This is a genomic window from Kitasatospora sp. NBC_00070 (assembly GCF_045041205.1).
Taxonomy (GTDB): Bacteria; Actinomycetota; Actinomycetes; order Streptomycetales; family Streptomycetaceae; genus Kitasatospora.
The window spans coordinates 2,220,801-2,336,143 of sequence record NZ_CP108247.1; the positions used below are offsets into that span (position 1 = coordinate 2,220,801).

Below are 115,343 nucleotides of genomic sequence, written 5' to 3' on the forward strand. Positions count from 1 at the left end.
GGTCTCGTCGCCGATCACCGGCTGCGGGAGGGTGCCCGCGTTGTGCTCCAGCAGCCGCCAGCCACGCGCGCCCTGTCCGAGCACCGACCAGCAGCAGTTGGAGAGACCGCCGAAGCGCTCCCACTGGACCGGCTCCAGGTCGAGCAGCCGCCCGAGCATGGTGCGGATCGTCCCGCCGTGGCTCACCACCACCAAGGTGCCGTCCTCCGGCAGCTTCTCCACCGCCGCCAGCACCACCGGGACGGACCGGTCGGCCACCTCGGTGCTCAGCTCGCCGCCGCCGCGCCGGACCGGCTCGCCGAGCGCCCAGGCGTCGTACTGCTCCGGGAACCGGGCCCGGATCTCCGCGTTGGTCAGCCCCTGCCAGTCACCGGCGTAGGTCTCCCGCAGGCCCTCGTGGTGGTCCACCTCGAGGCCGGTGACCTTGGCCAGCTCGGCGGCGGTCCGCCGGGCGCGCTTGAGGTCGGAGGAGATCAGCAGGTCCGGCCGGAGACCGGAGAGCAGCTTCGCCGCCCGCTGGGCCTGGAAGACGCCCTGGTCGGTCAGCTCGATGTCGGTGCTGCCCTGGAACCTCGACTCGAGGTTCCAGGAAGTCTGGCCGTGCCGCCAGAAGACGATGCGCGGACCCCGCGCCTTGCCGCTCAGCTCTCGTCCTCGGAGAGCGCGTTGCCCGCGGCGTCGGTGACGGCGTTCTCCGGACGGTTCCGGGTGGCCATCGCCTCGGCCGGCACGGGCAGCTCGGGGCAGTCCTTCCACAGGCGGTCGAGCGAGTAGAAGGAGCGCTCCTCGGAGTGCTGGACGTGCACCACGATGTCCAGGTAGTCCAGCAGGATCCAGCGACCCTCGCGCTCGCCCTCGCGGCGGACCGGCTTGATGTCCAGCTGCTCGCGCAGCTGCTCCTCGATCTCCTCGGCGATCGCCTTCACCTGGCGGTCGTTGTTGGCCGAGGCGATCAGGAAGGCGTCGGTGATCGACAGCACCTCGCTGACGTCGAAGGCGATGATGTCGTGGGCCAGCTTGTCGGCCGCCGCGAGGGCGGCGACGTTGATGAGGTCCTGGCTGTGCTCGGTGGCAGTCACGGTGTTCTTCCGGCTCGTCCTATGAGATTCGCCTTCCAGGATCTCACGAACCCGCCCGGGCCCCGGTCGGTCGGATCGGGGCCCGGCTCCGGCACACCGTCCGCTACTGCGGCTTGGGCGCCTGGTAGTCCTTGCCGAGCACCACCACGAGGTCCGCGTTCTGCGCGGTGGTGACCTTCTTCACCGCGGTGTCCTTGAGCCCGAGGCTCAGGGCCAGCTGCTGGGCGACCGGCAGCTTGGCGTCGTCGGTGTAGCGGATCTCGCTGGCCGCCTGGGCCGGGGCCTTGGCGCCGCTGGGCAGCAGCTCCAGGCCCGCGTTGGTGATCTGGCTGCCGGCCGTGTTGGCCGCCTCGTCGACCCCGGAGCCGTTCAGCACCGAGACCCGGGTGACCTTGTTCGCGGCCGCCGCGTTCTTCACCGTGCCGCCGAGCACGTCCTTGACCTGCTTGCCGGCGGTGGCCTCGTCCAGTGTGCCGTCCGGCTGCACCGAGAGGGCGCCGGTGGTGAGGTGGTTCTCCTTGGCGTACTGGGCCAGCTGCACCAGCACCCCGGCCAGGGCCGGCTCCGGCAGCGAGGGGTCGGGCACCGCGCCGACCCGGTGCACCAGGTCCTGCGCCTCCTTGAGGTCCGTGGGCATCACCCGGAGCACCGCGTCCAGCACCTGCCCGAACCGGGCCAGCTGGGCGTCGGTGGTCTCCCCCGGCGCCTGGTAGGTGGCGTACGCCACGGCGGCCTGCGCGGTCAGCGAGACCGCCTTGCCGGCCGGGGCCAGCTCCTTGCCCGCGGGCTGGTTGCCCTCCCGGACCGCCGCGTTGGTGTCCACCTTGATCCCGCCGAGCTGGGCCACCAGCAGCAGCAGGTACGGGGTGTCCAGCCGCCAGGTCCCGGCGACCGGGGCGCCGAGCACCGTGGTCAGGCCCTCCCGGGTGCCGGAGGCGCCGGTGGCGTCCAGCGACTTGCCGAGCGTCTCGGTGGCCGAGATCCCGGAGCTGGGCAGCTTGAGGCCGTCCGGCAGCAGCAGTACCGAGGCCTTCCGGCCGGACTGGTCGTTCACCAGCAGCGCGCTGGTGACCTTGCCCTGAAGGTCCCTCAGGTGCACCACGTTCACCGTCCGGCCGCCGGCCGCGACGGCCGCCGAGCCGGGCCCGCCCAGATCGCCCTGCCACCAGAGGTAGCCCGCCGTGCCGCCCGCCACCAGCACCAGCGCGAGCCCGGCGCCGAGCAGCCGGTTGCGCAGCTTGCGACGGCGCTCGTCCCGGCGCTCGGTCCTCGACTCGGCGAACTTCAGCCAGTCGATGACGTCCTCGGACTGCTCCGCCTCCTCGTCCACGAAGGTGAACTCACCGGTCGGGTAGTCCTGCTCCGGGGCGGCGGCCTTCCGGGCCTGCGGAGGCACGGCCGTCACCGGCGGCTCGGCCACGGGGGGCCGGACCGGCTGGACGGGCCGCACCTGCACGGGCTGCACCGGGGCCACCGGCGGCGGCGCGGGCTGCTGGTACGCGGGCTGCTGCTGGTACGGGTCCTGGACGTACTGCTGCGGCCGGCCGTAGGCGTCGTAGTACACCTGGGGCTGCTGCGGCTGCTGGTAGTACTGCTGCTGGTACGGGTCCTGGACGTACTGCTGCGGCTGACCGTAGGCGTCGTAGTACACCTGCGGCTGCTGGTACTCCGGCGGCTGCTCCTGGTAGGGCTCCTGCGGGTACCACTCCTGGTTGCCGTGCTCCTCGGGACCCGTCACGCCGTACCTCCCCGCGCGTACAGCGCCCGCTTGTCGATGTACCGGACCACACCGTCCGGGACCAGGTACCAGACCGGGTCGCCCTTGGCGACCCTGACCCGGCAGTCGGTCGAGGAGATGGCCAGCGCCGGCACCTCGACCAGCGAGACCCCGCCGGCCGGCAGACCGGCGTCGGAGAGCACGTGGCCGGGGCGGGTGCAGCCGATGAAGTGGGCCAGCGAGAACAGCTCCTCGGAGTCCCGCCAGGACAGGATCTGGGACAGCGCGTCGGCGCCGGTGATGAAGAACAGGTCCGCGGCCGGGTGCAGCGCCCGCAGGTCGCGCAGGGTGTCCACGGTGTACGTCGGGCCCTGCCGGTCGATGTCGATCCGGCTGACCGAGAACTGCGGGTTCTCCGCCGTGGCGATCACCGTCATCAGGTAACGGTCCTCGGCCGGCGTCACCACGCGGTCGCTCTTCTGCCACGGCTGCCCGGTCGGCACGAAGATCACCTCGTCGAGGTGGAACGCGCTCGCCACCTCACTGGCGGCGACCAGGTGCCCGTGGTGGATCGGGTCGAAAGTGCCACCCATCACGCCGAGGCGCTTACGTGCCCGCACTCCGGGGGTCTCGGCCTGCTGTCCCATGCCGCCACACCTTACGCGAACCCCGTTGCGGCCGGGCAAGCCCGCCCGGCCGCCGGAACGACGCTGCTCAGCGGTCGCGGTTGAAGCGGGTGGTGATCCAGAGCAGCAGCAGCAGGATGCCCAGGCCGGCGCCGCCGGTCAGGTACGGGCTGAGGCTCTCGTGGTTGCCGCCCTCGGAGGCGCCTTCGGCCAGCTTGGTCAGGAGGGGCAGTGCGGAAGTGCTCATGGTCGGCAGGACCTTCTCGACTCGGTGAGGGGGCTCGGGATTCTCTGCGCGCTCATCGTACGGGGGTGGCGCACGCAACCGCGCGGCGCCCCACCGCGTCTGACTCCGCGTGGGCGCTCGGACGCGGTGTCAGTTGTCGCGTCCGGCCCGGGCCAGTGCCCAGACCAGCAGGCCGATGCCGACCACGGAGCCGATCAGGACGATCCGCAGGAACAGCCCGGGCCCCGGCTCGGTGGAGACCGGTCCGGCCAGCTGGGCGAAAGTGGCGGGGTTCATCAGCGGTCTCTCCTCGGTCCGTTCGGCTCGGCCCCAGCGTAGACCCGGACGTTCCGGACATCGGACGGCGCCCCCGGGCGTACCGTGGCCGGCGGGGACGAGTACGCGCCAACGGACGTTGTAGCGAACAGCAGCGGGGGCCGGGCAGAGCCGGTGCCGGCGTCGAGCAGGAGGTACTCAGCACATGACGGACATGACCAAGGACAACACGCCGAGCCGCCGCCGTGAACGCTTCCCCGGGATCTCCACCCGGGCCTGGGAGCACCCGGCCGACCGCTCGGCGCTGGTCGCCCTGCGGAAGCTCTCCGGCTTCGACGAGATCCTGAAGAAGCTGGCCGGCCTGGTCTCCGAGCGCAGCGTCCGGCTGATGTTCCTGGCCACCGCCGTCCGCACGTCGGAGCGTCAGTTCCCCGAGCTGCACGCGATGGTGCGGGACGCGGCCTACATCCTGGACCTGGAGCAGGTCCCCGACCTGTACGTCACCCAGGACCCGACGGTCAACGCGATGTGCATCGGGATGGACGCCCCGATCATCGTGGTCACCAGCGGCCTGGTCGACCTGCTGGACGAGGAGGAGCTCCGCGCGGTGATCGGCCACGAGGTCGGCCACGCGATGTCCGGCCACGCGGTCTACCGGACGATGCTGCTGATCCTCACCAACATCGCCACCCGGATCGCCTGGATCCCGCTCGGCACGCTGGCGATCACCGCCGTGATCACCGCGCTCAAGGAGTGGTTCCGCAAGGCCGAACTCTCCTGCGACCGCGCCGGTCTGCTGGCCGGTCAGGACCTGCAGGCCTCGATGCGCGGCCTGATGAAGCTGGCCGGCGGCCACAACCTGGCCGAGATGAACGTCGACGCCTTCCTGGAGCAGGCCGAGGAGTACGACAAGGCCGGCGACCTCCGGGACGGCGTGCTCAAGCTGCTCCAGGTCCTCCCGCAGACCCACCCCTTCGCGGTGGTCCGGGTCGCCCAGCTGAAGAAGTGGGCCGACAGCGACGACTACCGCTCCATCCTGGCCGGGGCCTACCCCCGCCGCACCGACGACCCGGACACCTCGGTCGGCGAGCAGTGGAAGGCGGCGGCCGACTCCTACGCCAAGTCCATGAAGGAGACCAAGGACCCGCTGATGGGCCTCATCCGCGACGTCGCCGGCGGCGCAGCCACCGTCGGCGGCAAGCTCCGCGACACCTTCACGGGGCCCCGCACCCCCAGCGAGTAGGCCCGGCCCGGGCACACGGCTCCGCCGACCTTTCGGCAGGGCGTTCAGTTGCACTGTCCAGGGGCTCGGGGAACTGCGAGGAGATCTGGCGCTCGGGTCACTGCGAAAGTGCCTGACCACCCACGCAACGGTGACCTTGCCAGGGTCGGCGTCGCCCACGCGGCGGAGCCGCACAACAGCAGAGCCCCGAGCCCCTGCTGTGCTGAGCCACCTGCCAACAGTTGCTCGCCCGTCTAAGGCTTGAGGACCCCGCACACCGCCCAGGCCGCCCGCGAGTGGTCGCCCGGGTCGGTGACGGCGGCCGAGGCGGTGCCGCCGAGCATCGGCTGGAGGTAGGCCGCCAGCCGGCTGTTGCACGGGGTCGGCCCCGCCTGGACGACCGAGTCGACCAGGCGGAGCCGGCCGGCCGCCAGGTCGGCCCGGTCGAACTCGAAGCGGAGCGCCCGCCGCACGGTGTGCAGCGTGACCGGCCCGCCCGGTGCGTCGGCGGGCCGGAGCGCGTAGACGAAGGTGTGGTCGGTGTCGATCTCCAGGACGCCCGCGTCCGCCTCGTCGATCGTCATCGCGCCGACCGCCTTCACGGTGTCCGTCGCCAGCGCCACCTTCGCGGGGTCGAAGCGGACCAGCCAGCCGGTGGCGGCGTGGTGCTGGTCGTCGCTGGGGGTGGCGGTGCTCTGGTCGTACTGGCTCTGCTGCCCGGGGGTGACCAGCCGGCGGGCATCCGCCGTCTCGCCGTGCACCAGGGTGTTCGGGGCCAGCGAGGAGATGCTCAGATAGCGCTGGACGGTGTCGAGCGCCCGGAGCACGTCGGCCCGGGTGAAGTGCACGGTGGCCGAACCGCCCGGGGTGCCGAGGCCGACGATGCCGTCCCGGTAGCTCGCGGGCAGAGCGGCGAACGGAGCGTTCGGGTCGGCGACCGGGGTGACGTCCGAACTCGGGGCCAAAGCCACCAGGCTGACGGTCAGTTGGCTGCCGCTGGGGCGGCCGGACTGCGGCTGGGGCGCGGCGACGCCGAAGTACACCGCCGCCGCGAAGGCCAGCACCACCAGCAGCAACAGGGCCAGCGCCTGCCGCGACAGCGTGCCGAACAGCCCGCGTCGGCGCACCGCACGAGGGTGGTTGCCCCCCAGTCGTTCCCGGGCCGAGAACTCCTGGATCCGGGCAGCTCGGACGAACGACTCGTCGAAGACGACGGATCGGTACTCGTCCTCGTTACCGGAACCACCGTCGGGCGTACCCTCCGGAGGCTCGACCGGGTCACCCATGACTCAAGGGTAGAGCCGGTGTTGGCGCGCCACGAGAGGCTGTACGTAACTTCTTCGTAGCTGCCGGTGAGCTGCCGCCGGACCGCCGGTCACCGGCTCAGCGGCTGATCGAGACCGTCACCGGCGGTGCCTGCGAGGTTTCACCACGTGGCGGTGCCCCGCTGGTGCTGGTGCCGGTCTCCGGGCGGCTGGCGGGCTGCTCCCCGCCACCGGTGCCCCGGTAGATCGCGGCCACCGCGACGGCCACCACGCTGACGCCCATCACCACCGCGAGCACCCAGGCGACCGGGCGGTGCCAGCGCTGCTGGGCGACCTGCCGGCCGCCGGCCGCGCGACCGGGGTCGAAGCCGTCCGCCCGGCTCCAGCGCAGCCGCCGGGCGGCCCGGCCGGCCGACCAGGGGTCGGTGTAGAGCCGGTCGTCGTCCAGACCGCTCGGGTGCGGGCGCAGCTCCAGCGGCAGCCCGTCCGTCGCGGTGAACTCCGGGACCCGGCCGAGGGCCACCGTGTCGGGCTCGAACCTCGCGTCGGCGGCGGCCAGCTGCCGCTCCTCGGCGCTCGGCTCGTGCACGGCGGCGGACCGGATGAATGCCTCGTCAAGGACCACGGTGGCGAACTCGTCGTCCGCACCACCGTGGTCGGCGCCGTCGGAGTACGGCGAGCCCCCCACGTCCTCAGCCACGGATTCAATGTATTACCGGGCGGGGGTTTTGTCTGTGGGTCCCGATAGTTCATCTGAGGACGGCCGCCCGGGGGCCCGGCCGGCGGCCGGCCGGCGTCAGCCGTTCGTACCACCCACGGTGGGCGTAGCGCCGCCCCGGACGTGGCCGTCACCGGTGACGATGTACTTGGTCGAGGTCAGCTCGGGCAGCCCCATCGGACCGCGCGCGTGCAGCTTCTGGGTGGAGATGCCGATCTCGGCGCCGAACCCGAACTCACTCCCGTCGGTGAACCGGGTCGAGGCGTTGACCGCCACCGTGGTGGAGTCGACCAGCTGGGTGAAGCGGCGGGCGGCGGCCTGCGAGGTGGTCACGATCGCCTCGGTGTGGCCCGAGGACCAGCGGCGGATGTGCGCGACGGCGGCGTCCAGCGAGGGCACCACGGCGGCCGCGATGTCGTACGAGAGGTACTCGGTCTCCCAGTCCTCCTCGGTCGCGGGCAGCACGGTGGCCGCCGAGCCCTCGGCGGCCTTCAGCACCGCGTCGTCGCCGTGCACGGTGACCCCGGCCTCGGCCAGCGCGGCCAGCGCGAGCGGCAGGAAGGCGTCCGCGACGTCCTGGTGGACCAGCAGGGTCTCGGCGGTGTTGCAGACGCTGACCCGCTGGGCCTTGGAGTTCAGCAGGATGCCGACCGCCATCGCCAGGTCGGTGTCGGCGTCCACGTAGACGTGGCAGTTGCCGGTGCCGGTCTCGATCACCGGCACGGTGGAGCCCTCGACCACGGTCTTGATCAGCGAGGCGCCGCCGCGCGGGATCAGCACGTCCACCAGGCCGCGGGCCCGCATCAGCTCCTGCACCGACTCCCGGCTCTCGCCGGGCACCAGCTGGATCACGTCGGCGGGCAGCCCCGCCCCGGCCACCGCGTCCCGGAGCACCCCGACCAGCGCGGTGTTGGAGCGGTAGGCGGAGGCCGAGCCGCGCAGCAGCACCGCGTTGCCGGACTTCAGGCAGAGCGCGGCGGCATCCACCGTGACGTTGGGCCGGGCCTCGTAGATGATGCCCACCACGCCCAGCGGGACCCGGATCTGACGCACGTCCAGACCGTTCGGCAGCGTGTAGCCCCGGATCACCTCGCCGACCGGGTCGGGCAGGCCGACCACCGAGCGGACGTCGGCGGCGATCGCCGCGATCCGCTCGTCGGTGAGCGTGAGCCGGTCGATCACCGACTCCGCGGTGCCGGCCGCCCGGGCCTTCGCCACGTCCTCGGCGTTGGCGGCGGTGATCTCCGCCGCCCGGGCGAGCAGCGCGTCGGCGATCGCCAGCAGCGCGGCGTCCTTCACCGAACGCGGCAGCGGGGCGAGCGCGGCGGCCGCCTCACGGGCACGGCGCGCGACGGCGAGGACGGGGCTGTCGGTGGTCTGGTCGCTGGTCATGCGGCAAGCCTAGCGACTGCGCCCGCCCGCCCGGAGCTGCCGATCGAGCACTGAGACACCGCTAGTACGGGTGCACCCCGCCCAGGTGCGGCGGCGGATCGCCGAAGCCCTCCGCGATCCGCTTGTGGTAGGTCGGACGGTCCACCACCTCGAGGCCGACGATCTCCCACGGCGGTAAGTTCGCGGTGCTCTTGTGCTCGCCCCAGAGCCGGAGCGCGATCGCGGCGGCGTCGTGCAGGTCCCGGGCCTGCTCCCAGTAGCGGATCTCGGCGTGGTCGGCGGCGTAACGGGCCGTCAGGAAGAACGAGTGGTCGTGGGCCAGCTGTTCGAGCCCGGCGCGCAGCTCGGCGAGCGGGATGACCTTGCCCGCCACGCTCAGCACGACGTGCCAGAGCCGCGGTTGCTCCTCCTCCGGGAGCTCGGCCCGGTCGTGCAACTGGCGTACGGTGGCCCGGGGTTCCTCGGGTACCTGTTCGCCCCGGCCGCCGTCGATGCTGGTCAGCCTTCGTCCCACCGGCGGCCTCCTGTTCGGCGACGTCGTGTCCTGGCCGCTGCGGACGGCCCAGGGGTCGGGCCCGTCAGCCGCGCAGGATGACCAGGTCGTCGCGGTGGATGACCTCGCGCTCGTACGCGGCACCGAGCTCCTGGGCCAGCTCCCTGGTGGACCGGCCGAGCAGACGGGGCAACTCCCTCGCATCAAAGTTGACCAGCCCACGGGCGACGATGTGGCCGTTTTCGCCAAGAAGGTCCACCGGATCACCGGCGGAGAAGTCGCCGTCCACCCGGGTCACCCCGGCGGGCAGCAGCGACTTGCCGCCGGAGACCACCGCCTCGACCGCGCCCGGGTCCAGCTGGAGGGCACCGCGCGGGCTGCTGGCGTGCTCCAGCCAGAGCAGCCGGTCGGCGGACCGGCTGCCGGTGCGCAGGAACAGGGTGCCGGTCGGCCGGCCCGCCAGCGCGTCGGCGGCCTGGCTGGCGGCGGTCAGCACCACCGGGATGCCGGCGCCGGTGGCGATCCGGGCGGCCTCCACCTTGGTGACCATGCCGCCGGTGCCGACGCCGGCCTTGCCGGAGCTGCCGATCTCGATCCCGTCCAGGTCCTGCGGACCGCTGACCTGGTCGATCCGGCTGGTGCCGGGCTTGCTCGGGTCACCGTCGTACAGGCCGTCCACGTCGGAGAGCAGCACCAGCAGGTCGGCCCGGACCAGGTGGGCGACCAGCGCGGCCAGCCGGTCGTTGTCGCCGAACTTGATCTCGGCGGTGGCCACCGTGTCGTTCTCGTTGACGATCGGCATCGCGCCCATCGCGAGCAGCTGGTCCAGCGTCCGGTAGGCGTTCCGGTAGTGCGCCCGGCGGCTGGCGTCCTCGGCGGTCAGCAGCACCTGGCCGACCCGGACCCCGTACCGGGCGAACGAGGCGGTGTAGCGGGCGACCAGCAGGCCCTGGCCGACGCTGGCGGCGGCCTGCTGGCGGGCCAGGTCCGGCGGGCGGCGGTCCAGCCCGAGCGGGGCCAGGCCGGCCGCGATCGCGCCGGAGGAGACCAGCACGATCTCGGGGGCGGCGGGCTGGCTGCGGGCCTTGGCCAGGGTGTCGACCAGTGCGTCCACCCGGTCCGCGTCGAGCCCGCCGGCAGCGGTGGTGAGCGAGGAGGAGCCGACCTTGACCACGATGCGGCGTGCGGTCAGCACCTCCTGACGCAGGGTCTGGTCCGTCATCGGGCATTGCCTCCACAGGAGAATCGACGGGTCGTAATCTACGCGATCCGGACCCTCGCCCCCGACGGCCTTTCAGCCCGTGGACACGCCACAGGGGCGTGGGCGGCCGGTCGGCTGCCCACGCCCCTGTGGCGGCGAGCGAGTTACTCCTCGTCGCCGGAGTCGTCCACGTCCAGCGCCGGGCGCTTGCTGGAGAGCGCCTCGAAGGCGAGGAACTCGTCCTCGGCCGAGTCGCGCAGCTTCTGCTTGTCGCGGCGGCGGTCCAGCGCGGGGCGCTGGGTGTCCAGACGGTGGTCCTCGCCACGACGGCCGAGCATCTCGGCACCGGCGGCCAGGGTCGGCTCCCAGTCGAAGACCACGGCGTTCTCGTCCGGGCCGATGATGACGGTGTCGCCCTCGGTGGCACCGACCTTCCAGAGCTGGTCCTCGACGCCGAGCCGGGCCAGCCGGTCGGCCAGGTAGCCGACCGCCTCGTCGTTGGAGAAGTCGGTCTGCCGGACCCAGCGCTCGGGCTTGAGGCCGCGGACGCGGAACGCGCCGTCCTCCTCGGTGACGGTGAAGCCGGCGTCGTCCACGGCGGTCGGCCGCAGCACGATCCGGGTGGCCTCCTGGAGCGGCTTGGCGGCCCGCGCCTCGGCGACGATCTGCGCCATCGCGTAGTTGAGCTCGCGCAGGCCCGCCCGGGAGGCGGCGGAGACCTCGAAGACGCGGTAGCCGCGCTCCTCCAGCGAGGCCCGGGTCAGGTCGGCGATGTCCTGGCCGTCCGGCACGTCGATCTTGTTGAGCGCGACCAGGCGCGGACGGTCCTCGAGACCGCCGTACTGGGCGAGCTCGGCCTCGATGGTCTCGAGGTCGGTGAGCGGGTCACGGCCCGGGTCCAGGGTCGCGCAGTCCAGCACGTGCACCAGGACGGTGCAGCGCTCGACGTGGCGGAGGAACTCCAGGCCAAGACCGCGGCCCTGGCTGGCGCCGGGGATCAGGCCGGGGACGTCGGCGACGGTGTAGACCGTCTCGCCCGCGGTGACCACACCGAGGTTGGGGATCAGGGTGGTGAACGGGTAGTCGGCGATCTTCGGCTTGGCGGCCGAGATCACCGAGATGAGCGAGGACTTGCCCGCACTCGGGTAACCGACCAGGGCGACGTCGGCGACGGACTTGAGCTCCATCACGATGTCGCGGGCCTCGCCGGGCTCGCCGAGCAGCGCGAAGCCGGGGGCCTTGCGGCGGGACGAGGCGAGGGCCGAGTTGCCGAGACCGCCACGGCCACCGGCCGCGGCGATGAAGCTGGTCCCGTGACCGACCAGGTCGGCCAGCACGTTGCCCTGCTTGTCCATCACCACGGTGCCGTCCGGCACCGGCAGGATCAGGTCCCCACCGGTCGAACCGGTGCGGTGAGCACCCGCACCCGGCTTGCCGTTGGTGGCCTTGCGCTTGGGCGAGTGGTGGTACTCCAGCAGAGTGGTGACCTGGGCGTCGACGATGAGGATGACGCTGCCACCCTCACCGCCGTTGCCGCCGTCGGGCCCGCCGAGCGGCTTGAACTTCTCCCGGTGAACGGAGGCGCAGCCGTGGCCCCCGTTACCCGCGGCGACATGCAGTTCGACGCGGTCCACGAAGGTGGTCATGGGGTGTGCCTCCAGATAGGGAAAAACAGTCTCTGCTTCAAAGCATGGAGGGTGGACCGGAAAATTCCGGTCCACCCTCCATGTGAATTCCGACGCAGGGTCAGAATCAGGCCTCGACGGCCACGATGTTCACAACGCGACGACCGCGGTGGGTGCCGAACTGCACCGCACCGGCGTTCAGCGCGAACAGGGTGTCGTCGCCACCGCGACCGACGCCCGCACCCGGGTGGAAGTGGGTGCCACGCTGGCGGACCAGGATCTCGCCGGCGCTGACGACCTGACCGCCGAAGCGCTTCACGCCGAGGCGCTGGGCGTTCGAGTCACGGCCGTTCCGGGTAGAGCTTGCGCCCTTCTTGTGTGCCATCTCGCTATCCCCTTACTTGCTGACGGAGTCGATGCTGGTGATCCGGACAGCGGTGTGGCGCTGACGGTGGCCCTGGCGGCGACGGTAACCGGTCTTGTTCTTGTAGCGCAGGATGATGATCTTCTCACCCTTGGTGTGGTCGACCACCTCGGCGTGAGCCTTCACGCCGGCGAGGACCCACGGGTCGGAGGTGACATCGTCACCGTCGACGACCAGGATGGTCGAGAGCTCCACCGAGTCACCCGGCTTGACGTCAACACGGTCAATCTCCAGCACGTCGCCGACGGCGACCTTGTGCTGGCGGCCGCCTGCGCGAACGATCGCGTACATGCGGTACCTGCTTTCTCTAACTCGATCGGAACTCTCGATGCCAGCCACCTGGGTACGGACACAGGCGGCCTCCCCCTCACTTCGAGAAGCGCGGGAGGTGATTTGCTCGGGAGCGCGGCGTCAGACACGCCAAGGGTCAAGAATACGGACCGGCACCCACTTGGGCAAACCGGGCCCTACCGGGGTCGGGGCGGCCCGTACGGACCGCCCCGACCCAAGGGCTTACTCAGCCGCCGAATCACCCTCGGCGGCCGCGGCCTTCTTGGCCGCCGCGCTGGTCCGCTTGGTGGCGGTCTTGCGGGCGGTGGTCTTCTTCGCGGCCACGGTCTTCTTGGCCGCGACGGCCTTCTTGGCCGGAGCCTTGCGGGCCGCGCGCTTCTTCGGCGCGGGCTCCTCCTCGGCCGCCGGCTCCTCGACGACGGGCAGCTCGGCCTCGGCCGGCGACTCCTCGACGACGGTCTCGGCCACCGGCTCGGCGACGGGCTCCTCGACCACGGCCGGGGTGGCGGCAGCCGTCAGGGCGGCCTCCATCGCGGCCTCGGCGCGGGCCTGCAGCACCACGATCTCGGCCCCGCCCGGCGCACCGGCCGGAGCGGTCGCCTTGCGGACCGCCCGACGACGGGTCCGGCCGGCCGGAGCGGCCGGGGCCGCCTCGATCTCGACCAGGTCGACCTGCGGCGCGGGCTGCTCGGCCACGACCGGCGCCTCGACCACGGTCTCGGCGGCCTCGACGGCCTCCGGGACGGCGATCTCCAGCTGCTCGGAGCCGTTCGGGATGACCTCGAACTCCTCGTGGTCGTGCTCGTCCTCGACCGACTCGACGGCCTCGGAGACCTGGTGCGACTCCTCCTGCGAGGTGCCGCCCTTGCCCCGGCGACGGCGCTTCGAGGCACCCGCCGCAGCGGCCTCGCCCGAGGTGCCGACCGGGCCACCGCCGCCGCCCACCGAGGTGGGCTGCTCCATGTGGACGATCACGCCGCGGCCGTTGCAGTGCACGCAGGACTCGGAGAAGGACTCCAGCAGGCCCTGGCCGACCCGCTTGCGGGTCATCTGCACCAGGCCCAGCGAGGTGACCTCGGCCACCTGGTGCTTGGTCCGGTCCCGGCCCAGGCACTCCAGCAGTCGACGCAGCACCAGGTCCCGGTTGGACTCCAGCACCATGTCGATGAAGTCGATCACGATGATGCCGCCGAGGTCACGGAGCCTCAGCTGACGGACGATCTCCTCGGCCGCCTCGATGTTGTTCCGGGTGACGGTCTCCTCGAGGTTGCCGCCCTGGCCGACGAACTTGCCGGTGTTGACGTCGACCACGATCATCGCCTCGGTCCGGTCGATCACCAGCGAACCGCCGCTGGGCAGCCAGACCTTGCGGTCCAGCGCCTTCATCAGCTGCTCGTCGATCCGGTAGGTGGCGAACACGTCCACGTCCGAGGTCCACCGCTGCAGACGCTCGGTCAGGTCCGGCGCCACGTTGGTGACGTACTCGTGGATGGTGTTCCACGCCTCCGAGCCGGAGACGATGACCTTGGTGAAGTCCTCGTTGAAGATGTCGCGGACGACCCGGACGGTCATGTCCGGCTCGCCGTACAGCAGCGCCGGGGCGTTGCCGGTGGCGGCCTTCTTCTGGATCTCCTCCCACTGCGCCTGCAGGCGCTGCACGTCGCGGGTCAGCTCGTCCTCGCTGGCGCCCTCGGCGGCGGTGCGCACGATCACGCCCGCGTCGTCCGGGACGATCTTCTTGAGGATCTGCTTGAGGCGCGCGCGCTCGTTCTCCGGGAGCTTGCGGCTGATGCCGGTCATCGAGCCCTCGGGCACGTAGACCAGGTAGCGGCCGGGCAGCGAGATCTGGCTGGTCAGCCGGGCGCCCTTGTGGCCGATCGGGTCCTTGGAGACCTGGACCAGCACGGACTGGCCGGACTTAAGCACCGACTCGATCCGGCGCGGGCCGCCGTGGCCGCCCAGCGCACCGAAGTTGACCTCACCGGCGTACAGCACCGCGTTGCGGCCCTTGCCGATGTCGACGAAGGCGGCCTCCATCGACGGCAGCACGTTCTGGACCTTGCCCAGGTAGACGTTGCCGACGTACGAGGTGGCCTGCTCCTTGTTCACGTAGTGCTCGACCAGCACGTTGTCCTCGAGGACACCGATCTGGGTGCGCAGGCCGTTCTGACGGACCACCATGACCCGCTCGACCGACTCCCGGCGGGCCAGGAACTCGGCCTCGGTGATGATCGGCACCCGGCGGCGGCCCAGCTCGCGGCCCTCACGGCGGCGCTGCTTCTTGGCCTCCAGACGGGTGGAGCCCTTGATCGACTGCACCTCGTCCGGGTCGAAGGCCGGCTCGGTCGAACGGCGGCGCGGCTCGCGGACCTTGACGACGGTTCGGACGCCGTCCTCGGTGGTCTCGGCGGCCAGCTCGACGCCACCACCGCTGTCGCCACTGCGACGACGACGGCGACGGCGACGGCGGGACGAGGCCAGGCCACCGGCCAGGTCGTCCTCGTCGTCCTCCTCGGCGTCGTCCTCGGGCTCCTCGACGGGAGCGGCGGCGGCCGGCTCGGTGCCCTGCTCGGCCTCGAACTCCTCGGCCTCACCGCGACGGCGGCGACGGCCGCCCCGGCGGCGACGGCGGGACGGACGGTCGTCCTCCCACTCGCCCTCGACCTCGGCCTCGGGGCCGGCGGTCACCTCGACGGGCGCCTCCTCGACCACGGCCGGGGCCTCGGCCTTGGGCACCTCGCGGACCGGCTGCGGCTGCTCGACCCGGGCCTGCTCGACCCGGGCCTGCTCGACCCGGGGCTGCTCGACCCGGGGCTCCGGGCGGCTCTCCTGACGGGCTTCCTGGCGGGCCTCGTGACGGCCACCCCGGGACTGGCGCGACGGGGTCTGCACCCGGACCTGCTGACGGGTGCGACGGCGACGGCCGACCCCGCTGTACTCGAACTCGTCCTCCTCCTGGGTCGTCGCGGCCGGGGCGGCGGCGGGCGCGGCCGGAGCGGCAGCGGCGGCCGGGGCACTCACGGCGGCGGCCGGAGCGACGACCGGGGCGGCGGGGGCGACGTAGGGCGCGGGCTCCTGGAAGACCGGGGCCTGGAAGATCGCGGTGGACGGGCGGACCGCACGGCGGCGGGCCCGCGGCGGGGCGGCGTCCTCGACCACCGGGGCGGGCTCGGCGACCACGGCCGGGGCCTCGGCCACCGGCTCCTCGGCCGGAGCCTCGGGCTCCTCCTCAACGACCGGCTCCTCGGCCATCACCGGGGCGGCCTCGACCACCCGGCGACGGCGGGGGCGACGCGGCGGGGCGGCGTCCTCGACCACCGGGGCGGGCTCCTCGGCGACGACCGGGGCCTCGGCCACCGGCTCGACCACGGGGGTCTCCCCGACGGCGACCGGGGCGGTCTCGGCCCGCTTGCGGGGAGTGCGACGGGCCCGGACGGGCTTCTCCGGCGCGGGCTCCTCGGCCACGGCCTCGACCGGGGCGGGCACCTCGACGACGGTCTCGACCGCGTCCGGCGCACCGGCCGGGGACTCCACGCGCTTGCGGGCCCGACGGGCCCGCACCGGCTTCTCGGGGGCGGGCTCCTCGGCGACGGCCGGGGCCTCCTGGGTCTCGGCCGGCAGGACCGTCTCGGCGGTCTCCGCGGCGGCACCCTGCGGCGTACCCGCCGGGCGGGACACCGCGCGGCGCCGGCGGCGCGGCGGGGCCGCGCTGTCGTCGGCCGCGGACTGCTGCGGTTCGTTGTTCTCGTTCTCGAGCATGCGGGTGGATCTCCCGTCAGGCCCCCGGGCTCCGCATCCGGGCACGGCGCGACGCCGCTGGTTCCGGTCGGTCGCGAGCTTCGCGGGCCGACCTCCACGGCGTCGCCGTGCGGGACGCCGATGCCGCACAGGGGCTCGTAGTCTCGCTCGGCGCCCCGCACAGTGCGGGGTGTCGAAAGTCTTCTGGTTCTGACCAGTCTTCAAGTTTTATCCGGGCCGGTGCCGTCCCCCGTCCCGGATGGCTGCCGGAGGGGTCCTCGGGCCAACCGCCCATCCGGGGCGGCGGGCCACCAGGGGCTGGCCTGCGTTCGACGGCGCTCGCTCCCCTGGGGAGCCGCAGCGGCCCGGAGGGGACAGGCCCGGAGACCGGGCCGGCCCTCCTCCCGCTAGGCGGACGCAGGTGCGCGCGGCCCGGCGGCCTACAGGCCGGCCGGGGCCGCGGCGCGGTCGAGCGCCAGCGGGTCGGTCACCGTGCCGGTCTCCTCGTCGAGCGGCCCCTGCGCCAGCCTGGTCACCTCAGCGGGGACCGGCGGCGCCAGGTCGGCCGTCGCACGGAGACCGGACAAAACGTCGTCGGGTCGTACGGCGGGTGTGGCGTGTCGTACTACCAGCCGCAGTATCGCACAGGGATTGGTGCCACGAACATCGGCGGTACCGTCCGTGCCGGTCTCGTTACCATCGCCGACCTGCGGCGAAAGCAGTTCGAGTGCCGCGACGGGCCCGCGCGCGTCGAAGACCCGTACGCCGTTCTTGGTGAGGCGTTCGACCTCGACCCGTTCGGCGGCCAGGAAAGCGGTGATCGCCCGACCGGCCTCCTCGGGCGTGACCTGCTCCAATCGGACCTGCCACTCGGAGGCTTCCAGCCGCTCCACGAAGTTCGGGGTGCGGACCTCGACGGCGTCGGTGATGTCCAGACCGTCCGGCAGCGACTCGTCGAGCTGCGCGCGCAGCTGCTCCGGGTCGCGGAACTCGGCCAGGCCGATCTCCAGGTACTCGGCTTCGCTGGCCACCCCGGTCGGGGCGGCGTTGGCGTAGGAGACCTTCGGGTGCGGGGTGAATCCCGCCGAGTACGCCATCGGGACGGCCGAGCGGCGGAGCGCGCGCTCGAACGCCCGCTGGAAGTCACGGTGGCTGGTGAAGCGCAGACGGCCGCGCTTGGTGTACCGGAGACGGATGCGCTGCACCGTCGGCGCGGGCGGCGGACCGTCAGGCGTGCGGCGTGCCAGGGTCGCTCAGTCCTTAGTCAGTGGGCCGGTCCGGCCACTGCACCAACGGGCTCCGGCCGGACTCTGTCAGGCTCAAGGGTACGGCCTGATCACCCCACCAGCGCCCGCCTGGCCTCCCGGGCCGCCACCCGGACGGATGCCCAGGCCCGCCGGAGCTCGTCCTTGACCGGCCACCAGACCTCCCGGCGCAGCCAACGGCACGGCCGCGCCACCAGGAACCGCCACAGCCGGCCGCCCAAGTGCCAGGCCCGCCCGAGCAGCTGACCGACCGTCCGGAGCACCGGGTACAGCACCGTCCGCCACAGCCACCCGAGCGGCCGCACGACCAGGTGCCACAGCAGCCACCCCAGCCCCCGCACGAGCAGCACCGCCAGCCGCAGCAGCCCGCGCCCGAGGGCGGCCGCCCCCGCGACCAGGGCGCGCCCGAGCGGCGTGAGCACCGACCGCCACACCCACTCCAGCGGCAGCACCACCAGCCACCTGACCAACTGGACGAGCGCCCGGCCGAGCCACCGCACGGCGAGTACCAGGCCCCGGCCCGCCGGGGTCAGCACCCGTTGCCACAGCCACCCCAGCGGGGCCAGCACCACCCACTCCACCAGCCACGCCAGCGGCAGCACGACGCCGTTGCGGGCGAGCCAGAGCAGCCCCCGGCCGAACGGGTTCAGCACCTTCCGGTGGCACCACACCAGGGGCAGCAGCACCAGCACCCCGAGCACCCAGCCGACCGCCTGGCCAAGACCCGCCGCCGCGAGTTCCAGCCCTCGGCCGACCGCCCGGACGGCGAGGGCCAGGCCGCGCCCGAGCGGCGCCAGCAGGTTCCCGTACAGCCACTCGGCGGCCAGCGCCAGCCCGCGCCCGGTGGCCCGCAGTGCGGTGGCCAGGGCCCGCCCGAGCGGTGCCAGCACGGAGCGCCAGGACCACCCCAGCAGTGCCAGCAGCATCCGGCCGGCCCGGTACGACGCGTGGCCGAGCGGGGTGAGCAGGTGGCGGTAGGCCATCAGCAGCGGCCAGCCGACCAGGCCGTAGCAGATCCGGCCGATCAGCCGGCCGAGCCAGTCGAGGGCGGCCCCGACCGGCCGCCAGACCAGGACCAGCAGTTCCCAGCAGAAGCGCAGCGGGACCACCACCGTGAAGGCGATGATCCGGGCCGGTATCCGGACGAAGGCGACCAGACAGCCCTCGGCCGGTCTGTCGTCCTGCTGCTCCATCGGTGTTCTCCCCCTCGAATGCCCTGACGGCCCCTGCCGTGCAGCACGCACGGGAGGGGCCGTCAGGTTGCGGACCGGTGCTACGAGTTGAGCACGGTGAGCGGCAGCAGCTTCACGCCGGTCGGGCCGATCTGGATGGACGTGTCCATCTGGGGGCAGACGCCGCAGTCGAAGCACGGGGTCCAGCGGCAGTCCTCGACCTCGACCTCCTCGAGGGCGTCCTGCCAGTCCTCCCAGAGCCAGTCCTTGTCGAGGCCGCTGTCCAGGTGGTCCCAGGGCAGCACCTCCTCGTAGGTGCGCTCGCGGGTGGTGTACCAGGCGACGTCGACGCCGGTGCCGGCCAGGCCCTTCTCGGCGGCGGCGATCCAGCGGTCGTAGCTGAAGTGCTCGCGCCAGCCGTCGAACCGGCCGCCGTCCTCGTAGACGGCCCGGATGATCGCGCCGACCCGGCGGTCACCCCGGGAGAGCAGGCCCTCGATGATGCCGGGCTTGCCGTCGTGGTAGCGGAAACCGATGTTCTTGCCGTACTTGCGGTCGTTGCGGATCGCGTCCCGGAGCTTGCCGAGCCGGGCGTCGGTGTCCTCGGCGGAGAGCTGCGGCGCCCACTGGAACGGGGTGTGCGGCTTGGGGACGAACCCGCCGATCGAGACCGTGCAGCGGATGTCGTTCTGGCCGGTGACCTCGCGGCCCTTCTGGATCACGTTCTTCGCCATCGAGGCGATCTGCAGCACGTCCTCGTCGGTCTCGGTGGGGAGACCGACCATGAAGTACAGCTTCACCTGGCGCCAGCCGTTGCCGTAGGCGGCGGCGACGGTGCGGATCAGGTCCTCCTCCGACACCATCTTGTTGATCACCTTGCGGATCCGCTCCGAGCCGCCCTCGGGAGCGAAGGTCAGACCCGAGCGACGGCCGTTCCTGGTCAGCTCGTTGGCAAGGTCGATGTTGAAGGCGTCGACCCGGGTGGACGGCAGCGAGAGGCCGATCTTGTCCTCGGTGTAGCGGTCGGCCAGGCCCTTGGCGATGTCACCGATCTCGGTGTGGTCGGCCGAGGAGAGCGAGAGCAGGCCGACCTCCTCGAAGCCGGTCGCCTTCAGCCCGCGCTCGACCATCTCGCCGATGCCGGTGATGCTTCGCTCCCGCACGGGGCGCGTGATCATGCCGGCCTGGCAGAAACGGCAGCCGCGGGTGCAGCCGCGGAAGATCTCCACGGACATCCGCTCGTGCACCGTCTCGGCCAGCGGGACCAGCGGCTGCTTGGGGTAGGGCCACTCGTCCAGGTCCATCACGGTGTGCTTGGAGACCCGCCACGGCACGCCTTCGCGGTTGCCCACCACGCGGGCGATCCGGCCGTCCTCCAGGTAGTCCACGTCGTAGAACCGCGGGACGTAGACACCACCCGTACGGGCCAGCCGGAGCAGCACCTCGTCGCGGCCGCCGGGGCGGCCCTCGGCCTTCCAGGCCCGGATGATCTCGGTCATGTCGAGCACGGCCTGCTCACCGTCCCCGATCACCGCGCAGTCGATGAACTCCGCGATCGGCTCGGGGTTGAACGCGGCGTGCCCACCGGCCAGCACGATCGGGTCGTCCAGACCCCGGTCGGCGGCGTTCAGCGGGATGCCGGCCAGGTCGAGCGCGGTCAGCATGTTGGTGTAGCCGAGCTCGGTGGAGAAGGAGAGCCCGAACACGTCGAACGCCTTGACCGGCCGGTGCGCGTCGACGGTGAACTGCGGCACGTCGTGCTTGCGCATCAACGCCTCTAGGTCCGGCCAGACGCTGTAGGTGCGCTCGGCGAGCACGCCTTCACGCTCGTTCAGCACCTCGTACAGGATCATGACGCCCTGGTTGGGCAGCCCGACCTCGTAGGCGTCGGGGTACATCAGGGCCCACCGGACGTCGGCGCTGTCCCAGTCCTTGACGGTCGAGTTGAGCTCGCCGCCGACGTACTGGATCGGCTTCTGGACGTGCGGGAGGAGGGCCTCCAGGCGTGGGAAGACCGATTCGACTGGCATGCGGTGAGCCCTTTGCGGCGGGGACAGGGTGACCCTCAAGGGTAGCCGAACCGGACGGGGTCAAATCCCTATCGGCCGCTGGGTGCGGACGCACTGGAGCAGGCCGATGCCGATCCAGACCGCGAACATCGAGGAGCCGCCGTAGCTGACGAACGGCAACGGGATGCCCGCGACCGGCATGATGCCGAGGTTCATCCCGATGTTCTCGAAGGCCTGGAAGGCGAACCAGCTGACCACCCCGGCCGCCACGATGGTGCCGAACAGGTCGGTGGCCTGCCGGGCGATCCGGCAGCCCCGCCAGAGCAGCACGCCGAGCAGCACGATCAGGCCGAGCGCGCCGACGAACCCGAGCTCCTCGCCGGCCACCGTGAAGACGAAGTCGGTCTGCTGCTCGGGGACGAACTGGCCGGTGGTCTGGGTGCCCTTGAAGAGCCCCATCCCGGTCAGGCCGCCGGAGCCGATGGCGATCCGGGCCTGGGCGGTGTTGTAGCCCACCCCGGCCGGGTCGAGGGCCGGGTTGGCGAAGGCGGCGAACCGGTCGATCTGGTACTTGCTCAGCACCCCGAGCTGCCAGATCGCGCCCGCGCCGAGCGCGCCGGTGCCGATCAGGCCGAAGACCCAGCGGTTGGCCGCGCCGGAGGCGAGCAGGATGCCGAGGATGATGACGCCCATCACCATCACCGAGCCGAGGTCCGGCATCAGCATGATCACGGCCATCGGCAGTGCGGCCAGCCCGAGCGCCTGGAGCACGCTGCGGTCCGGCGGGAACTCCCGCTCCCCCGCGTCCACCCGGGCGGACAGCACCACGGCCATGGTGAGGATGATGGCGAACTTGGCGAACTCGGCGGGTTGGATCGAGAAGCCGCCGCCGAACTGGATCCAGGCCTTGGCGCCGTTGATGGTCGAGCCCAGCGGGGTGAGCACCGCGAGCAGCATCAGCACCACCAGCACGTAGACCACCGGCACGGCGGTGCGCAGGCGCCGACTCCCTATCAGGACCACCACCCCGCACAGCGCCAGACCGATCGCCAGGTTGGTGAGGTGCCGGAACAGGAAGTACTGCGGGTCGCCGTGGGTCAGCGAGTCCCGGCCCCGGGTGGCCGACCAGACCAGCAGCGAGCTGCCCAGCGAGAGGCCGAGGGCGGCCAGCACCATGATCCAGTCCAGCCGGCGGAGCGGGGAGCCCTTGGCCAGCGCCCGGCCCACCGTGCCGCGCTGCGGCGCCAGCCGGTACTGGCTGTACGAGGAGGTCACGCCCGGCCCCTTCCGGCGGTGCGGGTGGTGGGTTCGAGCGCGGCCAGGGTCAGCGTGCCCGGCGCGGCGGGGGCGGCCGGCGGCAGCGGGTCGAGGAACGACACCGGGTGGACGGCGGTCCCGTCCGGGTTGAACTTCGGCAGCTCGGCCTGCGGCTTGCTGAGCAGCGCCTTGCCGTTGTCGATGTTGCCCTTGTCGTCCACGCCGTACAGCGCCTGGTAGATCCGCCGGACGGCGTCACCGGAGGCGCCGGAGCCGGTACCGGCCTGACTCATCGTCATGACCACCGCGTAGTCGCGGCTGTAGGTGGTCAGGTAGGAGGTGGTCTGCTTGCCGAAGACCTCCGCGGTGCCGGTCTTGGCGTGCAGCTCGATCTTGCCCTGCGGCCAGCCCGCACCGGTGAACTTCCAGGCGGCGCTGCCCTGCTCGATGACGCCCTTGGTGGCCTGGTCGATGTACTGCAGGGTGCGCTCGTCGGTCGGCAGCTTGCCGTCCACCTGCGGGGCGATCTCCCGGACCACGGTGCCGTCCGGGCTGATCACGGCCTTGCCGATGGTCGGGCGGTAGAGCGTGCCGCCGTTGGCCAGCGCGGAGTAGATCTTGGCCATCTGGAGCGGCGTCACCAGGGTGTCGCCCTGGCCGATGGCGTAGTTGACCATGTCACCGGCGCGCATCTGGTTGCCGTCGGCGCAGTTCTCCTTGGCCACCAGGGTGCCGTACTCGTTGTCGTTCTTCTTCGCCTGCTCGCACCAGGCGTCCTTGTTGGCGTCGTAGTACTCCTGCTTCCACTTGCGGTCCGGGATCCGCCCCGGGGCCTCGCTGGGCAGGTCGATGCCGGTCTTGGCGCCGAGGCCGAACTGCTTCGCGGTCTTGAAGAACCAGTCCGCCGCGTCCTTCTTCGGCTTGATGCCGCCGTCGGCCATCCACTGGTCGTAGGCGAGGCCGTAGAAGACGGTGTCGCAGGACACCTCCAGCGCCCGGGCCAGGCTGATCGAGCCGTAGCCCTGGCTCTCGAAGTTCTTGAACTCGCGGCCGCCGATGGTCAGGCTGCTCGGGCAGGGGTAGTTGCCGTTCAGCGAGTACCCGGCCTGGGCGGCCGCGGCGGCGGAGACCACCTTGAAGGTGGAGCCGGGGGCGGACTGACCCTGTATGGCCCGGTTCAGCAGCGGGTAGTTGGACTCCTTGCTGGTCAGGTTCTGGTAGTCCTTGCCCGCGATGCCGCCGACCCAGAGGTTGGGGTCGTAGGTCGGGGCGCTGGCCATCGCGACGATCCGGCCGGTGTGCACGTCCATCACCAGGGCCGCGCCGGAGTCCGCCTCGTAGTTGCGCTTGGTGTCCTTGTCCCACGCCTTGCGGGCGTCCACCATGGCCTGCGCCAGGTTGTCCTCGACCGCCTTCTGTACCCGGGCGTCGATGCTGGTGACCAGGTTGTTGCCGGGCACCGCCGGGGTCTTGCCCGCGCTGCCGATCACCCGGCCGAGGTTGTCCACCTCCAGCCGGTCGATGCCGGTGGTGCCGCGCAGGTCGTTGTCGTACACCGACTCCAGGCCGGCCCGGCCGATCTGGTCGACCGGCAGCCGGCGCTCCCGGCCCTCCTTGTCCTTGGACTTGGTGACCTCCTCGTCGGTGACCGGCGAGAGGTAGCCGAGCACCTGGGCCAGGTTGGCGCCCTCGGCCCCGGTGTAGCGGCGCAGCGAGGTGGGCTGGGCGGTGATGCCGGGGAAGTCCTCGTGACGTTCCATTATCTGCATCGCCTGCTGGGTGGTGGCCGCCTTGGTGACCGGGATCGGCTGGTAGGGCGAGCCGTTCCAACAGGGCTGCGGGGTCTTGGCGTCGCAGAGCCTGACCTTGTCCTGGACGTCCTTGGCGGGCATCCCGAGCACGTCGGCGAGCCGGGCCAGCACGGCCTTGCCGTGGTCCTTCTGCTGGAGCAGCGCGGTCCGGCTGACCGAGACCACCAGCTTGGCCTCGTTACCGGCCAGGATGCGGCCCGAGGCGTCCAGGATCTCGCCGCGGACGGTCGGCTCGACCACCTCGCGGACGTGGTTGCCCGCGGCCTTCTCGACGTACTCGTGGCCGGTGCGGATCTGCAGGTACCAGAGCCGTCCGCCCAGGGTGGCGAGCAGCGACAGCACCAGGACCTGCAGGACGATCAGACGGATCGTCACCCGCTGGGTGCGGCCGGTCTCCGGGATGTTGCTCAACGGTGCTCGCTCCTCAGGGGCGCTTGGCCAGGCCGGGAATCCGCCGCTTGCGGCCGTAGCCGGGCAGCGGGGACGCCTCGCGGGTGGTGCGGTAGCGGGACAGCGTGCCGAGGCCCGAACCGCCGGAGTCCTCGGACTCGGTGACCACGCTGCCGCCGTCGAACCGGCGGGCCAGCATCATCACGGCGGGCACCACGAACGGGGCCAGCAGCACGTCGTACAGCAGGGCGCTGAACACCAGGCCGGTCAGGCCGACGTGCCGGGCGGCGGTGTCGCCGACCAGGGCGCCGACCGTCGCGTACAGCAGGGTGGAGGCGACCGCGGCGACCGCCACGATCAGCAGCGCGCTGACCGCCGAACGCTGCCGGGCGCCGTCCGGGCGGAGCAGACCGGCGACGTAGCCGAGCAGGCAGAGCACCAGGGCGTACCGGCCGATGGCGTGGTCGCTGGGTGGGGCCAGGTCGGCCAGCAGACCGGCTGCGAAGCCGACCAGGCAGCCGCCGGTGGGGCCGTAGACCAGGGCCAGACCGACCACCACGAGCAGCAGCAGATCCGGTGTGGCGCCCGGGAGTTGGAGCCGTCCGAGCACGCTGACCTGGATCACCAGGCCGAGCAGGATCAGGACGGCGGAGAGCAGGACGCGGTTGATCCGCATGGTCAGTTCCCCCCTGCGGGTGTCGAGGCGGGCGGCAGCACGGCGTCCCTCGGATCGGTCCGCGGCGGGACCACCACCACGCCGACCAGGTCGAGCCGGGTGAACTGGACGTACGGCTCCACCAGCACGGTCTTGGTGAGCTGACCCGGCGTCGCCTCCACCTCGACCACCTTGCCGACCGGGACGCCGGGGACGAACGGACGGCCGCTCTGCGAGCCGAAGGTGACCAGCCGGTCGCCGGCCTTGACCTGGGCCTTGCCGTTGAGCAGCGAGACCTTCATCGGTCCGGTGCCCTGGCCGTTGGCGAAGCCGATCTCGCCGGAGCCCTCCATCCTGGTCCCGACGCTGAAGCCGGGGTCGGAGGCGAGCAGCACGGTGGCGGTGGTGGGCGCGATGGTGGTGATCCGGCCGACCAGGCCCTGACCGTTGATCACGGTCATGTCCCGGGTCAGGCCGTCGTCGCTGCCGGCGTCGATGGTGATGGTCCAGGAGAAGCCCTGGGCGGCGCCGATCGCGATCACCTGGGCGGCCTTGACGGTGTAACCGCCGTTGCCCGCGGTGCGCAGCAGTTCGTCCAGCTGCTTGGTGCGGCCCGACGCCGTGTCGGAGGAGGCGACCCGCTGGCGCAGGTCGGTGTTCTCCCGGGTGATCTGGTCCAGCCGGGCCTGGTGGGTGCCCGCGTCCCGGACCGCCCGGACGGTACCGGCCACCGGGTCGACCACCCCGGCCGCCCCGCGCTCGACCGGGCCGAGCACGCTCGCGGCGGCCCGCCGGGCACCGCTGAGCGGAGAGCTCTCGCCGCCCTTGATGTCCACGGTGATCAGGGCGAAAGCGACCGCGACCAGCAGGACCAGCAGCAGTCGGCTCTCTCGGGTGTCCCTCACGATGCTGGAGCTGCCCCTTCGGTGCCGGGCCCCCACCCGCTGTGGACGGCTGAGGGCCCTTCAGTTGACTTGTGTTCTTTCCCGCTCAACGACGGGGCTGGGCGTCCAGTACCTGCTGGAGCGCCTCGAACTCCTCGACGCACTTGCCGGAGCCGAGCGCGACCGAGTCGAGCGGGTTCTCCGCGATGTGGATCGGCATGCCGGTCTCCCGGCGGAGCCGCTCGTCCAGGCCGCGCAGCAGGGCGCCGCCACCGGTGAGCACGATCCCGCGGTCCATCACGTCGCCCGCCAGCTCCGGCGGGCACTGGTCCAGGGTGGTCTTCACCGCGTCGATGATCGAGTTGACCGGCTCGTCGATCGCCTCGCGGACCTCGGCCGCGGAGATCACCACGGTCTTCGGCAGACCGCTGACCAGGTCGCGGCCGCGGATCTCGGCGTGCTCGTCCTTCTCGCCCTCCAGGGCGAAGGCCGAACCGATGCTCATCTTGATCTGCTCCGCGCTGCGCTCACCGAGCAGGAGGCTGTACTCCTTCTTGATGTGCTGCACGATCGCGTTGTCCAGCTCGTCGCCGGCCACCCGGATCGACTGCGCGGTGACGATCCCGCCGAGCGAGATCACCGCGACCTCGGTGGTGCCGCCGCCGATGTCCACCACCATGTTGCCGGTGGCCTCGTGCACCGGGAGCCCGGCGCCGATCGCGGCCGCCATCGGCTCCTCGATGATGTGCACCTGGCGCGCGCCGGCCTGCGAGCTCGCCTCGATCACGGCGCGGCGCTCGACTCCGGTGATGCCGCTGGGCACGCAGACCACCACCCGGGGGCGGGCCAGGTAGCGGCGCTTGTGGATCTTCAGGATGAAGTACCGCAGCATCCGCTCGGTGATCTCGAAGTCGGCGATCACGCCGTCCTTGAGCGGGCGGATCGCGACGATGTTGCCGGGCGTGCGCCCGATCATCTTCTTCGCCTCGGACCCGACCGCCAGAATGCCGCCGGTGTTGGTGTTCACCGCGACCACGGACGGCTCGTTGAGGACGATCCCCTTGCCCCTGACGTACACCAGCGTGTTGGCAGTGCCCAGGTCGATCGCCATGTCACGGCCGATGAACGACAGATTGTTGGCCATGGGGTGTGTGGTGCCTTCCCGAGCTCGGAATCAGATGGCGGGGAGATGGGGGCGGACGACGGCTGACCTGCCGTACCGAGCCCGTGAGTTGTGCTCCATCGTAGCCACGCCGGTCGTCTCGGACTGCGAGGTACGGCGTGCTGCCCATTCTCCGGCGGCTCGTCGGCATCTCCGAGGATTGGGACGCCGTGTCGGGCCTTCGAGTTCCGTATTTGAGGATGAAACGCCTGGATTCACCTGGTCGGGCCTGACGGTGCGTGGCCCGACCAGGTGAGGGCCCGTCAGGCGGTCAGGCCTGGGCCGGGAAGAAGATCTTGATCTCGCGCTCGGCCGACGCCTCGGAGTCCGAGGCGTGGATCAGGTTCTCCCGGGTGATGGTGGCGAAGTCACCGCGGATGGTGCCCGGGCCCGCCTGCAGCGGGTCGGTGGCACCGGCCAGCGCACGGATGCCGGGGACGACGTTCTCGCCCTCGACGATCAGCGCGATCGACGGACCGGAGGTCATGAACTCGAGCAGCGGCTCGTAGAACGGGCGGCCGACGTGCTCGGCGTAGTGCTGCTCCAGCGTCTCCCGGTCGAAGGTGCGCAGCTCGACCGCGGCGAGCCGCCAGCCGGCCTTGCGCTCGATCCGGCTGATGATCTCGCCGGCCAGGCCGCGCTTGACGGCGTCGGGCTTGAGCAGGACGAGAGTGCGCTGCGACACGTTAACGGCTCCTGGGGACTAGGGGTCGGTCACCCGAAAGGCTACCTTGCGTACCCGGCCGAACCCGCAGGTACGTGATCCCCACGCAATCCCCACGCACCCCGGCCAACCGCTACGCCTCCGCGAGCTCCCGGGCGGCCTTGATCTCGTCGATCCGGCGCCCGTAGTGCACCGAGCACCACCAGAGCGCCGCGAAGACCAGCCCGAGCCCGAACATCGTGGGCAGCACGAAGCCGCTGACGATCAGTCCGATCTGGAGCGCCCAGCCGACCGCCACCGCCCCGGGTCGGGTGATCGCGCCGCAGAGCAGCACACAGAGCAGCATCGCGATCCCGCTGACGATCCACACCGTGGCGGTGGGGACGTCCGAGAGCTGCATCGCGACCAGCGCCGCGAACATGATCAGCAGTGCCTCACCGATCAGGGTCGAGGAACACAGGACGCGCATGTCACTTCCTCCCGAGCAGGATGCGGGCCTCGCCCACGGTGATGACCGAGCCGGTGATGACGACCCCGGCGCCGCCGAGCTCCTCGTCCTCCGCCATCGTGACGGCGGCGTCGATGGCGTCGTCCAGCCGGGGTTCGATCCGGACCCGGTCCTCGCCGAAGATCTCCACCGCGATCGCGGCCAGCTGGTCCACCGGCGTGGCCCGGTGGGTGGAGTTCTCGGTGATGACGACCTCGGCCAGGATCGGCTCGAAGACCTCCAGGAAGCCGGAGGCGTCCTTGTCGCCGCTGGTGGCGATCACGCCGACCAGCTTGGTGAAGCCGAACGACTCGGTGATCGCGGCGACGCTGGCCTCGGCCCCGTGCGGGTTGTGCGCGGCGTCCAGGATCACGGTGGGGCTGCGCCGGACCACCTCGAGGCGGCCGGGCGAGCTGACGCCGGCGAACGCGGCCCGGACCTTCTCCGCGTCCAGCGTGCCGCCCCGGGCACCGCCGACGCCGAAGAACGCCTCGACGGCGGTGAGCGCGAGCGCGGCGTTGTGCGCCTGGTGGGCACCGTGCAGCGGGAGGAAGACGTCCTCGTACTCGGCGCCGCCGAGCCCCCGGATCGTCACCAGCTGACCGCCGACCGCGACCTCACGGCGGATCACCCCGAACTCCATGCCCTCGCGGGCCACGGTGGCGTCCACCTCGACCGCGCGGCGCAGGATCGCCTCGGCGGCGTCCAGCGGCTGCTGGGCGACCACGGCGAGCGACCCCGTCTTGATGATCCCGGACTTCTCGACGGCGATCTTGCCGGTGGTGTCGCCCAGCCGGTCGGTGTGGTCCAGGCCGACCGGGGTGATCACCGCGACGTCGCCGTCGACCACGTTGGTGGCGTCCCAGGAGCCGCCCATCCCGACCTCGACCACCGCGACATCCACCGGGGTGTCGGCGAACACGGCGTATGCCATGCCGGTGAGCACCTCGAAGAAGGACATCGGGATCGGCTGCTGGGCGTCGACCATCTGCACGTAGGGCTCGATGTCGCGGTACGTCTCGATGAACTTGGCGACCGTGATCGGTGCGCCGTCCAGGCTGATCCGCTCGGTCACCGACTCGACGTGCGGGCTGGTGTAGCGCCCGGTGCGCAGCTCGAAGGCGTGCAGCAGCTGCTCGATCATCCGGGCGGTCGAGGTCTTGCCGTTGGTCCCGGTGATGTGGATCGCCGGGTACGCCCGCTGGGGCTGGCCGAGGATGTCCATCAGCGCGGCCATCCGGTCGAGCGACGGCTCCAGCTTGTTCTCCGGCCAGCGGGCGGAGAGGGCGGTCTCGATCTCGCGCAGCTCACCCGCCGGGTCTGCGGGGTCCGGGTTGACGGGGCGGATCGTGTACGGGTTCTGCGGGGCCTTGTCGCTCACGCGCCCAGTCTACGGAGCCGCTTCACCACTCCGGTCCGGGTGGTCCACGACTCACGTGAGGGGGGTCACTCGGTAAAGAGTTGGCCAAGTTGAAGGTCTACCATGTGAATAGATGATGATTGAAGCAAGTCACCATCAAATCGAAGATCATTTCGCCGATGGAGCCTTGCAATGAATGCCGTTCACGCGTACTTCCTCAGTCACCGGACCCAGGTGCTGTGGACGGCCGAACTGCTCTCGCTCGCCCTGCTGGCGTACATGGTCTTCGTGTTCGGCCGCTTCCTGCTCTACTGGGCCGGCTCGGCGGACGCCTTCCGGCGCAGCCGGCCGGCCGAGCCCGGTGACCCGGCGGTCTTCCAGTGGCACCTGGTGATCCCCTGCCGGGACGAGGAGGCGGTGGTCGGGCAGACCCTGGCGGGGCTGCGCCGGTCCTCCCCCGAGGCGCACCTCTGGGTGGTGGACGACGACAGCGAGGACCGCACCCGCGAGCTGGTGCTGGCCGCCGCCGACCGCGACCCGATGATCCACCTGGTGCAGCGCCGCCGTCCGGACGCCCGGATCGGCAAGGGTGCCGCGCTGAACGCCGCCTACCGGCAGATCTCCGACCGGCTGCCGCCCGGCACCGACCGCGAGCGGGTGGTGCTCGGCGTGATCGACGCCGACGGCGAGCTGGCGGCCGACACCCTGGCCCTGGTCAGCACCGAGCACGCGCTCGGGCGCCCGGACACCGGCGCGGTGCAGATCGGCGTCCGGATGCGGAACGCCGACGACCCCCGGCCGCTGCCCGGCCGCGGCCGGGTCGCCAACGCCTTCGCCCGGGCCCTGGTCCGGATGCAGGACATCGAGTTCCAGGCCAGCAACTCCGGCATGCAGCTGCTCCGCCGCCGCACCGGCAGCGTCGGCCTGGGCGGCAACGGCCAGTTCGTCCGGCTCGCCGCGCTCGACGCGCTGGCCGGCCGGGAGCAGCGCCCCTGGCCCGAGCGGGCGCTGCTGGAGGACTACGAGTCCGGCCTCGAACTCCGGCTGGCCGGCTACCGGTTGACGCACGTGCCGGAGACCCGGGTGTCCCAGGAGGGCCTGGTCTCGGGCCGCCGCTTCCTCACCCAGCGGACCCGCTGGGCGCAGGGCAACATGCAGTGCCTGCGGTACACCGGCCGGGTGCTCCGCTCCCCGCACTACACGCTCGGCGGCAAGGCCGAGGTGATGTACACCTTCCTCCAGCCGGTGGTCGCGGTGCTGCTGGTGCTGCTCCTCCCGGTCACCCTCGGCATCTCGCTGGCCACCCGGATCTTCTTCGGCGCGGACGCGGCCGCCTTCGAGGCCGCCTACGGACCGCTGATGCTGGTCGCCTTCGCGCTCGCCGCGCTGCCGCTGGTCTGCTGGGGCTTCGCCTACCGCCGGACCGTGTACCCCGACCGGCGCCGACTGCTGGGCCTGCTCTGGGGACTGGCGCTCTGGCTGTACACCTACCACGTCTTCCTGGTGGCCACCCGGGCCGCCGTCCGGCTGCTGCTCGGCCGGAACGGCTGGGCGAAGACCCGCCGTAACGCCGAGCGGACCACCGCCGGCGCCCCGACCGCGCTCGAAGCCTGAACGGAGCCGTCCGATGACCGCCCCCTGCCACCCCTCCGTCGCCGCCTTCACCGGCAACCGGATCGCCGTCGTGCTGGGCACCCGCCCGGAGCTGGTCAAGCTCGCCCCGCTGATCCACGAACTCGGCCCGGCGGCCCGGCTGATGCACACCGGCCAGCACTGGGACGAGGCGATGTCCGGCCGCTTCCTGCGCGAACTCGGCCTCCCCGAGCCGGAGTTGCTCTCCGGCGTGGGTGGCAGGCCGCGGGCCGGGCAGATCGCCGCCTCGCTGGAGCAGCTGGATGCCGCCTTCACCACCGAGCGCCCCGGCGCCGTGGTGGTGCAGGGCGACACCAACGCCACCCTGGCCGGCGCCCTGGCCGCCAACGCGCACGGCATCCCGCTGGTGCACGTCGAGGCCGGACTGCGCAGCCACGACCGGGCGATGCCCGAGGAGCACAACCGGGTGATGGTCGACCACATCGCCGACCTGCTCTGCGCCGCCACCGAGGAGAACGCCGCCAACCTGCGCACCGAGGCGCTGGCCGAGCGGGCCATCGCGCTGACCGGCAACACCGTGGTCGAGGTGGTGCGCCGTCAGCTCCCGGACGCCGGGGCCAGGGCCGAGCTGCTGGCCCGGTACGGCCTGCGCGCCGACGGCTACGTACTGGCCACCGTGCACCGGCCGGAGAACACCGACACCGCCGAGGCGCTCGGCGCGGTGCTGGGCGAGCTGGACGCGCTCGCGGCCGCGGGCACCGCGGTGCTCCTGCCGCTGCACCCGCGGACCCGGGCCGCCGTCGAACGGCACGGCCTGGAGCCACTGTTGGCCCGTCTGACGGTCACCGAGCCGGTCGGCTACGGCGAGTTCCTCGGGCTGGCCCGGCACGCCGCGCTGCTGATCTCCGACTCCGGCGGCGTGCAGGAGGAGTGCACCGTGCTCGGCCGCCCGCTGCTGGTGGTCCGCCGCTCCACCGAACGCCCGGAGTCGGTGGCCGCGGGCTTCGCCGCCCTGGTCGGCCCAGGCCCCGAACTGGGCGCGCTGGCCGCCGCATGGCTCGCCGACACCCCCGAGCGGCTGGCCCGACTGGCCGCCACCCCGAGCCCGTACGGCGACGGAACCGCCTCCGCCCGGATCGCCGGGCTCACCCTGGCGCTGGCCGAACCGGGGCATCCGACGGTCTGACGCATTCCGGCGACGGTCTTGACAGCGGGATTGGTCTACTCCACCTTGTGACACAAGTCACTGGTACAGACCAGGACTTGACCCTGCACCGCACCATCCTCACTCCCCCACATGGAGATGGCATGCGCGCAAGACCGAGAAGCACCGTCCACCTGCTGCTGACCGCCCTGGTCGCCACCGCACTGGCCCTGGTCGGCCTGCTGCTGGCCACCCCGGGAGCCCGGGCCGCCGCCACCAACGTGGAGTTGATCGAGAACGGCGGCCTGGACAACGGCAACCACGTCTCCCCCTGGACGTGTTCCAACAGCTCCGGCCAGTCCGCCACCGACCCCACCCACGGCTTCGTCCTCAAGGTCACTCCCACCGCCAGTGACAACGGCCAGTGCACCACCACTGCCCCGGTGAAGCCCTCGTCCACCTACACGCTGAGCGCCTGGGTGCTCGGCCCGTACGTCTACCTGGGCGCCACCGGAACGGGCGGCAGCGACCCCAGCACCTGGACCAACGGCACCAGTTGGACCAAGCTGACAACCACCTTCACCACCGGGGCGAACGCCTCCGTCGTCACGGTCTACCTGCACGGCTGGTACGGCCAGGGCTCCTTCCTGATGGACGACATCTCGCTGTTCGGGCCGGGCGACCCCAAGCCCTCCTCCAGCGTGACCACGCCGAAGCCCAGCACCAGCAGCAGCCCGAGCCCCAGCCCGAGTCCCAGTCCGAGCCCCAGCCCCAGCCCCAGTCCGAGCAGCAGTCCCACCACCCCGCCGCCGCCCGGCAAGCACCTGCTGACCGGCTACTGGCAGAACTTCGACAACGGCGCCACGGTGCAGAAGATCAGTGACGTCCCGGCCGCCTACGACATCATCGCGGTCTCCTTCGCCGACGCCACCAGCGGCGCGGGCGGGATCAGCTTCACCCTGGACAGCACGCTCGCCGGCCGCCTCGGCGGCTACACCGTCGCGCAGTTCAAGGCCGACATCGCGGCCAAGAAGGCGGCCGGCAAGAAGGTGATCGTCTCGGTCGGCGGCCAGAACGGCACCGTCTCGGTGAACAGTTCGGCCTCCGCAGGCAACTTCGCCAACACCGCGTACGCGGTGATCCAGGAGTACGGCTTCAACGGCATCGACATCGACCTGGAGAACGGCGTCAACGCCACCTACCTGGGCCAGGCGCTGCACTCGCTGGCGGGCAAGGTCGGCAGCGGCTTCGTGCTCACCATGGCGCCGCAGACCATCGACATGCAGTCGGCCGGGGCCGAGTACTTCAAGCTGGCGCTGAACGTGAAGGACATCCTCACCATCGTCAACATGCAGTACTACAACTCCGGCACCATGCTCGGCTGCGACGGCGGCGTCTACGCGCAGGGGACGGTCAACTTCCTCACCGCGCTGGCCTGCATCCAGCTCAAGAACGGTCTGGAGCCCCGGCAGGTCGGCCTCGGCGTCCCGGCGTCCACGAGTGCGGCCGGCGGCGGTTACGTCAGCCCGAGCGTGGTGAACGCGGCGCTGGACTGCCTGGCCCAGGGCACCAACTGCGGCACCTTCAAGCCGGACACCAAGTGGCCCGGTATCGGTGGCGCGATGACCTGGTCGACCAACTGGGACGCCAAGGCGGGCGGCGGTATCGCGAGCACCGTCGGCGGCCACCTGCACGCCATGCCGTAAGCGTCGGAAGCACGGGGAGCCGCGCGGGCCCGGAAGCCTTCCGGCTCGCCCGGTTCCCCGCTCCCGGCGGGCCTCAGCCCTGACGGGGGATGCTCCGGGAGCCGTGCCGGTGCCGGAGTTCGGCGGTGATCTCCCGCACCTCCCCGTCCGGGAGGAAGGGGAGCATCATCGCCACCGCCTGGAGCAGACCGCCCACCAGGAAGGTGGTGTCCGGGGTGGCGGCGACCAGGGCCCGGACGGTGCCCACGTCACCGGCGTCGACGGCCTCCACCAACTCGGCCACGTCCACGAATTCCTCGTCCACCAGGACCCCGGAGGTGTCCGCCGGGGCCAGCCTGGCCAGACCGCGCAGCACCCGGTCGGCGACCTCGGGCGCGTACGCCTTGCGGACCGCCTCGGCGGCGATCCACACCAGCAGCGTGGTCACCTCCTGCTCGGCCTGATCGGCCAGCAGGCGCTCCAGCTCGCGGTCGAAGGCGAGTTGGTTGCCGTGCCGGAAGGCGAGCAGCAGGGTCGCCGCCCTGGCCTTGGCGACGTCGACCGCCTCCGCAGGCAGTTCGCCGGCCAACTCCCTGGTCACCACCACGCCGTGCCCTCCCGTCAGTCGACATCCACTGCCCAGAACTTCCACTTACCGTACACAGTCGAACTGCAAACGCCTCTTAACCCGCGCGCAAAAAGGCAGACCCGATCGGCCGAACGCCAATTAAGGAATTCACTGATTCACGGCCGGACAACAGCGGGACAACGCCCGCCCGCGGTCAGACGCTCGTCGCGAAGGTCCGCCGCAGCTCCTCGATCTGCTCGACGCACTTCCCCGAGCCGATCACCACGCAGTCCAGCGGATTCTCGGCGACCCGGACCGGCAGGCCGGTCTCCCAGGAGATCCGCGCATCGAGGCCGCGCAGCAGTGCGCCGCCGCCGGTGAGCACGATGCCCTGGCCCATCACGTCGCCCGACAGCTCCGGCGGCACCGCGTCCAGGGTCTGCCGGACCGCGAGCACGATCTCGGCGACCGGCTCGTCCAGCGCCTCGCGGATCTGAGCGGCCGTCACGGTGGCACTCCTGGGCAGGCCGCCGACCGCGTCCCGGCCCCGGACCGCCAGCTCGGCAGGGGCCTGCTCGCCGGCCGTCGGATCGGCCGAGCCGATCACCAGCTTGAGCTCCTCGGCGGTCCGTTCGCCTATCAGCAGGCCGTGGTCCTTCTTCACCTGCTTGGTGATCGCGGCGTCCATCCGGTCCCCCGCCACCCGGATCGAACGGGACGCGACCATGCCGCCCATCGACACCACGGCCACCTCGGTGGTGCCACCGCCGATGTCCACCACCATCGAGCCGGTCGGCTCGTGCACCGGCAGGCCGGCCCCGATCGCGGCCGCCATCGGCTCCTGGATCAGGTGCACCGAAGCGGCCCCCGCGCTGCCCACCGCCTCGATCACGGCCCGGCGTTCCACCCCGGTGATGCCGCTCGGCACGCAGACCACCACCCGGGGCCCGGCCCGGAACCGGCGGACCGCCGTACCGGTGGCCTTGGCCAGCAGGTGCCGCAGCAGGTGCCGGGTGCCGTCGAAGTCGGCGATCACCCCGTCCCGCAGCGGGCGGCTGGCGACCACGTCCTCGGGGGTGCGGCCGAGGGTGCGCCTGGCCTCCGTCCCGACGCTCAGCACCTCGCCGGTCTTCCGGTCCACCGCCACCACCGACGGCTCGTTCAGCACAATTCCCTTGCCCCGGAGGTAGACCAGGGTGTTCGCCGTTCCGAGATCGATGCCGATGTCCTGCCCGTGCCGTTGCCGAGTACCCGCCATTGGCCGCCCGCCCTTCTCCGCTTTCGAACTCTTCGTGCACATCCGCCGCTGGCCAGCGTACGTGATGGAATTCGGCCGAACGGGCTATCCGGAACTCGGTGGGGTTCGGGAAATGGCCGACGGGTAATCACCTTCCTTTGCCGGCCCGAACGCCGAGGGCCGTGCCGCCCGCACGAAGCGGGAGGCACGGCCCTCGGGACGGACGGTCAGCCCTGCGGCAGCGCCGCCAACTGCGCGGTGATCCGGGCGATGTCGGCCTCGGCGGTGGCCTGCCTGGCCTTGATCTTGTCGACCACGTTGTCCGGCGCCTTGGCCAGGAAGGCCTCGTTGCCGAGCTTGGCGGTGGCCTGGTCCTTCTCCTTCTCGGCGGCGGCCAGGTCCTTGGCCAGCCGCTTGCGCTCGGCCGGCACGTCGATGGTGCCGGAGAGGTCGAGCGCCACGGTGATCCCGGCGACCGGCAGCGAGGCGGTGGCCGTGAAGCCGTCCTCGGGCTCGGTCAGCCGGGCCAGCGAGCGGATCGCGGCCTCGTGCGCGGCCAGCGCCGTACCGGCCAGCGCCAGCTGGGCCGGCAGCCGCTGACCCGGGTTCAGGTTCTGGTCGGAGCGGAACCGGCGGACCTCGGTGACCACCTGCTGGACGGTGCCGACCTCCGCCTCGGCGGCGGCGTCGATCCGCGCGGCGTCGGCGACCGGCCACTCGGCGACCACCAGCGACTCCCCGCCGGTCAGCGTGGTCCACAGGGTCTCGGTGACGAACGGCACGACCGGGTGCAGCAGGCGCAGCGTCTTGTCCAACACCTCGCCGAGCACCCGGCGCGCGGCGTCGGCCTGCGGGCCACCCGCGAACAGGGTGGTCTTGGAGAGCTCGACGTACCAGTCGAAGACCTCGTCCCAGGCGAAGTGGTAGAGCGTGTCCGCGACCTTGGCGAACTCGTAGTCCTCGTAGTACGCGTCCACCTGGGTGATGGTCGCGTTCAGCCGGGACAGGATCCAGCGGTCGACCGCGGTGAGCTCCTCGGGCGCGGGCAGCGGGCCCTCGACCGTGGCGCCGTTCATCAGGGCGAACCGGGTGGCGTTCCAGATCTTGTTGCAGAACTTGCCCGAAGCCTTGACCCAGTCCTCGCCGACCGGCACGTCCGCACCGGGGTTGGCGCCGCTGGCCAGGGTGAACCGGACGGCGTCCGCGCCGTACTCGTCCATCCAGTCCAGCGGGTCGACCGCGGTACCGGAGGACTTGGACATCTTCTTGCCGAACTGGTCCCGGACCAGGCCGGTCAACGCGACCGTCTTGAACGGCGCCTGACCGTCCATCGCGTACAGGCCGAACATCATCATCCGGGCGACCCAGAAGAAGATGATGTCGTGGCCGGTGAGCAGCACGTCGGTGGCGTAGAACTTCTCCAGGTCCGGGGTCTGCTCCGGCCAGCCGAGCGTGGAGAACGGCCACAGGCCGGAGGAGAACCAGGTGTCCAGGACGTCCGGGTCCTGGTGCCAGCCCTCGCCGGTCGGCGCCTGCTCGTCCGGGCCGACGCAGACCACCTGGCCCTCGGGGCCGTACCAGACCGGGATCCGGTGACCCCACCAGAGCTGGCGCGAGATGCACCAGTCGTACATGTTGTCGACCCAGTCGAAGTAGCGGCGCTCCAGCTCCTTCGGGTGGATGTCCACCTTGCCGTCGCGGACCGCGTCGCCGGCCGCCTTGGCCAGCGGCTCGACCTTGACCCACCACTGCAGCGAGAGGCGCGGCTCGACGATGGTGTGGCAGCGCGAGCAGTGGCCCACGGCGTGCGTGTAGGGACGCTTCTCGGCGACGATCCGGCCCTGCTCGCGCAGTGCCCCGACCACGGCCGCACGGGCGTCCAGCCGGTCCAGGCCGAGGAACGGGCCGTGCACGGTGATCGCACCGCGCTCGTCCATCACGGCCAGGTTCGGCAGGTTGTGGCGCTGGCCGATGGCGAAGTCGTTCGGGTCGTGCGCGGGGGTCACCTTGACCGCGCCGGTGCCGAACTCCGGGTCGACGTGCTCGTCCGCGACCACCGGGATCTCACGGTCCGTCAGCGGCAGCTTGATGGTGCGGCCGACCAGGTGGGCGTAGCGCTCGTCGCCCGGGTGCACCGCGACGGCGGTGTCGCCGAGCAGGGTCTCGGCCCGGGTGGTGGCGACCACGATCGAGTCGTCCCCGTCGCCGTAGCGGATCGAGACCAGCTCGCCGGCCTCGTCCTCGTGCTCCACCTCGATGTCGGAGAGCGCGGTGAGACAGCGCGGGCACCAGTTGATGATGCGCTCGGCACGGTAGATCAGGCCGTCGTCGAAGAGCTTCTTGAAGATGGTCTGGACGGCCTTGGACAGGCCCTCGTCCATGGTGAAGCGCTCGCGCGACCAGTCCACCCCGTCGCCGAGGCGGCGCATCTGGCCGAGGATCTTCCCGCCGTAGCTCTCCTTCCACTCCCAGACCTTCTCGACGAAGGCCTCCCGGCCCAGGTCGTGCCGGGACAGGCCGGACTCGGCGAGCTGCTGCTCCACCTTGTTCTGGGTGGCGATGCCGGCGTGGTCCATGCCGGGCAGCCAGAGCGCCTCGAAGCCCTGCATCCGCTTACGACGGGTCAGGGCGTCCATCAGGGTGTGCTGGAAGGCGTGGCCGAGGTGCAGCGCACCGGTGACGTTCGGCGGCGGGATGACGATGGTGTACGCGGGCTTGTCGCTCTTGGCGTCGGCGGTGAAGTAGCCGCGGTCCACCCAGCGCTCGTACAGCACGCCCTCTACCTCCGCCGGGGCGTAGGTCGTCGGGAGGGTGGCTGCGTTGTCCCCGTCGAAGGTTCCGGGGCGCTGGTTCGTCGTGTCGGTCACGACACCCAGTTTACGTAAACCTGGGGGCCGCCTTCGACCGCCTTCCCGCCCGACCACCCGGACGGGGGCCGGTCTTGACGGGTGCGGTACCGTGCCCCGATACTCGCACGCCCGTTTGGCGCGCACTGACGAACAGTCACAACCGACGTGGGGGAGACCGATGAACGGGCCGGGGCAGCAGTATCCGCAGGGTCAGCCGCAGCAACCGCAGCCGCCGTACGGTCAGCCGCCGCAGCAGCCCTACGGCGCGCCGCAGCCCCCGTACGGTCAGCCGCCTCAGCAGCAGTACGGCTACCCGCCCCAGGCCCAGCCGCCCGCGGCTCCGCCCGCCGCTCCGTACGGCACGCCGCCGCAGCAGCCGGGCCAGTTCGGCCAGCCGCAGCCGCCCGCCCCGCCGTACGGCCAGCCCCAGCAGCAGCCCGCCGCGCCGCAGTTCGGCGCCCCGCCGGCGTACGGCCAGCCGCCCGCCTACGGGCAGCAGCCCCCGCAGTACGGCGCCCCGCAGCCGCCGTACGGGCAGCAGCCGTACGGCCAGCAGCAGTTCGGCGGGCCGATGGCCGAGCCGCGGAAGAGCAAGGCCGGGCTGGTGATCGGCCTGGTGATCGGCGCCGTGGTGCTGGTCGGCGGCGGCGGCGTCGCGTACTGGGCACTGAACTCCTCCGGCTCGCCGGTCGGCCCGGGCAGCTCCACCGGGGGCAAGTTCAAGCTGGCCGCCCCGCCCACGCTGCCCGGCGGGTACACCCTGAAGACCAGCAAGGACAGCCCGGGCGACCCCAAGGAGTCCGGCCTCGGCTACAGCTCGTACGACGGTGGTCTGGTGGCGACCTACCTGAAGGGCAAGGACGCCACCGACAGCATCACCATCGGCGGCTCCTGGGGCACCATCACCGACCCCACGGCGATCACCAAGCAGGTCAACAAGCAGGCCGGCGCCTCGGCCACGCTGACCTGGAAGACCCCGCTGGCCCCGGTCGACGCCAAGGACGCCAAGGACCCGGGCGGCAAGCTCTCCTGCGGGGTGGCCAGCAGCAGCGGCATAGAGATCCCGATCTGCCTCTGGGCCAACCACTCCACGGCCGGCTCGGTCACCTTCACCAAGATCTCGCTGGACGGCAAGAGCAGCCCGCTCAGCGCGGCCCAGGCCGCCGACCAGACCCGGGCGATCCGGGACGCCATGGTGGTCGCGAAGTAACCCGCGGACGCGAGAAGGCCCCGCACCCTTCCGGGTGCGGGGCCTTCCTGCTGCTCGGGCCGCGGGTCAGGCGCTCTTGTCGCGCCGCTCGCGCTTGATCATGTCGCGCGGGACCAGGGTCGGGATCGCGTGCTTGGAGACCACGTCGCCGGTGACCACCACGCGGGCCACGTCCTGCCGGGACGGCACCTCGTACATCACGGACATCAGCACCTCCTCCATGATGGCCCGCAGGCCACGGGCACCGGTGCCGCGGAGGATCGCCTGGTCGGCGATCGCCTCCAGCGCGTCGCGGCTGAACTCCAGCTCCACGCCGTCCAGTTCGAAGAGCTTGCGGTACTGCTTGACCAGCGCGTTCTTCGGCTCGGTGAGGATCTGCAGCAGCGCCTCGCGGTCCAGGTTGTGCACGCTGGTGATCACCGGCAGGCGGCCGATGAACTCGGGGATCATCCCGAACTTCACCAGGTCCTCCGGCATCACCTGACGGAAGTGGTCGCTGCTGTCCGAGTCCCGCTTCGAGCGGATGTTGGCACCGAAGCCGATGCCCTTGGCACCCGCCCGGCCCTCGACGATCCGCTCCAGACCGGCGAACGCGCCACCCACGATGAAGAGCACGTTGGTGGTGTCGATCTGGATGAACTCCTGGTGCGGGTGCTTGCGACCGCCCTGCGGCGGCACGCTCGCGGTGGTGCCCTCCAGGATCTTCAGCAGCGCCTGCTGGACGCCCTCACCGGAGACGTCACGGGTGATCGACGGGTTCTCGCTCTTGCGGGCGACCTTGTCGATCTCGTCGATGTAGATGATGCCGGTCTCGGCCTTCTTGACGTCGTAGTCAGCGGCCTGGATCAGCTTCAGCAGGATGTTCTCGACGTCCTCGCCGACGTAGCCGGCCTCGGTGAGGGCGGTGGCGTCGGCGATCGCGAACGGCACGTTCAGCATCCGGGCCAGGGTCTGCGCGAGCAGCGTCTTGCCGGAGCCGGTCGGGCCGAGCAGCAGGATGTTGGACTTGGCCAGCTCGATCGCGTCCTCGCGGCCGTTGCCACCGCTGCGCCCGGCCTCGCCGGCCTGGACCCGCTTGTAGTGGTTGTAGACCGCCACCGACAGCGACTTCTTCGCGGTGTCCTGGCCGACCACGTACTGATCCAGGAACTCGTAGATCTCACGGGGCTTCGGGAGCTCCTCGAAACGCACCTCGGAGGTCTCGGCGAGCTCCTCCTCGATGATCTCGTTGCACAGGTCGATGCACTCGTCGCAGATGTACACGCCTGGACCGGCGATCAGCTTCTTCACCTGCTTCTGGGACTTGCCACAGAACGAGCACTTGAGCAGGTCGCCACCGTCTCCGATGCGTGCCACGAGGTGCTTCCCCTTCGCCAGGGGCCCCGCGGGGGTCCGGGGCCTGGTGCTGTGGACCGGTTCGCCGTCGAGCGATCGGTCTCGCTATCCGACGGTACTCTGCCGAGCCGCCAATTCCGTCGTCTTCGACAGCTCTGCCGTACGCCCAGGGCGAATTGATACCGAACAGATGCCGTCGGACGGGACGGGCGGAGCACGGCTCGGTGCCGTGCCCCGCCCGGTGAACCGCTGGGATCAGGAGGTCATGGAGGACTTCCGGGTCGAGATGATCTGGTCGATCAGCCCGTACTCCAGGGCCTCCTCGGCCGTCAGGATCTTGTCCCGCTCGATGTCCTCGCGGACCTGCTCGACCGGCTTGTTGGAGTGCTTGGAGAGCATCTCCTCCAGCTGCTCGCGCATCCGGAAGATCTCCCGGGCCTGGATCTCCAGGTCGGAGACCTGGCCGCGACCGGTCTCGGTGTAGGGCTGGTGGATCAGGATCCGGGCGTTCGGCAGCGCCATCCGCTTGCCGGGGGTGCCCGCGGCCAGCAGCACGGCCGCCGCGGAGGCCGCCTGGCCCATGCAGACGGTGGTGATGTCCGGCTTGACGTACTGCATGGTGTCGTAGATCGCGGTCAGCGCCGTGAAGGAGCCGCCGGGCGAGTTGATGTACATCTGGATCTCGCGGTCCGGGTCCATCGACTCCAGGCAGAGCAGCTGCGCCATGATGTCGTTGGCCGAGATGTCGTCCACCTGGGAGCCGAGGAAGATGATGCGCTCCTCGAACAGCTTGGCGTACGGGTCGTACTCACGAATGCCCTGCGAGGTGCGCTCGACGAAGCGCGGGACGATGTAGCGGCCCTCGGCCCTCGGGGCGGTGAACTCGGTGCGCACGGTGTTCATGGGGTGTTCGGTCCTCCGAAACGTGACGGTCGGTTGGGTCTGCTGCCGGCTGCTGTCAGGCGCCGGTGCCGCCGCCGCCGGGAACGTCCGCGGCGCTGTGCATGATCGAGTCGATCAGGCCGTACTCCTTGGCCTGCTCCGGGGTGAACCAGCGGTCCCGGTCGGAGTCCGCGGTGACCCGCTCGAAGGACTGACCGCTGTGCGCGGCGATCAGCTCGGACATCCGCTTCTTGGTGCGGAGCAGCTGCTCGGCCTGGATCCGGATGTCGGTGGCCGAACCGCCGAGACCGGCGGAGGGCTGGTGCATCAGGATGTTGGCGTTCGGCAGCGAGAAGCGCTTGCCCTTCGCACCGGCGGTCAGCAGGAACTGACCCATCGAGGCCGCCATGCCCATCGCGATGGTGACCACGTCGTTCTTGATGTACTGCATGGTGTCGTAGATCGCCATGCCCGCGGTGATCGAACCACCGGGCGAGTTGATGTACAGGTAGATGTCCTTCTCCGGGTCGGCCGCGAGGAGAAGGAGCTGCGCTGTGATCTTGTTGGCGATGTCGTCGTCGACCTGCTGGCCGAGGAAGATGATCCGCTCGTTGAGCAGCCGGTTGTAGACCTGGTCGCCCAGGCCGCCGAGCACGTCACCACCGGCGGCGTGCGGCGCCATCAGGCCAGGCATCTGCATCTGCGGGAACGTCACTTAGCCACCTGCTCAGTCGAATTGGACGGCCGCGCTACAGCCGCCGCTCTGTCGCACAGCTAGATATCACTGCGTGAATGTCACTGTCTAAGGACCCTAACGCGCAGGCCCGGCCGCAGAATCCCCCACGCAGAACTGTTCGCTGTGAGCGCAGGGTCCGAGCGGCAACGACGGACGGCCCGGACACCCCGCTGACGGGGTGTCCGGGCCGTCCGGAACAGGCTGGTGCTACCGGGGCGTGATCAGGCCTCGGTGGTCTCGGCGGCGGCCTCGACCGCCTCGGTCGACGTCTCGGCCGACGCCTCGGCGGCGTCCTCGTCCTCGTCGTCCTCGAAGGACACGACGTCGCCGTTGGTGTCGGTGACCTTGGCGGCCTCGACCACCAGCGCCAGCGCCTTGCCACGGGCGACCTCGCCGACCAGCAGCGGCACCTGGTTGCCCTGGACCACCTGCTGGGCGAACTGGTCCGGCGTCATGCCGGAGCCCGCCGCACGGCGGATGAGGTGCTCGGTGAGCTCCTCCTGGTTGACGCCCAGCTTCTCCTTGTCGACGATCTCGTCGAGCACGAACTGGGTCTTGATGCCCTTCTTGGCCTGGTCCTCGGTCTCCTTGGCGAAGTCCTCGACGGACTTGTCCTGGGTGGCGAGGTAGGTCTCCAGGGTGAGGCCCATGGGCTCGAGCTGGTGGTGCTCGAGGTTGTGCTTGCGGGTCTCGACCTCGTCCTTGAGGAGCTTCTCCGGGTAGTCCATCTCGACCAGCTTCAGCAGCTCGTCGAGCACCCGCTCCTGGGCCTGGGTGGCCTGGTCGAACTCGCGCATCCGCTCGAGGCGCTTGCGGGAGTCGTCCTTCAGCTCCTCCAGGCTGTCGAACTCGCTCGCCATCTGGGCGAACTCGTCGTCCAGCTCGGGGAGTTCCTTCTCCTGGACGGTGACCACGGTGACGGTCACCTCGGAGCTCTGGCCGGCCTGGGTGCCGCCCTTGAGCTCGGTGGTGAAGGTCTTGGTCTCGCCGGCCGACAGGCCGACCACGGCCTCGTCGATGCCGTCCAGCAGGCGGCCGGAGCCGATCTCGTAGCTCACGCCGGTGGCGGTGCCGTCCTCCGGCACCTCACCGTCGACCTTGGCCTCGAGGTCGACGACCACGACATCGCCCTCGGCGGCGGCGCGCTCGACGTCCTTGACCGAGGAGAAGCGCTCGCGCAGCTGCTCCAGCGACTTCTCGACGTCCGCGTCCTCGACCACGATCGGGTCGACGACGACCTCGATGCCGGCGAAGTCCGGGAGGGTGATCTCGGGACGGACGTCGACCTCGGCGGTGAACTTGAGGTCACCGCCGTCGGCGAGGTTCTCGACACCCTCGATGTCGGTGATGTCGGGCTGTCCGAGGACCTCGATCTTGCCCTCGTCGACGGCCTGCGTGTAGAAGCGCGGCAGGGCGTCGTTGACCGCCTCTTCCAGCACGGCGGCACGGCCGAAGCGCTGGTCGATGACGCGGTTCGGGATCTTGCCCTTACGGAAGCCCGGGACCGAGACCTGCTGGTTGATCTTCTTGTACGCCGCGTCGAGGCTGGGCTTGAGCTCCTCGAAGGGCACCTCGACGGTGAGTCGAACCCGGGTCGGGTTCAGAGTCTCGACGGCGCTCTTCACGGTTGGGTCTCCTAGAGGCTTGCGGTCAGGTTGTCTACGCCGTCCGACGAACGGCCGTGGGCCGATCGGGTTCGGGCGAGACGGGTGATGGGCGGTTGGAGCTGCATCTCCCGTACGGGGGTGGACGGTGAGCGTGACTCCTCGCCCTCGGGCGGTCTGACCTGTGCACATGCCACAGGGACGACCGCCAGCGGCCCATCCTACCGGTAGCACGAAAGGCGGACGCCAGGGCGCCGCTGTTCGGGTCGCCCACACGGCCCGAAGGACCCCCGAACCCGGCTCCCCGCACGGCCCCGGACGGTCGCATCAACGTCCGAATTCCGGACGGGCCGGGCCCGGCCGGGAAAAGGGGACGCGCCACCTGGCACACCGTCAGGTTCGCCGTCGGCGTACCCGGCGCTCCGGTCACGACCCCGTGAAACGCCAACAGGGCCCCGCGCACCGACGAGACCCTGCCGCACTGTCGGGGTGGCCGGATTCGAACCGACGGCCTTCCGCTCCCAAAGCGGACGCGCTACCAAGCTGCGCCACACCCCGTGGTGCCGAGAGGAAGCGTACACGCCGCCCAGGGCGCCCCATTGGTCATATCGGAGACCCGCCGGACACCCCGAACGGCCAAAGCGGTGTGCGAGCAACCGACCCGACCAGGTACGCTGACCCTGTCCTCGAGACCGGCAACGGGCCCGAGGTCGCCGTGTGCTCAGGCACCGCACGCGGGTGTAGCTCAATGGTAGAGCCCCAGTCTTCCAAACTGGTCACGCGAGTTCGATTCTCGTCACCCGCTCCAACACTTCGGCCCCCCGGTCAATGACCGGGGGGCCGAAGTCGTCTGAGCCGGGGTCAGACCCTGATCAGACGCTGACGCCGTGGGCGCGCAGGTACGCGACCGGGTCGATGTCGGAGCCGTAGGACGGGCCGGTGCGGACCTCGAAGTGCAGGTGCGGGCCGGTCACGTTGCCGGTGGCGCCGGAGAGGCCCAGCTGCTGGCCGGCCGAGACGGTCTGGCCGACCTTGACGGAGATCGAGGAGAGGTGGGCGTACTCGGAGTACTTGCCGTCGGCGTGCTTGACGACGACCTCGTTGCCGTAGGACCCGCCGTTGCCGGCCGAGACGACGGTGCCGGTGGTGATGGCCTTGACCACGGTGCCGGTCGAGGCACGGAAGTCGACGCCGGTGTGGTAGCCGCTGGACCAGGAGGAGCCGGAGGCGTGGTAGGCGGTGGAGGTGCCACCACTGACCGGGGCGACGTAACCGCCGGCCGCCACGGTGGCGGGCTTGGCGGCCTCGGTGGTGGCCGGGGCGGTGGTGGTCGACTTGGCCTTGGGGGCCGTGTCGGCCTTCGGAGCCGGGGTCGACTTGGAGCGGGACGCCTTGGTGGAGTCCGTGGTGCTCGTGGAAGAGGAGGAAGAGGACTTGGTCTCGGTCTTCGGCGCCTCGGCGGCCTTCGGGGCCTCCGCGGCGGGCTGCGGCGCGACGGCCGCGGCCTGGCCGGCGAGCGAGAGCTGCTGACCCGGGTAGATCAGGTTCGGGTTGCCACCGACCACCGAGCGGTTGTCCTGGTAGAGCTTCTCCCAGCCGCCGTCCACCTGCTTGGCGGTGGCGATCTTCGAGAGGGTGTCGCCGCTGACGACCTGGTAGCTGCTCGCGACCGGGGCGGCCGGAGCGGAGACCGGAGCCACGGTGGTGGCGGCGGTCTCGGTGGCGATGGTGGTGACGGCGGCGGCCGGGGCGGCCTGCGGCACGGAGGCGGCGGCGTGGCCCTGGTGGGCGCTGGCGGCGGCGACCGGCAGCGCGAAGGTGGCGCCGAGCACGCCGGTCGCGACGGCGATCCGGGTCAGGTGGGACAGCTGGACGCGACGGTGCTTGCCCTGTGCGGACATGGGGGTGGTCCTCTCCGACGCCTACGAGGTGAGCTGTCGGGTGCGGGCTGGAGATGCCCGGCCGCAGGAATGCGGCTTAACCCCAAGCCGTCCCGGTTCACACCGGTTCGGCGACTTACCTTGGGTCCCCCGCTCCTGCCATGCGTGCCTTGTACGAGGCGCCGGGCGGCGGCAGGACTCGGCGTTCCGCCCGGTTGAGCCCATCCGGTCGTTCACCGGACAGGCCTCGAAGCAAAGCCGATCGGCCGCCCGCTGGCAAGCCCCGGTTGAACGATGAACAAGGATGATCAGGGACGAAGGTCACTTCCGGTCCGGGACTTGCGACCCGGAGGGCCCGATTCGGCGACACTTCGTCCCCGATCGGTTCACGGAGGGTGGCCGATATCGCCGTCCGTACCCACCCGGTCCCGCTCCGCCAGCGCCGACAGTGACACCGCTCACGCCGGGCCGATACGCTCGCCACGGTCGCGCTCGAACGAAGGTGTTCGAAGCGCCGTCGAGCAGAGTTCTGTCGAGCGAGGAGCCCCGTCTGTGCGCCCCGAGGAACGGCTGGCCGTCATCCAGCGCGCGGCGGTCCGCGAGCTGGCCCGGCTCGGCCAGGAGTTCACCGCCGACGGTCCGCTGCTGCGCGGGCCCGGCACCACGGCGGTGGCGTTCCGGGAGCACGACGAGCACGGCACCGGCGGCGGCCACGTCGACCTCGGCTACGTGCTGCGGCTCGGCCAGGGCGACGCGCCGGTGATCTGGGACTGCGCGGCCGGCGTCGGCGGCACCGAGGTGGAGCGGCTGGACAGCGCGGTGCGGATGTGGGCGGGCACCACGGCGAGTGCCGTGGTCGGCCTGCTGACCGGCGGCGGCGACCACTACGACGCCCCCGAACTCCCGGGCTGGCACGTCGTGCAGGGCCCGGCCGCGGTGTTCGGCGTCGACACCGACCCGCTGTTCGACTGGGTCGCCGAGCGGGATCTCGGCCCGGTGCTGGCCGCCGCCGTGCTGCCGGAGCTGGCCGAGCGTCAGGTCAACGGCGTGAAGCTGTTCTTCGGCGGCAAGGCGGGCGACGACGTCGCCGAGGTCCGGATCAACGGGACGGTCTGCGAGTCGGCCTCCACCACGCTGCGCGCGCTGGACTGGCCGCGCGGTGAACGGCTGTGCTGGGCCCGGCTGTTCCTGCTGCTGGTCGCCGAGCATCCGGTGACGGAGACCCCGGGACAGGCCGAACCCCCGCCGCGGCGCGGCCGGTTGGGCCGCTGGTGGCGGGGCCGTCGCTGAGACCGGCCGAAGCCGGCCCGACCCGGGTCAGGCGCGCCAGGTCAGCTGGCGACCGAGGAGATGGTCTGGGCGAGTTGGGTCAGGAAGTCCTGGATCGGCTTGGCCGCCGTGGACTGGCTCAGCATGAAGCCGAAGAGCGCGGCCATGACCGCGTGACTGGTCTTCAACTGCTTGTTGCGGATGAAGATGACCACGATGATCCCGAACAGGACCAGCGCTGAGACGGAGAAGGCCACCAGGACTCACTTCCTCATTCTTTCGTAGCGAGCTTCGTGGCGGGCCCAATCCCCCGAGACCCCCGAGAACCGACCGTCCCACCCGAACTCAGTGTGGTCGTTCGTGCCGACTGCGTAAAGGACTTGCCGGAAGGCAGCCGCGAAGATCCTGCGATGTGAGACGAATTTCCGCCGACCGAGACGATAGCCCAGCCAACCTGACGGGCCGTCGAACGGGTACCCCTAACTGGAAGTTGACCGCTCCCGGGCTGGTGGGGCCGGACCTAGATCCACTGCACCGGGCCGCGGTCAGGAATGGCCGAAGACCGGCGCACCGACTTGACACAGTTCGGCCACCGGTCGGTCACCCGCGCCACAGCAGCAGGACCGCCCGGTCGTCGTTGACGTCCTTGGCCACCGACTCGATCAGCTTCACCGCCGAGCCCCGGCCGCCGTGTTGGGAGAACGGGGCGCCGCCGACCAGCCGGTCCGCCTCCCCCATCAGCCGGTCCATCCCCTCGGTCAGGTCCCGGCCGGGGATCTCCACCATGCCGTCGGTGCAGAGCATCAGCACGTCGCCCTGGTCCAGCCGTCCCCGGACCGCCTCGAAGACCGCACCGTCGTAGACCCCGAGCAGCGCGCCCTCGACCGACTCCTTGATCTCCCAGCGGCCGGTGCCGGCGTGCCGCTGCATCCCGGGCAGGTGCCCGGCCGACAGCAGCTCGTACTCGCCGGTCTCCAGGTCCAGCACCAGGTGCACGGCGGTCGCGAAGCCCTCGTCCCAGTCCTGCCGGAGCAGGTAGCCGTTGGCGGCGGGCAGGAACTGGTGGGCCGGCAGCGAGCCGAGCAGCCCGCCGAACGCGCCGGAGAGCAGCAGTGCCCGGGAGCCCGCGTCCATGCCCTTGCCCGAGACGTCGGCGAGCACCACCTCGAGGGTGCGGCGGCCCGGGCCGGTCCTGGTGGCCACCACGAAGTCGCCGGAGAAGGACTGGCCGCCGGCCGGGCGGAGCGCCATGTCGGCGGACCAGCCCTCGGGCAGCGCGGGCACCCTGCTCTGCACCCGCAGCCGCTCGCGCAGGTCGAACAGCATCGAGCCGCCGCCCCGCCAGGGCACGCCGACCCGGCTACGGAACTGGGCCAGCAGCAGCCCGGCCACCCCGACCGCGCCGACCACCAGGGCGGCGCCGGGGGTGACGCCGAAGACGTAGGTGTCGGGCCGGTCGCTGGCCACCCGCTCGCCGGTGTGGATCAGCGACTCGACCGAGAGCCCGAGCGCGGCGGCCGCGTACAGCAGCACCAGGGTGCCGGGGCGCAGCAGCAGGGCCCCGGCCAGGATCGGCAGCACCAGCGCGGTGGGCGGCGCCCAGGCCGGGATCAGGACGTTGAGCACCACCAGCAGCGGGACGGTCGCGAACAGCACCGCGAAGGCGAGCCAGTCGGAGGCGTCGCCGCGGAAGTAGTCCACCCCGGTCCGGCGCAGCACTCGGCGGACCCGGTGGAGCCTGCTGCGCAACCGGGCCGTCCACGGGGTGTCGGCCGCCTGCGCGGCCGGGCCCGTCTCAGTCGGCCGGGGCGTGAAACCCGGCGTGCTGCCAGCCATGGGCTCTGACCTTATCCACCGGCGTGGCCCGCCGTCGACGGTTGGGGCGCCGCCGGGCGCACCGTTCCGCGCGGCTCAGTGGATTTCGGCCGCCGGAGGCGCCCACCTGCCGCTGGAACCCGGGAGGTCAAGCCGCCGAATGTCGCTCGCGCACGATGCGACTCGGTGATAGCTGTTGGCATATGACCGCTGATGAGACGACAGTTGACGGCCTGGCCGTACGTACACTGACGAGCCGGGAGTGGGACGGCTGGTACCGGACCCTGGAGGTCGCCTTCGGCGGCCAGGAGGAGCACCCCGAGGAGCGGGCGCTCTGGCGGGAGTTGACCGAGCCGGACCGCTCGCTGGGGATCTGGGACGGCGCCGACCCGGTGGCCTGCGCCGGGGCGTTCTCGCTCCGGATGACCGTGCCGGGCGGGATGGTGGTTCCGGTCGCGGCGGTCACCATGGTCGGGGTGCTGCCGACCCACCGGCGGCGCGGCCTCCTCACCGGGTTGATGCGCCGTCAGCTGACCGGCCTCCGGGACGGCGGTGAGGCGCTCGCGGTGCTGACCGCGTCGGAGTCCGGCATCTACGGCCGGTTCGGCTACGGCCTGGGCAGCTGGCGGATGGCACTGACCGCGCCGACCGGCCGGGTCCGGGTGCAGGCACCGGTGGACCGCGAGATCCGGCTCCGGCTGGCCGACCCGGTGGCGAGCGGCCCGGCCTGCGAGCGGCTGTACGCCGAGCTGGTGCCCGGCCGGCCGGGGATGCTGGAGCGCCGACCCGGCTGGGAGCAGCTCCCGCTGCTCGACCCGCCCGCCGGCCGGGACGGCTACTCGCCCCGGCAGTGCGTGCTGGCCGAGGACCGGGCGAGCGGCCGGCTGCTCGGCTACGCCAGGTACGCGGTCTCGGTGGACTGGGGCACCGAGGACATCCCGGACGGCACGGTCCGGGTCCGGGACGTCGAGGCGCTCACGCCCGGGGTGTACGCCGCGCTCTGGGACTACCTGCTCAACCTGGACCTGGTCCGCCGGGTGACCGTTGCCAACCGCCCGGTGGACGACCCGGTGCTGCACCTGGTCGACGACCCGCGCCGGCTGGAGCCCCGGCTGGGCGACGCGCTGCACGTCCGGCTGGTCCGGCTCGACGAGGCGCTGGAGCAGCGCGGGTACGCGACGGCGCTGAACGTGGTGCTGGAGGTGACCGACCCGTTCGCGCCGTGGAACGCCGGGCGCTGGCGGCTGCGCAGTGCCGGCCCCGGCAAGGGGGCGAGCTGCGTCCGTACCGAGGACCCGGCCGATCTCGCGCTGGACGTACGGGAGTTGGGGGCCGCCTACCTGGGCGGCGTGCGGCTCGCGGCGCTCGGCCGGGCCGGGTTGGTGCGGGAGCTGGGCGACGGCGCGCTGGCCGAGGCCGACCGGGCCTTCGCCTCGGACCTCGCGCCCTGGCTGCCGCACGGCTTCTGACGGTCCGGAACGGTCAGACCTGCGGGTGGTGGGCGGGGATCGGCGGGAGCTCGCCGGTGGTCTCGTACTCGGAGAGCATCTCGATCCGGCGGGTGTGCCGCTCCTCGCCGCTGTACGGGGTGTTGAGGAAGATCTCGACGAACCGGGTGGCCTCGGCCTCGGTGTGCATCCGGCCGCCGACGCTGATCACGTTGGCGTTGTTGTGCTCGCGGCCGAGCGAGGCGGTCTGCTCGCTCCAGGCCAGCGCCGCCCGGACTCCCTTGACCTTGTTGGCGGCGATCGCCTCGCCGTTGCCGGAGCCGCCGATCACGATACCCAGCGACTCCGGGTCCGCGGCGGTGCGCTCGGCCGCCCGGAGGCAGAACGGCGGGTAGTCGTCAACCGCGTCGTAGATGTGCGGGCCGCAGTCGACCGGCTCATGGCCGTTCTCCTTCAGCCACTGGACGAGGTGGTTCTTGAGGTCATATCCGGCATGGTCGGAACCCAGGTACACGCGCATGCGCAGATTGTGGCACGCGCGGGCCGCCGGGCCCGGTCGGCGGGTCGGATTCAGGAGGCGCGCCGGACCAGCTTCCAGGCCAGCGGCAGCGCGCCCATCGCCAGCACCAGCTTCAGCGCGTCGCCCACCAGGTAGGGGTAGAGCCCGAGTTCGGCCGCGCGGGCCAGCGGGACGTGCAGCGAGGCGGCCAGGTACGGAACGCCCACGGCGTAGATCACCAGGGTGCCGAGCAGCATCGCGCCGGCCGTCCGCAGCGGGCTGCGGTCCGCACCGCGCCGGGCCAGTGCGCCGACCAGGCCGGCCGCCAGCACGAAGCCGATCACGTAGCCGAGGCTGGGCATCGCGAAGCCGGCGCTGCCGTCGGCGAACCAGGGCAGGCCCGCCATCCCGGCCAGCAGGTAGAGGCCGAGCGAGGCGATGCCGCGCCGGGCACCGAGCGCGGTGCCGACCAGCAGGGCCGCGAAGGTCTGGCCGGTGACCGGGACGGGCGAGCCGAGCACCGGCACCGAGAGCTGGGCGGCCAGGCCGGTGACCGCGGCTCCCCCGGCGACCAGGGCGAGCTCGCGGACCTGGGCGCCGAACCGGGATCCGGCCTGCGGGAGCAGGTCGGCGAGGACCGGGGTGGCGGTGGCGGACGTGGCGGTGGCCATGGGCGGGTCTCCTGACGACTCGTTCGGTGATCACTTGTGAACCTATGCCGCCGCCCGGGCCGACGAGGGCGTCGGATCCGACCAAGGGCCGGTGCCCCGGCTTGTCGTATTCGACCCATTCCGGCCAGAACGGGTGATGATGCGATCACTTTCCGTCAGATGACCGTCCGGATGGCGGTCTCCCGACCCTGGATATTGGCATGCCCACCATCCGTACCGAATAGTGGACGGTCTCTCCCGCTATCCGTACAGAGTCTGGACCCAGCTGATGTCCTCCCCCACCCCCCAGCCGACGCTGGAGCCCGCCGAGCAGCCCGCCGAAGGCGCCACCGGCGGGCTCACCCACGGCCTGAAGCAGCGTCACCTGTCGATGATCGCGCTCGGCGGCGTGATCGGCGCCGGGCTGTTCGTCGGCTCCGGAGCGGGCATCGCCGCGGCCGGCCCGGCCATCGTGCTGGCGTTCGCCGCCTCCGGCCTGCTGGTCATGCTGGTGATGCGGATGCTCGGCGAGATGTCGGCGGCCCGCCCGGCCACCGGCTCCTTCTCGGTGCACGCCGAGAAGGAGATCGGCCCCTGGGCCGGCGTGGCCTCCGGCTGGGTGTTCTGGACCCTGCTCTGCGTGGGGGTGGCCGCCGAGGCGATCGCCGCCGCAGGGATCGTGCACGGCTGGCTGCCCGGGGTGCCCAGCTGGGCCTGGGTCGCGCTGTTCATGACCTTCTTCTGCGGCACCAACCTGGCCGCCGTGAAGAACTTCGGCGAGTTCGAGTTCTGGTTCGCCGCGATCAAGGTGACCGCGATCGCCGCCTTCCTGGTGATCTGCGTGCTGGCGATCCTCGGCCTGCTGCCCGGTGTGCAGGCCCCCGGCACCGGGAACCTGACCGGCCAGGGCGGCTTCCTCCCGAACGGGGTCAGCGGGCTGGTCACCGGGCTGCTCGCCTCGGTCTTCGCCTACGGCGGCCTGGAGACGGTGACCATCGCCGCCGCCGAGTCCGAGAACCCCCGGCGCAGCGTGGCCATCGCCGTGCGCACCGCGATGTGGCGGATCGCGCTGTTCTACGTCGGCTCGATGGCCGTGATCGTCACGCTGGTCCCGTGGAACGACCCCGAGGTGGTCAGCAGCGGTCCGTACGTCGCGGTGCTGGACACCATCGGCATCCCGAACGCCGCGCAGCTGATGAACGTGGTGGTGCTGATCGCGCTGCTCTCCGCGATGAACGCCAACATCTACGGCTCCTCGCGGATGGCGTACTCGCTGGTCCAGCGCGGCCAGGGCCCGCGGGTGCTGGCCAAGGTCAGCGGCGGGGTGCCGCGGGTCGCGGTGCTGGCCTCCTCGGCCTTCGGCTTCTTCGCGGTGCTGCTCAGCTTCAAGTGGCCCGACACGGTGTTCGCCTGGTTGCTCAACATGGTCGGCGCGGCGGTGCTGGTGGTCTGGGGCTTCATCGCGGTGTCCCAGCTGCGGATGCGGCGGCGGCTGGAGCGGGAGGCGCCCGAGCTGCTCAGCGTCCGGATGTGGGCCTTCCCCTACCTGACCTGGGTGGCGCTGGCGGGCATCGTCACGGTGCTCGGGCTGATGACGCTGGATCACGACAACCGGGTCCAGCTCTACTTCACCGCGGCGCTCACCCTGGCGCTCTCGCTGGCCGGCCGGCTCAAGCAGCGCCGGGACGCCGAGGCGGCGACCGACGTCTGACCCCCGGTCAGCCCGAAGGCCCCGGCCCGCCGACGCGGACCGGGGCCTTCGGCGTGCCGTCACTCGAAGGACGGGCCCGCGGTACGGGTGCGCTTGATCTCGTAGAAGCCGGGGGTACCGGCCACCAGCAGGGTGCCGTCCCAGAGCCGGGCGGCGGCCTCGCCGCGCGGGGTCGGGGTGACCACCGGGCCGAAGAAGGCGACCCGGTCGCCGTCCGGACCGTCCACCGCGATCACCGGGGTGCCGACGTCCTCGCCGACCAGGGTGATGCCCTCGGCGTGCGAGGCGCGCAGCGCCTCGTCGTACTCGGTGGAGTCGGCCGCGTCGGCCAGCTCGACCGGCAGACCGGCCGCGACCAGGGCCGCCTCGATGGTGGCCCGCTCGTTCGGCAGGCCCTGGTTGTGGAAGCGGGTGCCGAGCTCGGTGTAGAGCGGGCCGAGCACCTTCTCGCCGTGCGCCTGGGCGGCCGCGATCAGCACCCGGACCGGGCCCCAGCCCTTGGCGACGAAGTCCTTGTACTGCTGCGGCAGGTCCTCGCGGTGCTCGTTCAGCACCGACAGGCTCATCACGTGCCAGCGGGTCTGCACCGGGCGGAGCTGCTCCACCTCCAGCATCCAACGGGACGTCATCCAGGCCCACGGGCAGGCCGGGTCGAACCAGAAGTCGGCGATCTTCTTGGAGTCTGCGGTCGTCACTGACGGCGTCCTTCGGTCGGTAGGGGCGGTTCCACCCTGGGCAACAGCGGTGGGGCCCCGCTGATTCCGACCTGACCTGTGCAATGGCACCACGCGGCACACGTGAAAGGATGCGCCTGGGAGGACCTCCCGACAGAGACCGAGCGATCCGGACAAAGGAGAACCGCCCGTGCCGGGCAAGAACCTGAGCCGCGAGGAAGCCCAGCACCGGGCCGCCATCCTCTCGGTGGACAGCTACCGCGTCCACCTCGACCTGACCTCGGCCGTCGACCCGACGGCCGCCACCTTCCGGTCGACCACCACGATCGCCTTCCACTCCGCCGAGGCCGGGGCGGCGAGCTTCGCCGACCTGCTCGCGCCGCGGGTCCGGACCGTGACCCTGAACGGGCGCGAGCTGGACCCGGCCGAGGTGTTCGACGGCACCCGGGTGCAGCTGGCCGACCTGGCCGAGCAGAACCTGCTGGTGGTCGAGGCCGACTGCGCCTACAGCCGGACCGGCGAGGGCCTGCACCGCTTCGTCGACCCGGTGGACGGCGAGACCTACCTCTACACCCACTTCGAACCGGCCGACTCCCGGCGGGTGTTCACCAACTTCGAGCAGCCCGACCTGAAGGCCCCGTTCACCTTCACGGTGACCGCGCCGGCGGCCTGGGACGTGTACGCCAACGGCGTGCACACCGCGGTCACCGAGGAAGGCACCGCCCGGGTCTGGGAGTTCGCGCCGACCCAGCCGATCGCCACCTACCTGACCGCCGTGGTGGCCGGGCCGTACCACGTCGAACGCGACCACTACAGCCGCGAGTTGCCCGACGGCTCGACGCTGGAGATCCCGCTCGCGGCGACCTGCCGCAAGTCGCTGTCGAAGCACTTCGACGCCGACGAGATCTTCACCGTCACCAAGCAGGGCCTGGACTTCTTCCACGCCGAGTTCGACTACCCGTACCCCTTCGGCAAGTACGACCAGTGCTTCGTCCCGGAGTACAACATCGGCGCGATGGAGAACCCCGGCTGCGTGACCTTCCGGGAGGAGTTCGTCTTCCGCTCGAAGGTCACCGAGGCGGCGTACGAGGGCCGGGCGAACGTCATCCTGCACGAGATGGCGCACATGTGGTTCGGCGACCTGGTCACCATGAAGTGGTGGGACGACCTCTGGCTGAAGGAGTCCTTCGCCGACTTCATGGGCTCGTACGCGCTGATCGGCGCGGGCACCAAGTACAAGGCCGCCTGGATCACCTTCGCCAACCGGCGCAAGGCGTGGGCGTACCGGCAGGACCAGTTCCCCACCACCCACCCGATCACGGCCGACATCCGGGACCTGGAGGACGCCAAGCTCAACTTCGACGGCATCACCTACGCCAAGGGCGCCTCGGTGCTCAAGCAGCTGGTGGCGTACGTCGGCGCGGAGGCGTTCTTCGAGGGCGCCCGCACGTACTTCAAGCAGCACGCCTTCGGCAACACCGTGCTCGGCGACCTGCTCGGCGCGCTGGAGCAGACCAGCGGACGGGACCTCAGCTCCTGGGCCGCCGCCTGGCTGCAGACCTCCGGGGTCAACGCGCTCACCCCGCAGCTCACCGTGGACGCCGAGGGCCGGATCACCGAGCTGGCCGTGCTCCAGGACGGCGCCACGCTCCGGCCGCACCGGATCGCGATCGGCTTCTACGAGCGGGACACCGACGGCGCGCTGGTGCGCACCGAACGGGTCGAGCTGGACGTGGACGGCGCCCGCACCGTGGTGCCCGAGCTGGCCGGCAAGCCGCGCCCGGCGCTGGTGCTGCTGAACGACGACGACCTGACGTACTGCAAGATCCGGTTCGACGACCACTCGCTGGAGACGCTGCGCGAGGGCCTCGGCGAGATCGACGAGCCGCTGTCCCGCGCGCTGGCCTGGTCCGCCGCCTGGAATCTGACCCGGGACGGCCTGATGCCGACCCGGGACTACCTCGCCTTGGTGGACCGGTTCGCCGGCCCCGAGTCGGACATCGGGGTGCTGCAGTCGCTGCACCAGCAGGCCAAGGGTGCCCTCGACCTGTACTCCGCGCCGGAGCACCGGGCAGCGGGCGCGCGGCAGTTGGCGGGCTGCGCACTGCGCGAGCTGCGGGCCGCCGAGCCGGGCAGTGACCACCAGCTGGCCTGGGCCAGGTTCCTGGCACTGACCGCCGACCAGCCCGAGCAGCTCCAGCTGGTCGAGGGTCTGCTGGCCGGCACCGCGAAGGTCGACGGCCTGGCGGTCGACCAGGAGCTGCGCTGGGCACTGCGGCTCTCGCTGGCCTCGGCCGGCCGGACCACCCCCGAGGAGCTGCGGACCGAGCTGGAGCTGGACAACACCGCGAGCGGGCGCCAGTACCTGACGCAGACTCTGGCCGCGCTGCCCACCCCCGGGGCCAAGGCCACCGCCTGGGCCGCCGTGCTGGACTCCGACGAGCTGCCGAACGCGCTGGTGGAGGCCCAGATCGCGGGCTTCGCCCAGCCCGGCCAGCGGGAGCTGACCGCCGGGTACGCCGACACCTACTTCGAGGTCATCGAGTCGGTCTGGGCCCAGCGCTCGATCGAGATCGCGATGCGGATCGTCGGCGGCTTCTTCCCCCGGTTCCAGACCGACCCGGCCACCCTGGCCGCGGCCGACGCCTGGCTGACCGAGCACCCCGGCGCCGCCCCGGCGCTGCGCCGCCTGGTGCTGGAGTGCCGGGACGACCTGGACCGCGCGCTGCGCGCGCAGGCGGTCGACCGGGGCTGAACGCACTGACGGGGCCGCCCACTTGTCGAAGTGGGCGGCCCCGTCGGCGGTTGGCCGCAGGTTACTTCAGGGTGGCCGACGTGAGACCCGACTGCACCTGACGCTGGAAGGACAGGTACACCACCAGCACCGGCAGCATCGCGATGGTCATACCCGCGAACAGCGCCGGGGCGTCGCTCTTGTAGCCGGACTGCAGGGCGAGGTTGACCAGGCCCTGGGCCAGCATCGAGTGGTCCGCCTCGCCGGCCGAGGTCGGCTGCATCAGGGTGACCGGCAGGATGTACTGGTTCCACTGCCCCAGCACGTTGAAGATGCCGACGCTGATCAGACCGGGCTTGGCCATCGGCACCATCACCTGGAAGAACGCCCGCGCGTGCGAGCAGCCGTCCAGCATGGCCGCCTCGTGGATCGCGGTCGGCAGCGTCCGGAAGAACGAGTGCAGGAAGAACACGGTGAACGGCAGCGAGTACGCCGTGTACACCAGGATCAGGCCGCCGTAGCTGTTCAGGCCCAGGTACGGGCTGATCTCGCCGAGGTTGCGGACCATGAAGAAGAGCGGGACGAGCGCGAGGTAGACGGGGAACATCGCGCCCGCGACGAACAGGAAGTAGATCGACCGGTTGCCCTTGAACTCGTAGCGGGCCAGCACGTAGGCCGCCATCGCGCCGAGCAGCATGGTCAGGGTGAGCGAACCCGCCAGCACGATCAGGGTGTTGGCGAAGAAGCCGCCGATGCCCTTCTCCCAGGCGCTGCCGAAGTTCTTGAAGCTCCAGGAGGTCGGCCAGCTCCAGGCGCTGGTGTTGATCTGGGTGTCGGTCTTGAACGAACCGAGCACCACCCAGGCCAGCGGGAACAGGATCAGCAGGGCCCAGATGGCCAGGAAGCCGTGCGAGAACACGTTCAGCACCCCGCCGCCGTCGGCGAAGCGCGCCTCCTTGGCCGGCGGCCTGGGCTTGACGGAGCGTTGGGCCGGAACGGTCGTGGTCTTGTCGATGCTGGTACTCATGCCATGCCCCGCTCAGTACTCGATGCGCTCGCGCCGGGTGACCCGCAGCGAGACGACGGACAGGATGAGGGTGAAGAAGAAGATCACAACACCCATCGCGCAGGCGTAGCCCGCCTCACCGAAGGCGAGGAAGTTGCGCATCAGGTACGTCGACATCAACTCGCTGTGGTGGTCCGGGCCACCGCCGTAGGTGCGGCCCGGGGTCATGCTGGCGACCAGTGCGAAGGCGTCCATCGCCACGATGGCGAGGTAGACCCAGGCGGTCTGGATGGTCTCCCAGAGCAGCGGCAGGGTGATCTTGAAGAAGGTCTGGCCACGCTTGGCGCCGTCCAGCAGCGCCGCCTCGTAGATGTCCTTCGGGATCGACTGCATGGCCGCCGAGAACAGCACCAGGTAGAACCCGACGCCGCCCCAGATCAGGACGCCCATGATGCACCAGAGCACCAGGTTCGGGTCGTTCAGCCACTCGACCGGGTGCTGCGGGTCGCCCAGGCCGAGCTTGAGCAGCGCGCCGTTGGCCAGACCCGCGCCGTCGCTGCGGTACACCGCCTGCCAGAGCACCGCCAGAATGGCGATCGACAGGACCTGCGGGAAGAAGAAGACCACCTTGTAGAAGGCGGCGCCCGCGACGCCCTGGACACCGCCGGTCCCGCCCTTGCCGCCCACGTTGAGCATGAAGGCGAAGAACAGCGCGATCAGGATGGTGGCGATCGGGAGCACCGCGAGCAGGAGCAGGTTGTGCCATAGCGCGCCGAGGAAGACCTCGTCACCGAGGAGCTTGGTGTAGTTGTCCAGGCCGACGAAGTTCATCTCCTGGCTCTGCCCCGACCAGTCGGTCAGGGAGTATCCGAAGGTCTGCGCGTAGGGCCAGAGCACCAGGCCCACGTACAGCACGATCGGAAGAAAGAGGAACCCCACGATGAAGGGGTACTTGCCGTGACGCATGGTCACTTCTCCTGTCCGTCAGGCGTTGACGCACCGGGGGACTGGTGCGGGAGCCCCCCGGTGCGCTGTGTCACGTCGCCGGTCAGGCGGTCTTGTTCTTGGTGGCCGACTCCTTGGCGCGCTTGATCCACTCCGCCGGAGTGATGCGCTTGGCCAGCAGCTCGCCGGAGGCGTTCTGCAGGTCCTCGTCGAACTTGCTCGCGGTGTTCGGGTACTGGAAGTTGAAGACGTTGGCGCCCGCCTCCTTCAGTGCCACCACGGTGGACTTGGTGCCCGGCTTCAGCTGGACGTCCGGACCGACACCGTCCTTGAGGCAGGTGAGGCTGTTGGCGGCCTGGGCGAACTTGCCCGACGCCTCCTTGGTCAGCATCATCCGGAGGAACTCCAGGCCGCCGGCCACGTTCTTGGCCTTGGCCGGCACCACGAACGGCTCGCCGGAGCCGGCCCGGATGGCCTCGAACGGAAGCTTGTCGCCGGGGAGCGACGGCATCGGCAGGAAGGTCATCTCGAAGTCGGCCGGGGTGGAGGAGAGCTGCTCGTTCTCCAGCCAGGAACCGGACGGGATGAAGACCGCCTTGTACTGGTTCCACGCGGTCTGCGACTCGGTGTGGGTCATGCCGTTGGTGCCGGGCAGCAGGAAGTCCTTCTCCACCACCTGGAAGAACGCCTCGACGGCGGTCTTCACGGCCGGGTCGTCCCACGCGGTCGGGTCGAGCTTGTCGATCCGGGCCATCAGGTCGAGGCCGCCCTGCTTGGCGATCATGTCCAGGATGGCGACGTTGATGTAGTACGGGTACTTGCCCTGGTGGGCGAGCGGGGCGATGCCCTTGGCCTTGGCCTTCTCACAGATGGTGATGAAGTCGGCCCAGGTCTTCGGCGCGGTCCAGCCGTTGTCCTTGAAGAGCTTGTTGGAGAACCACAGGCCCCACATGGTGTACGCGTACGACAGGTTGTAGACCTTGCCGTCGATGGTGCCGGACTCGATGGTGCCGGGCATCAGGACGTCGCGGACCTTCTTCGACGGGTCGTCGATGTAAGGCGCGTCCAGCAGCGGGGCCAGGTCGACCAGGCTCTTGTCCTTGGCCAGGACGTCGAGCTTGATCTGCTTGTTGCCCGAGTCGTCGATGACGTCCGGCGGCGAGCCGGCGTTGAAGCGCGGCTGCAGCTTGCCGGTGATGTCCTTGTCGGCCTGCTGGTCGACCTTGGCGTCCGGGTAGGTCTTGGCGTAGATCGCGGCGAACGCGGCCAGGTAGTCCTTGCCGTAGCCACCGTCGAAGATGAAGACCTCAAGACCCTTCTTGGCGTCCACGCCGAACGGGTTCTTGGCGTCCTTCAGGTTGTACTCGCCGGCCTTCTTGCCATCGCTGCTGCTGCTGCCACCGGCACAGGCGGCGAGCAGCGAGCCGCTGCCGGCCGCGAGCACGGTGATGGCCGCGGCCCGCTTGAAGATGTCACGGCGGTTGTACTCGGTTGCAGAGCCCATGAGTGCCCTAACCCCTCGGTGTCCAGAAGATGCGTACAGGTACTGACGGATCGTCAATTCCTGCCAGTGAGGCGCGCCCAGCGGCCAAGGGGCCGGTCAGAGGCGGTTTCTGTGATGGGCAAAGGTATAGTCCACTGTTCATCTGGCAGCAATAGCCGGACCGCCCGATGCGGCCCCTGGGGGCCAAAGCGTTGTCGGCGATGCAGCATGTGCAATGTGCAGGAGGCCTGCATATTTGCCCGTCCGGCCCGTCGATGGAGGAGAATCTAGCGCGGTTGTGTTCGTTTGAACATAGAAACGCGCAGCTTCGCGCATCACAGAACAGTGACGCACGAAGCCGCGCGCAGCGAATCGACTGTTGGGAACCTGTCAGAACTTGAGGCCCTTGTCGAGCGCCTTCACCAGGGTGCCGCTGCTGTCGTCGTTGTCGAGGGCCCAGAGCATGACCCCGCCGAGCCCGCCGAGGCGGCTGTACGCGGCTTTGTAGCTCAGCACCTCGGGGGTGTCGAAGGTGTACAGGGTGGTGCCGTCGTACTTCCAGCCGGCTCCGCGCAGCCAGTCGGTGTGCACCGTGCCGGGCAGGTTCTTCACGTCCTTGTAGGGCAGGTCGGCGACCGCGGCGGTGGCCGGCTGGTACAGGCCGTTCTTCTTCGGCCCCGGCTGCACGCCGGTCCAGCCGTGCGCGTAGAACGGCACCCCGAGCACGGTCTGACGGGCCGGCAGGCCGCGCTCGACGTAGTGCCTGACCACCTTGTCAGCGCTGCGCTGCGTCGGCGAGGGGTCGGCGGGGTCCGCGAACAGGTTGGCCTGGTGGGCGGTCGGCCCGGTGCCCTCCCAGGGGCCGTGCAGGTCGTAGGTCATCAGGTTGAGCCAGTCCACCGACCTGGCGACCTGCGGGAGCTCCAGCCGGTCCGCCACGGTCTCGTTGGCGGCCACGGCGGCGGTCAGCAGATAGTGCTGCCGCGACTTCTTCCCCAACTCGTCCAGCTGACGGCGGAACTCCTGCACCAGCAAAGTGAAGTTGTGACCGTCCTCGGGGCGGGAGACGTTGCCCGCGTCGCCGCCGCCGCCCGGGTACTCCCAGTCCAGGTCGATGCCGTCGAAGACCCCGGCGCCGGCCCCGGCACCACCCTCGGCCGAACCGAGCTGCGGCAGGTTGCCCCGGAGGTAGAGGTCCAGGCAGGAGGAGACGAAGACCTTCCGGGAGGCGTCGGTCAGCGCGGCGTCCGAGAAGTACTTCGACCAGGTCCAGCCACCCAGCGAGATCACGGCCTTGAGCTGCGGGTTCTTCGCCTTGAGCTTGCGCAGCTGGTTGAAGCTGCCCTTCAGCGGCTGCTCGGTGGTGTCGGCCCTGCCGTCCACCGACTGCTCGGCACCGACCGGGCGCTGGTAGTCGGCCCAGGCGTCGCCGACCCCGGCCTCGTTGGCCTCGAAGCACTTGCCCTCGGCACTGACGTTGCCGAAGGCGTAGTTGATCACCGTGAGCTTCGCGGCCTGACCGGAGGTCTGCACGTTCTTGAACTCGAAGCCGCTGTAGACGCCCCACTGGGTGAAGTAGCCGACCCGCTGGCCGTTGAGGCGCGGGGCGGTGTGGGCCTGGGCGGCGGTGGGGGCCAGAACGGCGGCGACGGTGACGGCCGCGAGCAGTGCAGAGGTTCTTCTGGGCATGGGGGACCCGCTCTCTGAATCAGCGTCAATTGGTCTGGACCATCTGCTGATTGAGAGGTTTAGTCGATGGCGGGCGAACGCACAAGGGGCCCGGACCGCATCGCTGCGATCCGGGCCCCTCACTGCTCGCCTCAGCCGATCAGGCTGCGCAGCACGTACTGCAGGATGCCGCCGTTGCGGTAGTAGTCCGCCTCACCGGGGGTGTCGATCCGGACCACCGCGTCGAAGCTGACGTCGCCCGCGGTGACCTTGACGGTCTTCGGGGTCCGACCCTCGTTGAGCTCGGTCACGCCGGTGAAGGAGAAGGTCTCCTCGCCGGTCAGACCCAGCGACTCGGCGGTCTGGCCCTCCGGGAACTGGAGCGGCAGGACGCCCATGCCGATCAGGTTCGAGCGGTGGATGCGCTCGTAGGACTCGGCGATGACGGCCTTGACGCCGAGCAGCGCGGTGCCCTTGGCCGCCCAGTCACGGGACGAGCCCGAGCCGTACTCCTTGCCCGCCAGGACGACCAGCGGGATGCCGGCGGCCTGGTAGTTCTGCGAGGCGTCGTAGATGAACGCCACCGGCGCGTCGGGCTGGGTGAAGTCGCGGGTGTAGCCGCCCTCGGTGCCCTCGGCGATCTGGTTCCGCAGCCGGATGTTGGCGAAGGTGCCGCGGATCATCACCTCGTGGTTGCCACGGCGCGAGCCGTACGAGTTGAAGTCGCGCTTCTCCACACCGTTCTCGGTGAGGTACTGCGCGGCCGGGGTGCCCGGCTTGATGTTGCCGGCCGGGGAGATGTGGTCGGTGGTGACCGAGTCGCCCAGCTTGGCCAGCACGCGGGCGCCGGCGATGTCGTTCACCGGGCTCGGGGTCTTGGCCATGCCCTCGAAGTACGGGGGCTTCCGGACGTAGGTGGACTCGGCGTCCCACTCGAAGGTGTTGCCGGTCGGGATCGGGAGCGACTGCCAGCGGTGGTCACCGGCGAAGACGTCCTGGTAGCCCTTGTCGAACATCGCCTCGTCGATCGAGCTCGCGACGGTGTCGGCGACCTCCTTCTCGGAGGGCCAGATGTCGGCGAGGAAGACGTCGTTGCCGTCCTGGTCCTGGCCGAGCGCGTCCCGGGTGATGTCGATGTTCATGTTGCCCGCGAGCGCGTAGGCGACCACCAGCGGCGGGGAGGCCAGGTAGTTCATCTTGACGTCGGGGTTGATCCGGCCCTCGAAGTTGCGGTTGCCGGAGAGCACCGAGACGACCGCGAGGTCGGCCTCGTTGACGGCCGCCGAGACCTCCTCGGGCAGCGGGCCCGAGTTGCCGATGCAGGTGACGCAGCCGTAGCCCACCAGGTTGAAGCCGAGCTTCTCCATGTAGGGGACGAGGCCGGCCTTCTCGTAGTAGTCCATGACGACCTTGGACCCGGGGGCCAGGGTGGTCTTGACCCAGGGCTTGACGCGCAGGCCCTTCTCCACGGCCTTCTTCGCCAGCAGGGCGGCGCCCAGCATGACGGAGGGGTTGGAGGTGTTGGTGCAGGAGGTGATCGAGGCGATCACGACCGCGCCGTTGTCGATCTGGTACTGGCCGCCGTCGGGAGCGGTGACCGTGGTCGGCTTCGACGCCTCGGCGGAGTACGCGGGCAGCACCTCGGCGAACTTCTCGGCCGCCTCGGCCAGGATGACCCGGTCCTGCGGACGCTTCGGGCCGGAGATCGACGGGACGACGGTGGAGACGTCCAGCTCGAGGTACTCGGAGTAGACCGGCTCGACCGACGGGTCGTGCCAGAGGCCCTGCTCCTTGGCGTACGCCTCGACCAGGGCGAGCTGCTGGGCCGAACGGCCGGTCAGCTTCAGGTAGCTGATGGTCTCGGCGTCGATCGGGAAGATCGCACAGGTCGAGCCGAACTCCGGCGACATGTTGCCGATGGTGGCGCGGTTCGCCAGCGGGATGGCGGTGACGCCGGCGCCGTAGAACTCGACGAACTTGCCGACCACACCGTGCTTGCGCAGCATCTCGGTGATGGTGAGCACCAGGTCGGTGGCGGTGGTGCCGGGCGGCAGCTCGCCGCTCAGCTTGAAGCCGACCACGCGCGGGATCAGCATGGAGACCGGCTGGCCGAGCATCGCGGCCTCGGCCTCGATGCCGCCGACGCCCCAGCCCAGCACGCCCAGGCCGTTGACCATGGTGGTGTGCGAGTCGGTGCCGACGCAGGTGTCGGGGTACGCCTGGCCGTTGCGGACCATGACGGTGCGGGCCAGGTGCTCGATGTTGACCTGGTGCACGATGCCGGTGCCCGGCGGGACGACCTTGAACTCGTCGAACGCGGTCTGGCCCCAGCGCAGGAACTGGTAGCGCTCCTTGTTGCGGCCGTACTCGATCTCGACGTTCTGGGTGAACGCGTCCTGGGTGCCGAACTTGTCGGCGATGACGGAGTGGTCGATGACCAGCTCGGCCGGCGCCAGCGGGTTGATCTTCGCCGGGTCGCCGCCCAGCTCCTTCACGGCCTCGCGCATGGTGGCCAGGTCGACCACGCAGGGGACACCGGTGAAGTCCTGCATGATCACGCGGGCGGGCGTGAACTGGATCTCCTCGCTCGGCTGGGCGTTCTCGTCCCAGTTGCCCAGCGCCCGGATGTGGTCGGCGGTGATGTTCGCGCCGTCCTCGGTGCGGAGCAGGTTCTCCAGCAGCACCTTGAGGCTGTACGGCAGCCGCTCGGAACCCTCGACGGCGGAGAGCTTGAAGATCTCGTACGACTCGTCGCCCACCTGCAGCGAGCTGCGGGCGTCGAAGCTGTTCGCGGACACGACTGACTCCTTTTGGATCCACCCGGTGGTAAGGTGACCCTAAGTTGGGCCTACCCGAGCTCCGGTGGAGGCGTACGCCTCTCGGCAAGTATCTTGACGTCAAGATAAATCATAGCGTGGAGTTATCTCGATGTCGAGATAAACCATAGTGCATGCCCGGGTGCGCACCGCGTCAGGCTGGCCCCTGTCCGACGCTCCGGCCGGGACACCTCTCCAAACTTCCGCCCCCACTGCTGTCCCGCAAGTTCGCCGCTCCCCCGGGCCCGGTCGGGCGGGCTCACCGGACGGCCTCGCGGCCGACGCCCCGTACGGGTGACTTCCGGGGGCGGGGCGCGCTCCGGGACGGCCGGAGCTGGCAGTTTGGGGCGGAACCCCCTCCGGAAAGGCCCGCTCATGTACGCCGTCCCCGTCCTGGCGCTCGCCCTGCTGCAGCCGCTCCTCCCGCCGGTCCAGACGGTGGAGGCCACCTTCGACCGGACGGACGGCATCGTGCCCGCCACCGCCGTCAGCTTCGACCCGGAGGCCGTGCCGTACGGCGCGACCACCCGGATCGTGGTGCACCGGACGCCGGGGCGGACCACCGTCGCCATGACGGTGGACGGGCTGACGCCCGATCACCACTACCCGGCGCACGTGCACACCCGGGGCTGCGGCACCGTCCCGGCCGACGCGGGACCGCACTACCAGGACCGGCCGGACCCGGTGCAGCCCTCCACCGACCCCGCCTACGCCAACGACCGGAACGAGCTCTGGCTGACCCTGCACACAGACGCGACCGGCCACGCCTCCGCGAGCAGCACGGTGGAGTGGGAGTTCCGGGACGGCGGGGCCGGGTCGGTGGTGCTGCACGCCGGGCCGGACGACCACGGGCACGCGCCGACGCAGCGGGTGGGCTGCGTCAACGTGGCCTTCTGAGCCTCGGCGCCTGCGGTTCCCGCTCTTCCTACCGTTCCCGCTCTTCCCGCCGCTCCTGCCGTTCCCGACGTTCCTGCCGCTCCCGACGGGCCGTCAGGAGCCGAGCGTCGCCACCAGGACCGCCTTGATGGTGTGCAGGCGGTTCTCGGACTGGTCGAAGACCACCGAGTGGGCGGACTCGAAGACCTCGTCGGTGACCTCCAGCTCGCTGAGGCCGGTGGCCTCGAAGATCTGACGGCCGACCTCGGTGCCCAGGTCGTGGAAGGCCGGCAGGCAGTGCAGGAACTTCACGTTCGGGTTACCGGTGGCCCGGATCGTCTCCATCGAGACCTGGTACGGCTTCAGCAGCGCGATCCGCTCCGCCCAGACCTCCTTGGGCTCGCCCATCGAGACCCAGACGTCGGTGTAGAGGAAGTCGGCCCCGGCGACGCCCTCGGCGACGTCCTCGGTGAGGGTGATCCGGGCGCCGCTGACCTCGGCCAGCGCCTGGGCCGCCTTCTGCACCTCCGGGGCGGGCCAGAGCTGCTGCGGCGCGACGATCCGGATGTCCATCCCCAGCAGCGCGCCGGTGACCAGCAGTGAGTTGCCCATGTTGTAGCGGGCGTCGCCGAGGTACACCAGGGCGGTCCGCTCCAGCGGCTCGGTGCCGTGCTCGACGATGGTGAGGATGTCGGCCAGCGCCTGGGTGGGATGCCACTCGTCGGTGAGCCCGTTCCACACCGGGACGCCCGCGTGCGTGGCCAGCTCCTCCACCAGCACCTGGCCGTGGCCCCGGTACTGGATGCCGTCGAACATCCGGCCGAGCACCCGGGCGGTGTCCTTGATGGACTCCTTGTGACCGAGCTGCGAGCCGGACGGGTCCAGGTAGGTGGTGCTGGCACCCTGGTCGTGGGCGGCCACCTCGAAGGCGCAGCGGGTCCGGGTGGAGGTCTTCTCGAAGATCAGCGCGATGTTCTTGCCGGTCAGCCGGGGCTGCTCGGTCCCCGCGTACTTGGCGGCCTTGAGCTGGGCGGACAGCTCCAGCAGGAAGCGGAACTCCTGCGCGGTGAAGTCCAGCTCCTTGAGGAAGTGCCGGTTCCGGAGGTTGAAGGCCATGCCGGGCTCCTGGATTGCGGGGACAATGAGACGGGAAGTGTATACGACTTCCAGAATTCTTATGCAACAGGAGGTGAGCGTGGCGGGCCACCCGTCGGAGTGGGTGGCCCGCCACGGCCGGCCCCGGCACCGGTAGGCCGGGGTCGGAGTGAGTCGGCCCCGGGTCGGCTCAGGGACGGTACAGGGTCGGAGTCGGGTCCGAGTCGGGCTCAGAGCCGGGGGTCGACCGGCTCAGACTCCAGTGCGAGGACGGCGAAGACCGCCTCGTGCACCCGCCAGAGCGGCTCGGACCCGGCCAGCCGGTCCAGGGCCTCCAGGCCGAGCGCGTACTCGCGCAGGGCGAGCGAACGCTTGTGCCCGAGCGAGCGCTGCCGCAGCTCGGCGAGGTGCTCGGTGTAGTCCGGACCGTAGATGATCCGCAGGTACTCCCGGCCCCGGACCTTCACACCGGGCTGGACCAGGCCGCCCCGGCCGCCGGCACCGCCGCGGACCAGCGCGGCCAGCGGCTTGACCACCATGCCCTCACCACCCGCCGCGGTCAGCTCCTCCCACCAGGCGACCCCGGCCGCGACCGAGTCCGGGTCGGAGGTGTCGACCAGCAGCCGCCCCGTCCGGTGCAGGATCGGCTCCGCCGGGTCGTCGGCCGCCACCAGCCGGTCGATCCAGCCGAGGTGCTGGTCGTGCGAACGGACCGCGAGGTTGGCCCCCTCGGCCGCCAGCACCTGGAACGGGGCCAGCCGAAGACCCGTCAGCCCCTCGGTGGGCCAGCAGTAGCGCCGGTAGGCGACGGTGAACGCCGCCGCGTCCGCCGACCGCTGCTGCTGACGTCCGATCAGCTCGTCCAGCGGCAGGCCGCGGGCCGCGCCGAGCCGCAGCGCGGCGAGCGCCTCCGGCAGCGCGGCACCGGCCGCCGCACCGACCGCCGCGTACTGCCGGCGCAGCAGCTCGACCGCCTTGAGCGACCAGGGCATCAGCTCCGCGTCCAGCAGCAGCCAGTCGGTGCCCAGCTCCTCGAACAGTCCGGCCCGCTCGGCCGCGGCCCGGAGCCGCTCCAGCACGGCGTCGGTGAGCTCCTGACCGTTCAGGAAGGCCCGGCCCGTCCTGGTCCAGATCGCGCCCGGGCCGACCAGGCCGAACCGGCGCTCCAACGCCGCTTCACTGCGCGCGACCAGCACCACCGCGCGGGAGCCCATGTGCTTCTCCTCGCAGACGACCTGCTGGACCCCGTCGTTGCGGTAGCCCAGGAACGCCTCCTCCGGGTGCTCCAGGAAGCCGTCCCGGCGCGAGGTGGCGACCGGTGCCATGGTCGGCGGCAGGTAGGCGAGCAGCCGCGGGTCGAGGGCGAACCGGCTCATCACCTCCAGCGCGGCGGCCGCGTTCTCCTCCCGGATCGAGACCCGGCCGTGCTGAGCGGTCTCCACGATCCGGCGGCCCGCGACGTCCTGCAGGTCGAGCGGGCGGCCCTCCCGGCCGCCCGGCGCATCGGTGTGCATCGGCCGGACCGGGGCGTACCACTCCTGCTCGGCCTCGACCGTGACCAGCTCGCGCTCCGGGTAACGGAGCGCGGTCAGGCTGCCGCCGAAGACACAGCCGGTGTCCAGGCAGATGGTGTTGTTGACGAAGCTCGCGGTCGGCACCGGGGTGTGGCCGTAGACCACCAGGGCCCGGCCCCGGTACTCCTCCGCCCACGGGTAACGGACCGGCAGGCCGTACTCGTCGGTCTCGCCGGTGGTGTCGCCGTAGAGCGCGTGCGAGCGGACCCGGCCGGAGTTACGGCCGTGGTACTTCTCCGGAAGACCGGCGTGACAGACCACCAGGTTGCCGCCGTCCAGCAGGTAGTGGCTGACCAGGCCGCGCATGAACGCCCGGACCCGGGCCCGGAACTCCTCGCTCTCCTCGGCCAACTGGTCGATGCTCTCCTGCAGGCCGTGCGAGACGGTGACCTTGCGGCCGTCCATCCAGCGGCCGAGCTTGTTCTCGTGGTTGCCGGGCACGCAGATCGCGTGGCCCGCCTCGACCATGCCCATCACCAGGCGCAGCACACCCGGGCTGTCCGGGCCTCGGTCGACCAGGTCACCGACGAAGACCGCAGTACGGCCGTCGGGGTGCACCGCGTCCACCGGGCGACCCTGCGCGTCCCTGGCCAGGGTGTAGCCCAGGGTGCCGAGCAGGGTCTCCAGCTCGGAACAGCAGCCGTGGATGTCACCGACGATGTCGAACGGGCCGGTGAGCTCGCGCAGGTCGTTGTAGCGCTTCTCGGTGACCACCTCGGCGGAGTCGACCTCGGCGACGCCGCGCAGGACGTGCACCTTGCGGAAGCCCTCGCGCTCCAGCCCGCGCAACGAGCGGCGCAGCTCGCGCTGCTGACGGGGGATCACGTGGGCGGCGAACTGGCGGTCCGGACGGGCTCTGTTCCGCTCGGCGCAGACCTCCTGCGGGAGGTCGAGCACGATCGCGATCGGCAGCACGTCGTGCTCACGGGCCAGCTTGACGAGCTGCTTGCGGCTCTCCGGCTGGACGTTGGTGGCGTCCACCACGGTGCGCCGGCCAGCCGCGAGGCGCTTGCCGACGATGTAGTGGAGCACGTCGAAGGCGTCGGCCGAGGCCGACTGGTCGTTCTCGTCGTCGGCCACCAGGCCGCGGCAGAAGTCCGAGGAGACCACCTCGGTGGGGCGGAAGTGCCGACGGGCGAAGGTGGACTTGCCGGAGCCGCTGGTGCCGACCAGGACGACCAGCGAGACGTCGGTGACGGGAAGGGAGCGGGTGGACGGGCGCTCGGCCGGGGTGCCGGCATCGGTGTCGGTGTCGTCGGTCATCAGGCTGCGCTCCCTTCGGTGGTGACGGTCGGTGCGGTGGCTGCGGCGGTGGCTGTAGTGGTGGTTTCGGAGGTGCGGCGGAACAGGGCGAGCTGGGTCGGCGCGCCGACCTGCTCGTCGAGCGGACCGACCGGACGGACGGTCACGGAGTAGCCGTAGTCGGCCGCGATCCGCTCGGCCCAGGCCAGGAACTCCGCCCTGGTCCACTCGAAGCGGTGGTCGCTGTGCCGGACGTGGCCCGCCGGGAGGGTCTCCCAGCGGACGTTGTACTCGACGTTGGGGGTGGTCACGACCACGGCGCCCGGGCGCGCCGCGCCGAACACCGCGTACTCGAGCGCAGGCAGCCGGGGCAGGTCGAGGTGCTCGATCACCTCGGAGAGCACCGCGGCGTCGTAGCCCTTGAGCCGGTCGTCGGTGTAGGTGAGCGCGCCCTGGACCAGCCGGACCCGGGCCGCCTGACGCTCCGACATCCGGTCCAGCCGCAGCTTGCGGGCGGCGACGGTGAGAGCGCGGGAGGACACGTCCACCCCGAGCACCTCGGTGACCCGGATGTCCTTCAGCAGAGCCTCCACCAACTCGCCCTGGCCACAGCCGAGATCGAGCACCCGGGCGGCGCCGACCTCGGTCAGCGCGGCCAGGATCGCTTCCCGGCGGCGGATGCCCAGGCTGACCGGCTTCGGCTCCTCCTCGGCATCGGTGGCAGCAGCGGACGCGGCGGCGGACGCGGCGGCGGACGCGGCCTCGGCCGGTGTGCCCGTGGCTTCGGACGCGTGCTCGGCTGAGTCGTCGACGGCGTTGTCCACCTCCTCGGCCTCCCGGTCGTCGGCCTCGGCGAGCCGGGCCAGCTCCAGCCGCTCCAGGGCCGTCCTGGTCAGCGACCAGCGCCGGGCCAGGTACCGACGGGTGATCAGCGCCAGCTCCGGGTGCGTCCCGAGCCAGCCCTCACCGGCGGCCAACAGCTTGTCCACCTCGTCGGGCGCGACCCAGTAGTGCTTGGCACCGTCCAGCACCGGCAGCAGTACGTAGAGCTGCTGCAGGGCGTCGGCCAGCCGGAGCTCGGCGGCCAGCTCCACCCGGACGTAGCGCGAGTCGCCCCACTCGGGGAAGGTCTCGTCCAGCGGGATCGCGGTGGCCTCGACCTGCCAGCCCAGCGGCTCGAACAGCCGCCGCACCATGGCGGGGCCGCCCTCCTCCCCCGCGCCGTTGGCGGGCACGGCGGGGAGCAGGATCCGCAGCGGGCGGGCCTGCTCGGCCAGACCGGGACGCTGCTCGCAGTCACCCTTCATCGCCGTCCGGAACACCGTCCGGAGTGCGACCGCGAGCAACGAGGAGGCCGCGTAGGGGCGGTCGTTGACGTACTGCGCGAGCGCGAAGTCGGGTGAGCCCCCGCGACCCTTGCCCCGGCCCTTACGGACCAGTGCGATCGGGTCGATGTCCAGCAGCATCGCCGCCGTGCACGACTCGGTGCCGGTCTCCGGATAGAAGACGTGGGCGACACCGTGCGAGGTGGAGAAGCGCTGCACCTTGTCGGGGTGCTTGTGGAGCAGAAAGCCCAGGTCGGAAGCCGGGCGTTCAGCCGTGCCTGTGGTGGAGATCGAGATGAACACCTGTCCGAGTATCGCCGACGGCCGATCCGGGTGACACCGGGTTTTCCCCGAGGTGGGAGGGCATCCGGGCGCCGTTCGGAGGGCCGGGCCGCTGTCCGCACGGTGAGCGTGTTCGTCAGCCCGGGCGGAGATTCGTTAACGTGCTCGATGTGACTGCTGATACCTCCTCCCTCGCAAGTGGTGCCGTGGCCGTCGGCCTGGCGACCATCGCCGCCGACGGCACCGTCCTCGACACCTGGTACCCGAACCCGGAGCTGGCCGCCGCCCCCGGCCCGGCCGGCACCGTCCGGCTGACCGCCGAGGAGGCCGACGCGGCGCTCGGCGCGGGCGCCGCCGAGGCGCTGCGCTCCGACGACCGCCGGGGCGTCGAGGTGGTCGCGGTGCGCACCACCATCGCCTCGCTGGACGAGAAGCCGCTCGACGCGCACGACGCCTACCTCCGTCTGCACCTGCTGAGCCACCGTCTGGTCCAGCCGCACGGCCAGAACCTGGACGGCCTCTTCGGCCTGCTCGCCAACGTCGCCTGGACCTCGATCGGCCCGGTGCCGGTGGACCAGGTCGAGCGGGCCCGGCTCGCCGTCCGCGCCCAGGGCGGGCAGCTCGCCGTGTACGGGATCGACAAGTTCCCCCGGATGACCGACTACGTCGCGCCGACCGGTGTCCGGATCGCGCACGCGGACCGCGTCCGGCTCGGGGCGCACCTGGCCGTCGGCACCACCGTGATGCACGAGGGCTTCGTCAACTTCAACGCGGGCACCCTGGGCACCTCGATGGTCGAGGGCCGGATCAGCGCGGGCGTCGTGGTCGGCGACCACAGCGACATCGGTGGCGGCGCCTCGATCATGGGCACCCTCTCCGGCGGCGGCAAGCAGGTCGTCTCGGTCGGCGAGCGCTGCCTGCTCGGCGCCAACGCCGGCATCGGCATCTCGCTGGGCAGCGACTGCGTGGTGGAGGCCGGTCTGTACGTGACGGCCGGCACCCGGGTCACCACCCCGGACGGGAAGATCGCCAAGGCGGTGGAGCTGTCCGGCCAGGACAACCTGCTGTTCCGCCGCAACTCGCAGACCGGCGCCGTCGAGGTCATCGCACGGTCCGGCTCGTGGGGCGGCCTCAACGCGGAGCTGCACGCTCACAACTGATCTCCCGTCAGTGGTGGTGGGTGAACAACTGACAGCTGAACCGGCGGAACTCTGCCGGTGGGGCTACGGAGGCGCGGGGCCGGGCGACCGGGGCCCGCGCCTCCGGCGTTTCCGGCCTGCTGTATGCCGGTCCTGGTGCGACAGCCAAGGCGGTCGGCGCGGGTCGGCCGGGCCGTCTAGCCCAGTGGCCGGGCGCGCCGCAAACCGGGATCACCCCTGAGACTGACCGAGGGCGGGTGTTGGACCTCTACGAGTGGTCTGTGGTGACCGGGTGTCAGCCGAGGTCGTTGGACCGCCGGGGCCGCTTGCCCGAGCGGCGGCTCCGCCACCGACGCCCGTCGGTTCACACCGCACTACCGAGCTGGAGGGGTCCGCTCATGTCCGAGCCCTGGTCCGAGGCACCCGTTACACCGCAGCAGGACGCGCCCGCCCCGGCGGCCTCCCCCGGCAGTCTGCTGGAGCAGATGCAGCGCATGCTCGCCGACCTGAACGCCAACCTTGCGGGGCTGGACGCCGATCTGCAGTCCTCGGCCGGACGCACCGGCGAGCAGCGCGACGCGGACGACCGCTCCACCGAATCCGCCGGCCGGGGCTGACCGCCCCGCGCCGAGGCCGGCGGCCCCAGCGGTACGACCAAGGTCGGCACCCCCTGGCTCTCCGCCGGTCCGGCACCGGCCGCCGCCGACCGGCCCGCTCCTGGCGCGGCCTCCGGCTCCGCGGCACCGGCCTGACCGGCGGACGCCGCCTCGGCCACCTCGGCCGCCTCGGCGACCTCCCGACGGAGCGTCCGGAGCAGCTCGACCACCACGTCCTTGCACTCCGAGCCCGCGTCCACGCCGTCGATGCAGCGCCAGTACAGGCTCTCCCCGTCCGCCCCGCAGGCCAGCACCACCAGGGCCTCGGCCATGTCGTGCAGCAGCAGGCCGAGCTCGGTCAGCACCGGCTCCAGCTCGCCGAGCTCGTCCAGCCGGGAGGCCCGGCCGGTGCCGCCCCAGTCGGACCGGTGCCACTCCGCCTCCGCCGTCTCCTGCGGACTCTCGGCCGGGCCGGGCTCCTCCAGACAGCTGACCGCGTGCGCGCCCGCGTCGCAGAGCAGCTGCCCGAGGGCGGCCAGCTCCCCGCTCTCCCGCTCGGCGATCCCGGCCCCGACGGCCTCGGTGAGCAGACCCGCCTGCCAGGCCTCCACCAGTGCGTCCGGCACACTCCGGGCCTCCGCCAGGGCGTGCCGGGCCGTCTTGATCAATCGCAGCGCGTCCATGCCTCGCCGCTCCCCTCACTCGCGTACGACCGTCACACCGTCGTCGCCGACGGTGCGTCACGCGGCAAGACTGCGGCGGGCCCGGGCGGTACGGGCGAAACAGGCTGGGAGCTGTGGACAACCCACCCCCTGTGGACAACTGCCGTCACCCACACGAGGGACAGGCTTAGACCCACCCCCCATGTGCCGGTCGGTCTTAGACCGGGAAGCGGATCTCATTGCGTTCGATCTTGGCGGCCAACGCGGCCGCCGGGTCCACCCCGACCGCCGTGCAGAACTGGAGCAGGTACGCCAGCACGTCGGCCACCTCGTCCCGGACCCGGTGCGCCTGGTCCGGGTCGGCCATCACCGTGGCCGCCTGTTCGGGGGTCAGCCACTGGAAGATCTCCAGCAGTTCGCCCGCCTCGACGCTGAGCGCGGCCGCGAGGTTCTTCGGGGTGTGGAAGGGCTCCCAGCCCCGGGCCGCCGCGAAGTCGGTCAGCCGCTGCTGGAGTTCGTCGATGCTCTTGTCGGTCACGCCTACAGGTCTACCCCATCGTCGCCGCCCCGGGCTCCCTGCAAGGGCACCCGGGCCGACTCGGGCCGCAGCACGCTGTGCCCGCTGGCCGGGTCGCGCCGGCACTCGACCAGTTCGACGCCGAGGCCAGGTTCGCGGGCCGGAGCCGCGTCCTGCACCGCGCCCAGCAGCCGGATGTCCTCCTTCAGGCACACCTCCCTGGCCAGCCGGAGCAGCGCCGAGACCTGCTCCCCGCCGAGACCGGCCGCCAGGTCCTCGGCCAGCACGGTGAGCTGACGGTGCGCCGCCGGGACCTCGACCGCCGGATCGACGTCCAGCACCCCCGCGCCGGTGAGCAGCACGGTGGCGAAGGCCAGCAGCCGCAGCATGCCGTCCGAGGCCTGGTCCGCCCCCGTCCGACCGAGCACGCCCTCGTCGAAGACCGCGAGCAGCTGCTCGCGGGCCTCCGGGCCGCGCCGAGCCACGTCCAGGCCGAGCAGCGGGTGCGGGGCCGCCTGCTGGACGGCCTTGAGCAGCCGGCCGTACCGGCGGGTGCACTGCTGCTTCACCCGGGCCAGCACGGGCGAGATGTTGGCGGCCGAGGCGAGCAGCCTGGCGTCCGTCTCGGGCTCCGCCCAGTCCCGCATCAGCGCGGGCACCGGGTGCAGTGGGAAGACCTCGCGCAGGGCGGTGAGCAGCTGCTCGGCGGCGGCCAGCACCTGGCGCTCGCCGTTCGAGGAGCCCGCGACCCGGAGCGGGATCTGAGCGGTGATCAGGCTGTCGTTGGGGAACGGCGCCCGGATGTCGCCCTGCCGGGTGTCGTTGTGCCAGGTGACGTTGACCCGGCCGTGCGCGACGTCCTGCTCGCCGGTCTCCACCAGGGTCTGCCCCGCGCAGGTCAGCCACTCCCGGGCGACCCGGACCGGGCCGTCGGTGCGGACCACCAGTTCGAGCCGGATCGGCCCGACGGCGGAGCGGACGGTGCAGCCGAGGATGATCGCGTTCCGGCCGTGCGGGACGCAGCCGAGCATGCCGCCCCGGATCGGCAGCGCGAGCGGGCCCGAACTGCCGCCCAGCCCGTCCAGCGAAGGGCCGATCGGCTCGCCGAGGGAGAGCCGGGAGAGGGTGGCCAGCGCGTCCAGCGCGTTCGACTTACCGACGCCCGAGGGGCCGTGCAGCACGGTCAGCGGGGAGAGCGGCAGGGTGGTCCGCCGGTAGGACTTGAAGGAGGTCAGGCGCAGCTCCTCCACGGTGGGGCGGAGCACGGGGCGGACGGCGGCGGGACGGACGACTTCGCTGGTCACTCGGGGGACGTTAGCCGCCGTCGGAAGTGCCGAAACGTGCCTGCGCCGCATCTTCATCCCAACGAGTCCGCGTGAGTCCCACGACTCGGCCCGGTTTCCACGTCCGGGTCCGGTCTGGTGCACACGCCCGGGTCCGGGTCGGGTCCGCGGGGGTGGACGGGCTGCTCAGCGGTAGGTGGTGAGGTGCACCGAACCGGTCACCTCGACCGGGTCGGGCAGCTCGGCGAGCGCGGCGGCCAGCCGGGCCGGGTCGGTGTGCCAGGCGTTCGGGCCCATCGCGACCACCTCGTTCACCTCGGCGTGCGAGAGCCGCAGCCGGAACTCGACCTCGGTCCGGTCGGTACGGGTCAGCCAGGGGCTGAGCTTCTGGTCCGTCCGGCGCTCCTTGTCCTCGTCGACCGAGAGCAGCCCCAACGCGTCCACCAGTTCCCGGAGGTGACGGGAGGTCGGGGAGACCAGCAGCATCCGGCCACCGGGGCGGAGCACCCGACGGATCTCGGGGCCGTTGCGCGGCGCGAAGACGTTGAGCAGCAGATCAGCGGAGCCGTCCAGCAGCGGCAGCGGACGCCAGGCGTCGCAGACCAGCGCGCCGATCCGGGCGTGCGCCCTGGCCGCGCGCCGGAGGGCGAACTTGGAGATGTCCAGCGCGGCGCCCGCCCCGCCCGTCCGGTCCAGCACGTGCGCCAGGTAGTAGCCGGTGCCGGCACCGAGGTCGGCGGTCAGGCCCGTCGTCGCGTCGTCGGGCCCGCCCGCCGCCGCGTCGGCCAGGGCGTCGGCGATCGGGAGGTAGTGGCCGGCGGCCAGGAAGTCCCCCCGGGCGGCGACCATTCCGGCCGTGTCACCGGTGCCGGTGTGCGCGTCACCGGCGAGCAGGCTGACGTAGCCCTGCTTGGCCTGGTCGAAGCTGTGGCCCGCCGCACAGCGCAGGGTCCGGCCGTCCAGGGTCAGCGGCCGGGCACAGTGCGGGCAGGCCAGGTAGCGCTCGATGTCCTGCAACAACGTGGGTGGTCCTCGCCGGTGTGGGGGTGGACCACCAGGCTACTCAATCAGCTTCGCCCTCTTCGCCGTCGTCCTCGCCGCTGACCTCCTCGTCCTCGGGGTCGTCGACGATCCAGCCGGCCAGCCGCTCGGCGACTCCGCTGACGCCGAGCTTGCCCTCCCGGATGGCCCGGGCCAGGCTGCGTACCTCACGGGCGGTGGTGGCGACGGTGCAGCCGCTGGCCACCAGGTAGGAGTACGCCACGGCGGTGGCGAACAGCTCGTTGGTCCGCTCCAGCGCGGGGACGCGGATCAGTTGGTGCATCAGGGCCGCGGCGCGGTCCTGCGGCTCGGGGTAGACGGCGATGTCGAAGATCTCGGCCTGGTGCCGGGCAACCGAGGCGAGCAGCGATCCGTAGTCGGTCACCTGCGGGTCGCCCGGGGTGTACTGCTCGGCTGTCATGAGCAGCCAGGACAGGTCTACCTCAAGTTTCAACGGCGCACGTCCTGCAGCTCGGATCCGCGCTCGAACTCGGCGAGGAAGGCGGTCTCGTACTCCTTCATGAACTGCGCGGCGGTGTCGACGAACAGTCGCCCTGCCTCACCCATGTCCTGCTGCACGAGCCGTTCGATGTACTGGTTCATGCTGATCCCCTGCTGCTCGGCCCGCTCCCGGGCGATCTCGGCGGTCGTGGCGTCCACCCTGACGTTCAGCTGCTTTTTGGCCATGCTTCACGCTAGCGCCGATGTGCTAGCACAACAAGGGCGCATTCCGGCCTCCGCACTCCCTTACCCGCGCGCGGCCCCGTTGGCACCCCGGCGGACCGCCGAGTGCGACGGACCCGGCGGGGACCAGCGCGGGGTCGGTGCGGGGTCAGTGCGGGTCGCCCTCGATCCGGCCGCCCAACGCCCGTGCGGTCGGGGCGAGTTCACGCCAGTGCCGGGTGAGCAGGGCGAGCGCGAGCACCAAGTAGACGTAGCCGAGCAGCAGGCGGGCGTTCTCGCCGGGCAGCACGAACTGGACCACGAACAGCCCGAACAGCAGCCCCGCCTTCCACGGCAGGAAGCGCAGGTCCAGCAGCAGCACCACCGCGAGCACGGTCTGCGCCGCCGTCAGCATCACCTCGTCCACCTGGCGCTCCACCAGCGGCAGTGACCAGCTGCCGCCACCTGCGGCGTAGGCCAGCGGCAGGCAGGCGATCAGCAAGGTCCACTGGTTGACCTTGCTGGAGAGCAGCGCACCGAGCCCGTCGTCGCCGCGCAGCCGCCAGGCGAACACCACCGCCACGATCAGCTCCGGCGCCTCGGACGCCAGCGGGGCCAGCCACTGCACCAACAGGAACCGGTCGATCCCGAGCGAGGACCCCGCGTCCACCAGCGAGGTGGCGAACGGCTCGGCACACGCGAACACCACCGCCGCGGCCACCGCGAACACCAGCACCGTCGTCATCCGCCGCCGCCCGGTGGGCAGTTCGGCCAGCCGGGCCGGCACCCCGATCAGCTCCTCCTCGTCGGTCTCGCTGCACCGCCCGATCCGGAACAGGTAGTAGGCGTACCAGGCGATCAGCACCACCGCCAGCGCCCAGGAGATCTCCCTGGTCAGCGGCATCACGAACGCGAGCACGGCCGCCGCCCCGAGGAACGCCACGTCGATCCGCCGGTGCTCCCGCAACGCCACCCCGGGGCGCACGCCGGCCCGGCGCGCCGCGAAGTACGCGGCGAGCGCCACCAGCGGCCACCCCACGCCCACCAGCAGCCGGTTCGCGCCGGTCATGTTGGCGGCGGCGTACGCCGCGTACTCCGGCCTGGTGCCCGCCGTGTACGCGAACCACAGGTCCACCGCGTACTCCGGCAGCACCGCGATGAACGCCAGCAGCGCGAGCGCCAACGGCCCCGCGATGTCCGCCCGCGCCGTCTCCGCCGCCCACATCAGCAACAGCGCCGCCGACAGCACCCCCAGCCCGAACACCGCCATCCCCACCACCGGCTCCGGATGCACCCCCGCCAGCCGCACCACCACGGCGGGCGCCGCCCCGGCACAGGCCGCACCAAAGCGCAGAGCGGTGGTCCGCACGGACGGCGGCACGGCTGACGGCGGATCGGAGACCATCCCCGCAGGCTAGGGCGCGGCCCGGCCCCGAGCCCGGTCGGCAACGCCGACCAGCCCTTCGCCCGACCCGGACGGCCCACTCCTCGATTGCCGTAGTGGTGCCTCACCACACCATGAGACGTCCCTGCGCTCCACCACCGAAATTCGCCTGACCATCGGTCAATTCGAGGGCAGCATCAGAACACGCAGTGTGATCCACCCCTTGACCTACGATGGCAGGGACCATCCGAGCGGCCGACGGGCCTCCGTTCCACCTCGGTGGACTCTGCGGACTCGCCCACCGCACGAGCCATTCCGCGCTGTCTGGGAGCATAGTTTTGCTGTTCCGTGAGTCTGCGGCTTCCTTGGCCGATCGTACCCAGCTCGAGGGACGACTGGCAGACCTGCTGGCCGAGAACTTCCTGCACCGGCACGGGCACTGGCCGCACGACTCCGAGGTGCGGTCCTGGGACCGCAGCATCCCGGCACTCACCAACGCCTTGGTGGAAGCCGGACTCGGCGAGGTCGAGGTACTGCTGGAGTACGGGCTGCCGCTCACCAGCAAGCGGGCGGACGCGGTGCTGGCCGGCGTCCACCCGGTCACCGGCGAGCCCTCGTACGTGGTCGTAGAACTCAAGCAATGGAGTGAGGCCCACCCGGTGGAAGGAGACCCGCTGCGCTGCCGCATCCCCTCCTATCCGGATCCCGTTCTCAACCCGATCGAGCAGGTGCGCGGCTACTGCGACTACCTGGTGTCGTTCAACGCCGCTCTGGAACAGGCCCCCGATTCCGTCAGCGGAGTGGCCTACCTGCACAACGCCACCGAGTTCGGGGTCTCCGGACTGCGCGAGGTCACCGAGAACCACCGGGGGCGGATGTTCACGGGCGAACAGCGCGGTGCCTTCCTGGACCACCTGCGGTCGAGGCTGGCCCCGAAGCCAGGGGCCACGGCGGCCGACGATCTCCTTCAGGCCAGGGTGCGCCCTTCAAAGCAACTGATGACCGTCGCCGCCGACGAAGTCCGCGAGCGGGAACAGTTCGTGCTGCTGGACGAGCAGCGACTGGCCTACGAGACGGTCCTGGCAGCGGTGCGCCGAGCACGCCGGTCCAACCACAAGCAGGTCGTCGTCGTGACCGGAGGCCCCGGCTCAGGAAAGAGCGTGATCGCTCTCTCCCTGCTCGGCGACCTGTATCGACGTGGCGTGCCAGCCCTTCACGCCACCGGCTCACAGTCGTTCACCAAGACGATGCGGAAGGTAACGGGAGCACGGAAGCCCGAAGTCCAGCGTCTGTTCAAGTACTTCAACAGCTTCATGCAAGCAGAGCCCAACGATCTCGACGTGCTCATCTGCGACGAGGCGCACCGGCTTCGCAAGACCTCCGCCAATCGGTACACCAGGGCCGCCCTGCGGAGCGGACGCCCTCAACTCGGCGAGCTGATCGACGCGGCCCGCGTGCCGGTTTTTCTCCTGGACCAACACCAGGTCGTCCGACCGGGCGAGATGGGGACCGTGGAGCAGATCCGGCTGGCTGCGGCAGAGCAGGGCCTGGAGTGCACGCTGGTGGAGTTGGACAGCCAGTTCCGCTGTGGCGGCAGCGATGCCTACCTGCGCTGGGTGACCAGCTTGCTCGGCCTGGAGGGTACCGGGCCGGTCGCTTGGGAGCCAGACGGCAAGGTGCAGTTGCTGACCGCCGACAACCCCCACGAACTGGAACGCTTCCTGGACGACCGGCGGACCCTGGGATACGGCGCCCGCCTGTCAGCGGGCTACTGCTGGCGGTGGACCACGAAGATCACTCCGGCCATGACCGCCCTCCCCTCCGACGTGGTGATCGGCGACTGGGCGAAACCGTGGAACCTGTATGGCGACCGTTCCCTTCTGGGAGCACCACCTGCTCCGCTCTGGGCCACCGATCCGGCGGGCTTCGGACAGGTCGGCTGTGTCTACACCGCGCAGGGATTCGAGTACGACTGGTCGGGTGTGATCCTCGGTCCGGACCTGGTCTGGCGAACCGACCGATGGCTGGTGGACCGGACCGCGTCGAAGGATCCCTCGTTCACCAAGGCCACATCGGACGAGGATATCGACCGACTCGTCCGCAACACGTACAAGGTGCTGCTGACCCGAGGCATGATCGGAACGATCATCTACTCGACCGACCCCGAGACCCGCCAGATGCTCAGTTCCGTTGTTCCTCAAGGGAACTGACACCAGGTGCCACGACGGGCGATGCGCGGAGCGAATTCGTGCACGGCGCGCGAGGCGCTCGAAGCCGGGCGCACGCGGCTGGGCGAGCGGCTAGTCTGATCGGGCTGCGCACCTTCCCGGAGGGTACGGGGCTACAGGTCATGTACGGCCGAACGAGGTTGTCGGTAAGAGTGGTTGTGCCCGTCGTGCGGTGACGCCCGACGTGAGCGTGGATGTCCGCAGGGACGTCCCCCTGCCATTCCGATCTCACAACCTAGGGGTGGCCCCTTGACCACAGCCGAGTACAAGCCTGCGCGTCGTGACCGGATCCGCGCGATCCTGATCGATGTCGCCGTCGGAGTCACCACCAATGTTCTGGTGGCGGCCTTGACCGCGATGGCGCACCTGCTCTTCTGATGCAGGAAGTGGCGGGCCCGGAGAGCCCGCCACACCACTGCCACGCGATCAGAACAGTTTGAGATCGGGCCCGTGGAATCCCCGCGCCCTTCGGGTCTTTCGGCCTCTGGCCGGCCGGGGCAGATGTGGGTTCCGAGCCTCCTTCGGCAGGTTCTCCCAGGTCGGGCGCAGCCCGTGGATCTCCACCTTGCCGACGAGTTCCTTCAGGTAGTCGCGCGTCTCCCGGTCCGTGGAGTAGAGCACCGTGGCACGACTCGCCCTCGTCATCAGCACGTGATAGGCGTGCCGGATCAACCGGGCGAACTCGTCGTCGTCGACACTGCGCGGTTTCACCTTGGGGTCGAACGAACCCGGTTCGGCCACGCGTTTGACGCCCGTGCCCGGCTCCTTGCGCTCCTTGCCCCGTTGGAACACCCACCGGTCGCCGCGGCGGACCATGTCGTCGCCCATGATGACGCCGCACCAGTCCCATTCGAGGCCCTGTGCCGTGTAGACGCATCCGATCTGACCCAGTCCGCCGGGATGGACGGACCAGATGTCCGACGGAGGAGCACCATCCGCGCAGAAGCTGCTGCTCTTCGCATTCCACGGCTGGTGCCACTCACCGATCCGGACATCCGCTTCCAGCCGCTTCTCCTTTCCGAGCGGCTCGGTCCAGGGCCAGCAGTAGCCGGCGACCATGCGGGCGGAGGCACCTGCCCTGGCTTCGGCACGGATGATCTGCTCGAGGGCCTCCGGGGTGTCTGCCACCTCGATGTGCATCAGTCCGTCCGGCAGCCACTGCTCCGGTGCTCCGTCCGTCAGTCCGAGCACACTGCGGACCCAGCGAATGTAGGCGTCGCTGCCCCCACAGCGAAACTGCTCCTCCAAGCCGAACCGAACAAGCCGAGCGTGGCGTAGCTCGGTCACCTCCTCGATCAGTCCGATGGTCCCGACCTCGTTCGGTCGCACGGACTGCCCTTCGTCCAGGAAGAACACCGTCAGCCGTGAAGCATCGAGCAGTTCATCGACCTGCGGACGGGTGCCTTGCTGCTCGGGCTTCCAGTACTGGTTCCTGGAGAAGTCCCGAAGTCGGTGCGCCTCATCGCAGATCAGGACGTCCAAGGGCGGAAGAGGCGCGGTGACGTAGTCGTAGAAGTAGGTGAACGTCTCCTTGAACTCACGGTCGCCGTAACCCACATGCTCCTGCATGGCTCCGTTGAAGGCCCTACTGCCGCTTGCGTAGTGCACCGTCCTCCCCTGTGCCTCCAGTTCCGCCTTGACCTGCAGACCGATCGCGGTCTTCCCGGTCCCCGCACCGCCGGTGACGAGGAAGACAACGCGCTGTTCGTCCGGGACCAGAGCCGGGCGCCGAGGATCCGGCAGGACCCTCGCAGCCCTTTCCAGGATCTGGTCGGCAACCACCTTCTGCTGACCGCGCAGCGTGAAGACGGTGTCATCTCCCCGAGACCAGATCATGGCGTCGAGTAGTGGCGTGTTGCGCAGACCCAGCTTTCGCAGCATCAGCTCGGCCTCGGAGGACCCACCATCCTCGGCGAAGGCAACCTGCAAGGCGGCCTGCAGCTCACGGCGTTGATCGCCCGTGTAGACCTGCGCGTACACCCCGGTCGGTGCATCAGCTCCGAGCAGCGGCTGCACCGATTCGCTCGTGGCGTTGTGCAGGTAGGCGAAACCACCACATGCGAAGTTGATCCCGTGGAGCGGCCCACGTCGGCCCGTGAACGCCTCGTAGTATTCGCGCAATTGCAGAGCCGGATGCTTCTTGACGCCCATCCCCGCCACGTGCACCTGGTCGGCGGTGGCCGCGTCGATCCGGGTGACCGTCGACCACCGCTTGAGTTCGACCAGTTGCACCGACGGCTGATGCCCCTGCGGGTGGCGTCCGATCAGGACCACGTCGATGAGCCGAGCACTGCTGGAGAGCACGTCCTCGTCGACGGTGGCGGCGCACTCGACGATCATCTGTACGTTTCCGCGACCGGCCGCCACCAGGTCGTTCGCCAGGCTGATCAGGCTCTCCGCCCACGCGGATCGTTCGGTCAAGGAGACGTCGGCGCCTCGGAAGTGCCACCACCTGGCAGCGAGGTGCGGCACCATGCGACGGCGGGCGTGCAGCGTGAGCAGGTCTTCCGCCGACAGCTTCAGCAGGAGCATGGACACTAGGTGATTCCCCCAGAGCACGAGTGACTCGTGCGGGTGGGGGCATGTCCTCTTCGGGAAGCCCGTCGGGCCGCAAACGGTTACTGGTCATTATAGGGAACATCTGCACGCAAATGTTCGATGATGTGCCGAATAACTGCTCGAATGTTCGGGCAAGCCTGATGGGCGCCGGGCGGATGCCCCGGCGCCCATCGGTGACGGACCGTCAGACCGTCTGCTCGGCGATCGGCTCCAGGATGGCCACGCACTCGAAGTGGTGGGTCATCGGGAAGAGGTCGAACGCGCGCAGCGAGACCGGCCGGTAGCCGCCCTCGCGGAAGAAGGCGAGGTCGCGGGCGAGGGCGGCGGGGTCGCAGGCGACGTAGGCGATCCGGCGGGCGGAGAGGCCGGCCAGGTGGGCGACGGTCTCGCGGCCGGCGCCCGCGCGGGGCGGGTCGAGGACGATCAGGTCGGTGGAGGTGATGCCGGTGCGCGGCAGCAGGGTCTCCACCCGGTCGTTCTCGATCCGGACGTTGTCGAGGGTGGCCAGGTTGTGGCGGGCGTCGACGACGGCCTGCTTGCTGGACTCGATGCCGAGGACGGCACCGTCCTCGCCGACCCGGTCGGCCAGCGCGCCGGCGAACAGGCCCACGCCGCAGTAGAGGTCGAGGGCGCTCTCGCCCCACTGCGGGTCGAGGCCGTCCAGGACGGCGCCGACCAGGGTCTCGGGGGCCTCCGGGTGGATCTGCCAGAAGCCGCCGTTGGAGACCCGCCAGGTGCGGCCGGCCGCCCGCTCGCGGACGAAGGAGCGGCCGTGCACCTTGTGGATCAGGTCCTGCTCGTCGACCCGGGCGATCGAGACCGGCTTGTCGAGCTCGACCAGCGGGAGCTGGGCGCCCGGGGCCGGGGTGAGGATCACCTGGCGGTCGGAGGAACCGGCCGCGGCGATCACGTCGATCGAGCTGACGCCGGGCCAGCTGCGGGCCTCGACGCCGAGCTCGGTGATGCCCTCTGCGGCGATCAGGCAGCGGTCGACCGGCTCCAGCTCGTGCGAGCGGTGCCGGCGCAGGCCGACCTTGCCGGTCGCCGGGTCCACCGCGTACTGGATCCGGGTGCGCCAGGCCGGCACCTCGCCGGGCGGGAGCTTGCCGCCGACCGGCTCGACGCTGCCGTCCCAGCCGGCCTCGGCCGGGGTCAGGCCGGCCAGCTTGGCGAGCTGCTCGGTGAGCACCGCGACCTTGAGCTTGCGCTGACCGCCGGGGGTGACGTGCTGCCAGTCGCAGCCGCCGCACTTGCCCGGGCCGGAGAACGGGCAGGGGGCGGCGATCCGGTCCTTGGCGGGCTCCAGGATCTCCACCGCGTCGGCGCGCAGGAAGCGGGACTTGGTGGTGCCCTCGGTGACCTGGGCGATCACCTTCTCGCCGGGCAGCGCGTGCCGGACGAACAGCACCCGGCCCTCGTGCCGGGCCACGCAGTGGCCGCCGCCGTGCGCGACCGCGCCGACCTCGACCTCGTAGCGCTCGCCGACCAGCGGGTCACCGGCGGGCACCCGGGGGGTGGACGCCTTGGTGGACCGGTCGGTCTTCAGCGGACGGGCGGCCCGGGCCACCGGCGTGGCGGTGCGGGCGGCCTTCGGGGGGCGCACGGTCTGCTTCTTCGCGGCATTGGCCGCAGCAGCGCCGGCCGCGCGCTTGGACTCCGGGCGCACCTCGGGCTCCCCCGGCGCGAGCGGCGCGGTCTGCGCCGTGAAGCCGTCACGGTCGGTCGCCTCCGGGCGGACCGGCCGGGCGCCCCAGCGGGGCCGGGCGACCTGACCCGGCTTGCTGCCGGAGCCGGACTTGCCCTTGCCCTTGCCGGTACGGCCGGAGCCGGAGGAACGGGGCGGGTTGTTGGGGGTCACGAGTCGGCGTCCTTGCTGGGGTTGCTGGCGGTACTGGCGGATGCGGAAGTCCTCGACTCTACGCGCTGCGGCCGGGGCTCACCGCGCCGGACGGCGCCGGGAGCGGACCAGGCCTTCTGCGGCTTGCGCCGTTCGGAGGACTCCAACTGCCAGGGTACGGAGGTCACCATCACTCCGGGCTTGAACAGCAGACGGCCCTTCAGCCGCAGCGCGCTCTGGTTGTGCAGCAGGTGCTCGTACCAGTGCCCGACCACGTACTCGGGGATGTAGACCGCGACCACGTCGCGCGGGCTGCTGCGGCGCAGGTTCTTCACGTACTCCAGCACCGGCCCGGTGACCTCGCGGAACGGCGAGTCGAGCACCTTGAGCGGCACCTCGATGCCGCGCTCGTCCCACTCCCGGCGAAGCGCCTCGGTGTCGTTGGGGTCCACGTTGACGGTGACCGCCTCCAGGGTGTGCGCCCGGGTCAGCCGGGCGTACGCCAGCGCGCGGAGGGCCGGCTTGTGCAGCTTGGAGACCAGCACGATGGCGTGCACCCGGGTGGGCAGCACCACGTCGTCCGGCTCCTCGGCGGCGACCAGCTCGCGGGAGACCCGGTCGTAGTGCTTGCGGATCGCCTTCATCATCACGAACAGCACCACCATGGCGGCGATCGCGATCCAGGCGTGGCCGATCTTGGTGGCCAGCACCACGATCAGCACCGCCATGGTCATCACCAGACCGAAGGCGTTGATCGCCCGGCTGCGCTGCATGTGCGAGCGCTTCTTCGGGTCCTGCTCGCTCCGCAGCAGCCTGGTCCAGTGCCGGATCATGCCGGACTGGCTCATGTTGAAGGAGACGAAGACGCCGACGATGTACAGCTGGATCAGCCGGGTCGGGTCGGCGTTGAACGCCACGATGAACAGGATCGCCGCGCCCGCCAGCAGGATGATGCCGTTGGAGAAGGCCAGCCGGTCACCGCGGGTGTGCAGCTGCCGGGGCAGGTAGCGGTCCTGCGCCAGGATCGAGCCGAGCACCGGGAAGCCGTTGAAGGCGGTGTTCGCGGCCAGCACCAGGATCAGCCCGGTGACGGCGGCGATGAAGTAGAAGCCCGGGGTGAAGTTGGAGAACACCGCCTCGCTGATCTGTGCCAGCGCGGTCTTCTGGTGGTAGTCCGCCGGGGCGCCGACCAGCTGGCTCGGCTCCTCCGCCATCTGGGCACCGGTCAGCCGGGCCAGGTAGATGATGCCCATGAACATCACGACCGCGAAGACCGCCATCATCAGCAGCGTGGTCGCGGCGTTCTTGCTCTTCGGCTTGCGGAACGCGGGCACGCCGTTGCTGATCGCCTCGACGCCGGTCAGTGCGGCACAGCCCGAGGAGAACGCCTTCAGCAGCAGGAAGACCAGCGCGAACCCGGCCAGGTTGGAGTCGCCGGGCAGCGCCTCCAGGTGGAAGCCGGCGCTCTCGGCGGGCATCTCGGAGTCGAACAGGAAGTGCCGGACCAGCCCGTACCCGAGCATGCCCATGATGCCGAACATGAAGGCGTAGGTCGGGATCGCGAAGGCGCTGCCGGACTCCCGGACCCCGCGCAGGTTGATCCCCATCAGCACGACCACCAGGGTGATCGAGATCCCCATCTCGTGCCCGCGCAGCGACGGCACCGCGGAGACCACGTTGGCCACCCCCGAGGTGGTGGACACGGCGACGGTGAGCACGTAGTCGACCATCAGCGCGGCGGCCACCACCAGGCCGGAGTTCGGCCCGTGGTTGACGGTGGCGACCTCGTAGTCGCCGCCGCCGCTCGGGTACGCGTGCACGTTCTGCCGGTACGAGGCCACCACCGCGAGCATCACGACGGCGACCACGATGCCGATCTGCCAGGAGAAGTGGATCGCCGAGACACCCGCCACCGACAGGGTGAGCAGGATCTCCTCGGGGGCGTACGCCACGGAGGAGAGGGCGTCGGAGGCGAACACCGGCAGGGCGATCCGCTTGGGGAGCAGAGTCTCCCCGAGCTTGTCGCTGCGCAGCGCGCGGCCGATCAGAATGCGTTTCGGTAGGTCAGCAGGCATAGGCACGTTAAGGAATCGTAGGGGGTCGCCTTCCGATCGACGCCCTCTGGTGGCCCCTTCGTCGGGACTGTGTTCGGTGGAGGGGCTAGCGTGTCGGATGATGAATGCGCGGGAACCATCCGGAACACCCCGCGCCACACGGTGCCGAGGAGTCGGCGAACTCTCCCCCCGGAGTCGGGGGCGGAAGGATGATGAGCGGTGTCTGCGCAGGTCATGATCCCAACGGACCGGGTGAGGTAGTCCCGTGCACATCGTCATCATGGGCTGCGGCCGAGTGGGTTCGGCCCTCGCGCGCGCGCTCGAGAAACAAGGTCACTCGGTCGCCGTGGTCGACCAGGACCCGACCGCCTTCCGGCGGCTCGGCTCGCACTTCAACGGCCGGCGGGTGACCGGGGTCGGCTTCGACCAGGACACCCTGCGCGAGGCCGGGATCGAGGAGGCCGGGGCGTTCGCCGCGGTCTCCAGCGGTGACAACTCCAACATCATCGCCGCCCGGGTCGCCCGGGAGAACTTCGGCGTGGAGAACGTCGCGGCCCGGATCTACGACCCCCGTCGCGCCGAGGTCTACCAGCGCCTGGGCATCCCGACCGTGGCCACCGTCCGGTGGACCGCCGACCAGATGCTGCGCCGGCTGCTGCCCAGCGGCGGCGAGCCGCTCTGGCAGGACCCGAGCGGCGGCGTGCAGCTCGCCGAGGTGGCGTACGCGCCGTCCTGGGTCGGCCACAAGCTGACCGCGCTGGAGGAGGCGTCCGGGGCCCGGATCGCGTTCCTCACCCGGCTGGGCGAGGGTGTCCTGCCGACCCCTCAACTCGTCGTCCAGGAGGGCGACCTGGTGCACGTGATGCTGCGCCGGGCCGACCTGGTCACCGTCGAGGCCGCGTTCGCGCAGGGCCCGCAGGAGGATGAGCACTGATGAGAGTCGCCATTGCCGGAGCCGGCGCGGTCGGCCGTTCGATCGCGGGCGAGCTGCTGGAGAACGGCCACGACGTCCTGCTGATCGACAAGAACCCGAACTCCATCTCGGTGGAGCGGGTCCCGATGGCCGAGTGGCTGCTGGCCGACGCCTGCGAGATCACCTCGCTGGACGAGGCCGCCCTGCAGCGCTGCCACGTGGTGATCGCCGCCACCGGTGACGACAAGGTCAACATGGTCGTCTCGCTGCTGGCCAAGACCGAGTACGGGGTGCCCCGGGTGGTCGCCCGGGTGAACAACCCGAAGAACGAGTGGCTGTTCAACGAGTCCTGGGGCGTGGACGTCGCCGTCTCCACCCCGCGCCTGATGTCGGCGCTGGTCGAGGAGGCCGTCAGCGTCGGCGACCTGGTCCGGCTGATGCGGTTCAGCCAGGGCAACGCCAACCTGGTCGAGCTGACCCTGGCGGCCGACACCGAGCTGGTCGGTACCCGGGTCGGGGACGTCGCCTGGCCGCCGGACACCGCGCTGGTGACCATCATCCGCGAGGGCCGGGTGCTGGTGCCGGGCAAGGACGACACCCTGGAGGGCGGCGACGAGCTGCTCTTCGTGGCGGCCCAGGAGCGCGAGGAGGAGCTCGAGGAGCTCCTCTCGGCCGGCTCCAGCGCCCAGTAGCGGGAACGGAACGAGAACGGACGAAGGGCCCCACTGCGGTGGGGCCCTTCGGCGTCACTTCGGTTCTTCGGCCTGCTCGTCCTCGTCGACCTCCGCCTTGATCGGCGGCGGGGCCTTGAGCAGGATCTGCCAGGTCACGTACATCGCCAGCAGCAGCGGCGGGATGCCCAGCGCGACCTTCAGCCAGCCGAGCAGGTTGACGTTCCCGGTGAAGTAGAGCGGGAAGAGGATCAGCGGCTTGATGCCCATGATCACCACCCAGGCCCAGGTGGCCTTGGTGTACGCGGCGAGCCGGCCCGGGTTCTGCTTGCGCCAGGTGAACATCTCGCCGGTGATCGGGCCGAGCATCACCCCGATCAGCGGCCAGCGGACCAGGGCGGAGACCGCCAGGCCGACGCAGTAGCCGACGTTCCAGAGCAGGCCGGGCAGGTAGAAGTTCTCCGCCTTGCCGGTCTTCATCGAGATCCAGGCGCCCAGGGCGACCCCGAACACACCGCTGAAGGCGTGCTGGACGGTCTCCCGGCGGAACAGCCGGACCACCACGAACAGCAGGCTCAGCCCGAGCGCCGCCCAGGCGGCCGGGGCCACCTCGTGGGTGATGTTGAAGGTGATGATGAAGAGCAGACCGGGCAGGGTCATGTCGATCATGCCCCGGACTCCGCCGAAGGCCTTCAGCACCGTGTCGGCCGCCTCCTTCGAGGCTGCCTCGCGCCCGGCCCGCTCCTGCTCCGCCGTCAGGGCGGCGGGCACGGGCTGGGCCAGGTCGAGCTGGGCGGCGGGGTCGCCGCCGGGCAGGTTGGTCACACTCACTCGCTCCCGTGTCCGGCCGGACGCAGTTCGTAGCGGGGGTTGAACAGCACGCGGCGCCCGCGTGCGTGACTGATCCGGCCGGTGGCGATGAGCCGACGGCCCGGCTCTATACCGATGATCGAACGGCGGCCGAGCCAGACCACGTCCAGCGCGTCACTGCCGTCGAAGAGCTCGGCCTCCAGGGCGGGGACCCCGGCCCGGGGGCGGAGGGTAACGGTCCGCAGGGTCCCGGCCACGGTGACCACCTCACGGTCCCCGCAGCTGGCGATCGGAGTGCAGCCCGACTCCGCCGTGTCCTGCCGCAGCTCTTCCGCGTCCAGCTCCTCGGAGGAGGAGGTGAGGCGGCTGATCATGCGGCGGAACCGGCCCTGCGGCTGCTCGCTGCTGTTGTCACCACTCATGTCGGAAGGGTACCGGTTTCAGCTCACCGAACGTCAGTGCAGGCCGCCTCCGGCGGGGACCTTGCGGTGAAGGCCAAGCTGAGTACCGGCCTCAGCCCACCGAACGACAGCACCCGCCACCTCCGGCGGGGACCACGCGGTGAAGGCCAAGCCCAGTACCGGCCTCAGCCCACCGAACGACAGCACCCGCCACCTCCGGCGGGGACCACGCGGTGAAGACCAAGCCCAGTACCGGCCTCAGCCCACCGGACATCGGCTCCGACGGTGCGGGGCCCGCTGGGCTGTCAGGGCTCGAAGCGGTAGCCCATGCCGGGCTCGGTGATGAAGTGCCTGGGCCGGCTCGGGTCCGTCTCCAGTTTGCGGCGCAGTTGCGCCAGGTAGACCCGCAGGTAGTTGGTCTCGGTGCGGTAGGCCGGGCCCCAGACCTCCTGCAGCAGCTGGGTCTGGCTGACCAGCCGGCCGGCGTTGCGGACCAGGACCTCCAGCAGGTGCCACTCGGTCGGGGTGAGGCGGACGTCGGTGCCGTCCCGGTTGACCTTCTTGGCGGCCAGGTCGACCGTGAAGCCCTCGGTCACCACGGTCGACTCGTCCTCGCCGACCACCGGTTCGGCCCGCCGGATCGCGGCCCGCATCCGGGCCAGCAGCTCGTCCATGCCGAACGGCTTGGTGACGTAGTCGTCGGCCCCGGCGTCCAGCGCCTCGACCTTCTCGTCCGAGCTGTGCCGGGCGGACAGCACGATGATCGGCACCCTGGTCCAACCGCGCAGGCCGCGGATCACCTCGACCCCGTCCAGGTCCGGCAGGCCGAGGTCGAGCAGCACCACGTCGGGGTGCCGGGCGGCGGCCAGCTCCAGGGCCGACGCGCCGTCATGGGCGGCGTCCACCTCGTACTTCCGGGCCTTGAGGTTGATCACCAGGGCGCGGACGATCTGCGGTTCGTCGTCCACGACGAGGACCCGGGTCATACGGGCTCCGCCTTTCCGTCAGGAGTGGGTTCGGGTAGGGCGGCGGGCAGTACGACCACCATGGTCAGCCCGCCGCCGGGGGTGTCCTCGGCGGCCAGGGTGCCGCCCATCGCCTCGACGAAGCCCCGGGCCACGGCTAGGCCGAGCCCGACGCCCGCGCCGCGCGGGGCGTCGCCGTACCGCTGGAACGGAGCGAAGATCCGCTCCTTGGCGTCCTCCGGCACGCCGGGGCCACGGTCCACTATCCGCACCTCGACCTGCCGGGCGGCGCCCGGGCGGTCGATCGCGGCGGCCCGCACCAGCACGTCGGAGCTGTACTTGACGGCGTTCTCCACCAGGTTGGCGAGCGCCCGCTCCAGCAGCCCGCCGTCGGCCCGCACCATGGCGAGCGACTCCGGCACGTCGAGCCGGACCGAGCCAGGCGGCACCCCGCCGAGCGCGTACGGGACCACCTCGTCCAGGTCGGTGTCGCGGATCAGCGGGGCCACCGTGCCGGTCTGCAGGCGGCTCATGTCCAGCAGGTTGTTGATCAGGTGGTCCAGCCGGTCGGCACCGGTCTCGATGCCCTCCAGCAGCTCGGCCTCGTCCTCCGGGCTCCACTCCACGTCGTCCGCACGCAGCGAGCTGACCGCGGCCTTGATCCCGGCCAGCGGGGTGCGCAGGTCGTGCGAGACGGCGGCCAGCAGGGCGGTCCTGATCCGGTTGCCCTCGGCCTCCCGGCGGGCGGCGGCGGCCTCCCCGGCCAGTCGGCGGCGCTCCAGCAGGGCCGCGCCCTGGGCCGCGTACGCGCCGAGCAGGCGACGGTCGGCGGCGGGCAGCACCCGGCCGCGCAGCACCAGGGCGAGGTGGTCGCCGACCGGCACGTCCACGTCGCCGTCCTCCGGCCGGGCCGGCGGGTGCGGGCCCCGGGCAGCGGCGGCCTGCCAGGGCGCGTGGTCGTCGGCCCGTTCCAGCAGGGCGGCGGAGTCCTGCTGGAAGGTCTCCCTGACCTGGTCCAGCAGCGCGGTCAGCAGGCCGTCGCCGCCCGGGGCGCCGCGCAGCACGGTGCCGGCCAGCGCGCTCAGCGACTGGGCCTCGGCCTGGCCCCGGGCGGCCTGCTGGGTGCGTCTGGCGGCCAGGTCGACCACCGAGGCGACCGCGATGCCGACCGCCGTGAAGATCGCCACCGCCAGGATGTTCTGCGGCTCGGAGATGGTGAAGGTGTGGATCGGCGGCGCGAAGTAGTAGTTCAGCGCGGAGGAGCTGACCAGGGCGGAGGCGATCGCCGGGAACAGCCCGCCGACCAGTGCCGCGCACACGGTCAGGCTGAGGAAGAGCAGCATGTCGGTGGAGAGCCCGAGACCGTGCACCTGGGTCAGCAGCAGGGTGAGCAGCGGCGGGCCGCCGACCCCGATCAGCCAGCCCAGCACCGTCCTGGTCCGGCCCAGGTCGGTGACCTTGCGGCGGGGCACCCGGCCCCGGCCCATCGCGACCTGCTCGTGGGTGACCGTGTGCACGTCGATGTCACCGCTCTCCCGGGTGACGGTGGCCCCCACCCCGGGGCCGTACAGGTACTGCCAGGCCCGGCGGCGGCTGCTGCCGAGCACGATCTGGGTGGCGTTCACCCCGCGGGCGAAGTCCAGCAGGGCCGCCGCCGGGTCGTCGCCGAGCACGGTGTGGAAGCTCCCGCCGAGGCTCTCGGTGAGCGCCCGCTGCTCGATCAGGATCTGCGGGGAGCCGCTCTGCCCGGCCAGCCCGTCCGAGCGGGCGATGTGCACCGCGAGCAGCTCGCCGCCGGAGGCCCGGTCGGCGATCCGGGCCGCCCGGCGGACCAGGGTGGCGCCCTCCGGACCACCGGTCAGGCCGACCACGATCCGCTCGCGGGCCTGCCAGGTGCCCTCGATGCCGTGCTCGGCCCGGTAGCGCTGGAGGTACTCGTCCACCCGGTCGGCGGTCCACAGCAGCGCCAGCTCGCGCAGCGCGGTGAGGTTGCCGGGCCGGAAGTAGTTCGCCAGCGAGGCGTCGATCCGGTCCGGCGGGTAGACGTTGCCGTGCGCCAGCCGACGCCGCAGCGCCTGGGGCGACATGTCGACCAGCTCGATCTGGTCGGCCCGCCGGACCACCTCGTCCGGCACGGTCTCCCGCTGGCGGACCCCGGTGATGCCCTCGACCACGTCGCCGAGCGACTCCAGGTGCTGGATGTTGACGGTCGACACCACGTCGATCCCGGCCGCCAGCAGCTCCTCGACGTCCTGCCAGCGCTTGGCGTTGCGGCTGCCCGGCACGTTGGTGTGGGCCAGCTCGTCCACCAGTGCGACGGCGGGCCGCCGGCGCAGCACCGCGTCCAGGTCCAGCTCGCCCAGGGTCACCCCCCGGTACGTCAGCTCCCGGCGCGGCACCGGCTCCAGACCCTCGATCAGCTCCGCGGTCCGGTCCCGCCCGTGGTGCTCGACGAAGCCGACCACCACGTCGGTGCCGCGCAGCACCCGCCGGTGCGCCTCGGCGAGCATCGCGTACGTCTTGCCGACGCCGGGTGCCGCCCCGAGGTAAATCCGCAACCTGCCGCGTGCCATGCGCACCATTCTTGGTCAGGCCGGTGGGCCACGCCCCCCGGACACCTGTTCGTCTCTTCCCGAGCGTACGGCCGCCCGGCCGGGAATCCGCTGATCAGGTGACACGTACGGCCAGTCTTAGCGAGCTCTTGACGGCACCCGGGCCCCGTCACGCCGCCGCCACGCCCGTGCAACACCCTGCTGGGAGCATCGACCGCATGCTCTCTCTGGTCGCTCCCCCCACGCCGGCCCGGGCGCCGCAGCCCGCCGAGGGCGGCGGCGCCGGGGCGGTGCTGCGCGCCGTCCTGGCCGCCGGACCACTGGCCCGGAGCGCCGTCGGACGGGTCACCGGGCTCAGCCCGGCGGCCGTCTCCCGGCACACCACCGACCTGATCGGCCTGGGCCTGGTCCGCGAACTGCCCGCGCCGGACGGACCGCCCCGGGCCGGCCGGCCACAACTGCCGCTCGATGTGGACAGCCGCCACCACCTCGCCTGCGGGGTGCACATCGGCGTCCCCTTCCTCACCTTCGCGCTGCTCGACCTGCGCGGCCGGGTGCTCGCGCACGAGCGGCTGCCCCGCCGGGGTGACGCCGCCGCCGTGCTGTCCGACATCCGGGACCACCTGCCGGCCTTCCTGGCCCGCCGGGCCGCCGGGCGCTCACTGCTCGGCCTCGGCGTGGTCACCGGCGGCTGGGTCGACTCCGAACGCGGCACCGTGGTCGAGCACGGCCCGCTCGGCTGGCGGGACGTCCCCGTCCGGGCCGAACTCGCCCGCGCCACCCGGCTGCCGGTGCACGTCGACAGCCACGCCCGGGCCCTGGCCGTGGCCGAGCTGCTGTTCGGCGCGGGCACCGGCTCCACCGAACTCGTCCAGCTCTTCGTCGGCAACGTGGTCGACGCCGCCTTCGCCACCGGCGGCACCGTGCTGCGCGGCCGCCGCGACCGGGCCGGCAACGTCGGCCACCTGCCGGTACCCGGCTCCACCGAGCCCTGCGTCTGCGGCCGCACCGGCTGCCTGCAGGCCACCGTCTCCGAACGCACCGTCGCCCGCCGCGCACACGCCCAAGGGCTCATCCCCGCACCGGACTTCGAACTCCTGCTGGCCCTCACCCGGGCCGGCGACGAACGGGCCGTGGCCCTGATCAAGGAGCGCCTGCGACTGGCCGCCCCGGCCGCCGCACTGCTGCTCAACGTGCTCAACCCCGAGGTCCTGGTGGTCAGCGAGGCCGGGCTGACGGTCCGTCCGGAACTGGCCCGCTACCTGTACGAACAGGTCGGCCGGCACGGCGCGGTGCAGCCGGGGCAGCTGGTGACGGCCGCCTCGTTCGGGACGGAGGTGCTCGCCGTGGCGGCCTGCGCGGGCGTACTGGACAGCGCGTACCAGCGGCCGATGGAGCTGCGCACCGCCCGCAGTTCGTAACGCCAGATTAATTCCCCCGGTGGGCGGATCGTTGTCGACTCTCCCGCCCCACCGGACAATTGGAGGATCCCCCGATCACTCCTCCGGAACCGGAGCACCTCGCCATGCCCCAAGCCGAACGGCAGTTGCACTTCAACCTCTTCCTGATGGGCGTCGGCCACCACGAGGCGGCCTGGCGCCACCCGCGCACCGACCCGCACCGGGCCGCCGACATCACGCACTTCCAGGAGCTGGCCAAGGCCGCCGAGGCGGCCTCCTTCGACTCGGTCTTCCTGGCCGACGGCGTGGAGGCCCGCTCGGACGGCGGCTGGGGCCTGATCAGCCACTTCGAACCGTTCACCCTGCTCACCGCGCTGGCCGTGGTGACCGAGCGGATCGGCCTGATCGGCACCGTCTCCACCGGCTTCAGCGAGCCCTACAACCTGGCCCGGCAGTTCGCCTCGCTGGACCACATCAGCCACGGCCGGGCCGGCTGGAACATCGTCACCTCGGCCGGGGAGCGCTCCGCGCAGAACTTCAGCCGCTCCGCCAACCAGGAGCACGGCGTCCGCTACCAGCGGGCTGCCGAATTCCTCGACGTGGTCACCGCGCTCTGGGACAGCTGGGAGGACGGCGCGCTCACCCTGGACCGGGCCACCGGCGTCTTCGCCGACTCCGGACGGGTGCACGAGATCGACCACGTCGGCGAGCACTTCCAGGTCCGCGGGCCGCTGAACATCCCCCGCCCGCCGCAGGGCCACCCGCTGCTGGTGCAGGCCGGCTCCTCCGACAACGGCCGGGCCTTCGCCGCCCGTTGGGCCGAAGCGGTGTTCACCGCGCAGCAGACCCTGGCCGAGGGCCAGTCCTTCTACGCCGACCTCAAGCAGCAGGCCGCCGGCTTCGGCCGGGCCCCCGAACAGGTCGTGGTACTGCCCGGCGTGGTGCCGGTGCTCGGCTCCACCGAGGAGGAGGCCCACCGCCTCGACCGCGAACTGGACGAACTCATCAACCCGGCCCGCGCGGTGGGCGTGCTCTCCACCGTGCTCGGCGTCGACCTCACCGACCACCCGCTGGACGAGCCACTGCCGCCACTGCCCCCGGTGACCGAGATCAACGGCGCCAAGAGCCGGTTCGAGCTGATCCGCGACCTGGCCGAACGCGACCGGCTGACCCTGCGTCAACTGGTCGGCCGGCTCGGCGGCGGACGCGGCCACCAGGTGGTGGTCGGCACCCCCGAACAGCTCGCCGACCACATCGAGACCTGGTTCACCCAGGGTGCCGCCGACGGCTTCAACATCATGCCGCCGATCCTGCCCGACGGCCTGACCGACTTCGTCGAGCAGGTGCTGCCGATCCTGCGCAAGCGCGGCCTGTTCCGCGAGGGCTACACCGGCCGCACCCTGCGCGAGCACTACGGCCTGCCCCGCCCGGCCGGCCGCTACTCCTGATCCGACGCGGAAGGGGCACCCACCAACCGGTGGGTGCCCCTTCCGCGTTGCCTCGTTGCCTCAGGACGTGTAGTGCGGAGCCTCGTCCCCCTCGATCAGGTAACTGGACTCCCCGCTCACCCCGACCGGCACGTCCCCCGCCACCGTCACCCGGTGCAGCCTGCGCGGCAGGTCGTCGTAGTCGTCCGGCGCGTAGTGCTGGGTCGCGCGGTTGTCGAACAGCACCAGGTCGCCGACCGACCAGCGCCAGCGCACCACGTTCTCCGGCCGGGTCACGTACGCCTGCAGACTGCGCAGCAGGTCGTGCGACTCGGCGGACGGCAGACCGAGGATGCTCTGCGCGAACCCGCCGACGAACAACCCGCGTTCACCGCTCTCCGGGTGCACCCGGACCACCGGGTGGGCGGTGCGGTACTTGACGGCCGTGAAGACCCGCCGGCGCTCGGCGTCCGCCTCGTCCAGCTCCTTGCCCTGCGCGTAGTCGTAGTCGTTGGTGTGCACCGCCCACAGCCGGTCGGCCAGCTCGCGCAGCGCCTCGGGCAGATCCCGGTACGCCGCCTGGGAGTCGGCGATCAGCGTGTTGCCGCCGTAGGGCGGCACCACCAGCGCGCGCAACGTACTGGCCTTCGGCGGGGTCCGGACGAAGGTGACGTCGGTGTGCCAGCGGTTGGCCCGGCCGCCGTCCTCGCTGTCCACCGGCAGCACGCTCGGCTGCCCTTCCAGGGACGGGACGGTGGGGTGCGCCGTGGTCAGCGTGCCGAAGTTGGCGGCGAACCGCAGCTGTCCCTCGTCGTCCAGGTGCTGCTCCCGGAAGAACAGCGCCTTGTGCGCGACCAGGGCCTCGTTCAGCCGGCCCACGGTCTCCGCGTCCAGCGGCTGCGAGGTGTCGACTCCGGTGATCTCGGCGCCGATCCGGCCACCGACCTTGTGGATCTCCAGGCTCATGACTCGTGTCCCCTCTTGACGGGTGTTCAGGAAGTGATCGGGGTGGGGCCGAACGCCGGTCCGACCGCGCGCAGCGCGCCCGGGGTACGGCCCCGGCCCCAGCCGATCTGGGCCCGGTAACTGCCCAGCAGGCCGGACTCGGTGAGCTCGCGCTCGTCCGGCGGTGGCTGCGGGTGGGTGTACGGGGCGACGAACAGGGCGTCCGTCGGGCAGTTCGCCTCGCACTGGAAGCAGGTCTGGCAGTCGCTCTGCCTGGCGATCACCGGGAGGCCGTCGGGGCCCCGGTCGAAGACGTCCGTGGGGCAGACCCTGATGCACTTGTCACAGCTGATGCAGCGCTCCGACGAGACCAGTTCGATCACGCCGGCACCGCCGTCAGCGGCCGGGTCCAGACCCGGTCCAGACCCCCGGAGACGATCCGGTGGTGCTGGGCCGCGTCCTGCCCGGGGAAGTCCAGCCGCCTGGCCATCCCCCGGCTCTCCGTCCTGGCCAGCGCCGAGCGGTACATCCAGCGGGCATTGGCGGTCAACGCGGCGGCCTGCCGGGCCAGTACGGCCTCCCGGCCGGTGCCGCGCAGTCCGTCCCGCAGCCGCGCCCAGGCGTCGTCCAGCACGCCGAGCGCCTCGGTCAGCACCGCACCGTGCCGCAGGTAGTTCTTGTCGTACGGGAGCACCTCGCCCTGCACCGTGCGGATCACCTCGCGCGGGTCGGTGTCCGGCGAGCCGAGCGGCCGCAGCCCGGCGCCCCCGGCCGGGGTGACGCGCCGTCGGGCCGCACCGGCCCCCAGCGCCAGCGCGTACCCGGCCGCGCCGCGCCCGGCCCAACTGCCCGAGGACATCGCCCAGGCCGCGTTGTGGCTGCCGCCGCCGGTGAAGCCACCGCAGATCTCCTCGCGGGTGGCCGCGTCCCCGGCCGCGTACAGGCCGGGCACCGTGGTGCGGCAGTCGTCCCCGGCGATCCGGATGCCTCCGGTGCCGCGCACCGTGCCCTCGGCGATCAGCGTCACGGCGAACCGCTCGGTGAACGGGTCGACGCCGAGCCGGTCGAAGGTCAGGAAGAAGTTCGGCTGGGCCAGCCGCATCGCCGCCCGGGCCGCGTGGTCCGCCCGGTCCAGCCGGCAGTACACCTTGCCGGTCAGCAGCTCCCGCGCGATCACCGAACGCCCACCCTGACTGGCCGCACCCGCCAACTCCGCACCGTCCTCCCGGTAGAAGGTGGCGAAGGAGTAGAACGCGGTCTTGGTCACCGAGGTGTGCTCGGGCGCGATGCCGTACGCGTTGGAGAACTCCATCCCGGACAGCTCCGCACCCAGCTCGGCCGCGAACAGCGCGCCGTCCCCGGTGTTGGTGTCGGTGCCCAGCGCCTTGCTCAGGAACGCGCAGCCACCGGTGGCCAGCACCACCGCGCCGGCCCGGACCAGATAGCCGTGCCCCTCCTGCCGCCGGTAACCGGCCGCACCGGCCACCGATCCGTCGGCGGCGGTGAGCAGTTCGGTCACCGGGCTGTGGTCGAGCACCCGGACGCCCGCGCGCTTCACCCGCACCCGCATCCGACGCATGTACTCGGGCCCCTGCAGACCGTTCCGCAGCTGCCGTCCGTCCGGGCCGGTCGGGAACGGGTAACCCCGGCTCTCCGCCAGCTCGTTGATGTTTGCGTAGGTCCGGTCCAGCACCCGGCCCATCCAGCGCCGGTCGGCCAGGTAGCCGCCCAGCGCCTCCCGGCTGGCCATCGCGGCCTCGCGCGCCGCCGGTTCGGGCTCGACGTACCAGACTCCCGTACCACCTGCGGCGGTTGCGCCGCTGGTCCCGCAGTAGCCCTTGTCGGCGAGGACCACGTCCGCGCCCGCCCGGGCCGCGTCCAGTGCGGCCCAGGTGGCAGCCGGGCCGCCGCCCACCACCAGGACATCCGTACCCATCTCCTGCACGGCTCTCTCCTCAGCTGTTGAGCGGGGCGCGCCAAGCGGTGAACCGGCGCTCCAGCCGGACCAGCAGCTGGTTGAAGGCCACCCCGATGACGGAGATCGTGACGATGCCCGCGTACATCTGCGGGATCGCGAAGTTGTACTGCGACGCGTTGATCAGATAGCCCAAACCGGCCTTGGCCCCCACCATCTCGGCCGCCACCAGCACCAGGATCGAGACCGCCCCCGCCAACCGGATCCCGGTGAACACCACCGGCACCGAGGCGGGCAGGATCACCTTCTGGAACAGCTTCACCGGCGACAGGTCCAGCGACCGGGCCAGCCGCAGCAGGGTCGGGTCGACGCTGCGCACCGCGCTGATGGTGTTCAGCAGGATCGGCCACAGGCAGGCGTACAGCACGATCGAGATCTTCGAGGTCTCGCCGATTCCGAGGATCAGCACGAAGACCGGCAGCAGCGCCAACGCGGCGGTGTTGCGGAAGATTTCGAGCAGCGGATTGAGCAGGTTGGCCACCGGCCGGTACCAGCCGATCAGCAGCCCGAGCGGCACCCCGATCACCACCGCCAGACCGAAGCCGCTGAGTGAACGGTTCAGACTGGCCCAGGTGTTGACCGCCAGCTGGCCGCTGTCCAGCAGGCCGAGCCAGGCGTCCAGCACCTCACTGACCGGTGGCAGGAAAGTGCGGTCCACCAGGTCGAGGCGCGGCGCCAACTCCCAGACCACCAGCAGCAGCGCGATCGCCACCGACTTCGTGACGGCGGTGACCAGCAGCCCCGGCAGCCGGGACGGGCGGCGCGCCGGGGGCAGCACCTTCGGGGTCGGCAGACTGAGCGGCGGCGCGGGTCGCAGGTCGGTGCTCATGCGTGGACCACCTCTCGCTCCAACTGCTGGGCCCGGCTGACCTCGTCGTGCAGCAGGTCCCAGATCTCGTGCCGGTACCGGGCGAACTCCGGTGCGGAGCGCAGGTCCCGCGCCTTGGTCCGCTCCCCCAGGTCGATCGGCACCACCTCCTTCACCCGGCCTGGCCTGGAGGTCAGCACCGCCACCCGCCCGCCGAGGTAGACCGCCTCCTCGATGCCGTGCGTGATGAACACGACGGTCTTGCCGGTGCGCTCCCAGATCCGCAGCAGCTCGTCCTGGAGCAGCTCCCTGGTCTGCGCGTCCAACGCCGCGAACGGCTCGTCCATCAGCAGCACCCCCGGGTCGTACGCCAGGCTGCGGGCGATCGCCACCCGCTGCTTCATCCCGCCGGACAGCTCGTGCGGATGCCGGTCCTCGAAACCGGTCAGCCCGACCAGGCCGAGGTACTCCCGGGCCAGTGGCGCCCGCTGACAGCGCGGCACACCGGTCGCCTCCAGTCCGAACTCGACGTTGCCCTGGGCGGTCCGCCACGGCAGCAGCGCGTACTGCTGGAACACCACGCTGCGGTCCAGCCCCGGCCCGGTCACCGGACGGCCGTCCAGCAGGATCCGGCCCTCGGTCGGCCTGGTCAGGCCGGCCGCCAGGTCCAGCAGGGTGGACTTGCCGCAACCGCTCGGTCCGACGATCACCACGAACTCACCGGCGGCGACGTCCAGTTCCACCCGGTCCAACGCGGTGAACTCGGTGCCGTCCTTGATCGGGAAGGTCTTGGTCACCTGCTCGAAGCTGATCCGACTGGTCATGCTCTCAACCCCCGTACTTGTTGAACTCGTTGGTGTAGAGATCGGCCGGCCTGACCTGGCCCGCCTTGATGTCGCCGTGCGAGACCAGCCAGTCGATCCAGAGCTGGAACTCCTGGTCGTCGATCCGGCCACCGGTCTCGGCCACGCCGGTGGAGCGCCAGTACTGGAGGGCGGCGGTGTCCTCGTTCCGGCCCCGCTTCTTGATGATCGCGGTGCTGCGGGCGATCACCTCCTCGCGCGGCGTGGTCCTGGCCCACTCGATCGCCTTGGCCACGCCGGTGACGAAGATCCGGGAGGTGTTCGGGTTCTGCTTCAGGAAGCGGTTGGTCAGCACGAAGGTGCCCGCACTGAACTTGCCGAGCAGGTCGAAGTCACTGAACAGCGGCCGGATTCCGCCCGCCGCCAGTGCCTTGTCCCGCAGGATGCCGCCCAGCACCGAGACCTCGATCTGCTTCTGACGCAGCGTCTGTTCGCCGTTCACCGGCGGGATCACGATCGGCTCCACCTTGGCGATCTCGGCCGCCGACAGCCCGTTGCGCTGCAGGTAGATGTCGAGCATCGCCTCGGTGTGCGCGCCCAGCGTGTTCATCCCGACCTTCTTGCCCTGCAGGTCCCGGGCCGACCGGATCGGACTGTCGGCCAGCACGTAGTAGCCGCTGTAGGTGAACTCGTCCACGCCGTAGTAGCTGATCACCGCCTTCACCGGGGCACCCGCCGCGATCAGCTTCACCACCGCGCCGTTGAACGCACCGCCGAAGTCGGTCTGGCCGGTGGCCGCCGACTGGATGTCCTGCGGACCGCTGATCGTGTTGCCCACCCACTCCAGCTTCACCTCGCCGAAGTAGCCCAGGTCCTCGGCCAGTTCGGGCAGGGTGACCTGCCCGGCCCAGCCCTGGTAGCGGAGCTTCCTGGTCTCCTGCCCACCCTGTCCCCCGTCGGCGGTGGCCCGGCCACAGGCGGCGGACGCCGCGCCGACGGCGGCCAGTGCGAGGAAGGTGCGCCTGGAGGTGAACGAGGCCATGGGGATGTGGTCCTTTGCGGGCAGCAGGGAGCGCCCGACCGCCGAGGCGGTCGACGGGCTACGGGGTCGTTGACCGGCCCGCCCGGGCAACGGGCGGACACGGGTACGCGATCAGCGGTTCGGCTTCACAGGGCGCCGGGAGAACGGCGGCCGGGCGTGGCGGGGTGGTGCGTCGTCGTCAGCGACAGACGGCACAGATCGCGCTCGCGTGCCGTCGGAGATCGACGTGCAGGCGGCCCACAAGGCTCACGGCTCGGCTCACGTCCCTCAGCGTTCCAGCGCCACGGAGCCGGGTCAACGAATGTTCCCCCGCCGGAAGAAACCCCGGCCGGGCAGGTACGGACGTGGGTGCTGTGGAGTCCCCTGTTCCCCACAGCACCCACCTGGCCTGGACCGGATGATCGCCACCCGGCCGTCGGCTCATAGGAGACACGCGGCAGGGCGGAGCGGGGTTGCACCGAAAGCCGGAAAACTTCCGAGGATCCTGCCGTCAGCCCGGGCCGGTCCCACCGGTCAGGCCCCGGCTCGCCGCGCCGGGCCGTCCCGACCCCGTCGGATCCGCACCGACGGCCGCCGACCCGACCACGCCGAACCGCTCCGCCGCCGCCCGGAACTCCGGGTCCACCACCACGGCTCCGGTCGGCTGCTCGGACCGGTACTGCACCATCAGCACCCCCAGCTGACGGCCGCTCAGCCGCGTGGTGAACTCCTCCACCCGCCCCGGACGCGTGGTCGAACCCAGCGCCGCCCCCCGGTCGGTCCGCTCCCCCGTCGGCCAGTCCAGCGCCGCGCACTCCACCGTACCGACCAACCGCGCCGCCGCCTGCGCCGCCTGCGACTCCGCCTCGAACTCCAGCAGGTACTGCACCGCCGTCACATCGGCCCGACCGACATCCCCGTGGACCAACTCCCAACGGCGCAAAGCCCCCAGCGAGTCCACCAGCTCCGGCACACATCCCTGGAGCTCGGGCATCGCGAACGCCGAAGCCTCCACCAGCTGCGACCCCCACGGCCCGTACCGGCCCGCGCTCACCGGCAGCTGTTCACGGGCGAACAGCAGTCCACCGCCCGCCGCGTCCACCGGCATCGCCGTCTCCACCGCGCCACCGATGTCCGCCGGACCGGGCAGCACCAGGGTCGGCGTGATGGTGCGCGTCGGCGGTCCCACCAGATCGACCGCGATGCCGCCCCCGCCACCGGACGCCCGGGCCAACCCCCACACTCCCGCCGAGACCAACATCCCGGCGGCCAGCGTGAGTTCGACCCGCCGTCGGCGACGACGGCGCACCGCCCGGCCGACCAGCTGCTCGGACTCGGGGACCTGGAGCCCACTCAACTCACCGCGCAGGCCGTCGAACAGGCCGTCCAACCGCGCGGTGGTGATGGCCGGACGATCCTGGTCATCCATGGCGATCGTCATCCTCTCAACCACGAGCGCTCAGTGTCCTCTTCACGTCGTGCTCCCGGCCGGCCCGTTGCTCCGGTACCGACCGGGCGTTCTCGGCCGCGGCCTGCGCGGCAGCCTGCCGGGGGGCCGGCTCGGGCAGCGGATCCGCCCGGCCCGGCTTCGGGGACGGCTGTCTCCTGGCCGCCGGGCCCGCCGGGGCGGCCGGCTGACGGAGTGGCAGTTGCAGACCACCCTCGCCCTCCTCCTCGCCGAGCAGTTCGGCCAGCGCCTGCCGCCCACGGTGCAGCCGCGCCTTCACCGTCCCGACCGGGACGCCCTCCTCGGCCGCGATCTCGGCCACCGGCCGGCCCCCCATGTGGTGCAGCACCAACGCCGACCGCTGCGCCTCCGGCAGCCGCCGCAACGCCTCCACCAACGCCACCGACTCGGGCCCGGGCCCCGGCAACGGACTTCCCTCGCCGTGCCGCGCCCAACTCCGCAGCGCCGACCTGGCCCGCCGCCACCGACTGATCGCGATCCGCTGCCCGGTCAACCGCACCCAGGCCACCGGGTTCTCGTACCCGCTCAGCCGGCCCCAGTGGCTCCAGGCCCGCACGAACGCCTCCTGCGCGGCATCCTGGGCATCACCGAGATCACCGGTCAGGGCGTAGAGGTGGGCGACCAGTTGACCGTACGCACCCTCGTAGAACGCCCGGAAGTCGCTCTCCGCCTCGTGCCCTCGGTCACCGCCCATGACGGGTCAGTGTGCCGTGGACGGAACGCCGAGGCAACAGGCAACGGATTCCGCCCCGGAAATGCAGAAAGCCCCACCGGTTACCCGGCGGGGCTTTCTGACCAAAGATTGTTCGGCAGCGTCCTACTCTCCCACAGGGTCCCCCCTGCAGTACCATCGGCGCTATGAGGCTTAGCTTCCGGGTTCGGAATGTAACCGGGCGTTTCCCTCACGCTATGACCACCGAAACACTATGAAACTGTATGACCGCACCACACCCGTGACCAAACGGTGTGGGGTCGTTGTTTCAGAACAACACAGTGGACGCGAGCAACTGAGGACAAGCCCTCGGCCTATTAGTACCGGTCAGCTCCACCCCTTACAGGGCTTCCACATCCGGCCTATCAACCCAGTCGTCTACTGGGAGCCTTACCCTCTCAAGGAGGTGGGAATATTCATCTCGAAGCAGGCTTCCCGCTTAGATGCTTTCAGCGGTTATCCCTCCCGAACGTAGCCAACCAGCCATGCCCTTGGCAGAACAACTGGCACACCAGAGGTTCGTCCGTCCCGGTCCTCTCGTACTAGGGACAGCCCTTCTCAATATTCCTACGCGCACAGCGGATAGGGACCGAACTGTCTCACGACGTTCTAAACCCAGCTCGCGTACCGCTTTAATGGGCGAACAGCCCAACCCTTGGGACCTACTCCAGCCCCAGGATGCGACGAGCCGACATCGAGGTGCCAAACCATCCCGTCGATATGGACTCTTGGGGAAGATCAGCCTGTTATCCCCGGGGTACCTTTTATCCGTTGAGCGACGGCGCTTCCACAAGCCACCGCCGGATCACTAGTCCCGACTTTCGTCCCTGCTCGACCCGTCGGTCTCACAGTCAAGCTCCCTTGTGCACTTACACTCAACACCTGATTGCCAACCAGGCTGAGGGAACCTTTGGGCGCCTCCGTTACTCTTTAGGAGGCAACCGCCCCAGTTAAACTACCCACCAGACACTGTCCCTGATCCGGATCACGGACCCAGGTTAGACATCCAGCACGACCAGAGTGGTATTTCAACGACGACTCCACAACAACTGGCGTTGCCGCTTCAAAGTCTCCCACCTATCCTACACAAGCCGAACCGAACACCAATATCAAGCTATAGTAAAGGTCCCGGGGTCTTTCCGTCCTGCTGCGCGAAACGAGCATCTTTACTCGTAATGCAATTTCACCGGGCCTATGGTTGAGACAGTCGAGAAGTCGTTACGCCATTCGTGCAGGTCGGAACTTACCCGACAAGGAATTTCGCTACCTTAGGATGGTTATAGTTACCACCGCCGTTTACTGGCGCTTAAGTTCTCAGCTTCGCCAACCCGAAGATTGACTAACCGGTCCCCTTAACGTTCCAGCACCGGGCAGGCGTCAGTCCGTATACATCGCCTTACGGCTTCGCACGGACCTGTGTTTTTAGTAAACAGTCGCTTCTCGCTGGTCTCTGCGGCCGGCCCCAGCTCAGAGTGCAAGACTCATCACCAGTTCCGGCCCCCCTTCTCCCGAAGTTACGGGGGCATTTTGCCGAGTTCCTTAACCATAGTTCACCCGAACGCCTCGGTATTCTCTACCTGACCACCTGAGTCGGTTTGGGGTACGGGCCGCCATGAAACTCGCTAGAGGCTTTTCTCGACAGCATAGGATCATCCACTTCACCACAATCGGCTCGGCATCAGGTCTCAGCCTCAATGAGTGACGGATTTGCCTATCACTCGGCCTACACCCTTACCCCGGGACAACCACCGCCCGGGCTGGACTACCTTCCTGCGTCACCCCATCGCTCACCTACTACCCTGTTGGGTCAGCGGCTCCACCACGTCCCTTTGTCCGAAGACTCCAGGCCGGCTTCGCGGCTTTAGCATTCAGAGGTTCGACGTTGGCGCTTCAAAGCGGGTACGGGAATATCAACCCGTTGTCCATCGACTACGCCTGTCGGCCTCGCCTTAGGTCCCGACTTACCCTGGGCAGATCAGCTTGACCCAGGAACCCTTGGTCAATCGGCGCAAGAGTTTCCCACTCTTGTATCGCTACTCATGCCTGCATTCTCACTCGTGAACCGTCCACAACTGGATTCCTCCGCTGCTTCACCCGGCACACGACGCTCCCCTACCCATCACAGCGGGCGTTGGCCCTATAGCTGCAATGACACGACTTCGGTGGTGTACTTGAGCCCCGCTACATTGTCGGCGCGGAATCACTTGACCAGTGAGCTATTACGCACTCTTTCAAGGGTGGCTGCTTCTAAGCCAACCTCCTGGTTGTCTCTGCGACTCCACATCCTTTCCCACTTAGCACACGCTTAGGGACCTTAGTCGGTGTTCTGGGCTGTTTCCCTCTCGACCATGGAGCTTATCCCCCACAGTCTCACTGCCACGCTCTCACTTACCGGCATTCGGAGTTTGGCTAAGGTCAGTAACCCGGTGAGGCCCATCGCCTATCCAGTGCTCTACCTCCGGCAAGAAACACGTGACGCTGCACCTAAATGCATTTCGGGGAGAACCAGCTATCACGGAGTTTGATTGGCCTTTCACCCCTAACCACAGGTCATCCCCCAGGTTTTCAACCCTGGTGGGTTCGGTCCTCCACGAAGTCTTACCTCCGCTTCAACCTGCCCATGGCTAGATCACTCCGCTTCGGGTCTTGGGCATGCAACTGTATCGCCCTATTCGGACTCGCTTTCGCTACGGCTACCCCACACGGGTTAACCTCGCTACACACCGCAAACTCGCAGGCTCATTCTTCAAAAGGCACGCAGTCACGAGACACACAGCAAGCTGTATGTCCGACGCTCCCACGGCTTGTAGGCACACGGTTTCAGGTACTATTTCACTCCGCTCCCGCGGTACTTTTCACCATTCCCTCACGGTACTATCCGCTATCGGTCACTAGGGAATATTTAGGCTTAGCGGGTGGTCCCGCCAGATTCACACGGAATTTCTCGGGCTCCGTGCTACTTGGGAGAAGCTCAAGTGAGCCGCACAGATTTCGTCTACGGGGGTCTTACCCTCTACGCCGGACCTTTCGCATGTCCTTCGACTATCCATACGGTTTCTGACTCACCGACCGGCCGGCAGACCGATCAAGAACTTTCCCACGACCCCGCTCTGGCAACCCCTGCCGGGTCTCACACCAAAACGGTTTAGCCTCATCCGGTTTCGCTCGCCACTACTCCCGGAATCACGGTTGTTTTCTCTTCCTGAGGGTACTGAGATGTTTCACTTCCCCTCGTTCCCTCCACACACCCTATGTGTTCAGGTGCGGGTGACAGCCCATGACGACTGCCGGGTTTCCCCATTCGGAAACCCCCGGATCAAAGCCTGGTTGACGGCTCCCCGGGGACTATCGTGGCCTCCCACGTCCTTCATCGGTTCCTAGTGCCAAGGCATCCACCGTGCGCCCTTAAAAACTTGGCCACAGATGCTCGCGTCCACTGTGCAGTTCTCAAACAACGACCAGACACCCACCTTGATGCTCAATACAGAGCACTTCCAGTAGGACCGGCACTGAAGCAACAGCCTTCCGGCCGTTCCCTCAGGACCCAACAACGTGCCCGACACACCCGACCTCACCGACCCCGCTTTCCACGCACCGAAGTGCAGTACTCGCAAGGCCAACAGACCGCGTGTGCCGAATAGTCAACGTTCCACCCATGAGCAACCGTGTGAGACATTCGCTCACATCCGGCCATGTGCTCCTTAGAAAGGAGGTGATCCAGCCGCACCTTCCGGTACGGCTACCTTGTTACGACTTCGTCCCAATCGCTGGTCCCACCTTCGACGGCTCCTCCCCTTACGGGTTAGGCCACCGGCTTCGGGTGTTACCGACTTTCGTGACGTGACGGGCGGTGTGTACAAGGCCCGGGAACGTATTCACCGCAGCATGCTGATCTGCGATTACTAGCAACTCCAACTTCATGGGGTCGAGTTGCAGACCCCAATCCGAACTGAGGCCGGCTTTTTGGGATTCGCTCCGCCTCGCGGCATCGCAGCCCTTTGTACCGACCATTGTAGCACGTGTGCAGCCCAAGACATAAGGGGCATGATGATTTGACGTCGTCCCCACCTTCCTCCGAGTTGACCCCGGCAGTCTCCTGTGAGTCCCCATCACCCCGAAAGGCATGCTGGCAACACAGAACAAGGGTTGCGCTCGTTGCGGGACTTAACCCAACATCTCACGACACGAGCTGACGACAACCATGCACCACCTGTATACCGACCACAAGGGGGCGACTATCTCTAGCCGTTTCCGGTATATGTCAAGCCTTGGTAAGGTTCTTCGCGTTGCGTCGAATTAAGCCACATGCTCCGCTGCTTGTGCGGGCCCCCGTCAATTCCTTTGAGTTTTAGCCTTGCGGCCGTACTCCCCAGGCGGGGAACTTAATGCGTTAGCTGCGGCACCGACGACGTGGAATGTCGCCAACACCTAGTTCCCAACGTTTACGGCGTGGACTACCAGGGTATCTAATCCTGTTCGCTCCCCACGCTTTCGCTCCTCAGCGTCAGTAATGGCCCAGAGATCCGCCTTCGCCACCGGTGTTCCTCCTGATATCTGCGCATTTCACCGCTACACCAGGAATTCCGATCTCCCCTACCACACTCAAGCCTGCCCGTATCGAATGCAGACCCGGGGTTAAGCCCCGGGCTTTCACAACCGACGCGACAAGCCGCCTACGAGCTCTTTACGCCCAATAATTCCGGACAACGCTCGCACCCTACGTATTACCGCGGCTGCTGGCACGTAGTTAGCCGGTGCTTCTTCTGCAGGTACCGTCACTTGCGCTTCTTCCCTGCTGAAAGAGGTTTACAACCCGAAGGCCGTCATCCCTCACGCGGCGTCGCTGCATCAGGCTTTCGCCCATTGTGCAATATTCCCCACTGCTGCCTCCCGTAGGAGTCTGGGCCGTGTCTCAGTCCCAGTGTGGCCGGTCGCCCTCTCAGGCCGGCTACCCGTCGTCGCCTTGGTAGGCCATTACCCCACCAACAAGCTGATAGGCCGCGGGATCATCCTGCACCGCCGGAGCTTTCCACCAACCCCCATGCAGAGGAAGGTCATATCCGGTATTAGACCTCGTTTCCAAGGCTTGTCCCAGAGTGCAGGGCAGATTTCCCACGTGTTACTCACCCGTTCGCCACTAATCCACTCCGAAGAGCTTCATCGTTCGACTTGCATGTGTTAAGCACGCCGCCAGCGTTCGTCCTGAGCCAGGATCAAACTCTCCGTGAATGTCTACCCGTAATCGGGTAACCACTTCGGAAGAGCGGCACGGCAACCACCGGAATAGGCGGTCCCGCGCACTGCGTCCTCGCTAGTGTTTTACTTCATAAAGGAATCTCCAACCCCACCAAAGGTGAGGCCGGGGATGTCAACATATCTGGCGTTGACTTTTGGCACGCTGTTGAGTTCTCAAGGAACGGACACTTCCTTCGAGCCGCTTATCAGGCGGACCCTCCGGGCGCTTCGTTCTTTCGTGTTCCGAGCTTATCATGTCCGCCGTTCGGCGTTTCTGACCCGCTCTTTCCTTCGGCCTTTCGGCGCTTCCGACTCTATCAGGTTTCCCTGACCGACCGTTCCGCGCTTCCGGATCCTCAAGAAGCTTGTGCCGTAACCGACCTGACGGCCTGTCCGACGTTTCAAACCTTAGCCGATCCCCGCTCCACAAAGCGAATCCAGCCGCAATCCATATAAACGCACACAGCAAATAGAACCGACCCGCGAGAAAGCGCGAATCAGCACGATCAGAAGATGTGTTCAGAGGATTGGCCACCCCGGGACCGTCCGCGCCGATGCGTGTCCGGTGCTCCCTGCCGAGCGACTAGGGAACACTACCCCTATCGGGGGCCGGCGGCAAACCACCAGCTCGGACCACCCGCGTGCAGGCCGCCCGGCCCAGCTTCACGTACGCACCGTTCGGGCCGTCATTGCTGGTGATCCAGTCCTGGGCCGCCTGCACGCTCCGTCCGCCCGACAGGTGCCGACGCAGCAGGCGTTCGTCCCGTACGGCGTCCTCCGCCTCGACGTACCAGAGCTCGTGCAGCAAGGTGCGGACCGTGCGCCACGGGAGATCGTCGTTGGCGAGGTAGTTGCCTTCGGTGACGACCAGGCGGGTGTGCGGCTGGATCACGTGGCGGCCAGCCACCGCCTCGTCCAGGCGGCGGTCGAAGCCGGGGGCGTAGATGTCGTCGAAGCGTTCCACCGTGACCCGGCGCAGCAGGGCGAGGTAGCCGAGCGCGTCGAAGCTCGCGGGTGAGCCCTTCCGGCTGCGCAGGCCCAGGCGGTCGAGCTGGGCGTTGGCGAGGTGGAAGCCGTCCAGCGGGAGGTATGCGGCGGTGCCGGAGCCCTCGGCGCGGTTGAGCTCGGTGACCAGGTACCGGGCCAGGGTGGACTTGCCCGCGCCGGGCGGGCCGGCCAGGCCGAGGAGGGAGCGGCCCTTGTGGATCGTGCGGCCTTTCAGCAGGCGGGCCGCCGACTCGACGAGTTCGGCGGGGTCGGTGACGGGGGTCGGGTCACCGGTGTGAGCCGCTCGGGCTTCCTCGTGCATGGCCGCACCCTACTCAGCGGGTTCGGAGGTGAGAACCGGGACGTCGAAGGTGAGCGTCCCGGCGTCGGCGTCGAGGGTGGCGGGCAGGCCGAGCGGCACCGTGAGGGTGGACGGGCAGTGGCCGAAGCCGAACTCCCAGGCGACCGGGACGCCGAGCGGGGCGAGGCGGTCGGCGAGCACCTCGCGGACCTGGTCGAGCGGGCCGCAGTCCTCCCAGGAGCCGAGGGCGATCCCGGCGACGCCGTCCAGGGCGCCGGAGCGGATCAGCTGGGTGAGGATGCGGTCGAGCCGGTAGGGCTGCTCGCCCACGTCCTCCAGCAGCAGGATGGTGCCGGCGAAGGAGGGGCGGGCGGTGGCGGTGCCGCGATCGGTGGCGAGCAGGCTGGCGCATCCGCCGGCGGTGACGCCGTGAGCGGTACCGGGAAAGAGCGCGCCTCCCCCGGGGGCTCCGACGACCAGGGTGCTCTCCGGGGTGAAGAGGGTGCGACGCAGGTGGTCGGCGGTGGCCGGGTCGGCGATGAAGGTGGCGCCGGTGCCCAGCGGGCCGTACAGGGTGGGGACGCCGAGGCGTTGGGCGACGGCCTCGTGCAGCACGGTGATGTCGCTGAAGCCGACCAGGATCTTGGGCGGGGCGGCGCGCAGCGCGTCCCAGTCGAGCAGGTCGACCAGCCGCTGGACGCCGTAGCCGCCCCGGGCGCAGATCACGGCGGCGACGGTGGGGTCGAGCCAGGCGCGCTGGAAGTCGGCGGCGCGGTCGGCGTCGGTCCCGGCCAGGTAGCCGAGGTGGCGGTCCGTCAGGTGGTCACCGGGGACGACGTCCAGTCCCCAGGAGCGCAGGATCGCCGTGCCGGCGGCGAGTTGGCCGAGGTCGATGGCGCCGCTGGTGGCGACCAGGGCCACCCGGTCGCCCGGCACGAGTCGGCGGGCTCGGCGCGGTGCGGTGGTCCAGATCTGCTGGGACATCGTCACTTCCTTCCGGAGAGGCAGGCGCGCGGCCCGGGGCCGCCCGCCTGCCCTCAGTCCTACCCCATGCCCATCGCGGACCTGACCTCGGCCAGGGTGGATTCGGCGACGGCGTTGGCCCGTTCCGCTCCGGCGGCCAGGACGGACCGGAGCAGGGAACGGTCGGCGGCGAGTTCGGTCCGGCGGGCGCGGAGCGGGCGGAGGTACTCGTTGACCGTCTCGGTGGCCCGGCGTTTGAGGGCGCCCGCGCCGCCGTCACCGATCTCGGCGGCGAGCTCGGCCGGGTCGCGGCCCTCGCAGAGTGCGGTGAGCTGGACCAGGCCGGAGACGCCGGGCCGGTGCTCCGGGTCGTAGCTGATGTGTCGGTCGGCGTCGGTGGTGGCACCCCGGATCAGTCGGGCGGTCTCGTCCTCGGTGGCGCCCAGCGCGATCGCGTTGCCCCGGCTCTTGCTCATCTTGCCGCCGTCGGTGCCCGGGAGCAGCGGTGCCTCCGAGAGCAGCGGCTGCGGCTCGGGGAACAGCGAGGTGGCGTACCGGTCGTTGAACCGGCGGGCGATGGTGCGGGTGGTCTCCAGGTGCGGCAGTTGGTCGCGGCCGACCGGGACCAGGTTGGCCTTGCAGAACAGGATGTCGGCCGCCTGGTGCACGGGGTAGGTGAACATCAGCCCGCTGACGGTGGACTGGCCGGAGTGCGCGATCTCGTCCTTGACCGTGGGGTTGCGGCCGAGTTCGGCGACGGTGACCAGGCTGAGGAAGGGGAGCAGTAGTTGGTTGAGCGCGGGGACGGAGCTGTGCGTGAAGATCGTGGTGCGCTCGGGGTCGATCCCGGCGGCGAGGTAGTCGAGGACCAGGTTCTCGGCGTGCTCGGCCGGGCGGTCGGCCCGGTCCCGGTCGGTGAGGGTCTGGTAGTCGGCGACCACCAGCAGGAGTTCGACGCCCATCCGCTGGAGCTGCACGCGGTTGTGCAGGGTGCCGAAGTAGTGGCCGAGGTGGAGCGGGCCGGTGGGGCGGTCGCCGGTCAGGACGCGGTACCGGTCGGGGTGCTGCCGGACGGTCTCGATCTGCATCGGGGGCTCCTCGGAGGACGGGTCGGAAGGTGACGGTGGGTCGGACCGGTCCGCCGAGGTGCCCCGGGGAAACGCAACAGGGCCGTCCGGTCGGACGGCCCTGGAGTCGTGCGTGAAGGGATGGCCGCCCTAGGACGGCCACCAGTTCAGGCACGGCTGCTGCTTCATGACGTCAGCGTAGCGGCCCGGGGCGGGCGGTGACACGGGCTTTCGGCCCGGCCGTCGTTCCGTTCGGACGATCGGATAGGTTTGCCTTGCCTTATCCCGATTCGTACAAGGAGCAGCGCGTGGCCCCCACCCCCGCCGACCGGACCCCTTCCCGTTCCTCCCGGCGCAGCTTCCTCGCCGTCGGACTGACCGGCGGTGCCGTGGTCGGTCTCGGCGGACTGCTCACCGCGTGCGGCAGCTCGGGCGGCGGGTCGGGCGGCAGCAGCTCGGCGAGCCCCTCGGCCGGCGCGGGCGTGAACCAGAAGTCGGTCACCCAGGGCGGCGACGACTACGCCACGGTGATCGAGAAGATGAAGGGCTTCGGCACCGACGCGGCCGCCGGGGTCTTCCCCCGCACGGTGAAGCACGCGATGGGCAGCACCGAGATCGCGAAGAAGCCGGTCCGGGTGGTGGTGCTGGACACCGGCGAGCTGGACAACGTGGTGGCGCTGGGCATCCAGCCGGTGGGTGTCGCCTACACCGACGGCTCGAAGACCATGCCCGGCTACCTCGATGGCCGGGCGGGCAACCCGACCAGTGTCGGCACCATCTCCAGCCTCAACCTGGAGGCGATCGCCGCCCTCAAGCCCGATCTGATCCTGGGCAGCCAGCTGCGCGCGCAGGACCAGTACGCGGCACTGTCGAAGATCGCCCCCACCGTGTTCTCGATCCGCCCGGGCTACCCGTGGAAGGAGAACTTCGTCCTGAACGCCGCCCCGTTCGGGCTGGAGGCGGAGGCCAGGTCCCAGCTGACGGCGTACCAGGCGGCGGCCAGGGAGATCGGCGCCAAGGTGAGCGCGCGGACCGGCGGGAAGCCGCCGACCGTCACGCCGCTGCGCTTCATGCCGGGCAAGATCCGGCTGTACGCGGAGCTCTCCTTCATCGGCACCATGCTGGCCGACATCCCGCTGCCGCAGCCGAAGATCGAGCAGGTCAAGGAGCTGGCCGTGGAGGTCAGCGCCGAGCAGATCGACAAGGCCGACGCCGACTGGGTCTTCTACGGCGTGTACGGCTCGCCGAGCGCGACCAACCAGGACGCGGTGCTCGGCGGTGCGCTCTGGAAGACCCTGGGCGCGGTCAAGGCGGGCCAGGCCAGGCCGGTCGCGGACGAGACCTGGTTCCTCGGTCTCGGCGTGATGGCCGCCAACGCGGTGCTTAAGGACCTGCAGGGCTTCGTCGCCCCGTAGTGACCGCCGGGTGGAGGTGACGACGGGTCACCTCCACCCGCGCGGCGGCGTCAGCGCGGCCGGTTGGGCACGTAGCCGAGGTGCACCGGGGTCACCGTGTCCTGTCCGGCCAGCCAGTCCGTCCGGACGGCGGCCAGCAGCCCGGGGAGCTGCGGCGGCCAGAGCGGGTCGGCCGCCGGGTCGGCCAGCTGCTCCGGCGTCCACCAGCGCCAGTCCAGGATCCCGTCGGCGCGGTGCGCCTCGCCGACGTCGCCGACCGGGTCCCGGCGCGGGCCGCGGCCGAGGTAGATGTGCTCGGACTGCCGGACCGGGATGCCGTGCCAGGTGAAGTCGTGCTCCCAGGTGCAGAGCAGCGGGCCCGGCGCCAGGTCGGTCCAGCCGGTCTCCTCCCGGAGCTCCCGGGCGGCACCGGCGGTCGGGGACTCGCCGTCCTCGATGCCGCCGCCCGGCATGTTCCAGTGGACACCGACCTCGCTGTTGTCGGAGCGCAGCAGGAAGACCGCCCCGCCCGGCTCCAGTACCGCGGTCCTGGCCGCGCGTCGTGGGGTTCGCATCGGGTCACCCTGGCAGAACGCCGTCGCGTCGGACCACCCGAATTCCGGCGGCGGGGTTCTACCCTGAGCCGGTGATCATGCTGCCTGCCGACCCGTTGACCCCCGGCCGTCCCGATCCGCACTACCTCCGGGAGGCCCGCCGGGTGGAGGAGTTGAGCGGCGGGTACGTCCTGCTCGACCACGACGCGCTGCTCGCGGGCGACGTCCGGGCGGCGGTCCGCCGGGTCCCGGCGGGTGGCGGTCCGCTCTGGTACCGGGGCTGGATGGTGCCGGTCCCGGCGTACGCGGCGCTGGCCGGGGCACTCGCCGAACGCGGGCGGCCGCTGCTGACCTCACCGGCCTCGTACGCGGACGCCCATGAACTGCCCGGCTGGTACCCGGTCTTCGAGGGCAGCACGCCGGAGAGCGTCTGGGTGCCGGGGCCGAAGGGGCCGTCCCCGGAGCAGCTCGCCGAGGCGGCCCGTCAGCTGGGCGGGCACGGGCCGGCGATCGTCAAGGACTACGTGAAGTCCCGCAAGCACGAGTGGGCGACGGCCTGTTACGTGCCGGAGCTGGCCGATCAGGACGGCCTGGCCCGGGTGGTCGGGCGGTTCGTGGAGCTCCAGGCGGAGTTCCTGGCCGGCGGGGTGGTGCTGCGGCGGTTCGAGGAGTTCCGCCGGGACGCGGACGGGCAGGCGGTGGAGGCCCGGGTCTGGTGGCTGGACGGCGACCCGGTCCTGGTCGGGCCGCACCCGGACTGCCCC

At 70.6% G+C, this 115,343-nt stretch carries 93 protein-coding genes, 2 tRNA genes, 3 rRNA genes and 1 riboswitch (2 of these 99 cut by a window edge); of the genes, 20 read left to right on the forward strand and 78 right to left on the reverse strand.

Annotation, left to right across the window (positions count from 1 at the left end; all coding sequences use genetic code 11):
* The 6 genes from OHV05_RS10290 to OHV05_RS10315 all read right to left on the reverse strand — a co-directional run.
* Positions 1 to 645 carry the 5' portion of a histidine phosphatase family protein gene (locus tag OHV05_RS10290; protein ID WP_403033750.1) on the reverse strand. The gene continues 3 nt to the left of window position 1, outside the view, so 645 of the gene's 648 nt are visible here — the first part of the coding sequence; it begins with the start codon at positions 643 to 645; its stop codon lies off the left edge, out of view.
* Positions 642 to 1,079, reverse strand: a complete 438-nt coding sequence (rsfS, locus tag OHV05_RS10295) for a ribosome silencing factor (RefSeq protein WP_403033549.1) — start codon at positions 1,077 to 1,079, stop codon at positions 642 to 644. The genes OHV05_RS10290 and rsfS overlap by 4 nt, the downstream gene beginning before the upstream one ends.
* A gap of 103 nt (positions 1,080 to 1,182) precedes the next feature.
* On the reverse strand, positions 1,183 to 2,817 hold the full coding sequence (locus tag OHV05_RS10300) for a LytR C-terminal domain-containing protein (protein ID WP_405017411.1): 1,635 nt from the start codon (positions 2,815 to 2,817) through the stop codon (positions 1,183 to 1,185).
* Positions 2,814 to 3,443 carry a nicotinate-nucleotide adenylyltransferase gene (gene nadD / locus OHV05_RS10305; protein ID WP_405017412.1) on the reverse strand — a complete coding sequence of 210 codons (630 nt, stop codon included), beginning with the start codon at positions 3,441 to 3,443 and terminating at the stop codon, positions 2,814 to 2,816. Before nadD ends, OHV05_RS10300 begins: the two co-directional genes overlap by 4 nt.
* 67 nt (positions 3,444 to 3,510) lie before the next feature.
* Complete coding sequence (locus OHV05_RS10310) at positions 3,511 to 3,669, reverse strand: hypothetical protein (protein WP_403033556.1); 159 nt, start codon at positions 3,667 to 3,669, stop codon at positions 3,511 to 3,513.
* Positions 3,670 to 3,798: 129 nt separating this feature from the next.
* Complete coding sequence (locus tag OHV05_RS10315; RefSeq protein WP_405017413.1) at positions 3,799 to 3,945, reverse strand: hypothetical protein; 147 nt, start codon at positions 3,943 to 3,945, stop codon at positions 3,799 to 3,801.
* Between the two features lie 184 nt (positions 3,946 to 4,129).
* On the opposite strand from OHV05_RS10315, the gene OHV05_RS10320 reads away from it, so the two are divergent.
* Complete coding sequence (locus tag OHV05_RS10320; RefSeq protein WP_403033562.1) at positions 4,130 to 5,167, forward strand: M48 family metallopeptidase; 1,038 nt, start codon at positions 4,130 to 4,132, stop codon at positions 5,165 to 5,167.
* 233 nt (positions 5,168 to 5,400) lie between these two features.
* Here OHV05_RS10320 and OHV05_RS10325 read toward each other — a convergent pair whose 3' ends face one another.
* The 20 genes from OHV05_RS10325 to OHV05_RS10420 form a co-directional block, all read right to left on the reverse strand.
* On the reverse strand, positions 5,401 to 6,432 hold the full coding sequence (locus OHV05_RS10325; RefSeq protein ID WP_405017414.1) for a hypothetical protein: 1,032 nt from the start codon (positions 6,430 to 6,432) through the stop codon (positions 5,401 to 5,403).
* Positions 6,433 to 6,529: 97 nt separating this feature from the next.
* Positions 6,530 to 7,111: a hypothetical protein gene (locus OHV05_RS10330; RefSeq protein WP_405017415.1), complete on the reverse strand. Its 582-nt coding sequence runs from the start codon at positions 7,109 to 7,111 to the stop codon at positions 6,530 to 6,532.
* Positions 7,112 to 7,207: 96 nt separating this feature from the next.
* Positions 7,208 to 8,521 (reverse strand): glutamate-5-semialdehyde dehydrogenase, encoded by a 1,314-nt coding sequence (locus OHV05_RS10335; RefSeq protein ID WP_405017416.1) that lies wholly within the window; start codon positions 8,519 to 8,521, stop codon positions 7,208 to 7,210.
* A 61-nt stretch (positions 8,522 to 8,582) separates the two neighbouring features.
* Positions 8,583 to 9,035 carry a hypothetical protein gene (locus OHV05_RS10340; protein ID WP_405017417.1) on the reverse strand — a complete coding sequence of 151 codons (453 nt, stop codon included), beginning with the start codon at positions 9,033 to 9,035 and terminating at the stop codon, positions 8,583 to 8,585.
* Between the two features lie 64 nt (positions 9,036 to 9,099).
* A complete protein-coding gene (gene proB, locus OHV05_RS10345; RefSeq protein ID WP_405017418.1) occupies positions 9,100 to 10,236 on the reverse strand; it encodes a glutamate 5-kinase in 1,137 nt (378 codons plus the stop codon).
* A 143-nt stretch (positions 10,237 to 10,379) separates the two neighbouring features.
* Positions 10,380 to 11,861 (reverse strand): GTPase ObgE, encoded by a 1,482-nt coding sequence (obgE, locus tag OHV05_RS10350; protein WP_405017419.1) that lies wholly within the window; start codon positions 11,859 to 11,861, stop codon positions 10,380 to 10,382.
* Between the two features lie 106 nt (positions 11,862 to 11,967).
* Positions 11,968 to 12,225, reverse strand: coding sequence for a 50S ribosomal protein L27 (gene rpmA, locus OHV05_RS10355; protein WP_057238555.1), 258 nt, complete (start codon positions 12,223 to 12,225; stop codon positions 11,968 to 11,970).
* A gap of 12 nt (positions 12,226 to 12,237) precedes the next feature.
* The gene (gene rplU / locus OHV05_RS10360; RefSeq protein ID WP_184919524.1) at positions 12,238 to 12,555 is read right to left on the reverse strand and encodes a 50S ribosomal protein L21; all 318 of its coding nucleotides are present in this window, start codon (positions 12,553 to 12,555) and stop codon (positions 12,238 to 12,240) included.
* 222 nt (positions 12,556 to 12,777) lie between these two features.
* Entirely contained in the window at positions 12,778 to 16,314 is a 3,537-nt protein-coding gene (locus OHV05_RS10365) for an Rne/Rng family ribonuclease (RefSeq protein WP_405017420.1), read from the reverse strand.
* 419 nt (positions 16,315 to 16,733) lie between these two features.
* On the reverse strand, positions 16,734 to 17,498 hold the full coding sequence (locus tag OHV05_RS10370) for a TIGR03936 family radical SAM-associated protein (protein ID WP_405017421.1): 765 nt from the start codon (positions 17,496 to 17,498) through the stop codon (positions 16,734 to 16,736).
* Positions 17,499 to 17,629: 131 nt separating this feature from the next.
* Positions 17,630 to 18,751 (reverse strand): hypothetical protein, encoded by a 1,122-nt coding sequence (locus OHV05_RS10375; RefSeq protein WP_405017422.1) that lies wholly within the window; start codon positions 18,749 to 18,751, stop codon positions 17,630 to 17,632.
* 80 nt (positions 18,752 to 18,831) lie between these two features.
* The gene (locus tag OHV05_RS10380) at positions 18,832 to 20,760 is read right to left on the reverse strand and encodes a TIGR03960 family B12-binding radical SAM protein (protein ID WP_405017423.1); all 1,929 of its coding nucleotides are present in this window, start codon (positions 20,758 to 20,760) and stop codon (positions 18,832 to 18,834) included.
* A 60-nt stretch (positions 20,761 to 20,820) separates the two neighbouring features.
* On the reverse strand, positions 20,821 to 22,014 hold the full coding sequence (rodA, locus tag OHV05_RS10385; RefSeq protein WP_405017424.1) for a rod shape-determining protein RodA: 1,194 nt from the start codon (positions 22,012 to 22,014) through the stop codon (positions 20,821 to 20,823).
* The gene (mrdA, locus tag OHV05_RS10390) at positions 22,011 to 24,218 is read right to left on the reverse strand and encodes a penicillin-binding protein 2 (protein WP_405017425.1); all 2,208 of its coding nucleotides are present in this window, start codon (positions 24,216 to 24,218) and stop codon (positions 22,011 to 22,013) included. Before mrdA ends, rodA begins: the two co-directional genes overlap by 4 nt.
* 13 nt (positions 24,219 to 24,231) lie before the next feature.
* Entirely contained in the window at positions 24,232 to 24,873 is a 642-nt protein-coding gene (mreD, locus tag OHV05_RS10395) for a rod shape-determining protein MreD (RefSeq protein WP_405017426.1), read from the reverse strand.
* Between the two features lie 2 nt (positions 24,874 to 24,875).
* Positions 24,876 to 25,757 carry a rod shape-determining protein MreC gene (mreC, locus tag OHV05_RS10400; RefSeq protein WP_405017427.1) on the reverse strand — a complete coding sequence of 294 codons (882 nt, stop codon included), beginning with the start codon at positions 25,755 to 25,757 and terminating at the stop codon, positions 24,876 to 24,878.
* Positions 25,758 to 25,842: 85 nt separating this feature from the next.
* Entirely contained in the window at positions 25,843 to 26,868 is a 1,026-nt protein-coding gene (locus OHV05_RS10405; protein WP_057239138.1) for a rod shape-determining protein, read from the reverse strand.
* 301 nt (positions 26,869 to 27,169) lie between these two features.
* A complete protein-coding gene (gene ndk / locus OHV05_RS10410; protein ID WP_405017428.1) occupies positions 27,170 to 27,583 on the reverse strand; it encodes a nucleoside-diphosphate kinase in 414 nt (137 codons plus the stop codon).
* 112 nt (positions 27,584 to 27,695) lie between these two features.
* Positions 27,696 to 28,031, reverse strand: a complete 336-nt coding sequence (locus OHV05_RS10415) for a DUF4233 domain-containing protein (protein ID WP_405017429.1) — start codon at positions 28,029 to 28,031, stop codon at positions 27,696 to 27,698.
* A gap of 1 nt (position 28,032) precedes the next feature.
* Positions 28,033 to 29,397 carry a bifunctional folylpolyglutamate synthase/dihydrofolate synthase gene (locus tag OHV05_RS10420; RefSeq protein WP_405021422.1) on the reverse strand — a complete coding sequence of 455 codons (1,365 nt, stop codon included), beginning with the start codon at positions 29,395 to 29,397 and terminating at the stop codon, positions 28,033 to 28,035.
* 204 nt (positions 29,398 to 29,601) lie between these two features.
* Here OHV05_RS10420 and OHV05_RS10425 point away from each other — a divergent pair, with 204 nt between their 5' ends.
* The 3 genes from OHV05_RS10425 (at position 29,602) to OHV05_RS10435 (ending at position 33,852) form a co-directional block, all read left to right on the forward strand.
* Complete coding sequence (locus tag OHV05_RS10425; RefSeq protein WP_405017430.1) at positions 29,602 to 31,023, forward strand: glycosyltransferase; 1,422 nt, start codon at positions 29,602 to 29,604, stop codon at positions 31,021 to 31,023.
* A gap of 13 nt (positions 31,024 to 31,036) precedes the next feature.
* Positions 31,037 to 32,188, forward strand: a complete 1,152-nt coding sequence (gene wecB, locus OHV05_RS10430; protein ID WP_405017431.1) for a non-hydrolyzing UDP-N-acetylglucosamine 2-epimerase — start codon at positions 31,037 to 31,039, stop codon at positions 32,186 to 32,188.
* A 122-nt stretch (positions 32,189 to 32,310) separates the two neighbouring features.
* Positions 32,311 to 33,852 (forward strand): chitinase, encoded by a 1,542-nt coding sequence (locus tag OHV05_RS10435; RefSeq protein WP_405017432.1) that lies wholly within the window; start codon positions 32,311 to 32,313, stop codon positions 33,850 to 33,852.
* Between the two features lie 73 nt (positions 33,853 to 33,925).
* On the opposite strand, the gene OHV05_RS10440 is transcribed toward OHV05_RS10435, so the two are convergent.
* The 3 genes from OHV05_RS10440 to OHV05_RS10450 all read right to left on the reverse strand — a co-directional run bounded on the left by OHV05_RS10440 (position 33,926) and on the right by OHV05_RS10450 (position 38,503).
* Positions 33,926 to 34,438, reverse strand: a complete 513-nt coding sequence (locus OHV05_RS10440; RefSeq protein ID WP_405017433.1) for a hypothetical protein — start codon at positions 34,436 to 34,438, stop codon at positions 33,926 to 33,928.
* A 175-nt stretch (positions 34,439 to 34,613) separates the two neighbouring features.
* The gene (locus OHV05_RS10445; protein WP_405017434.1) at positions 34,614 to 35,657 is read right to left on the reverse strand and encodes a rod shape-determining protein; all 1,044 of its coding nucleotides are present in this window, start codon (positions 35,655 to 35,657) and stop codon (positions 34,614 to 34,616) included.
* 206 nt (positions 35,658 to 35,863) lie between these two features.
* Positions 35,864 to 38,503: a valine--tRNA ligase gene (locus OHV05_RS10450; protein ID WP_405017435.1), complete on the reverse strand. Its 2,640-nt coding sequence runs from the start codon at positions 38,501 to 38,503 to the stop codon at positions 35,864 to 35,866.
* 160 nt (positions 38,504 to 38,663) lie between these two features.
* Here OHV05_RS10450 and OHV05_RS10455 point away from each other — a divergent pair, with 160 nt between their 5' ends.
* A complete protein-coding gene (locus OHV05_RS10455; RefSeq protein ID WP_405017436.1) occupies positions 38,664 to 39,695 on the forward strand; it encodes a hypothetical protein in 1,032 nt (343 codons plus the stop codon).
* 66 nt (positions 39,696 to 39,761) lie between these two features.
* Here the strand turns inward: OHV05_RS10455 and clpX are convergent, their stop codons facing one another.
* The 5 genes from clpX to OHV05_RS10480 all read right to left on the reverse strand — a co-directional run bounded on the left by clpX (position 39,762) and on the right by OHV05_RS10480 (position 44,810).
* The gene (gene clpX / locus OHV05_RS10460; RefSeq protein WP_403033622.1) at positions 39,762 to 41,051 is read right to left on the reverse strand and encodes an ATP-dependent Clp protease ATP-binding subunit ClpX; all 1,290 of its coding nucleotides are present in this window, start codon (positions 41,049 to 41,051) and stop codon (positions 39,762 to 39,764) included.
* A 234-nt stretch (positions 41,052 to 41,285) separates the two neighbouring features.
* Complete coding sequence (locus OHV05_RS10465; protein ID WP_405017437.1) at positions 41,286 to 41,933, reverse strand: ATP-dependent Clp protease proteolytic subunit; 648 nt, start codon at positions 41,931 to 41,933, stop codon at positions 41,286 to 41,288.
* Positions 41,934 to 41,988: 55 nt separating this feature from the next.
* Positions 41,989 to 42,606 (reverse strand): ATP-dependent Clp protease proteolytic subunit, encoded by a 618-nt coding sequence (locus OHV05_RS10470; protein WP_376775800.1) that lies wholly within the window; start codon positions 42,604 to 42,606, stop codon positions 41,989 to 41,991.
* Positions 42,607 to 42,869: 263 nt separating this feature from the next.
* Entirely contained in the window at positions 42,870 to 44,273 is a 1,404-nt protein-coding gene (gene tig / locus OHV05_RS10475) for a trigger factor (RefSeq protein WP_405017438.1), read from the reverse strand.
* 463 nt (positions 44,274 to 44,736) lie between these two features.
* A tRNA-Pro gene (locus tag OHV05_RS10480) sits at positions 44,737 to 44,810 on the reverse strand.
* 176 nt (positions 44,811 to 44,986) lie between these two features.
* Between OHV05_RS10480 and OHV05_RS10485 the strand changes: the two genes are divergently transcribed.
* Positions 44,987 to 45,060: transfer RNA gene (locus OHV05_RS10485), tRNA-Gly, on the forward strand.
* 64 nt (positions 45,061 to 45,124) lie between these two features.
* On the opposite strand, the gene OHV05_RS10490 is transcribed toward OHV05_RS10485, so the two are convergent.
* On the reverse strand, positions 45,125 to 46,153 hold the full coding sequence (locus tag OHV05_RS10490) for a peptidoglycan DD-metalloendopeptidase family protein (RefSeq protein WP_405017439.1): 1,029 nt from the start codon (positions 46,151 to 46,153) through the stop codon (positions 45,125 to 45,127).
* Positions 46,154 to 46,158: 5 nt separating this feature from the next.
* A riboswitch (cyclic di-AMP (ydaO/yuaA leader) is annotated at positions 46,159 to 46,347 on the reverse strand.
* A 337-nt stretch (positions 46,348 to 46,684) separates the two neighbouring features.
* Between OHV05_RS10490 and OHV05_RS10495 the strand changes: the two genes are divergently transcribed.
* Entirely contained in the window at positions 46,685 to 47,422 is a 738-nt protein-coding gene (locus OHV05_RS10495) for a DUF6348 family protein (RefSeq protein WP_405017440.1), read from the forward strand.
* Between the two features lie 41 nt (positions 47,423 to 47,463).
* Here OHV05_RS10495 and OHV05_RS10500 read toward each other — a convergent pair whose 3' ends face one another.
* Positions 47,464 to 47,658: a hypothetical protein gene (locus OHV05_RS10500; RefSeq protein ID WP_057238501.1), complete on the reverse strand. Its 195-nt coding sequence runs from the start codon at positions 47,656 to 47,658 to the stop codon at positions 47,464 to 47,466.
* Between the two features lie 343 nt (positions 47,659 to 48,001).
* Positions 48,002 to 49,150 carry a PP2C family protein-serine/threonine phosphatase gene (locus OHV05_RS10505; protein ID WP_403033757.1) on the reverse strand — a complete coding sequence of 383 codons (1,149 nt, stop codon included), beginning with the start codon at positions 49,148 to 49,150 and terminating at the stop codon, positions 48,002 to 48,004.
* Positions 49,151 to 49,419: 269 nt separating this feature from the next.
* Here OHV05_RS10505 and OHV05_RS10510 point away from each other — a divergent pair, with 269 nt between their 5' ends.
* Positions 49,420 to 50,685 (forward strand): GNAT family N-acetyltransferase, encoded by a 1,266-nt coding sequence (locus tag OHV05_RS10510; protein ID WP_405017441.1) that lies wholly within the window; start codon positions 49,420 to 49,422, stop codon positions 50,683 to 50,685.
* Between the two features lie 13 nt (positions 50,686 to 50,698).
* Here the strand turns inward: OHV05_RS10510 and OHV05_RS10515 are convergent, their stop codons facing one another.
* Positions 50,699 to 51,184, reverse strand: coding sequence for a ribose-5-phosphate isomerase (locus OHV05_RS10515; protein WP_403033659.1), 486 nt, complete (start codon positions 51,182 to 51,184; stop codon positions 50,699 to 50,701).
* Positions 51,185 to 51,234: 50 nt separating this feature from the next.
* Complete coding sequence (locus OHV05_RS10520; RefSeq protein ID WP_405017442.1) at positions 51,235 to 51,834, reverse strand: biotin transporter BioY; 600 nt, start codon at positions 51,832 to 51,834, stop codon at positions 51,235 to 51,237.
* Between the two features lie 268 nt (positions 51,835 to 52,102).
* Between OHV05_RS10520 and OHV05_RS10525 the strand changes: the two genes are divergently transcribed.
* The gene (locus tag OHV05_RS10525; protein ID WP_405017443.1) at positions 52,103 to 53,524 is read left to right on the forward strand and encodes an amino acid permease; all 1,422 of its coding nucleotides are present in this window, start codon (positions 52,103 to 52,105) and stop codon (positions 53,522 to 53,524) included.
* Between the two features lie 59 nt (positions 53,525 to 53,583).
* Here the strand turns inward: OHV05_RS10525 and OHV05_RS10530 are convergent, their stop codons facing one another.
* Positions 53,584 to 54,219 (reverse strand): disulfide bond formation protein DsbA, encoded by a 636-nt coding sequence (locus OHV05_RS10530; protein ID WP_405017444.1) that lies wholly within the window; start codon positions 54,217 to 54,219, stop codon positions 53,584 to 53,586.
* Positions 54,220 to 54,388: 169 nt separating this feature from the next.
* On the opposite strand from OHV05_RS10530, the gene pepN reads away from it, so the two are divergent.
* Positions 54,389 to 56,953 (forward strand): aminopeptidase N, encoded by a 2,565-nt coding sequence (gene pepN, locus OHV05_RS10535; RefSeq protein ID WP_405017445.1) that lies wholly within the window; start codon positions 54,389 to 54,391, stop codon positions 56,951 to 56,953.
* A gap of 61 nt (positions 56,954 to 57,014) precedes the next feature.
* On the opposite strand, the gene OHV05_RS10540 is transcribed toward pepN, so the two are convergent.
* The 5 genes from OHV05_RS10540 to acnA all read right to left on the reverse strand — a co-directional run bounded on the left by OHV05_RS10540 (position 57,015) and on the right by acnA (position 64,832).
* A complete protein-coding gene (locus tag OHV05_RS10540) occupies positions 57,015 to 57,959 on the reverse strand; it encodes a carbohydrate ABC transporter permease (RefSeq protein ID WP_057238476.1) in 945 nt (314 codons plus the stop codon).
* Between the two features lie 12 nt (positions 57,960 to 57,971).
* Entirely contained in the window at positions 57,972 to 58,904 is a 933-nt protein-coding gene (locus OHV05_RS10545; protein WP_403033673.1) for a carbohydrate ABC transporter permease, read from the reverse strand.
* 82 nt (positions 58,905 to 58,986) lie between these two features.
* Positions 58,987 to 60,387 (reverse strand): N-acetylglucosamine/diacetylchitobiose ABC transporter substrate-binding protein, encoded by a 1,401-nt coding sequence (gene ngcE / locus OHV05_RS10550; RefSeq protein ID WP_405017446.1) that lies wholly within the window; start codon positions 60,385 to 60,387, stop codon positions 58,987 to 58,989.
* A 369-nt stretch (positions 60,388 to 60,756) separates the two neighbouring features.
* A complete protein-coding gene (locus OHV05_RS10555) occupies positions 60,757 to 62,055 on the reverse strand; it encodes a glycoside hydrolase family 18 protein (protein WP_405017447.1) in 1,299 nt (432 codons plus the stop codon).
* Positions 62,056 to 62,186: 131 nt separating this feature from the next.
* Complete coding sequence (acnA, locus tag OHV05_RS10560) at positions 62,187 to 64,832, reverse strand: aconitate hydratase AcnA (RefSeq protein WP_405017448.1); 2,646 nt, start codon at positions 64,830 to 64,832, stop codon at positions 62,187 to 62,189.
* A 393-nt stretch (positions 64,833 to 65,225) separates the two neighbouring features.
* Between acnA and OHV05_RS10565 the strand changes: the two genes are divergently transcribed.
* Positions 65,226 to 65,747, forward strand: a complete 522-nt coding sequence (locus OHV05_RS10565; RefSeq protein ID WP_405017449.1) for a superoxide dismutase family protein — start codon at positions 65,226 to 65,228, stop codon at positions 65,745 to 65,747.
* Positions 65,748 to 65,840: 93 nt separating this feature from the next.
* Here OHV05_RS10565 and argF read toward each other — a convergent pair whose 3' ends face one another.
* The 3 genes from argF to OHV05_RS10580 all read right to left on the reverse strand — a co-directional run bounded on the left by argF (position 65,841) and on the right by OHV05_RS10580 (position 71,265).
* Positions 65,841 to 66,842, reverse strand: coding sequence for an ornithine carbamoyltransferase (gene argF / locus OHV05_RS10570; protein WP_405017450.1), 1,002 nt, complete (start codon positions 66,840 to 66,842; stop codon positions 65,841 to 65,843).
* Positions 66,843 to 67,051: 209 nt separating this feature from the next.
* A complete protein-coding gene (locus OHV05_RS10575) occupies positions 67,052 to 69,658 on the reverse strand; it encodes a polynucleotide kinase-phosphatase (RefSeq protein WP_405017451.1) in 2,607 nt (868 codons plus the stop codon).
* Positions 69,658 to 71,265 (reverse strand): 3' terminal RNA ribose 2'-O-methyltransferase Hen1, encoded by a 1,608-nt coding sequence (locus OHV05_RS10580; RefSeq protein WP_405017452.1) that lies wholly within the window; start codon positions 71,263 to 71,265, stop codon positions 69,658 to 69,660. Before OHV05_RS10580 ends, OHV05_RS10575 begins: the two co-directional genes overlap by 1 nt.
* Before the next feature lie 149 nt (positions 71,266 to 71,414).
* On the opposite strand from OHV05_RS10580, the gene dapD reads away from it, so the two are divergent.
* On the forward strand, positions 71,415 to 72,404 hold the full coding sequence (dapD, locus tag OHV05_RS10585) for a 2,3,4,5-tetrahydropyridine-2,6-dicarboxylate N-succinyltransferase (RefSeq protein WP_405017453.1): 990 nt from the start codon (positions 71,415 to 71,417) through the stop codon (positions 72,402 to 72,404).
* Between the two features lie 343 nt (positions 72,405 to 72,747).
* On the opposite strand, the gene OHV05_RS10590 is transcribed toward dapD, so the two are convergent.
* The 7 genes from OHV05_RS10590 to OHV05_RS10620 all read right to left on the reverse strand — a co-directional run bounded on the left by OHV05_RS10590 (position 72,748) and on the right by OHV05_RS10620 (position 78,550).
* Positions 72,748 to 73,662, reverse strand: coding sequence for a DUF6099 family protein (locus OHV05_RS10590; protein WP_405017454.1), 915 nt, complete (start codon positions 73,660 to 73,662; stop codon positions 72,748 to 72,750).
* Between the two features lie 196 nt (positions 73,663 to 73,858).
* Positions 73,859 to 74,179 carry a nucleotide pyrophosphohydrolase gene (locus OHV05_RS10595; RefSeq protein WP_405017455.1) on the reverse strand — a complete coding sequence of 107 codons (321 nt, stop codon included), beginning with the start codon at positions 74,177 to 74,179 and terminating at the stop codon, positions 73,859 to 73,861.
* Positions 74,180 to 74,181: 2 nt separating this feature from the next.
* Entirely contained in the window at positions 74,182 to 75,462 is a 1,281-nt protein-coding gene (locus OHV05_RS10600; protein WP_405017456.1) for an AAA family ATPase, read from the reverse strand.
* 165 nt (positions 75,463 to 75,627) lie between these two features.
* A complete protein-coding gene (locus OHV05_RS10605; protein ID WP_405017457.1) occupies positions 75,628 to 76,461 on the reverse strand; it encodes a putative RNA methyltransferase in 834 nt (277 codons plus the stop codon).
* A 43-nt stretch (positions 76,462 to 76,504) separates the two neighbouring features.
* Complete coding sequence (locus OHV05_RS10610) at positions 76,505 to 76,936, reverse strand: fic family toxin-antitoxin system, toxin component (RefSeq protein WP_184919427.1); 432 nt, start codon at positions 76,934 to 76,936, stop codon at positions 76,505 to 76,507.
* Positions 76,933 to 77,169, reverse strand: coding sequence for a toxin-antitoxin system HicB family antitoxin (locus OHV05_RS10615; protein ID WP_403033705.1), 237 nt, complete (start codon positions 77,167 to 77,169; stop codon positions 76,933 to 76,935). The genes OHV05_RS10610 and OHV05_RS10615 overlap by 4 nt, the downstream gene beginning before the upstream one ends.
* A 145-nt stretch (positions 77,170 to 77,314) precedes the next feature.
* Positions 77,315 to 78,550: a hypothetical protein gene (locus OHV05_RS10620; RefSeq protein ID WP_405017458.1), complete on the reverse strand. Its 1,236-nt coding sequence runs from the start codon at positions 78,548 to 78,550 to the stop codon at positions 77,315 to 77,317.
* Positions 78,551 to 78,867: 317 nt separating this feature from the next.
* On the opposite strand from OHV05_RS10620, the gene OHV05_RS10625 reads away from it, so the two are divergent.
* Positions 78,868 to 80,739: a DNA/RNA helicase domain-containing protein gene (locus OHV05_RS10625; protein WP_405017459.1), complete on the forward strand. Its 1,872-nt coding sequence runs from the start codon at positions 78,868 to 78,870 to the stop codon at positions 80,737 to 80,739.
* A 267-nt stretch (positions 80,740 to 81,006) separates the two neighbouring features.
* Complete coding sequence (locus OHV05_RS10630; protein ID WP_405017460.1) at positions 81,007 to 81,135, forward strand: DUF6408 family protein; 129 nt, start codon at positions 81,007 to 81,009, stop codon at positions 81,133 to 81,135.
* 48 nt (positions 81,136 to 81,183) lie between these two features.
* Here OHV05_RS10630 and OHV05_RS10635 read toward each other — a convergent pair whose 3' ends face one another.
* The 3 genes from OHV05_RS10635 to OHV05_RS10645 form a co-directional block, all read right to left on the reverse strand.
* Positions 81,184 to 83,289: a DUF2075 domain-containing protein gene (locus OHV05_RS10635; protein ID WP_405017461.1), complete on the reverse strand. Its 2,106-nt coding sequence runs from the start codon at positions 83,287 to 83,289 to the stop codon at positions 81,184 to 81,186.
* A 211-nt stretch (positions 83,290 to 83,500) separates the two neighbouring features.
* A complete protein-coding gene (locus OHV05_RS10640) occupies positions 83,501 to 84,862 on the reverse strand; it encodes a class I SAM-dependent RNA methyltransferase (RefSeq protein ID WP_405021423.1) in 1,362 nt (453 codons plus the stop codon).
* A 308-nt stretch (positions 84,863 to 85,170) separates the two neighbouring features.
* On the reverse strand, positions 85,171 to 87,228 hold the full coding sequence (locus OHV05_RS10645; protein ID WP_405017462.1) for an APC family permease: 2,058 nt from the start codon (positions 87,226 to 87,228) through the stop codon (positions 85,171 to 85,173).
* A 244-nt stretch (positions 87,229 to 87,472) separates the two neighbouring features.
* On the opposite strand from OHV05_RS10645, the gene OHV05_RS10650 reads away from it, so the two are divergent.
* Positions 87,473 to 88,141, forward strand: coding sequence for a potassium channel family protein (locus OHV05_RS10650; RefSeq protein WP_403046741.1), 669 nt, complete (start codon positions 87,473 to 87,475; stop codon positions 88,139 to 88,141).
* The gene (locus OHV05_RS10655; RefSeq protein WP_405017463.1) at positions 88,141 to 88,812 is read left to right on the forward strand and encodes a potassium channel family protein; all 672 of its coding nucleotides are present in this window, start codon (positions 88,141 to 88,143) and stop codon (positions 88,810 to 88,812) included. The genes OHV05_RS10650 and OHV05_RS10655 overlap by 1 nt, the downstream gene beginning before the upstream one ends.
* A gap of 54 nt (positions 88,813 to 88,866) precedes the next feature.
* On the opposite strand, the gene OHV05_RS10660 is transcribed toward OHV05_RS10655, so the two are convergent.
* The 4 genes from OHV05_RS10660 to OHV05_RS10675 form a co-directional block, all read right to left on the reverse strand.
* On the reverse strand, positions 88,867 to 89,562 hold the full coding sequence (locus OHV05_RS10660) for a DUF3159 domain-containing protein (RefSeq protein WP_405021424.1): 696 nt from the start codon (positions 89,560 to 89,562) through the stop codon (positions 88,867 to 88,869).
* Positions 89,563 to 89,618: 56 nt separating this feature from the next.
* The gene (locus tag OHV05_RS10665) at positions 89,619 to 90,023 is read right to left on the reverse strand and encodes an OB-fold nucleic acid binding domain-containing protein (protein WP_057238435.1); all 405 of its coding nucleotides are present in this window, start codon (positions 90,021 to 90,023) and stop codon (positions 89,619 to 89,621) included.
* A 284-nt stretch (positions 90,024 to 90,307) separates the two neighbouring features.
* The gene (locus tag OHV05_RS10670; protein WP_405017464.1) at positions 90,308 to 90,988 is read right to left on the reverse strand and encodes a response regulator; all 681 of its coding nucleotides are present in this window, start codon (positions 90,986 to 90,988) and stop codon (positions 90,308 to 90,310) included.
* Complete coding sequence (locus OHV05_RS10675; protein ID WP_405017465.1) at positions 90,985 to 93,540, reverse strand: DUF4118 domain-containing protein; 2,556 nt, start codon at positions 93,538 to 93,540, stop codon at positions 90,985 to 90,987. The genes OHV05_RS10670 and OHV05_RS10675 overlap by 4 nt, the downstream gene beginning before the upstream one ends.
* Positions 93,541 to 93,737: 197 nt before the next feature.
* On the opposite strand from OHV05_RS10675, the gene OHV05_RS10680 reads away from it, so the two are divergent.
* On the forward strand, positions 93,738 to 94,940 hold the full coding sequence (locus OHV05_RS10680; RefSeq protein WP_405017466.1) for an ROK family protein: 1,203 nt from the start codon (positions 93,738 to 93,740) through the stop codon (positions 94,938 to 94,940).
* A 104-nt stretch (positions 94,941 to 95,044) separates the two neighbouring features.
* A complete protein-coding gene (locus OHV05_RS10685; RefSeq protein WP_405017467.1) occupies positions 95,045 to 96,367 on the forward strand; it encodes an LLM class flavin-dependent oxidoreductase in 1,323 nt (440 codons plus the stop codon).
* 60 nt (positions 96,368 to 96,427) lie between these two features.
* On the opposite strand, the gene OHV05_RS10690 is transcribed toward OHV05_RS10685, so the two are convergent.
* The 15 genes from OHV05_RS10690 to trpS all read right to left on the reverse strand — a co-directional run bounded on the left by OHV05_RS10690 (position 96,428) and on the right by trpS (position 112,652).
* Complete coding sequence (locus OHV05_RS10690) at positions 96,428 to 97,312, reverse strand: TauD/TfdA dioxygenase family protein (RefSeq protein WP_405017468.1); 885 nt, start codon at positions 97,310 to 97,312, stop codon at positions 96,428 to 96,430.
* A gap of 26 nt (positions 97,313 to 97,338) precedes the next feature.
* Positions 97,339 to 97,674, reverse strand: a complete 336-nt coding sequence (locus OHV05_RS10695; RefSeq protein ID WP_403046765.1) for a 4Fe-4S binding protein — start codon at positions 97,672 to 97,674, stop codon at positions 97,339 to 97,341.
* Complete coding sequence (locus OHV05_RS10700) at positions 97,671 to 99,227, reverse strand: FAD-dependent oxidoreductase (protein ID WP_405021425.1); 1,557 nt, start codon at positions 99,225 to 99,227, stop codon at positions 97,671 to 97,673. Before OHV05_RS10700 ends, OHV05_RS10695 begins: the two co-directional genes overlap by 4 nt.
* Positions 99,228 to 99,246: 19 nt before the next feature.
* Positions 99,247 to 100,095: an ABC transporter permease gene (locus tag OHV05_RS10705; RefSeq protein ID WP_405017469.1), complete on the reverse strand. Its 849-nt coding sequence runs from the start codon at positions 100,093 to 100,095 to the stop codon at positions 99,247 to 99,249.
* Complete coding sequence (locus OHV05_RS10710) at positions 100,092 to 100,898, reverse strand: ABC transporter ATP-binding protein (protein ID WP_405017470.1); 807 nt, start codon at positions 100,896 to 100,898, stop codon at positions 100,092 to 100,094. Before OHV05_RS10710 ends, OHV05_RS10705 begins: the two co-directional genes overlap by 4 nt.
* Positions 100,899 to 100,902: 4 nt before the next feature.
* The gene (locus OHV05_RS10715) at positions 100,903 to 101,919 is read right to left on the reverse strand and encodes an ABC transporter substrate-binding protein (protein WP_405017471.1); all 1,017 of its coding nucleotides are present in this window, start codon (positions 101,917 to 101,919) and stop codon (positions 100,903 to 100,905) included.
* A gap of 178 nt (positions 101,920 to 102,097) precedes the next feature.
* Positions 102,098 to 102,343, reverse strand: coding sequence for a putative leader peptide (locus tag OHV05_RS10720; RefSeq protein WP_403046776.1), 246 nt, complete (start codon positions 102,341 to 102,343; stop codon positions 102,098 to 102,100).
* 66 nt (positions 102,344 to 102,409) lie between these two features.
* Positions 102,410 to 103,327 carry a hypothetical protein gene (locus tag OHV05_RS10725; protein ID WP_405017472.1) on the reverse strand — a complete coding sequence of 306 codons (918 nt, stop codon included), beginning with the start codon at positions 103,325 to 103,327 and terminating at the stop codon, positions 102,410 to 102,412.
* Between the two features lie 16 nt (positions 103,328 to 103,343).
* Complete coding sequence (locus OHV05_RS10730) at positions 103,344 to 104,060, reverse strand: SigE family RNA polymerase sigma factor (RefSeq protein ID WP_405017473.1); 717 nt, start codon at positions 104,058 to 104,060, stop codon at positions 103,344 to 103,346.
* Between the two features lie 110 nt (positions 104,061 to 104,170).
* Positions 104,171 to 104,287: ribosomal RNA gene (gene rrf, locus OHV05_RS10735) — 5S ribosomal RNA — on the reverse strand.
* An 88-nt stretch (positions 104,288 to 104,375) separates the two neighbouring features.
* A 23S ribosomal RNA gene (locus OHV05_RS10740) occupies positions 104,376 to 107,497 on the reverse strand.
* Positions 107,498 to 107,783: 286 nt separating this feature from the next.
* Positions 107,784 to 109,307 (reverse strand): 16S ribosomal RNA (locus OHV05_RS10745).
* Together the 16S, 23S and 5S rRNA genes form the textbook arrangement of a ribosomal RNA operon.
* Before the next feature lie 589 nt (positions 109,308 to 109,896).
* Entirely contained in the window at positions 109,897 to 110,622 is a 726-nt protein-coding gene (locus OHV05_RS10750; RefSeq protein WP_405017474.1) for a nucleoside/nucleotide kinase family protein, read from the reverse strand.
* A gap of 9 nt (positions 110,623 to 110,631) precedes the next feature.
* Complete coding sequence (locus OHV05_RS10755) at positions 110,632 to 111,585, reverse strand: LD-carboxypeptidase (RefSeq protein ID WP_405017475.1); 954 nt, start codon at positions 111,583 to 111,585, stop codon at positions 110,632 to 110,634.
* A gap of 59 nt (positions 111,586 to 111,644) precedes the next feature.
* Positions 111,645 to 112,652, reverse strand: coding sequence for a tryptophan--tRNA ligase (trpS, locus tag OHV05_RS10760; protein ID WP_405017476.1), 1,008 nt, complete (start codon positions 112,650 to 112,652; stop codon positions 111,645 to 111,647).
* A 287-nt stretch (positions 112,653 to 112,939) separates the two neighbouring features.
* Here trpS and OHV05_RS10765 point away from each other — a divergent pair, with 287 nt between their 5' ends.
* On the forward strand, positions 112,940 to 114,046 hold the full coding sequence (locus OHV05_RS10765) for an ABC transporter substrate-binding protein (RefSeq protein ID WP_405017477.1): 1,107 nt from the start codon (positions 112,940 to 112,942) through the stop codon (positions 114,044 to 114,046).
* Between the two features lie 50 nt (positions 114,047 to 114,096).
* Here the strand turns inward: OHV05_RS10765 and OHV05_RS10770 are convergent, their stop codons facing one another.
* Positions 114,097 to 114,600, reverse strand: a complete 504-nt coding sequence (locus OHV05_RS10770) for an NUDIX hydrolase (RefSeq protein WP_405017478.1) — start codon at positions 114,598 to 114,600, stop codon at positions 114,097 to 114,099.
* 77 nt (positions 114,601 to 114,677) lie between these two features.
* Between OHV05_RS10770 and OHV05_RS10775 the strand changes: the two genes are divergently transcribed.
* On the forward strand, positions 114,678 to 115,343 hold the 5' portion of the coding sequence (locus tag OHV05_RS10775; protein WP_405021426.1) for an ATP-grasp domain-containing protein. It continues 207 nt past the right edge of the window; 666 of the gene's 873 nt are visible here — the first part of the coding sequence; its start codon is at positions 114,678 to 114,680; its stop codon lies off the right edge, out of view.

What these genes read in the sequence shown, in the direction of transcription:
- OHV05_RS10320 (WP_403033562.1), top strand. Translation starts at nt 4,130, where the DNA reads ATGACGGACATGACCAAGGACAACACGCCGAGCCGCCGCCGTGAACGC.
- OHV05_RS10335 (WP_405017416.1), bottom strand. Translation starts at nt 8,521, where the DNA reads ATGACCAGCGACCAGACCACCGACAGCCCCGTCCTCGCCGTCGCGCGC.
- OHV05_RS10670 (WP_405017464.1), bottom strand. Translation starts at nt 90,988, where the DNA reads ATGACCCGGGTCCTCGTCGTGGACGACGAACCGCAGATCGTCCGCGCC.
- OHV05_RS10425 (WP_405017430.1), top strand. Translation starts at nt 29,602, where the DNA reads ATGAATGCCGTTCACGCGTACTTCCTCAGTCACCGGACCCAGGTGCTG.
- OHV05_RS10590 (WP_405017454.1), bottom strand. Translation starts at nt 73,662, where the DNA reads ATGGACGCGCTGCGATTGATCAAGACGGCCCGGCACGCCCTGGCGGAG.
- OHV05_RS10520 (WP_405017442.1), bottom strand. Translation starts at nt 51,834, where the DNA reads ATGGCCACCGCCACGTCCGCCACCGCCACCCCGGTCCTCGCCGACCTG.
- OHV05_RS10705 (WP_405017469.1), bottom strand. Translation starts at nt 100,095, where the DNA reads ATGAGCACCGACCTGCGACCCGCGCCGCCGCTCAGTCTGCCGACCCCG.
- OHV05_RS10770 (WP_405017478.1), bottom strand. Translation starts at nt 114,600, where the DNA reads ATGCGAACCCCACGACGCGCGGCCAGGACCGCGGTACTGGAGCCGGGC.
- OHV05_RS10325 (WP_405017414.1), bottom strand. Translation starts at nt 6,432, where the DNA reads ATGGGTGACCCGGTCGAGCCTCCGGAGGGTACGCCCGACGGTGGTTCC.
- OHV05_RS10755 (WP_405017475.1), bottom strand. Translation starts at nt 111,585, where the DNA reads ATGTCCCAGCAGATCTGGACCACCGCACCGCGCCGAGCCCGCCGACTC.
- OHV05_RS10465 (WP_405017437.1), bottom strand. Translation starts at nt 41,933, where the DNA reads ATGAACACCGTGCGCACCGAGTTCACCGCCCCGAGGGCCGAGGGCCGC.
- OHV05_RS10635 (WP_405017461.1), bottom strand. Translation starts at nt 83,289, where the DNA reads ATGCTCCTGCTGAAGCTGTCGGCGGAAGACCTGCTCACGCTGCACGCC.
- OHV05_RS10715 (WP_405017471.1), bottom strand. Translation starts at nt 101,919, where the DNA reads ATGGCCTCGTTCACCTCCAGGCGCACCTTCCTCGCACTGGCCGCCGTC.
- OHV05_RS10365 (WP_405017420.1), bottom strand. Translation starts at nt 16,314, where the DNA reads ATGCTCGAGAACGAGAACAACGAACCGCAGCAGTCCGCGGCCGACGAC.
- trpS (WP_405017476.1), bottom strand. Translation starts at nt 112,652, where the DNA reads ATGCAGATCGAGACCGTCCGGCAGCACCCCGACCGGTACCGCGTCCTG.
- OHV05_RS10730 (WP_405017473.1), bottom strand. Translation starts at nt 104,060, where the DNA reads ATGGGCGGTGACCGAGGGCACGAGGCGGAGAGCGACTTCCGGGCGTTC.
- rplU (WP_184919524.1), bottom strand. Translation starts at nt 12,555, where the DNA reads ATGTACGCGATCGTTCGCGCAGGCGGCCGCCAGCACAAGGTCGCCGTC.
- OHV05_RS10375 (WP_405017422.1), bottom strand. Translation starts at nt 18,751, where the DNA reads ATGGAGCAGCAGGACGACAGACCGGCCGAGGGCTGTCTGGTCGCCTTC.
- OHV05_RS10700 (WP_405021425.1), bottom strand. Translation starts at nt 99,227, where the DNA reads ATGGGTACGGATGTCCTGGTGGTGGGCGGCGGCCCGGCTGCCACCTGG.
- OHV05_RS10380 (WP_405017423.1), bottom strand. Translation starts at nt 20,760, where the DNA reads ATGCCAGTCGAATCGGTCTTCCCACGCCTGGAGGCCCTCCTCCCGCAC.
- OHV05_RS10615 (WP_403033705.1), bottom strand. Translation starts at nt 77,169, where the DNA reads ATGGCCAAAAAGCAGCTGAACGTCAGGGTGGACGCCACGACCGCCGAG.
- OHV05_RS10545 (WP_403033673.1), bottom strand. Translation starts at nt 58,904, where the DNA reads ATGCGTCACGGCAAGTACCCCTTCATCGTGGGGTTCCTCTTTCTTCCG.
- OHV05_RS10655 (WP_405017463.1), top strand. Translation starts at nt 88,141, where the DNA reads ATGAGAGTCGCCATTGCCGGAGCCGGCGCGGTCGGCCGTTCGATCGCG.
- OHV05_RS10510 (WP_405017441.1), top strand. Translation starts at nt 49,420, where the DNA reads ATGACCGCTGATGAGACGACAGTTGACGGCCTGGCCGTACGTACACTG.
- OHV05_RS10750 (WP_405017474.1), bottom strand. Translation starts at nt 110,622, where the DNA reads ATGCACGAGGAAGCCCGAGCGGCTCACACCGGTGACCCGACCCCCGTC.
- rpmA (WP_057238555.1), bottom strand. Translation starts at nt 12,225, where the DNA reads ATGGCACACAAGAAGGGCGCAAGCTCTACCCGGAACGGCCGTGACTCG.
- mreD (WP_405017426.1), bottom strand. Translation starts at nt 24,873, where the DNA reads ATGCGGATCAACCGCGTCCTGCTCTCCGCCGTCCTGATCCTGCTCGGC.
- OHV05_RS10310 (WP_403033556.1), bottom strand. Translation starts at nt 3,669, where the DNA reads ATGAGCACTTCCGCACTGCCCCTCCTGACCAAGCTGGCCGAAGGCGCC.
- OHV05_RS10710 (WP_405017470.1), bottom strand. Translation starts at nt 100,898, where the DNA reads ATGACCAGTCGGATCAGCTTCGAGCAGGTGACCAAGACCTTCCCGATC.
- OHV05_RS10525 (WP_405017443.1), top strand. Translation starts at nt 52,103, where the DNA reads ATGTCCTCCCCCACCCCCCAGCCGACGCTGGAGCCCGCCGAGCAGCCC.
- OHV05_RS10540 (WP_057238476.1), bottom strand. Translation starts at nt 57,959, where the DNA reads ATGAGTACCAGCATCGACAAGACCACGACCGTTCCGGCCCAACGCTCC.
- OHV05_RS10555 (WP_405017447.1), bottom strand. Translation starts at nt 62,055, where the DNA reads ATGCCCAGAAGAACCTCTGCACTGCTCGCGGCCGTCACCGTCGCCGCC.
- OHV05_RS10575 (WP_405017451.1), bottom strand. Translation starts at nt 69,658, where the DNA reads ATGACCGACGACACCGACACCGATGCCGGCACCCCGGCCGAGCGCCCG.
- ngcE (WP_405017446.1), bottom strand. Translation starts at nt 60,387, where the DNA reads ATGGGCTCTGCAACCGAGTACAACCGCCGTGACATCTTCAAGCGGGCC.
- OHV05_RS10315 (WP_405017413.1), bottom strand. Translation starts at nt 3,945, where the DNA reads ATGAACCCCGCCACTTTCGCCCAGCTGGCCGGACCGGTCTCCACCGAG.
- OHV05_RS10435 (WP_405017432.1), top strand. Translation starts at nt 32,311, where the DNA reads ATGCGCGCAAGACCGAGAAGCACCGTCCACCTGCTGCTGACCGCCCTG.
- OHV05_RS10675 (WP_405017465.1), bottom strand. Translation starts at nt 93,540, where the DNA reads ATGGCACGCGGCAGGTTGCGGATTTACCTCGGGGCGGCACCCGGCGTC.
- OHV05_RS10515 (WP_403033659.1), bottom strand. Translation starts at nt 51,184, where the DNA reads ATGCGCGTGTACCTGGGTTCCGACCATGCCGGATATGACCTCAAGAAC.
- OHV05_RS10490 (WP_405017439.1), bottom strand. Translation starts at nt 46,153, where the DNA reads ATGTCCGCACAGGGCAAGCACCGTCGCGTCCAGCTGTCCCACCTGACC.
- OHV05_RS10445 (WP_405017434.1), bottom strand. Translation starts at nt 35,657, where the DNA reads ATGGCGGGTACTCGGCAACGGCACGGGCAGGACATCGGCATCGATCTC.
- OHV05_RS10565 (WP_405017449.1), top strand. Translation starts at nt 65,226, where the DNA reads ATGTACGCCGTCCCCGTCCTGGCGCTCGCCCTGCTGCAGCCGCTCCTC.
- proB (WP_405017418.1), bottom strand. Translation starts at nt 10,236, where the DNA reads ATGACGGACCAGACCCTGCGTCAGGAGGTGCTGACCGCACGCCGCATC.
- OHV05_RS10725 (WP_405017472.1), bottom strand. Translation starts at nt 103,327, where the DNA reads ATGGATGACCAGGATCGTCCGGCCATCACCACCGCGCGGTTGGACGGC.
- OHV05_RS10720 (WP_403046776.1), bottom strand. Translation starts at nt 102,343, where the DNA reads ATGAGCCGACGGCCGGGTGGCGATCATCCGGTCCAGGCCAGGTGGGTG.
- wecB (WP_405017431.1), top strand. Translation starts at nt 31,037, where the DNA reads ATGACCGCCCCCTGCCACCCCTCCGTCGCCGCCTTCACCGGCAACCGG.
- OHV05_RS10470 (WP_376775800.1), bottom strand. Translation starts at nt 42,606, where the DNA reads ATGCCTGGCCTGATGGCGCCGCACGCCGCCGGTGGTGACGTGCTCGGC.
- obgE (WP_405017419.1), bottom strand. Translation starts at nt 11,861, where the DNA reads ATGACCACCTTCGTGGACCGCGTCGAACTGCATGTCGCCGCGGGTAAC.
- argF (WP_405017450.1), bottom strand. Translation starts at nt 66,842, where the DNA reads ATGGCCTTCAACCTCCGGAACCGGCACTTCCTCAAGGAGCTGGACTTC.
- OHV05_RS10645 (WP_405017462.1), bottom strand. Translation starts at nt 87,228, where the DNA reads ATGCCTGCTGACCTACCGAAACGCATTCTGATCGGCCGCGCGCTGCGC.
- OHV05_RS10665 (WP_057238435.1), bottom strand. Translation starts at nt 90,023, where the DNA reads ATGAGTGGTGACAACAGCAGCGAGCAGCCGCAGGGCCGGTTCCGCCGC.
- OHV05_RS10685 (WP_405017467.1), top strand. Translation starts at nt 95,045, where the DNA reads ATGCCCCAAGCCGAACGGCAGTTGCACTTCAACCTCTTCCTGATGGGC.
- OHV05_RS10455 (WP_405017436.1), top strand. Translation starts at nt 38,664, where the DNA reads ATGAACGGGCCGGGGCAGCAGTATCCGCAGGGTCAGCCGCAGCAACCG.
- nadD (WP_405017412.1), bottom strand. Translation starts at nt 3,443, where the DNA reads ATGGGACAGCAGGCCGAGACCCCCGGAGTGCGGGCACGTAAGCGCCTC.
- OHV05_RS10680 (WP_405017466.1), top strand. Translation starts at nt 93,738, where the DNA reads ATGCTCTCTCTGGTCGCTCCCCCCACGCCGGCCCGGGCGCCGCAGCCC.
- OHV05_RS10415 (WP_405017429.1), bottom strand. Translation starts at nt 28,031, where the DNA reads ATGCGCGTCCTGTGTTCCTCGACCCTGATCGGTGAGGCACTGCTGATC.
- OHV05_RS10690 (WP_405017468.1), bottom strand. Translation starts at nt 97,312, where the DNA reads ATGAGCCTGGAGATCCACAAGGTCGGTGGCCGGATCGGCGCCGAGATC.
- OHV05_RS10620 (WP_405017458.1), bottom strand. Translation starts at nt 78,550, where the DNA reads ATGGTCTCCGATCCGCCGTCAGCCGTGCCGCCGTCCGTGCGGACCACC.